Origin of the sequence: Sphingomonas natans (genome assembly GCF_030546695.1) — a bacterium.
Lineage (GTDB): Bacteria > Pseudomonadota > Alphaproteobacteria > Sphingomonadales > Sphingomonadaceae > Sphingomonas_I > Sphingomonas_I natans.
Genome location: NZ_JAUOTP010000001.1, coordinates 564,457 through 677,496, shown reverse-complemented (window position 1 = coordinate 677,496; position 113,040 = coordinate 564,457). Strand labels below are relative to the sequence as shown.

Here is a 113,040-nt window from a genome sequence, read left to right as displayed (position 1 = left end):
GAGATCAGCGTCCATGCGCTGGAACTGCGCATGCCGGTCGCCGAGGTCACGACGAAATATGGTGCCCGGCCGGAGGGGTCCGCCTCGAAGCTGTCGACATATCGCGACGGCTTCCGCATTCTCAACACGATCCTCGTGCTCAGCCGGATTGAGCGGCCGGTGCTGTTCTTCGGGGCGATCGGCGCGCTGCTCGCGTTGCTCGGGGTGATCCTCGCCGTTCCGCTGATCCTCACCTACGCGCAGACCGGGCTCGTGCCGCGTCTACCGACCGCCGTGCTCGTCACCGGCCTGATGATCCTCGCAAGCCTGTGCCTGTTCACCGGCCTGATCCTCGATACGGTGGTCCGCGGCCGCCGCGAGGTGCGCCGCCTCGCTTACCTTGCCTTCCCGGCGCCGGGACAAGATGCTTGACCGCAGATGGGGCCGCGCTAGACCTTCCCTGGGCGGACTAGCCGGGTAGGGGGCGATGGAGTCTGCCAATCGGAATGCCGGCGCTGCCGGCCGAGCACGCGCGGCGTTGACGGCGGTCGCTTCGATACTGGTCTTGATGTGGCCGGCGCTGATCAATGGTCAGCCATTCTATTTTTCCGACACCTCGTCCTATGTTCGTGCGGGCGACGTCATCGCGCATATCATCGGCGGGCCGTCGGCGCGGACGCTCTGGACCCGGCCGGATCCTGACGCGCAGACACCTACCGCAGCCTCGGCAGCCTCTGAAAAGACGAGCGGCCTGCGACCAGCCGCGCGCGGTAACGATCCGGACTCGGGCTATATCATGGCCGGGCGGTCGCCTTATTTCGGGATCGTCCTCTGGCTGGGCTGGCTGTCGAGCCGGTTCTGGCTGTTCGTGCTACTTCAGGCCGCGATTGCTTACTTCCTGATCGGTGCGGCACTGCGCTGTTTCGGGCTCGATCGGCCGGGTCTCAAGCTGACCGCGGTCGCTTTGCTTTCGCTATTGTCGCCGCTCGCGCTGTATAACGGCGTGCTGCTGGCCGATGCACTTTCGGGCTTCGGGTGCGTCGCCTTCCTGATCCTGCTCGCCCCGCGCGTCTTGTTCGCACGATGGGAGATCCTGCTCCTTGCGCTTGTTTTGATCGCGTCGGTTGTGTCGCACCTGACCCATCTCGTGATCCTCGCGGGGATGGTCGCGGTCCTCGGCGCGCTGATCGGAACGGGTTGGGTGGCAAGGCGAGAGGCATCAAGGGCGATGCTGATCGGCATGGCGGCGGTCGTGACGGGTGTCGCGTCGATCGCGGCGACGTCCGTCGCGGTTAAAGCGCATTTCGGCCAGGCGCCGGTGCTCGTACCGCTGATCACCGCGCGATTCATAGCCGACGGGCCGGGGCGCGATTATATCGAGGCCGGATGCGGCGGGCGGGCTTTCGCGGTGTGCCGCATTCCGTATCGCGCCTGGACGAGTTCGACCGTGTTTCTCTGGTCGACCGAGCCCGCGACCGGTGCTTTTCTGCTTGCCGATTCGGACATGCGGCGGGCGATGTCGATCGAGGACAAGGCCTTCGCCGTAGCGGTCGCCCGGGCCTATCCGGTTCGGACGCTGCGCGTTGCCGTGTGGAACAGCCTGCTGCAGCTGACCGATCTGAGAGTCGATATCGTACAGGAAGTCTGCTTCGCGACGCCGGCCTGCATCGGCAAGCAGTTCCCCGACGAGATCGTGCGGGAGATCGCGGCCACGCCTGCCGGGCGAGGCGCATGGCCGCTCGCGGCGATGAACATCGTCATCTATGCGAGCGTGGCGTTGTCGCTGGTCGCATTGATGATGCTCCTGCCGGGTCTTCGCGCGTCCGCTCCGGCGGCGGCTCGGCTGATCTGCCTGTGGCTCCTGCTTCTTGCGCTGGCGATGGCGATTAATGGATTTCTCGGGGGTGCTATCTCGGAGCCGCAAAGCCGCTATCAGACGCGAATGATCTGGCCGCTGCCCCTCCTAGCGATCATCGCACTGTTCGTGGCCCGGCTTCGGCCGTCCGATGCCCCGGAAGGGGCCGCCTCGTGACCGCGCTGCCACTTTACGGCGGGCGCGTCCTCGTCGACGGGAAGGCGCCGCCGCCGACATTGTCGCTGATCGTGCCCGTCAAGGACGAGGAGGTCGCGATCCGGCCGTTCCTGACGCGCGTCGTGCCCATCCTCGAGGGCCTTGCCGCGCAGGAGGGCGAGAGCTGGTCGTGGGAGATATTGTTCATCGACGACGGCAGCTCCGATCATACGCTGGCCGAGCTCGTCCTCGCCAACCAGCGCGAGCCGCGGGTATGCGCGATTTCGCTGTCGCGGAATTTCGGCAAGGAGGCGGCCCTGTCCGCCGGCATCGATCATGTGCTGGGCGATGCCGTCGTGCCGCTCGATGTCGATCTGCAGGATCCGCCGGAAGTGCTGGGCGAGATGCTCGCCAAATGGCGCTCGGGCTATGAGGTCGTCTATGGTGTGCGTCGCAATCGGCTGACGGATTCGCTGCCCAAGCGGCTGACCGCCGATCTCTATTATCGCGCGCACAATTGGCTGTCCGACGACAAGATCCCCGAACATGCCGGCGATTTCCGCCTGCTCGATCGCAAGGTCGTCGAGGTCATCAAGCAGATGCCCGAGCGCAACCGCTTCATGAAGGGCCTGTTCGCCTGGTCGGGCTTCCGCCAGACCGCGGTCGAATATGATCGCGCCGAACGTGCGGTCGGCGAGACCAAATTCAACTATCTGAAGCTGTGGAAGCTCGCGATCGACGGCATCACCTCGGCCTCAACGGTGCCGCTGCGCGTGTGGAGCTATGTCGGCGCGCTGGTCGCCGTGATCGCGCTTGGCTATGCGATCTACCTGATCGGGCGGACGATCCTGTATGGCGTCGATGTCGCCGGCTACGCGTCGATCATGGTTGCGACGCTTTTTCTGGGAGGCATCCAGTTGCTTTCGCTGGGCGTGCTCGGCGAATATGTCGGTCGCATCCTCGTCGAGGCCAAGCACCGCCCGATCTATGTCGTGCGGGACCGGATCGGCGGGCCACCAACACCGCCCAGCGAAGCGGCGCCATCAATTCCGATCGTTTGATTTCGTTCTCGTCGCGGTAGCGTAACGACACGAGCGCATGCCCTTGCCGGCATGTGCAGAATCTTTCGAGGAGATCCGAACATGTCGAAGCCGATCCTGATGGCCGCGCTGTGCGTCGTCGCGCCGCTCGTCGCAACCCTCGCACCGGCGCAGGCGCCTCGCGTCAGCCCCGGCACCGCCTGCCCGGCGGGCACCCGCTTCACGACGATCCGCCACAATATGATCAAGCCCGGACAGTGGGCGGCGTTCGAGCAGGCGGTGGCCGCGCATAATCGCTGGTACGCCACGCACAAGGACAAGACGGCTACCAAGCTGGCACGCGTCATCGCGCTCGGCGGCGGAGGCCCTGCGCTGTCCACGAACGAGGCGGTGACGGTGACGGTCTATAGCGGCGCGCCGCAACCGGCCCATGACGCGGACTGGGACGCCTTCACGGCGAAATATCGCGCCAGTTCCGAGGTGAAGGACGAAGCCCGGATCTGCATGCCCTGACCGTGCGGCGGAGGGGCGGCGCCAACGCGTTCGCTCTTCCCGCCGCGGCTCTTGAACTGCCATCGCCGAAAGCCGATGTTGGCATTCGCAAGGGCAGAAGGACAAACGACCCCATGGCTTCTATCGACCACGCCGATATCCTCGGCGGCCTCGTCCCGATCGTCATCGAACAATCGAACCGCGGCGAGCGCAGCTTTGACATCTACTCGCGTCTGCTCCGCGAGCGCATCGTCTTCATCACCGGTGGCGTCGAGGACCATATGGCCTCGCTCATCTGCGCGCAGCTGCTCTTCCTCGAATCCGAGAATCCGAAGAAGGACATCTATCTCTACATCAACAGCCCCGGCGGCGTCGTGACGGCGGGCCTCGCGATCCACGACACGATGCAATATATCCGGCCACGCGTCGGCACTTTGTGCATCGGTCAGGCGGCGTCGATGGGCAGCTTCCTGCTGGCCGCGGGCGAGCCGGGCATGCGCGTCGCGACGACCAACAGCCGCATCATGGTCCACCAGCCTTCGGGCGGGGCACAGGGCATGGCCGCGGACATCGAGATCCAGGCGCGCGAGATCCTGCGCATGCGGCACTCGCTCAACACGCTTTACGCCAAATATACCGGTCAGCCGATCGAGGCGATCGAGAAGGCGATGGACCGCGACAAGTTTCTCGAGGCCGACGAAGCGAAGGCGTTCGGCATCATCGACGAGGTGTTCGAGAAGCGTCCCGCGCCGAGCGAAGACGCGGCTGCGGCCTGATCGGAAAAGAGGGCGGGGGGATCGGACCCCCGCTCTCGTTCGATTCACCCCGCGCTGGGGATCATCTGGCGGTTGGGCTTGTGCCCCCGCCGGGGCGGTTCCATATTGCCGGGAGCATAAACCCGACGGCAAGGTGGGCGGGCTAAGCCTTGCCGCCCGGCAAGCCCGAGGACTAGGATGAACGCCGACTCGGCGTTCCGAGGGTAAAGGACGTTATGACCAAGCTTAGTGGCGGCGATTCCAAGAGTACGCTCTATTGCTCGTTCTGCGGGAAGTCGCAGCATGAGGTCCGCAAGCTCATCGCCGGCCCGACCGTGTTCATTTGCGACGAATGCGTCGAGCTGTGCAACGACATCATCCGCGAGGAGACCAAGGCAACCCTGGTCAGCCGCAAGGATGGCGGCGTGCCGACTCCGCAGGAAATCTGCACGGTCCTCGACGATTATGTGATCGGCCAGTCGCGCGCCAAGCGCGTGCTGTCGGTTGCGGTCCACAATCACTACAAGCGGCTCGCGCATGGCGCGAAGGGCGCCGAGGTGGAGCTCGCCAAGTCGAACATCCTGCTCGTCGGCCCGACCGGCTGCGGCAAGACCCTGCTCGCGCAGACGCTCGCCAAGACGTTCGACGTGCCGTTCACGATGGCGGATGCGACGACGCTCACCGAGGCCGGCTATGTCGGCGAGGATGTCGAGAACATCATCCTCAAGCTGCTCCAGGCTTCCGACTATAACGTCGAGCGGGCGCAGCGCGGGATCGTCTATATCGACGAGATCGACAAGATCAGCCGCAAGGCGGACAATCCCTCGATCACGCGCGACGTCTCGGGCGAGGGCGTGCAGCAGGCCTTGCTGAAGCTGATGGAAGGCACGACCGCCAGCGTGCCCCCGCAGGGCGGCCGCAAGCATCCGCAGCAGGAATTCCTGCAGGTCGATACGACGAACATCCTGTTCATCTGCGGCGGCGCTTTCTCGGGCCTCGAGAAGATCATCGGCGATCGCCTGCAGGGCAAGTCGATCGGCTTTGGTGCGCATGTCGCCGCTCCCGACGAGCGGCGCACCGGCGCGATCCTGCGCCAGTGCGAGCCCGAGGATCTGCTCAAGTTCGGCCTGATCCCCGAATTTGTCGGCCGTCTGCCGGTCATCGCGACGCTCGAGGATCTCGACGAGCCGGCTCTGGTCAAGATCCTGGCCGAGCCGAAGAACGCGCTCGTGAAGCAGTATCAGAAGCTGTTCGAGATGGAGGGCGTGAAGCTCGCCTTCACCGACGAGGCTTTGTCCTCGGTCGCCAAGAAGGCGATCGCGCGCCGTACCGGTGCGCGCGGCCTGCGCTCGATCCTCGAGGGCATGCTGCTCGATACGATGTTCGATCTGCCCTCGATGGACGGCGTCGACGAGATCGTGATCGACAAGGACGTGGTCGAGGGCCGCAAGGAACCGATCCGCGTCTTCGCGAAGAAGAAGGAAAAGGCGGGCGACGCCGCCTGAGGCGTCGCACCCGTCTCTCGCGCTTTCGCGGGAGAGACGGGTGTGAGAGGAGCGAGGCATGCACCTGCTCCACGATCCCGCCACGCCGCCGGCCGACCCGATCGGCTTCGACGATTTCCTGAAGGTCGATATCCGCGTCGGCACGATCGTCGCGGCCGAGCCCTTTCCGGAGGCGCGCAAGCCCGCGATCAAGCTCGTCATCGATTTCGGGCCGACGATCGGCTGCCGGAAATCGAGCGCGCAGATCACTGCGCATTATACGCCGGAGGCGCTGGTCGGGCGGCAGGTCGCGGCGGTCGTCAATTTTCCGCCGCGGCAGATCGGCAAATTCTTGTCCGAAGTGCTGACCTTGGGTTTCCCGGACGAGGCGGGCGAGGTGGTGCTGTTTGCGCCCGACAAGACCGTGCCGGACGGTGGGCGGCTGTTTTGAACGAGGGCAGAGCATGAAGATCGAAGGTGGCTGCCATTGCGAACTGGTGCGCTGGGAGGCGAAGCTTCCCGAAGGCCCGGTCGAGGTGCTCGATTGCGACTGCTCGATCTGCCGGATGACCGGCTATCTCCATGTGATCGTTGCCGAAAGCGATTTCACCCTGGTGGAGGGCAAGAAGGAGATCACCACCTATCGCTTCGGCAGCGGCAAGGCGCGGCACATCTTCTGCAGCCAGTGCGGGATCAAGAGCTACTATAAGCCGCGCTCGCATCCGGACGGAATCAGCCTCAATCTGCGCTGCATCGATGACGCGGAAACGCTCGAGACGCGGGTCGTCGCGTTCGATGGAAAGAATCATCCCGGCGCAATCGCGTAACTTAGGGCTTTCGCGACGGCGCGCGGCCCGATAGCGGCGCCTGAGATGCTCAGCCTGAAGTCCTTATGGTGGAAGTGGGAGGCGCAGCCCCTTCGCCGGCGGGCGACGGCGCTGACGCTGACGATTATCGCGCATCTGCTGCTCTTGTGGCTGCTGCTGCGGCTCGCCCCCCCTCAGTTCGCGCCGATGGGCAAGGTCGGTTCGCTGATGACCTTCTCGGTGATGCCAGGTCCCACGCCCGAAAAAGCGACGCAGAAGGCCGCCGCCAAGCCCGCCGCCGCGCAGCCCAAGGCGACGACGCCCCCGCCCATGCCGGCTGCTACTCCGCCGCCGATCGTCAAGATGCCGACGCCGCTGAAGATGCCCGACAATTTCATCGAGCTCAGCCGCAGCGACGTGAGCAAGGTCGATACCGCGATGAACACGCCCCACGACGGTCCCCCGACCGGCCAGGCGAGCGCATCGGCCGCGGGCGGCGGCGAGGGTGATACGCCCTCGTCGATGGGGCCGAACGGGCAATTGCTCTACGCGGCCGAATGGTATCGCCGGCCCAACCCGGCCGAGCTGACGACCTATATGCCGCATCGCCAGTTGCCCGAGGGCGCGTGGGGCGAAATCGCATGCCGGACGGTCGCGCGTTATCATGTCGAGGATTGCCAGGAGCTTGGCGATTCCTTCCCGGGCATCGGCATTGCGCGCGGGATGCGCCAGGCGGCGTTCCAGTTCCTCGTCCGCCCGCCGCGCGTCGGCGGCAAGACGTTGGTCGGCACCTGGGTCCGGATCCGGATCACGCTGACCGACCATCCCGACAACAAGGACGGCGAGGGCTGACGCGTTTCGTCGCCGGCCGCGATGGAGAAAGATTTTTATCGCGCGGAGACGCAGAGAACGAAAGGGAGCGGCGCAGCCCTTCATTCAAACTCTTCTCCGCGCCTCCGCGTCTCTGCGTGATGAATCCTTATTTTCTCAGGCCAGCAGCAAACGATCCTCGCCAAGCCCGGCCATGAGCGCGACGAGGCCGGCCGCCTCGAACCGGGGATCGAGGCGGATATCCTGTTCGGCCAGCCCCGTCTGACAGACGAAGACCTGCACGCCGAGATCGAGCGCAGCATCGCGCAGCGGCTGGAGCGCTGCCGGCAGAGCCGCCAGCAGGGAGACCGACCCGGCATCGAAGAACAGCCGCACTTTTCCGCCCAGCGCCGCTTCTGCCGCCGCGATGCCGAGCGCGCTCCGCAGCCTATCGGGGTCCGGCCCCGAGACGATGATCGTCAGCCCCCGGCGCATCGGCAGGCGGGGTCCTTGGGCAGGCCGATCGTGCGGAAGCGGAAGGCGAGCGCGTCGAGCAGCAGCAACTTGCCCGCGCTGTCTTCGCCGAACGGCACGATCTGGCGGATGGCCTCGATCGCGGCGAGGCTGCCCATCACGCCCGTCAGCGCGCCGAGCACGCCCTGATCGGCGCAGGAGGCGTCGGGCATGGCGGGCGCATTGCCGACGAGGCAGCGATAGCAGGGCTTGTCCGCCTGATATCCGCGATAGACGGCGAGTTGCCCCTCGAACTGGCCGACCGCGGCCGAGACGAGCGGGATGCGCTTGGCCAGTGCCGCATCGGCGACGATCAGCCGCGTCGCGAAACTGTCGGACCCGTCGAGCACCACGTCCACGCCGAACAGCAAGGCTGCGGCATTGTCGGCATCGATCCGCATCTGGCGTGGGCTGACGCGGACGTCGGGGTTCATCCGCTGCACCGCATTGGCGACCATCACCACCTTGTTCGAGCCGACATCGCGCGTCGTGTAGAGCGTCTGGCGCTGGAGATTGGAGAGCGAAACCTGATCGTCATCGATGACGGTCAGCCGGCCGACGCCGGCGGCAGCGAGATACTGGATCGCAGGCGAGCCGATCCCGCCCGCGCCGATCAGCGCGACATGCGCGCCGAGCAGGCGTTGCTGACCCGCCCCGCCAATCTCCTTCAGGACGATGTGACGGGCATAGCGATCGAGTTGGTCGTCGGAGAAGGTCAATCGACTTCGAACGGCTCGTCGAGGATCGTCGGCCAGGATGGCGGCTCGAGCGGAATGGAGCGCAGTGGGACATCCATTTCTTGCGCCGCCTCGATGCGGGATCGTTTGAATGCTTTTGCACGCATGTCATCGGCAAGCGGCGCCAGGCTGGGATTGTCCTCCAGCTGCCGATCGTAAGCGATCCGCTGAGCCAGGATCGAAAGCGACCACGATCGGGTCCGGCGATCGGACTGCATCTGCCACTTGAGGACGTGCATCATGAGAATGCGAAGGGCTGATTCGGCCGCGCGCCGCTCGCTTTTCGCCACGTCCTCGATTTCCTCGGCCAGGTTGATCAGATCGAGCCGGTCGATGTGCCCTGCCCGAAGGTGAGCCGCCTGCTCGATCGCCCAACCATATGCGTCATCCTCATAGGCGACGTTACCGCCGTCAGATGCGATCAAAGGATGAATCGGCTTGTTCATACGCTGGATATTAGCACATCTCGTGCTGGCTGCGATCACCGCCCCGTCGATCCGAAGCCGCCCATCCCGCGCGCCGTATCGTCCAGCTCTTCCACCTGCTCGAAGCGCGCCCGCTGCACCGGCGCCGGCACCAGCTGGGCGATGCGCTCGCCGCGCTTCACCGCGAAGGGCTCGGCGCCGAGATTGGCGAGGATCACCTTCACTTCGCCGCGATAATCGGCGTCGATCGTACCGGGCGTATTGAGGCAAGTGATCCCGTTCTTGAGCGCGAGGCCCGAGCGAGGGCGGACCTGCACTTCGTAGCCCGCAGGGATGGCGATCGCGAAGCCGGTCGCGATCGCGGCGCGCCCGCCCGGGGCCAGCGTCAGATCCTCGGCGGCGACGACATCCATGCCCGCCGCCTGCGCGGTCGCATAAGCGGGCAAGGGCAGGCCCTCGCCGTGGGGCAGGCGCTTCAGGCGGATCGCGATCTCGGTCAAACACTGGCTCCCAGGGCATCGGCGATGCGGGCAACGAGGCGGCGGGCGACGTCGTCCTTGCTGGCGCTGGGCCAGCTTTCGATGCCCCCGGCGGTGACGATGTGAACGCTGTTGCGATCCCCGCCCATCACGTCCCCCGAAACGTCGTTGGCAACGATCCAGTCGGCGCCCTTGTGCGCGCGTTTGACGACCGCATGGGTCATCACGTCCTGCGTCTCCGCGGCAAAGCCGATCAGCAAGGCCGGGCGCCGCGCATTGGCGGCAAGGCTGGCGAGGATGTCGGGATTCTCGATCAGGCTCAGCGTCGGCGGCGCATCGCCGCTCTTCTTGATCTTCTGCTCCGCGCCATCGGTGCGCCAGTCGGCGACGGCCGCGACCATCACCGCGACGTCGGCCGGCAGCGCCGCCTCGACCGCGGCGGCCATCTCGGCGGCGGTCTCGACATCGATACGCGAGACGCCCGCTGGGGTCGCCAACGCAACCGGCCCGGCGACCAACGTCACGTCAGCCCCGGCTTCGGCCAGGGCGGCGGCGATGGCGAAGCCCTGCTTACCGGAGGAACGGTTGGCGATGTAGCGGACGGGATCGATCGGCTCGTGCGTCGGCCCGGCGGTGACGAGCGCGCGCTTGCCCGCCAAAGCTTTTCCGCTTGTCCTGGGGGACGCCGCAGCGATTGCGTTCGACGGACTCGGAACCGACGGACCCGGAGATGCCAGCATCGTTCCGATCGCGGTCACGATCGCGTCGATCTCGGGCAGGCGGCCGGGGCCATATTCGCCGCACGCCATCGGTCCTTCGTCGGGCTCGACGACAGTGACGCCGTCGGCGCGCAGCGTCGCGACGTTGCGACGTGTCGCCGCATGGCTCCACATCCGCACGTTCATCGCGGGGACGGCGAGTACCGGCTTGTCGGTCGCGAGCAGAAGCGTCGTCGCCAGATCGTCGGCGATGCCGGCGGCCATCTTGGCCATCAGATCGGCGGTGGCGGGGCAGACGACGACGAGATCCGCCTCGCGGCTGAGCTGGATATGCCCCATCTCGGCCTCGTCCTTCAGGTCCCACAAAGAGGTGTGGACGGGCTGTTCGCTCAGCGCCGCGAGCGTCATCGGCGTGACGAAATGCGCGCCGCCGGCGGTGAGCACGCAACGCACCGTATCGCCCTGCCTGCGCAGCGCGCGAACGAGCTCGCAGGCCTTGTAGGCGGCGATACCGCCACCGACGATCAGGAGGATGCGTTTGCCGGTCACCGCCGCCAGATGGCCTGTTGCGCGGTGCAAGTCGAGAGGGCAGGGTCTGCCGGATGCCGTCCGCCGTGCGGCCGAAGGCTGACGCGCGATCTTCACTCCTTGTCAGTCACCGGATTTCTTTGCGATTTAATCTATATAAATAACATAGATACATGCGCGTCTTCGGTGGATAAGATACGGACTTCGTCGGCCTGTCTCCTGGCTGTCGATGGCTGAGAGATGCGAAGCGCTCCCGTCAAAGAACGGAGCGTTTATGACCATTTCTTCCGCGCTCAAACCGATGTTGGAAAAACTCCAGCTTTGGCTTCCTCTCTCGACTGACGATCAAGACGCGATACTGGCCCTGCCGCATACTGTTCGCGCCATGCGCGCGCAGGATTTCGTCGTTCGCGAAGACGACAAGCCCACGCATTCCTGTCTTTTGCTGTCGGGCTACGCCATTCGCCATAAGGTCGCGGGCAATGGTGGGCGCCAGATCTTTTCGGTGCACATGAAGGGCGACGTCGTCGATCTGCACAATTCCATTCTGCGGCGCGCCGATCACAATGTTCAGGCGCTGACCGCGATCGAAGTCGCCCTGATCCCCGTCCAGGCCATTCGAGACCTTGCCGCCAACCACCCGCAGGTCGGGCAGGCGATGTGGTACGAGACGTTGGTCGATGCCGCGATCTTCCGCGAATGGACGCTCAACGTCGGGCGGCGGGACGCGCGGGCGCGCACCGCGCATCTGCTTTGCGAATTCGCGATCCGCATCTCGGTCGCCGGGCTCGGCACCCGGCTGAATTACGATCTGCCGATGACGCAGGAGCAACTCGCGGATGCGCTCGCGCTGACGAGCATCCACGTGAACCGGACGCTGCGCGGGCTCGAGACGGATGGCTTCATCGAGCGCAAGAAGCGTTCGATCCGGATCATGGACTTCGAGCAGCTCACGCGCATCGCCGATTTCGACGTCCGCTATCTGCATCTCGATCGTCTCGGGACACCGTCGGCGCTTTAGCGGGGCTCCGGGCCGCCGCGCCTGGTCGCCAGCCAGATCAGGTGGCGGGGGCCCTTGCCGTTGCTGCGCGCGCGGGCGACGATTTCCTCGACCAGGAAACCGCGGTCCTTCATCCGGCGGACGAAAGCATTGTCCGGCGCCGCCGACCAGACGGCGAGGATGCCGCCCGGCTTCAGCGCCGCCTTGGCCATTTTGAGCCCCTCCGCCGAATAGAGGCCGTCATTGCCCGCGCGGCTGAGCCCGTCGGGGCCATTATCGACGTCGAGCAGGATCGCGTCATAGGTTTCGCGCCCTTCGCCGATGAGCCGCGCGACATCGCCTTCGACCAGGCGAACGCGCGGATCGTCGAGACAGCCCGCGGTCAGCGCCGCCATCGGCCCGCGCGCCCAATCGATGATTTCGGGGACGAGTTCGGCGACGGTCAGCGTCGCGTCGCGACCGAGCGCCGCGAGCGCGGCGCGCAGGGTGAAGCCCATGCCGTAGCCGCCGATCAGGAGATGAATGGCCGGGCGCTGGCCGATCCGGTCGCAGACGAGCGTCGCGAGCGCCTCCTCGGAGCCGCCGACGCGGCTGCTCATCAATTCGTTGCGATCGAGCAGGATCATGTGATCGCCGCCGTGGCGCACGAGGCGCAGCTCCTGCCCGCCGGGCACCTGCGCGGTCGCGATCAGTTCGCGCGGCGTCATGGGTGGATCATCCCGGCGGTCACAGCAGCAGGTGCGTGATCGCCGCGCCGGCGATGCCGGCGAGCAGCGCGACGACGACATAGCGCCAGCCGCCGCCCAATCGCACGACCTCGACCTGCCGGAGCGGCGGGGGCGGGGGGGCGGCGCCGGGCGCAGGATAGCGCGCCTCGATCCGGCGAACGAGCTCCGGCAGGCGGAAGAGCGTGCGCATGTCCTCGGTCAGGCGATCGGCGAGGAACGCCTCGGGGCCGAGCTCGTCGCGCAGCCATTCCTTCACGAACGGCCCGCTGACTTCCCACATGTTGATGTCGGGATCGAGCATCGAGGCGACGCCCTCGACCATCACCATCGTCTTCTGGAGCAGCAGCAGATGCGGCTGCGTCTCCATGTCGAAATCGCGCGTGATCGCGAACAAACCGTCGAGCATCTGCCCGATCGACACGTCCTTGACCGGCAGGCCGCGGATCGGTTCACCGACCGCGCGCAAGGCGGTGGTGAACTCGGCGAGATTGTGGTGCGAGGGCACATAGCCCGCCTCGAAATGGATCTCGGCAACGCGCTTGTAATTGCCCGTCAGCAGCCCGTGGAGGATCTCGGCGAGCCACAGCCGCGCCTGGCGGTTGATCCGCCCCATGATCCCGAAATCGATCGCGGCGATCCGCCCGTCGGCGAGCGCGAACAGATTGCCCTGATGAAGATCGGCGTGGAAGAAGCCGTCCATGATCGCCTGGCGCAGGAACGAGCGCACGACGATCGCGGCCAGATTATGCGGATCATGCCCAGCGGCGATCAGCGCCGAACGATCGGAAAGCTTGATGCCGGGCACCCATTGCAGCGTCATCACGCGGCGCGTGGTGCGGCTCCAGTCGATCGTCGGCACGGTGAAGCCGGGCTCGGCCGCCATATTCTCGGCGAGCTCGGAGGCGGAGGCTGCCTCGCGGCGCAGATCCAGCTCGCGCGAGGTCCACTGCCGGAAATGGGCGATAACGAGGCGCGGCTTCAGGCGCGAAAACTCGCCGCCGAGCGCCTCGGCCTGCGCCGCCGCCCACTCATAGGTCTCGATCGCGCGGGCGAGGTCCTCCTCGATGCCCGGCCGCAACACCTTGACCGCGACATCCAGCCCTTCGTGCGTCGTCGCGCGGTGGACCTGCGCGATCGAGGCCGCGCCGACCGGCTCGGGATCGAAGGCGGCATAAGCCTGCTCGATCGACATCTCCAGGCTGCGCTCGATCTCGGCGCGGACGAGCGCGAAGGGGGCGGGCGGGACGGCGTCCTGCAGCCGCGTCAGATCGAGCGCGGCCACTTCGCCGACGAGATCGGGCCGCGTCGCCAGCGCCTGGCCGAGCTTGATCGCGGCCGGGCCGATCGCCTGGAAGGCATCGGCATAACGCGGCTGCGCCGGCACGCGCGCGCCGAAGCGGGCGAGGCGGACGAGGCGGCGCACGGCGGCGGGCGTGTTGGGATCGCGTTCGATCCCCGTGAGCGCTCCATGCTTGGCGAGGATGCGGCCCCAGCGCAGCAGCCGGAAGCTGTGGACGAAAGGCGAGGTCAAAGAACAAGTCCTCCCCTGGAAGGGAAGGGGGACCGCACGAAGTGCGGTGGAGGGGTGTCACCGCTCGCGATGGAAGATTGCCCCTCGACCGGGAATACCCCTCCACCATCCTGCGGATGGTCCCCCTCCCCCTGTGGGGGAGGAACGTTACTCATATCTTCCAGCCCGAATGGATCGCGACGAGCCCGCCCAGGATCGGCTCGGCTTTGGCCTGGACGAAGCCGGCCTCGCCGATCATCGCCTTGAAACGGTCCATGCCGGGAAAGCGGCGGATCGACTCGATCAGATAGCGGTAGCTCTCCTCGTCGTCGGCGATCAGCTTGCCGAGCTTGGGCACCACCTTGTGCGAATAGACGTCGTAAATGTCGGCGAAGCCCGGCCAGAGCGTCGTCGAGAACTCCAGGCAGAAGAAGCGGCCGCCGCGCTTCAGCACGCGGTGCGCTTCGCTGAGCGCCGCGGGAATGTCGGTCACGTTCCGGATACCGAAGGCGATCGTGTAGGCGTCGAAGCTCCGGTCGGCGAAGCTCAGGATCTCCGCATTCTGCTCGCTCCATGCGAGCCCCTCGATGCCTTTCTTGGCGGCGCGGTCCTGGCCGACGCCGAGCATGGACGGGTTGATGTCCGAGACGGTGACGGCCGCGCCGCGCTTGGCCATGCGGAAGGCGATGTCGCCGGTGCCGCCCGCCATGTCGAGGATCGCCTCGCCCTCGCGCGGCTTCACGCGCGCGACGAAGCGGTCCTTCCACAAACGGTGCATGCCCGCCGACATCGCATCGTTCATGATATCGTAGCGACGCGCGACGCGGGCGAAGACCTCGCCCACCTTCTGCGTCTTCTCTTCGGGACTGACCTCGGCATAGCCGAACGACACGGTTTCGCTCATGGATCGGCGCCATAGCGGGGCGGGCGGGAATGGGCTAGCGGCCGGTCATGCCCGAGCTTCCCGAGGTCGAGACCACCGTGCGCGGGCTGCGGCCCGTCCTCGAAGGCGAGCGGCTGACCGCCGTCGAGCCGCGCCGCGCCGATCTGCGCCGCCCCATCCCCGTGGACCTGCGCCAGCGCATGACCGGCGCACGCGTCATCGGCCTGCACCGCCGCGCCAAATATGGGCTGATCGATACTGATCGCGGCGACACGATGATCTTCCATCTCGGCATGTCCGGGCGCTGGCGCGTCGATCCGGAGGAATTGGGCAAACACGATCATCTCGTGCTGGCGACCGAGCAGGGCAGGCGGTTGTCCCTGTGCGATCCGCGCCGCTTCGGCTCGCTGGATCTGGTGCGCACCGATGAACTGGCCGACTTTCCCGCCTTCAAGGCGCTCGGCCCCGAGCCGCTCGGCGACGAGCTGACCGCGGCCTTTCTCGCCAAAAAGTTCGAGAATCGCAACGCGCCGATCAAGATTCTTTTGCTCGATCAGCGCATCGTCGCGGGACTCGGTAACATCTATGTGTGCGAGGCGCTCAACGTCGCGCGTATCAATCCGCGCGCGCCGGCGGGATCGGTGTCGCTCGGCAAGCTGAAGAAGCTCGTGACGGCGATCCACGAAGTGCTGGAGGCTGCGATCGAGGCGGGCGGCTCGTCCCTACGCGATTATGCGCGGCCCGATGGCCAGCTTGGCTATTTCTCGAAGCAGTTCCGCGTCTATGGGCGCGAGGGCGAGCCTTGCGAATGCGGCGGTACCGTCGCGCGGCAGGTGGACGGCGGGCGATCGACCTTCTGGTGTCCAAAGTGTCAGAAGTAAGAAGGCTGTTCACGCAGAGACGCGGAGACGCGGAGGAACAGAAATTCGATGGGCCTCCGGCCGGAGGCCTTTTCTACCGAGAGGATCGGCGCGCATTAGGTGCCCGATACCTCTCCGCGCCTCTGCGCCTCTGCGTGAACAAGCTGTTCCCTTTCCCCCGCCCGCCCGCAAGGTTGACGAAACAGCCCCCTTTCTGTAGTGGGCCCGCTTCCCGGCGCTGGGCTTGCCTCGCGCCGCTCTTCCAATTTTAGCCCGAGGGTTTCGACAGAATGGCGAACACGCCGCAAGCCAAGAAGCGCATCCGCCGCAATGATCGCCGTGCCGAAATCAACGGCGCGCGCGTCAGCCGCATCCGCACCTTCGTCAAGAAGGTCGAATCGGCGATCGGCGCCGGCGACAAGGCAGCAGCTGCGGCAGCGCTCGCCGCAGCGCAGCCGGAAATGGCGCGTGGCGTGTCGAAGGGTGTGCTCCACAAGAACACCGTCTCGCGCAAGTTCGCGCGGCTGACGAAGGCGGTCTCCGCACTCGCCTAACTCATATCAGGCTCCAAATCGGAGCTGATTTGCAAGCCCGCTGATCGCGCAGATCGGCGGGCTTTTTGCTGCGTCTGCAATGTCGGACGCATCCCTCGGAAAACAAATGATTCTCCGAGATGTCATAAAAATCTCCCTTTATTTTCAACTACTTGAAAAAAATCTCAGCGATTTTTGATGTCTGCCCCTGTCAAGCGGGTTTATTTCAGATCGGTGACGATTTGACCGCTTGATTGCCCGGTCAGGACGTCCTTAGTCTGGCTTTGCCGGACGGGTGATTCTCCGATCCAGCGTCCATATTATTGCGAGAGCCGAAGCGTACGGGGGGCCGTTGCGTGGGGGCATTCTTCATTAATGCCAAACCACGCGCCACGGACATCGCCGGCGCGAACGGGAGAGACGTGCGCGTGCGTGAAGCAATGAGGGCCAGGCAGATGGATGCGGCGGCCGCGGCTCCCCTCACGGTCGACGCCGCGTGGCAGGCCGTGCGGGACACGCTGCGCAAGAGCTGCGGCCAGCGCTCGTTCGATGGCTGGCTGAAGGCGCTCGAATTGGCTGGCCTAGATTCCGAATCGGGCGCCGTGCGCCTGATCGCGCCGTCCGCCTTTCTCGCCGAGTGGGTCCAGAGCCATTTCGCCGAGCAGCTCGCCGCCGCGTGGCACGCGGCCCTGCCGGGTTGTGGCGAAATCCTTGTCGAGGCGCGCGGCGATGCTCCGGTCCGCGCCATCTTCGCCATCGATGCGCCCGCGCCGGACGCGGTGACGCCCGAGCCCGTCGTCGTCGAGATCGATCGCGGCAGCCAGCTCGAGGATCGCTTCACCTTCGACAGCTTCGTCGTCGGCAAGGCGAACGAGCTCGCCTACAATGCGGCCAAGACGCTGGCCGAAGGCGGCAAGCTCGGCTTCAACCCGCTCTTCCTTCATGGCGGCGTGGGGCTGGGCAAGACGCACCTGATGCACGCCATCGGCCACGATTATCGCGCGCGCCATCCGGGCTCCAAGGTCATCTACATGACCTCCGAGAAGTTCATGTACGAGTTCGTGGCAGCGATGCGCGCCAAGGACACGCACAGCTTCAAGGCGCGGCTGCGCGCAGCCGATCTGCTACTGATCGACGACGTCCAGTTCATCGCCGGCAAGGATTCCACGCAGGAGGAATTCTTCCACACGATGAACGAGCTGATCTCGGCCGGGCGTCGGCTCGTCATCAGCGCCGATCGCAGCCCCCAGGATCTGGAGGGGATCGAAAGCCGGATCCTTTCGCGCCTGTCCTGGGGTCTCGTCGCCGACGTAAACACCGCCGATTTCGAGCTGCGCTACAACATCATCCTCAAGAAGCTGGAGACGCAGCCGGCCGTCGTCGTGCCGAACGACGTGGTGATGTTCCTCGCCAAGCGGCTTACGGCGTCGATCCGCGAGCTGGAAGGCGCGCTGACGCGCGTTCTGGCCTTCGCGCATCTCTCGAAGCGTCCGATCGATCTGGAATTCACGCAGGCGGCGCTCGCGGATCAGCTGCGCGCCAGCCAGCGCCGCGTCACGATCGACGAGATCCAGCGGCGCGTCTGCGATCATTACCGGATCCGCCAGTCGGAAATGGGCTCGGCGCGCCGCGCGCGCGAAGTCGCGCGTCCTCGCCAGATCGCGATGTATCTTGCCAAGCAGCTCACTCAGCGCTCGCTGCCCGAGATCGGCCGCCGGTTCGGCGGGCGCGATCACACGACCGTGATCCACGCGGTCAAGCGGATCGAGGAACTGCGCGCGGCCGATGCCGAGCTCGATGCCGATGTGCGCCTGCTGATCCGGCAACTCGAGGCCTGAGCCGCGGCTTCTTCGCCGCGCTTTGCAATGTCGGATTTTTCGTGAGACTTGGGTCGTCCGCCTGGCAGCGAGTCGGACCCATGCCTTTCGTCACGCCTAGATCGATCGCCGCGATGCTCTTCTCCGAGCCGTCACGTGCCCGACGTGCGCGAAACATCATTTCGTGCCCGCGATGTTTTCGGGACGCGTTGCCTGAGACAATTGCGGCTTTAGCGATCGCTCGCTGTTGCTGGCGGCATGCGGCCGGAGGGATGCGATGACGTGCATGACCGGCGGCTGCCAGTGCGGCCGCGTCCGCTACACGGCCGAGATCGACAGCGACGACGCCTATCTGTGTCACTGCCGGATGTGCCGTTGTGCGACCGGCGGCGCATCGATCGCCTTCGTTAACGTGCCCGTCGGGCAGGTGCGCTGGGAGCATGCGCCCGACTGGTACCAGTCCTCACCGATCGCGCGCCGGCCTTTCTGTTCGTCCTGCGGCACGCCGCTCGGCTTCGTCTTCCTCGAAGGGGCGACGAACATCGATCTGACGCTCGGGTCGTTCGATGATCCGACGCGCTTCGTGCCGACGCACCATTTCGCCGTCGAGAGCATGCTGCCGGCTTGGGCCGATACGTCCCATCTCCCCGGCACCCGCTCCGAAGACAATCCCAACACCACCGACAGATGGATCCAGGCCGTTGGCAAGCTCCCCGACTGAACCCGAGCCGATCTTCTTTCCCGCCGCCGATGGCACGCGTCTCGCTTATGTCGAGATGGGCGATGTCGGCGCGCGTCCGCTGGTCCTGATCCACGGCCTCTTTTCGAACGCCTGGACCAACTGGATTCGTTATGGGCATGCCGCGCGGGTCGTCGAGGCGGGGTTCCGCCTGATCCTGCCCGATCTGCGCGGGCACGGCCGCAGCGGCGCGCCGCACGATCCCGCGGCCTATCCGCCCGACATCCTCGCCGATGACGGCGAGGCATTGCTCGCGCATCTCGGCCTCGTCGATTATGATCTCGGCGGCTACTCGCTGGGCGGTCGGACCGTTCTGCGCATGCTCGCCCGCGGCGCCCGCCCGCGCCGCGCAATCCTGTCGGGCATGGGATTGGGGGGCATCCTCCACACCGCCGGTAGGGGCGATTTCTTCCGGAAGGTGCTCGAGAATTTCGGCAGCAATCCCCGTGGCTCCGCCGAATGGTTTTCGGAGGCCTTCCTCAAGACGACAGGCGGCGATCCCAAGGCGATGATCCCGTTGCTCGACAGCTTCGTCGATACGTCGCGCGAGGCGCTTGCCGGGATCGCGACTCCAGTGCTCGTGCTCAACGGCGCCGAGGATCAGGACAATGGTTCGGGCGAGGGCCTCGCCGAGGCGCTTCCGGACGGCCGCTTCGTCGCGATCCCGGGCAATCACATGACCGCGGTGCTGCGGCACGAACTCGGCGCAGAAATCTCGTCCTTTCTGCTGGCGGAGTCGCTCAACGAATCGTAAACCCCGGAACTGGTGCGCAAACCCGCAGGGCGCGCACCGGGGGGTGTGGATGTTGTGCGGCTTAAGCGAATATTTGCCTGTCGCGGGTAAGGCACGTCTGGACGTCGCGCATCGGGCGCGTCGCTAGGCCAGGACGTTCATCCCGGTGATGTCAGTCGGTGCCGCGATCTTCGTGCCGGTCCTCGTATGTGCACTGTTCGCAGTCGCCACGTACGAGCAGTGGCGACGCATGGGCCGCGCGGATCATGCGGCGAGCTGGCTCTGGGCCTTCGTCGTCGTCGGCGCGGGCTGGGCCACGACAGCGATCGAGGCGGTGCTGGCGATCCGGTTCGTCTTCCCCGGCGCCGCGCTGGCGCTCTGCTGGTTCGCCGCCGCCTTGCTCGGCGCCCGCGGCGTGCGCCAGCGCGCCGAGAAGCCAGATCGCGGCGTGGTGATGCTGGCGATCTGGGTCGGCACGGCGATCGGCGTCAGCCTTCTCCAGGATCTCGCGCTCTCCGATCCGATGCTGCGATCGTCGATGGCGATGGTCGTCATCGCAGGCGGCGGCGCGCTCGCCGCCGTCGCCGTCGGTCCGCGGCATCGCCACGCCTCGCCCTCGGCCTGGATCGGCGCGCTGATCTGCGGCCTGTTCGCCAGCCTGTGCCTGACGCTGGCGATCGTTGCGCTGCGCTTCCCGTCGGTCGCGATGCTGGAGTTCACCTCGTCCCTGTTCGTCCCGTTGCTCGTGCTGTGCGGCGTCGTCATCATGAGTTGCCTGAACGAGGATCGCGCGCAGGCGCTGGAGCGTCTGGCGCGCACCGATGCGCTGACGGGGGTCTGGAACCGCCGCGGGTTCGAAGAAGGCGCGCGGCACCTGCTCGATCGGTTCCGCGCGTCGGGCGGGACCGCGGCGGCGGTCGCCATCGCCGACATAGACGGTTTCAAGGGTATCAACGACGGCCATGGCCATGCCGTCGGCGACGCCACGCTCGCGCGCTTCGCCGAGACGCTGCGCAGCGCCACGGGATCCGGCGATCTGCTCGCACGGCTGGGTGGCGAGGAATTCGCGATCCTGGCGATCGGCGTCGACGGCCCGGTCCTGCGCCAGCGCATGGATCGCGTGCGTAGCCTGCTCACCGTCGCCAGCATCGATCCGCAGGGGATGCCCGCGATCACCGCCAGCTTCGGGGTGGCCTCGCTCGACGCCGATCACCGCTCGCTGCGAGACGCGCTGGAGCGCGCCGATCGCGCGCTCTATCGCGCGAAGAGCGAAGGCCGCAACCGGGTGACGCTGGCCGAGTAGGGCCATCGGCACATGCGCGTGCCGTCAGAGATAGAAGAGGGTTCCCAGTCGATTGGCGCGCGACAGGCCCGTCCGGGCGCCTGCCATCACGCGCCGCCGGCGCGAGAAGGAACCCCGCAGAAGCCCGTCGAGCAAGGCTCGATCCTCCGCGCTCAGCTCGGGCCCGACGCGAGCTTCGAGGGCTGTCAGGGTTGCACGCGTGACATGTGCGGACTGACGATAGAAATCGCGCCGGCTGGAGATATATCCAAGCGGGCTGGCCAGCTTGCGGCGGAGGCGCGCCCATAGCGTCGGCGGTTGAGCGAAGATCCCGATATTGTTTCCGCCGTGCTGGCGATAGCGGATCAATGGCGCGTCAACCGCGCCGATGGTTCCGGTGGTGGTCGCGACGAGCACCATCCACCAATCGTGAATATGGAAGCCGGGCGGCAGCGGAAAGGCGCGATCGATCAGCGCCCGGTTCGCCAGCATCGCACATCCGGGGACGTGATTGACGAGCGCGAAATCGGCGAGCGTGCGGGCCTGGCGATCGACATCGCCTTGCGCGAAATAGGATGGCGCGATCGTCTGCAACGCGCCGTCGACCAGTTCGAGGTCCGAAAAGACCAGTGCGGGCCGTGCCGTGCCGTGCTCCGCCTCGATCGCCTGCATCGCCGCCATCAGCCGCGTGACCTTGTCTGCGCGCCAGACATCGTCCTGATCGCACAGCGCGACATAGGGCGCGGTCGTCGCCGCGACGGCGTGCGCGAAATTCTCGATGATGCCGTGCGGCCCCGGATTCTCGATCATGCGGATCGGGATGTCATGAAGGCTGCGCAGCACCTCGAGCGTGGCATCCTTCGAGCCGTCGTCCGATGCGACGATCGCAAGCGTCGGCCAGTCCTGCGCCGCGATCGATGCGAGCATTTCCGGCAGGTAGCGGGCGCCGTTGAACGTCGCCATCGCGACCTCGACGCGAGGCGGCTCGCCAATCACCGAAAAGGCGGCTCGTTGAAGGCGCGCAGCTTGCGGCTGTGGAGCTGTTCGCCGCCGAGGCGCAGCTCGTCGATCGCCGCGATGCCGATCTGGAGATGCTCGGCGATCGCGCGCTCGTAGAAGCGATTGGCCTGGCCGGGCAGCTTGATCTCGCCGTGGATCGGCTTGTCCGAAACGCACAGCAGCGTGCCGTAGGGGACGCGGAAGCGGAAGCCCTGGGCGGCGAGCGTTGCGCTCTCCATGTCGATCGCGACGGCGCGGCTCTGGCTGAAGCGCAATGCGGAGGAGGTGTAGCGCAGCTCCCAGTTGCGATCGTCGGTGGTGACGACCGTTCCGGTTCGCATCCGCGCCTTCAGCTCCTCGCGGCTCTGGCCGGAAATCTTCTCGGCGCCCTTGCTCAGCGCCTGCTGGATCTCGGCGATCGCCGGGATCGGGATTTCGGGTGGGAGCACGTCGTCCAGGACATGATCGTCGCGCAGATAGGCATGGGCGAGGACATAGTCGCCGATCCGCTGGCTCGGGCGCAGGCCGCCACAATGGCCGATCATCAGCCACGCCTCGGGGCGCATGACCGCGAGATGATCGGTGATCGTCTTCGCGTTGGAGGGGCCGACGCCGATATTGACGAGCGTGATGCCCGATCCGTCCTCGGCGACGAGATGATAGGCCGGCATCTGGTGCTTCTTCCAGGCTGCATCGGTGATCGCCGTCTCTGGGTCGGGATCGCCTGCGCGCAGCTCCAGCCCGCCGGCGCCGCTCAGCATCACGTACCGGCCGCCTTGCTTCAGCTGCTCCTTGGCCCAGCCGACGAACTCGTCGACGTAGCGGTTATAGTTGGTGAACAGGATGTACTTCTGAACGTGCGCGGGCGGAGTGCCCGTATAGTGGCGCAGCCGCGCGAGGCTGAAATCGACGCGCGCGGCATCGAACAAAGCCAGCGGGCGCGGCTGATCGTCGCCGTGCGTCCAGGTGCCGTCTGCGAGTTCGTCGCCGATCCGCTCCAGCTCGGTCGAGGGGAAGATGCGGGCGAGCTCGATCGCGCGGACGTCGGCGAGATCGAGGCTCGAATCGAGCACATAGGGATAGGGGATCTCGTCGCTGCTCGTGCCGACATCGACCCAGACGCCGAAATCGTCGATCAGCATGTCGAGCTGCGTCGCCAGATAGTCGCGGAACATCGCCGGCTGGGTGACGCTGATCGCATAGTCGCCGGGCGTATTGAGCCGCCCGTAAGCGCGGCCCAACGGGCCGGGGACATGCTCGCCATCATAATGCAGCTTGATCTGCGGATAAGCGAAGGCGCCCGCGGCGCGCCCCGCCGGATCGGGCCGCTCGCCTTTTTCGATATAGCGGGCGAGAGCCTCGCGCAGCCGGGTCACCGACGCGCGATACAGCGCATCCAGCTCGTCGACGATCTTCAGGCTGCGCGAGGTCGGCATGTCAGAGCTGGCCGAGCAGATAATCGGCCGAGCTGACCTGGAAATCGCCGGGCGCCTCGATGTTCAGCGTCGTGACCTTGCCGTCGTCGACGATCATCGAAAAACGCTGGCCGCGCGTGCCGAGGCCGAACTTGCTGCCGTCCATCGTCAGGCCGATCGCCTCGACGAACGCGGCATTGCCATCGGCCAGCAGCGTGACCTTGCCCTCGGCGCCCTGGTCCTTGGCCCAGGCGCCCATCACGAACACGTCGTTGACCGCGGTGCAGGCGATCTCGTCCACGCCCTTTGCCTTCAACTCGTCGGCTTTCTCGACGAATCCGGGGAGATGCTTGGCCGAGCAGGTCGGCGTGAAGGCGCCCGGCAGCGAGAAGAGCGCGATCTTGCGGCCCGCAAAATAGGCCTCGCTCTCGACGGGCGAAGGGCCATCGGACGTCATCGTCATGAAGGTCACGGGGGGAAGCGTATCGCCGACGGATATGGTCATGCTGGTCCTCGTAGGGGCAGGGATGGCCTGTCCTAACAGGCACCCCGCTGCGGCGGAAGGCCGCGGCTGGACCCGCTCCCTGTCCCGTTTATACTGGCCGCCATGGCACGCTCCGACCTCGAATATCGCTCGCTGGCGGGCCAGTTGCTGCTGGCGATGCCGGGGATCGGCGATCCCCGTTTCGCGCACGCCGTGATCGCGCTGTGCGTTCACAGCCCCGAAGGCGCGCTCGGGATCGGCGTGGGACAGATCGTGCCGCGTCTGCGTCTCCACCAATTGATGGAGCAATTGGAGATCGAGCCCGGGGTGGCGCCCGACGCGCCGATCCATCTCGGCGGGCCGGTCGATCCGCAACGCGGCTTCGTGCTTCATTCCGGCGACTGGACGGGCGAGGATACGGTCGTTGTGAACAAGGCTTTCTCGCTGACGAGCACGCTGGACGTGCTGCGCGCGCTGGCCGAGGGGAGCGGGCCCGCGCGCTGGCTGATTGCGCTCGGCTATGCCGGCTGGGGCGACGGCCAGCTGGATGGCGAGATGACGCAGCACGGCTGGTTTCACACACCGGGGGATCCCGATCTGCTGTTCGCCGTACCGCCCGAGGAGCGCTGGCCGCGCGCCTTCGCGACCGCCGGGATCGATGTCCGCTTGCTCGCCTCGACGGCGGGCCACGCCTGACCGCTCGTTTCGGGAAGGTGCCCGATTTTGCGGTAGGCCGTTCTGTTCGTTGAGAATTTGATTACCCATCCTGTGCTTTAACCCACCTGTCGCGGGGGCGCCGATTGACGGCGCAGGGCGACACGGGGGTTTGTATGATCAAGCGTATGGGCGCCGCACTTGCGGCGGTGGCACTGGCGACCGCGCCGGTTCAGGCGGCATGCTGGAACGATCAGGAGATTTCCGCGGGAACGATCCGCGATTTTCAGTCGCTGCTTATGGTCGCGACGTTGCGCTGCCAGGTCATGCATGTTGACATCACGGCCGACTACAATGCGTTTCTGAACGCGAACAAGCCGACCATCCAGAAGATGAACGAGCGACTCAAGATTCACTTCTTCAAGGCGCACGGCCCCGTCGAAGGGCAGCGCCGATATGACGGCTTTGCGACCAGTCTTGCCAATGCTTATGGCGCGCGACAGGGCAATAAAGAGGTTTGCACGGGCGTCGCCTCTCTCGCACGGGAAGCTGCGATGATGGCGGGATCAGAGGAGGGGCTTGTCCTCCTCGCCCAGCGCCAGGGGATAGCCACCGCCTTGCCCGAGGGAGCATGCGAAAGCCCGGCCGGCTCGATCACGGTCGCTGCCATATCGCCCGTGTCGACGCGACCAGCCGGCCCCGCCGACTGAGCCTTGTCGGTACATATAAAGACATCTTTATATTTGATTTGATCGCTTGGGGCGGCTAGGGCCGCACCCAGGCGGTCCGACCCTCGGGCTGCGCATCAGGCTCGCGCCGAGGAGACCTATCGTGGCCACTGCCACCCAAATCCCCTTCACCGATTATCTTGTCCACGACATCAGCCTTGCCGAGTTCGGCCGTCGCGAAATCGAGATTGCCGAGACCGAAATGCCGGGTCTGATGGCGCTGCGCGAGGAATTCGGCGCGTCGCAGCCACTCAAGGGCGCGCGCATCACCGGCTCGCTCCACATGACGATCCAGACCGCCGTGCTGATCGAGACGCTCGTCGCGCTCGGCGCCGATGTCCGCTGGGCGACGTGCAATATCTATTCGACGCAGGACCATGCCGCCGCCGCGATCGCCGCGCGTGGCATTCCGGTGTTCGCCGTCAAGGGCGAGACGCTCGCCGAATATTGGGATTATGTCGGCAACATCTTCGATTGGGGTGACGGCGTCACCGCCAACATGATCCTGGATGACGGCGGCGACGCGACGATGTTCGCGCTCTGGGGCGCGAAGCTCGAAGCCGGCCAGTCGTTCGGCGAGCCCGAGAATGAGGAAGAAGTCGAGTTCCAGCGCGCGCTGAAGGCGTTCATCGCCGCCAAGCCGGGCTATGTGACCGAGACGGTGCGCAACCTGAAGGGCGTTTCGGAAGAGACGACCACGGGCGTCCACCGCCTGTACGAGATCGCGAAGAAGGGCGAGCTGCCTTTCCCCGCGATCAACGTCAATGACAGCGTGACCAAGTCGAAGTTCGACAATCTGTATGGCTGCAAGGAAAGCCTCGTCGACGCGATCCGTCGCGCCACCGACGTGATGCTCGCCGGCAAGGTCGCCTGCGTCGCCGGCTTCGGCGATGTCGGCAAGGGTTCGGCCCAGTCGCTCCGCAACGGCGGCGCGCGCGTGATGGTCACCGAAATCGATCCGATCTGCGCGCTGCAGGCGGCGATGGAGGGCTTCGAGGTCGTGACGATGGAGGATGCGGTCAAGCGCGCCGACATCTTCTGCACCGCGACCGGCAATGCCGACGTCATCACCGCCGATCACATGAAGGCGATGAAGCCCAACTCGATCGTCTGCAACATCGGCCACTTCGACAGCGAGATCCAGATCGCGGCTCTGTCGAACTATGAGTGGACCGAGATCAAGCCGGGCACCGACATCGTCAAGTTCCCGGACGGCAACCAGATCATCGTCCTCGCCAAGGGCCGCCTCGTGAATCTCGGCTGCGCCACCGGCCACCCGTCGTTCGTCATGTCGTCCAGCTTCACCAATCAGGTGCTGGCGCAGATCGAGCTGTGGACCAAGCCCGGCCAGTATAAGAACGAAGTGTTCGTCCTGCCGAAGCATCTCGACGAGAAGGTCGCCGCGCTTCACCTCGACAAGCTCGGCGTCAAGATGACGAAGCTCACGGAAAAGCAGGCCGCTTATATCGGCGTGTCGACCGAAGGGCCGTTCAAGCCCGATCATTATCGCTATTGATCGATAAGAGCAGGTGGCGCTTGTGAGTTGCGCCGCTTGCCTGAATAAGAGCGTCCGATGGACGGCTCGATAACAGTGCGGCGGGGAAGGTGGAGGTCGTGATGACGCCGCCTTCCACGGCCGCGCTGCTTTCGTTGGCAGGCGCCGCATGGCTCTGCCTCGCGGCGGTCGCGACCTGGCTCGGCCTGTCGCGCACGATCCGCGCGCGGAGGGTGGAGGCCGATGCGCGCGCCGTCGCCGGGCTGCTGGAAGCGGCGCCTACCGTGCCGATGCTGATCTATCCCGATGGCCGGATCGAAGCCTCGCCCCGCGCGGCCGCATGGCTCGGCCTGCCGGAGGCGCCGCGCGCGTTGAGCGACCTGCTGGACGGCGGGTTCGATCGCGAGACGGTCGATCATCTCGAAGGCGTCCTGATCGCATCGCTGGATACGGGCAAGCGCTTCACCGAATATGTCGCGCTGCCCGGATCGATGCGCGTCGTCTGTTTCGCGGGCGGCCCGTATTCGGCGCCCGGCGTGTCGGACCGCGCGGTGCTTATCTGGCTCACCGACGTCAGCGGAAGCAGCGAGCAGATCGATCGCCTCTCCGCCGAGACGCGCCGGCTGAGTGCGGCGCTGGACGGGCTTTCCACGCTGATCGAGGCGGCGCCTTTTCCGATGTGGTATCGCGGACCCGATCTGCATCTCGCGCTCGTCAACAGCGCCTTCGTCCGCGCGGTGGAGGCTGAGAATGCCGCTGAGGTCGTCCGGCGCGGCATGGAATTGATCGAGACGGACAGCGAGGGCACCGCCCAGTCCGTCGCGCGATCGACGCTGGCGCACGGCCATATCTCGACGCGCACCGCGCCCGCGATCATCACCGGCGAGCGGCGGATGATGCGCGTGGTCGATGTGCCGGTCGGCTCGATCGGCGTCGCCGGCTTCGCGATGGACGTACAGGAACTCGAGGACGCGCGCGCCGATCTGGTTCGGTTCGTTCGTGCGCAGCGTGACATGCTGGATCGTCTGTCGGCAGGCGTCGCGCAGTTCGGCCCCGATCAGGGGCTGGTCTTCTACAATCGCTACTTCATGCGTCTGTTCGATCTCGATCCGGACTGGCTTTCGGATCGCCCCGAATTCGATCGCATTCTCGAACGGATGCGCGAGGCGCAGCGCGCGCCCGAGATCCGCGATTTCCCCAGCTGGCGCAGCGAGCGACGCGGCTGGTTCCACGCTCCGGAGCCGGTCGAAGAGACGTGGCAGCTTCCGGGCGGGACGCATCTGCGCGTGGTCGGCCAGCCGCTGCCGGACGGCGGCCTGCTGCTGATCTTCGAGGACCGGACCGAGCATCTCCAGCTTGCCAGCGCGCGCGATACCTTGCTGCGGGTGCGCGCCGCCACCTTCGAAAATCTGTTCGAGGCGATCGGCGTCTTCGCGGCGGATGGTCGGCTGCATCTGTGGAACAACCGCTTCCGCGAGATCTGGGGGCTGGAGGAGGCCGCACTCGTCCAGCATCCGCGCGTCGACATGCTCGTCCAGGCGCTCGCGCCCAAGCTGCAGGATCCGTCGCGCGCGGGGATGATTCGCGAACTCGTCCGCACTGCGACGATCGATCGGCAGCAGCGCTCGGGGCGGATCGCGCTGAACGACGGGCGCCATTTCGAATTTGCCGCGGTCCCGCTGCCCGATGGCAATGCGCTCTTCACCTTGCTCGACATCACCGCGAGCCGGGGAATCGAGGAGGCGCTGCGCGAGCGCAACGACGCGCTGGAGCAGGCGAACAGCCTCAAGAACGCCTTCGTCTCCAGCATGAGCTACGAATTGCGCGTGCCGCTGACCTCCATCGCCGGCTTCGCCGAGATGCTGGCGGCGGGCTATGCCGGCGATCTCCCCGCGCCGGCGCGCGAATATGTCGATGCGATCCTGTCGGCGGTCACGCGATTGAGCGCGCTGATGGGCGATGCACTGGATCTCTCGCAGAGCGAGGCGGGCGCGCTGCCGCTGGAGATGGAGACGGTCAATGTCGGCGATCTGGTGCGCGAGGCCTCGCGCTCCATCGCCGATCCCGCCAATGCGGCGGGATTGACCGTGGCGATCGACGTCACCTCGGGCGACGAGACCGTGCTCGGCGACAAGAGGCGGCTGCGCCAGGTGATGGATCATCTGCTGCGCAATTCGGTCGCCTACACGACGGCGGGCGGGCGTATCCTCGTGCGCAGCCGCGTGGCGGGGCGCTTCGCCGAGATCGTCGTGTCGGACAACGGCCGCGGCATACCCGACCACAAGACGACGCGGATCTTCGATCGGCTGAGCCGCGAGAGCACGGGCGAAGGTGAGCCGGCCGGTCGCCGCGGCGGGGGCGTCGGCCTGCCTCTGTCGCGCCAGCTCGTCGAGGCGCATGGCGGGACGATCCGAATGGAGAGCGAGATTGGGCGGGGCACGAGCGTTTTCGTGCTGCTGCCGCTCGGCCGCGAAGCCGAGGCCGCATGACGCGCGGGTCGCTTGCGCTCGCAGGCCCCGACGAGACCGCGGCGCTGGGCCGGTCGCTGGCGGCGCGCTTGCGGGTCGGCGACGTGGTGACGCTGGCGGGGCCCTTGGGTGCGGGGAAGACGACGCTGGCGCGCGGGCTGCTCGCAGGCCTCGGGCTCGACGAGGACGCGCCAAGCCCGAGCTTCCCGATCGTGATCGCCTATGAGGAGCTGCGCGTGCCCGTCTGGCATGTCGATCTCTATCGGATCGACGATCCGGAGGAGGCGGAGGAACTGGGGCTCGACGATGCGCTCGTCGACACCGCGCTCGTGATCGAATGGGCCGAACGGCTCGGCCCCGGCCGGTGGCCCGATGCGCTCGCTCTGTCGATCGAGACGGGGCCGGAGGGCGGCCGTCGCTTGACTTGGGAAGCGGGTCCGTCTTGGGAGCGGCGATGGCCGCCAGCCCCCTGATCATGACCCCGCCGGACGCCGCGCCGGCCTTTCTGCAAACGCACGGCTGGGGCGGGGCGATGATCCTGCCGCTTGCGGGCGATGCCTCGTTCCGCCGCTATTTCCGCGTCGTCGATGACGGCCGGACGGCGGTGCTGATGGATGCGCCGCCGCAGCATGAGGATAGCCGCCCATTCCTGGCTGTCGCCGATCATCTGCACGCTCTGGGGTTTGCCGCGCCGAAGGTGATGGCGCGCGATCTGGCGGTAGGGCTGATCCTTCTCGAGGATTTCGGCGACGATCGGATGGCCGAGATGATCGCCGCCGATCCGGCGCGCGAGACGCTGATCTACACCGCCGCGATCGATCTGCTGCGCGACCTGCATCGCCATCCCGCCGGGCCGCTGCCGGCCTACGACATGGGGGTCTATCAGCGCGAGGCGGCTCTGTTCCCCGACTGGTACATGCCTGCCGTCGGGCTCGATGTGCCGCCGGGCTATGCGGAGGCATGGGACGAGGCGCTGGCGCCGATCGCGGCCGACCGGAGCGTGACCGCGCTGCGCGATTATCATGCCGAGAATATCATGCTGCTGGGCGACGGCAGCCTCGGCCTGCTCGACTTTCAGGACGCGCTGGCGGGGCATCCGGCCTATGATCTGGTCTCGCTGCTGCAGGATGCGCGGCGCGACGTCTCGCCCGAGCTGGAGGCGGCGATGCTCGCTCATTATGGGCCGGTCGACGAGGCCGCCTACGCGCTGCTCGGCGCGCAGCGGAATACGAAGATCCTCGGCATCTTCACCCGGCTGTGGAAGCGTGATGGCAAGCCGCGTTACCTAGGCTACCAGCCGCGCGTATGGGCCTATCTGGAGCGCGATCTCGCGCATCCGGCGCTGGCGCCGGTCAAGGCGTGGTTCGACGCCGCCGTGCCGGTCGAGAAGCGCGCCGGCCATTGGGAAGGCCATCGGTCGTGAGCCGCAAGGCACCGCTCGCGCTCCGGCCGCAACCGAGCACCGCGCCGATCCGGACCGCGATGCTGCTCGCCGCGGGGCTGGGCAAGAGGATGCGCCCGCTCACCGCGATGCGGCCCAAGCCGATGGTGGAGGTGGCGGGCAAGCCGCTCATCGATCATGCGCTGGACCGGCTGCGCGCGGCGGGCGTCGAGCGCGCGGTCGTCAATCTTCACTATCTGGCCGATGCGCTGGAGGGACACCTCAAGCGCGCCAAGGGGATCGAGCTGTTGTTCTCCGACGAGCGCGGCGAACTGCTCGAGACGGGCGGCGGGATCGCCAAGGCGCTGCCGCTGCTGGAGGACGACCGCTTCGTCGTCGTCAACAGCGACAATCTGTGGATCGACGGGCCGATCGACGCGATCCGCCTGCTCGGCGACCGTTGGGACGACGCCGAGATGGATTGCCTGCTGCTGGTCGTGCCGCTGGCGCGGGCGAACTGCCACAACGGGCAGGGCGATTTCCACATGGATGCGGCCGGCCGGCTCTCGCGGCGCAAGGCCGGGCGCGTGGCGCCGTTCGTGTTCACGGGCGTGCAGATCGTCTCGAAGCGGCTGTTCGCGGACGTGCCGGCGGGGTCCTTTTCAATGAACCTGCTGTTCGATCGGGCGATCGCCTCCGGTAGACTCTACGGTGTCGTCCACCAGGGGTTGTGGTTCGATGTCGGCACGCCGCCGGCGGTCGGCAAGACCGAGGCGATGCTGCGCGAAGGCTGATCCTAAGCCGTTCTCATCCGATCCCCGCTCGTGCTGAGCGGAGTCGAAGCATGTGATCCGGGCAGACGCCCCGCTTGCAGCCCGTCCTTCGACTTCGCTCAGGACGAACGGGATTGGGGGATGTTTGCCGTATCGAAGGTCAGCTCGATCCGGATCCCGTTGAGGTCGGTGAAGAACACCTGCTCGAGCGTCGGCACGCGCGAGACGGCGTGGACGTGGGGGACGCCGAGCGCGTCGAGGCGCGCGCGCATCGCCGCCACATCGCGGCATTCGAACGCGACATGATCGAGCCGCGCCGGGCCGCTCGGGGCGGGCGTTTCGCCGGTGTTGACGTGGATGACGGGCTGCCCCTCGGCGGTGGCAAGCCAGGCATTGCGCTCCTGATCGGCCATCGTCAGCGCGGGCACGCGGCGCAGATCGAACAACGCCTCGTAGAAGGCGCAGGTCTCCGCGAAGAGCGGGGTCTTGATGTTGATGTGGCCGATGCGTTCGATCATGCGCGCATCCTAGCGCCAATATTCTCGGTGCGCAGCGGGCCATCGACTAAGACGCTCGCGTGGAAGCGCTTGCGCGAGCCGGTGCGCGGCGCGCGATCGGCGAGGGCGAGCCAGATCAAGGCATGCGAGGCCCAGCCGGCGGGCTCCTTCGCGGTGCGCGCGAGATCGGGATCGAAGGGCGCGAAATAGGCTGGCTCGCCCTGCCACGCGACGAGCTTCGCGCGCGCGGCCTCGATCGACCAGCCCGACCGGTGGATGCCGAGATCGACGAGCGCGCGGCCGACGCGGAACAGCAGCCAATGGATATGGCCGAGCTCGACCCGCGGATCGGCCGCGAACGCGCCTTCGCTGGCGGCGAGCTGCTCGGCATAGATCGCCCAGCCTTCCGGATAATTGACGGTGTAGCGCTGGCGGAGCGGGTGCGGCGCGGCGAGCGGCAGCTGGACCATATGCCCGGGCAGCAATTCGTGCGCGACGACGCTCGGCAGCGTCCAGCTCGGGCGGCGCCGTATGTCCTTCAGATCGACGATGTAGAGGCCGGGCGCATCGGCGGTGGGCGGCGCGCGGTAGCCGTTCTTGCCCGCGGCGATCTCGGCAGGATTGAGCGCGCGCGTCGAGACGTTCGCGCACCACGGGGGCAGGCCCGCGAACGCGAGGGGGAGGCGATCGCGCATCCCGGCTAGCGTCGCGTTCATGTCGGCGACGGCGCGGGCGCGGCCGGCTTCGTCGTCTGCATAGAGATAGCGCTCGTCGCGCCACAGGCGGCTGTAGCGCGCGCCGATGTCGCCCGACGTGTCTCCCAGGCGGGCGAAAAGCGGCGCGGCGCGGGCGTGGAGCCGCTGCAGTTCCGCCTCCAGCCGCGCCCGCGCGCGCGCGGGATCGAGATCGCTGCCGATCGCGCGCTGGAGTTGCAGCGTATAGCGCGTGGCGGCGGTGGCATCGGCCAGAGCGACATCGATCGCGAGCCCGGCGCGCGCGGCCTCAAGATCGAGCGCGCGGGCGCGGCTGAGGCCCTTCCTCGAAATGCTGCGCAGCAAGGCAAGCGCCTTGGCGGGATCCTTCTCGGCGGCGGCGGCGTCGAGCGCGGCCGTCGCCTCCGCGTCGGCAGAGCCGGCGGCGGGCAGGCGCGCGGCGAACGCGGTGGCTGCCGCGCCAGCGATCAGGGTGCGGCGGCCGAGGATCACCGGAGCGGGATCTCGTTGTTGAGATAGGTCACTTCCGGCGCGTTGTTCGGAAGCCGAAGGCGGACGCGGACCGAGGTGGGCGCGATGCCGGCGGGGAGCGTCAGCCGGATGGCCGCCGTCTTTGGCGTCAGATCGAGCGGGGCGGCGAGCGTGGGGACGGTAGCCGTCGCCAGTACGCTGCCATCCGCGCCAACCAGTTCGGCCGTGCCGCCGACCGCGTCGTGCGCGCCGAGGCTGTGGACCGTCACCGCGACAGCGCGGCCGCGCCGGACCACGTCGTCCGTACCGATGCCGAGATCGGCGCGGTCCGCGGCGGGTGTCGTCGGCGTGGCCAGCGCGAAATCGAGGACGGTGGTGGTGTTCGGTGCGAAGCTCACCTCGACGCCCGCGCCGCGCTCCAGCGTGACCTGAGTGTCAGGGGCGGACGAGGCCAGCGTCTTGCCCTCGTCGATGCTCGTCGCGGCCTTCATCGTCCAGCGGCCGGCGGTGACGCTCCATCCGGTCATCGTCGCGCGCTGCGGCACCGCGCTGGTGTTGTACGCGATGACGCGGAAGCGATCGGGCGTCGCGCCGGGGACGAGGATCGCAACCTGCTCGGCGGCTGCGGAATCGGCGAAGCGCCAGCTGACGGTGTTACCCGGCCAGAACAGGCCGCGCCGGAGCGCGACGCCGCCGAGCCGCTCGCGCTGGAGAATGTCGCTCGGTGAATCGACGCGATCGGACCACCAATGGCCGGTCGTCAGCATCGCCTCATGCTGCATCTTGTCGCGCAAGGAATCCGTGTGGAGCGCGGCGAGCGGGGCGAGATCGCCGGTCTGCGCCCAGGCGGCATAGCGCGAGAAGGAATCGGTGCCGGCCTTGCCTGCAAGCGCCTTGCGCCAAGCTGGCCCCTCCGGGAGCACATCGAAGCTATTCTCGTTGAACTCGGCGAGCGCCGACGGGCCGGCCTTGGCCACGCGGCCGAGAATCGGGCGCAGATATTTGGCGTCGCCCGTGAAGCGATAGGCGGCCCAGGCGGGCTGCAGCACCGTCGTGGCACCGCCGCCGTCGCCGACACGCTCCTTGTCCGAATAAAAGTTGATCTCGTTCGGGAAGGACCAGATGCCATCGGCGGCCTGCTTGCCGTGCGCGATCCAGCCATCCATCAGCCCGGTGACGAGCCCACGCGCATCCGGATTGCCGTTGTAGAGGCCGAGCAGGGTCGGCGCGTGGAGGATCAGGAAGCCATAGGGCTTCTGCCACGACCAGGGATCGTCGCGGTGGATCTGGCGCCCGCCATACCAGCTGCTGGCGAGATGAAGATGCCCGGCCGGGTTGACGAGCGCGACGCGGTGCAGCGCCCTGGCCGTCGCCATCAGCCGCTCGAGGGCCACGGGCTCGCCCCAGTTCAGATAAAGCCGCTCAGCGTCCGCGTTGAGCCCTTCCTCATAGGTGTGCAGCTCGTCGGTCTCGATCGTGCCGAGCCCGTTGGTGTGCATGCCGTTGCGATACGAGGCCTCGGTCAGCGCGCGCAGCGAGGCGTTGATCTTGTCGGGCTGGACTCCCATCAGAGCGAGCCCCGGCCACTGGCCGGTCAGATCATCATCGTCGGATATGCCCCCGCCGAAATCGCCATAAGGCACCTGCCGCTCGTCGATCCACCAATCGACGAAGCGGCGCGTCGCGGCGAGATCCTGGAGCTGGCGCGCGGCCCAGGCAGGCACGCCGGCCGGGATGGCGGGGAGGGTAACCGGCGGCAGGTTGGCGGGCGTGTAATTGATGTCCGCCCAGTAAGCGCGGCCCTCCAGATTGTCGGGATCGACGCGCAGCAGATCGGTCGTGTCGGCATAGAGACGCTGGTAGAGGCCCGCGCGCTTCGAGGTCGTATGTTCCTCGACGAGGAAGGCCCAATTGTCCTTCACCTGATTGAGCCGGTCGGCGACATGCTCCTCGAGCGCGGCGGCGCGATCCTTGAACACGAGCCGGATCGCCGCCCCGTCGAGCGCCTGCGCGTCGAAGTCGGGCGCGGCGGAGGCCATCGTCAGATAGAGGCTGTCATTGGACAGGATGCGATCGCGCAGATCGAGCCAGAGCGTGCGCTTTTCGTTCGGGCGAACCGAGACCGAGAGATCGATCATGTCGCGGCCCGGCCAGATCGGATCCTTGACCTTGATGTTGAGCGGGATCAGCCCGTCGGGACGCGGCTTGAGCTTCAGCGCGGGAATGTCGATGGCGATGCCGTCAAGCCCGTCATGGATGTTCTGCCAGCCATAGGCCCAGGCGCGTGCGAACGGGCGCCCGGGCGGCGCCTCGCCGAAGCCGGCCGGAATCAGGATATGGACGATCGGGGCGAGGCCCTTGGGGCGGACGGCGGCGCCCGCCGCGGCGGCATCGCCCGCGCCGACCGCGGCGCGCGCACCGCCGATCGGCATGGCAAGCAATGTGCTGCGCTCGTCGGGGGCGTAGCGGCTCGCGATGAAGGCGTTGAGATCGGTCAGTACCGCAAGATCGGGCGCAGCCGAGGCATCGATCTTGTAGCTGAGCTTGAACGTGCCTTCGGGCTCCTTGCCCGCGCCTATGTCATAGGCCCAGATCTCCTGGATCGGCTGCTCCTGCATCACGTTCGTGAAGCGCAGCTTGCCGCCGGTGCGCTCGGTGAGATCCATGACCGAGCGGACCACGCCCTGCGGGCGTTTGGCGAGGCTCGCATAGCGCGTGCCGTCCGCCGACCAGGCGAGATCGCCATAGGCCGCGCCGCGTATCTCGACGCGGTTGAACGCCTCGCCGGTGGGCAAGGTCAGGTCGTAGGTCTTGCCGCCCTCGACATAGGTGTTCCAGTCGGGCAGCTCGAAATAATCGTCGCGGCCGGGCAGGCGCGAGCGATTATAGACGCCGGGCCAGGTCGTCTCCGGGATGCCGTCGACGCCCTTCCACATCCATGCCTTCAGATCCTTCGCGTCGGCGAACTCGACCTTGCGGACGCGCGTGACCGGATCGGCGAGGACGGGGGGCGAGGCCTTGTCCCAGCCGTAGCGGTGCAGCCACGCTAGCTGGCGCGCGGCGCTGTCGGACAGGGCAGAGGCGGGAGCGGGATCGCCCTTCGCGGCGAGCGCGGCGACGTCGCCTGTCGCCAGCATGTGATCGTAGACGCGGATCTCGTCGAAATCGCTGCCGCGCATGAAGCTGTAGCGGCTCTGCACCTGGTGCGGCGACATGATCCGCGCGGCGAGCCCGAACTGATCGAGACCGCTGTCGAGATCGGCCTTCTGCAGCTTCGAGGCGACGAGCTTGCCGTCCCAGAACAGGCGGACGCCGACCGTCTCGTCCCAGGCGAAGGCGAGATGGTGCCACGCCTCGGGCGTCGGCGGGGTGGGGATTGTCCACGAGACGCGGACGCGCGACAGATTGGCGTCGGTGACGAAGGCGTCGAAGCCGTGGCCATTCCAGTCGATCCGCAGGAACGCCATGTCCCAGCTCGTATGATCGGCGAAGCCGGTGCGGAACAATACGAACGGCGTCTCGCCGACCGGCTGGCGTGCGCGCCAGAAGAAGGAGAGCGTGCCACGCTGCGCCGCCATGTTGCCGGGCGCCTTCCACGCGACATAGCCGTCGTCGGGCCAGCGCACCGCGCTGCCGATCGCGCCATCGGGTGTGATCGTGACGCCGCTCAGGAAATTGGGCTGGGCGTCGCCCGTCGCGACATCGGCGACGAGATCCTTGTCGGCGGAGAGGCGGAAGAGGAGGCCCGTCGCGTCCGGCGCTGCCGCCGCCGGGACGAGGCCAGCGAGGCTCAGCGATAGGATGCCGAGTTTCAGCAACGAGGCGGCGCGGGTCTGCACGTGTGGGCTCTCCGGAGAATGGCGCGGGCTCTTGCCCGTCGCCGGGACGATCAGATCCGGTCGACCCTCGCGAGGCGCGGCGAGAGGAGGTGGATGACGAGGATCGCGATCAGATAGACGCTGCCCGCGACCGCGAAGATCGGCGTGTAGCTGCCCGTCGTATCCAGTACGTAACCGACGAACTTGGCCATGCACATGCCGCCGATCCCGCCCAACGTGCCGCCGATGCCGATGACCGAGCCGACCGCGTTGCGCGGGAACATGTCCGATGGGATCGTGTAGATATTGGCGGAGAAGGCCTGGTGCGCGGCAGTGACGAGGCCGAGGATCGCGACCGCCTGCCACAGCCCGCTCACATATTGGATGAAGAAGATCGGCATGATCAGGAAGGCGCAGGCGAGCATCGTCAGCTTGCGCGCGACGTTGGCGGAGAGGCCACGCTGCATCATCTTCGACGAGGCGAAGCCGCCCGCGACGCTGCCCATGTCCGAAATCAGATAGATGACGACCAGCGGCGGGCCGAAGCTCAGCAGATCGAGATGATAGGTCTTGGCGAGGAAATCGGGCGTCCAGAACAGGAACAGCCACCAGATCGGATCGGTCAGGAACTTGCCGAGCGCGAACGCCCAGGTCTCGCGATAGCGCAGCAGCCGCAGCCAGCCGATCTTCTCGGAGGAATCGGCGGGATCGCTCTCGATATAGGCCAGTTCGCCGGCGGTGAGCGCCTTCGTCTCGCGCGGGCGGCGATAGATGGCGATCCAGGCGATCAGCCAGACGAGGCTACCCGCGCCGGTGACGACGAACGCCATGCGCCAGCCGTAGAGGGCTGTCAGCAAGGGCACGAGCAAGGGCGCGACGATCGCGCCGACATTGGCGCCGGCGTTGAAGATGCCCGTGGCGAGCGCGCGCTCGCGCGCAGGGAACCACTCGGTCGTCGCCTTGATGCCCGAGGGGAAATTGCCCGATTCGCCGAGACCCAGCACGGCGCGGGCGAGCGAGAATTGAAAGGCGTTGCCGACGAAGCCGCAGAGCGTGTGGCCGAGCGTCCAGATCAGGAAGGCGACCGAATAGCCGATCCGCGCGCCGACCATGTCGACGATCTTGCCGAAGCTCAGATAGCCGATCGAGTAGGCCGCCTGGAACCAGAAGACGATGTCGGCATAGGTCGTCTCGTTCCAGCCGAGCTCGGCCGAAATGGTCGGCTTCAGGAGCCCGATCATCTGGCGATCGACATAGTTGATCGCGGTCGCCGCGAAGAGCAGCCCGCAGATCACCCAGCGATATTTGCCGACCCGCTCGGCGGCGGCGATGACCTCCGGCGCTGCTTCTGTGGCCATCGGTCCCTCTCCCTTGTTCTTTTAGAGCGCGGTGATCGTGCAGCTGGTCACGAGCCGGCGGTCGAACCGCACCTCGACCGCATCGCCCACCGCGACCGGATGGACGCCGGTGACCGCGCCGCTCGAGATCCACTGCCCCGGCGTCAGCGCGATGCCACGCTTCGCCATCACCTCGAAGAGGAATCGCGCGGCGCCGATCGGGCCGTCGAGCATTTCGGCGGCGGTCTTGCTGCCGATCGGCTCGCCATTGATGTCGAGTTCGACGATCCAGGCGTTGAGATCGCGATCGCGCCAGTTCGGGATTTCGGCGCCGATGACGAGGCCGTTGTTGTTGCCGAAATCGGAGATGGTGACGAGCGGGCCGTCGGCGTTGATCCCCGGATAAGGCGAGCTGGCGATCTCGATGCCGATATGCACCGCATCGAGCAGCGTTGCCGCCTCTTCGATCGTGTAGCTCGTCTTGGCGGGATCTGGCGCGGTGCCGATGCGCAGCAGGAACTCGGCTTCGGCGGCGGCGAAGCCCTCGCCGAAGACGGGCATCGCGATCGGCGCGGGCGTCTCGTCGAAGATGACGTCGGTGAAGATCGGGCCGGCGAGGCGGTTCACGCCATCGACGGGGGGATTGATGCGGCCGACCTTCCAGCCGCCGACCTCGTCGCCATAAAGCGCGATCGCCTGGTCCTGAACCTCATAAGCCTCGGCGATGCTCGCCGGAATGGTGCCCGGATAGGTGAGAAGCGCGGTGCGGGACTTGCGCGCGGTCACGAAGGCGTGCGCGATCTGGCTTAGATTCTGGCTGCCGGTGTCGGACGTCAACGCCTCTTCCCCTCCGTTTTCGAACTCGCGGCCGATTAATGGAAACCGGTGTCAGTGACAAGCATGCCCGCTCGCCCCGACGCGATCCCGCTCATCGGGCCAAGCCTATCCTGTCCCAATTTCCGGCGAAAGCCGCGTCCGCCGCGCCGGCGATCGCGGCGACGAGCGCCTCGTCGCGGGCAAGCTCGGGAGGCAGGAGGATGCCTGCGTCGAGCAGGCGGGCGAGGACGGTCCCGGCATCGCCGTCGGCCGCGGCGGCGGCGATCGTCGTGCCGAGCGGGTCGACGATCGTCGTGCCGGTGCGCGCGCGCTGCATCGCGAAGGTGATCCAGCAGCCGAGCGCCGCGACGATCCGCGCTGGCATCAGCCCGCGCCTACGCGCCTCGGCGAGCGTATCAACGAGCCGGTAAGGAAGCTTCTGCGAGCCATCCATCGCGATCTGCTCCAGCTTGTGGATGATCGCGGGATTGCGGAAGCGGCCGAGCACTGCGGCGATATAGGCGCCGAGATCGAGGCCGGGCACCTGCCGCAGCATCGGCGCGATCTCGTCCTTCATCATCGCCTCGACGAAGGTGGCGAGCGCGGCATCGCCCATCGCCTCTGCGACGCTCGCATGGCCGCGCAGCAGCCCGACATAGGCCAGCGTCGAATGCGGCCCGTTGAGCAGGCGCAGCTTGGCATTCTCATAGCCGGCGACGTCGTTCGTGATCGTCGCGCCCGCGCCACCGAGATCGGGGCCGAGCGGGCGGCCGATATCCTCGATCACCCACTGGACGAAGGTCTCGCGCTGGACGGCGGCGTCGTCGCGCCGGCCGAGCGCGGCCTCAGCCATGTCGAGGAAGGCGGTGTCGGAAGCGGGAGTGATCGAATCGACCATCGTCCCCGGTACGCGCACCTCGCCCTCGATCCAGCGCGCGAGCTCGGGGTCGCGCAGGCGGGCGAAGGCCGCGAGTGCGGCATGAAGCTTGGCGCCGTTATTGGCGAGATTGTCGCACGGCATCGGCACGAACGGTGCGATCCGCGCAGCGCGCCTCGCGGCGAGGCCGGAAACCATCCAGCCGATCACGCTGCGCGGCGTGGGCGCGCCGGAGATGTCGTGGACGATATCCGGGTGGTTGGCGTCGAGCGTGCCGTCCGGGGCGAGGCAATAGCCCTTCTCGGTCACGGTCGTGGTGACGAGGCCGACATCGGGCGAGGCGAGCAAGGCCGCGGTCTCGGCGGCGTCGTCCGAGGCGAGGAAGCGGTTGTGCGCGGCGATCACGCGCCAGCCGGGCGCGGCATCGCGGATGCCGATCGTATAGGCGCCGGCCTGCTCTTCCAGCGCGGCGATCGTGCCGCGCGTGCGCAGCGATACCGCGGCAATGCCCCAGCGCGGATCGTGATCGAGGACCGTATCGATATAGGCCGCCTGATGCGCGCGGTGGAACGCGCCGGGGCCGAAATGGACGATGCCGGTCTTGCTCGGCATCGCATGGCCCGGGGCGGTGATCGTGGAAGGCAGGTCAGCCAATTGGCGGGCGTTGAGGCGGTTCAAAGCGACAGGCTCACAGTTTGATTTGATGACAGGCACAGCCCCAACCCCGTTCGCCCTGAGCTTGTCGAAGAGCCGTTCTTCCTTTCGACCGAGGCAGAGAACAAGGACGGTGCTTCGACAGGCTCAGCACGAAGGGTTCGGGATGTTGCGGTCGTACGTGCGCTCGGCGTCACAGCGTAACGCCTCGCTTCCAGATGGCGATTTCACGCTCGCCGTTGATCTCGGCCTTGGTCTCGGCGCCCGAGGCGATGTCGCGGATATGATCGAGCATCGCTTCCTCGGTCGCGGGGAAGCCCTGCTCCAGCACCGCGCCCGCATCGAAATCGATCCAGCCGGGCTTGCGCGCGGCCAGCGCGCTGTTCGACGCGATCTTCACGGTCGGCACGGGAAAGCCGAGCGGCGTGCCCCGCCCGGTGGTGAACAGGATCACGGTCGCGCCTGCCGCGGCGAGCGCGGTCGAGGACACGGCATCGTTGCCGGGCGCCTCCAGCAAAGTCAGGCCGTGGCGGCTGATGCGCGCGCCATAATCGATCACGTCGACGACGGTCGCGTGGCCGCCCTTCTGGACCGCGCCGAGCGATTTCTCCTCCAGCGTCGTGATCCCGCCGGCGACATTGCCGGGGGAGGGGTTCTCGGAGACCGGCTCGCCGATATCGATGAAGCCCTGCTTGAAGCGGTTGACGAGCTCGCCGATGCGATCGAACGCCTCGGCGCCCAAAGCGCGCTGCATCAGCAGATGCTCGGCGCCGAAGATTTCGGGGATTTCGGTCAGGATCACGCTACCGCCGGCCTCGGCGACGCGATCGCTCATCCGCCCGACGAGCGGGTTGGCGGTCAGCCCCGAGAGCCCGTCCGATCCACCGCACTTCACGCCGAGCACGAGCGCTTCCAGCCCGACCATCTCGCGCTTCGCCTGCGCGGCGATCTCGATCAGCTCGGCGACCTTGGCGATGCCGTCGGCCGTCTCGTCCTCGGCGAATTGCGAGGTGACGGTGCGGATGAACGGGCGGCGCCATTCGGGCACGTCCGCCAGCAACTGATCGATCTGATTCTCTTCGCAGCCGAGGCCGACGATCAGCACGCCGCCCGCATTGGGATGACATGCGAGGCTGGCGAGCACGTGGCGCGTGCCGGCGAGATCGTCGCCCAATTGCGAGCAGCCGAACTGGTGACTGAAGGCGTGGACGCCATCGACCTTGCCCTCGGCGAGTGCGGCCGATTTCTCGGCGATGCGCTGAGAGGTGCGCGCGACGCAGCCGACCGTCGGCAGGATCCAGATCTCGTTGCGCGTGCCGACGCGGCCGTCTGGACGGCGATAGCCGAGAAAGCCGCGCTGCCCGTTGGGCTCCGGCGGCGGCGGCGCGCCCGCTTCGAAGCGATAATCGAGCGTGCCGGTCAGGCCCGTGTGCAGGTTATGCGAATGGACATGCTGGCCTGGCGCGATCGCCGCCGTTGCATGCCCGATCGGCGCGCCGAACTTGCGGATCGCCTCGCCCTCGGTGATCGGCCGGAGCGCGATCTTGTGGCCGCGCGCGACCGCGTCGAGCGCCGTCAGTTCCAGGCCGGGCAGCGTCACGGTCTCGCCTGCGGCAACGTCCGCCAGCATCGTCGCGACATCGTCAGCGGGATGGATACGGATCGCTTCGGGCACGCCTTGAGCCTTTCGGTAACAGGTCTTAGGGGAACCGGTGTCAAGTACGGGGCCGAGCGCATTTCTGCAAGGCTGCGGCGGGGGCCGGCGACGATGGGGGCACTGTCTATGCAGAAAACGGGGCAGCCGACGATCAACGACGTGGCGCGGATCGCGGGCGTCTCGAAGAAGACGGTCAGCCGCGTCATCAACAAGTCCCCCCTGCTCAACGGGGACACGCGGCTGCGCGTGGAGACGGTCATCGCCGATATCGGCTATATTCCCAATCCGCAGGCGCGCGCGCTCGCGCTGAGGCGCAATTATCTGGTCGGCCTCGTCCACGACAATCCGAACGCGCAGACTGTGATGAACGTCCAGCGCGGGATGCTGGAGGGCCTGCAGGGCACCGAGTTCGAGCTTGTCGTCCGCCCGCTCAATCGCGGCGCGCAGAGCATGCTCAGCGATCTGCGCTATTTCCTCGAGCGGCAGCGCCTGTTCGGCGTGCTGCTGATGCCGCCGATCAGCGAGAATGAGTCGATCGTCCAGCTCTGCCGCGAGATCGGCTGCCGCTATGTGCGGATGTGCTCGGTCTCGCTGGACGACGACGCGCATATGGTCGCGTCGAACGATCGCGAGGCGGTGCGCGGCGCGGTCGCCTATCTGATCGAGCAGGGGCATCGCCGGATCGGGCTGATCGCCGGGCCGCAGGGCTTCCGCTCCGCGACCGAGCGGCGCGCGGGATTCGAGGATGCTTTGCGCGAGGCGGGCCTGCCGCTCCAGCGCAGCCTGATCGCGGGTGGCGACTATACGTTCGAATCCGGGCTCGTCGCCGCAGAGCGCCTGCTGGATCTGACCCCGAGGCCGACCGCGATCTTCTCGTCCAGCGACACGATGGCGGCGGGCGTCATGCATGCGGCGCGCGCGCGCGGGCTCGATATCCCGCGCGATCTTTCGATCATCGGCTTCGACGATACGCCCGTCGCTGCGCATGTCTGGCCCCCGCTGACGACGGTGCGCTGGCCGACCGTGTCGATGGGCCGCTCGGCGGCGCTGAAGCTGATTTCGGGGGTCGGGGAGGAAGAGGAACTGGTCGAGGAGCCCTCTCTGTTCATCTCGACGCTCATCCGGCGTGGATCGGTCGCGCCGCCGATCGACTGACGCCCATCCACGGTTGCATAGGGCCGTGACACCGCTTACCAGCGCCTCGCCTGCTCCCCCGGAGTACCCAAGGAGGACCAAGATGGCACGGCAACTCGAGCTCAATCCGGACCGGCTGTTCCCGAGCGATCCGACGATGCGCGGCATCGCGCGCAGCCTGTATGCGGAAATATCCGGCCTGCCGATCGTGAGCCCGCACGGGCACACCGATCCGACCTGGTTCGCCGACAACCAGAACTGGACCGACGCGACCACCCTGCTGCTCGCGCCCGATCATTATGTGTACCGGATGCTCTACAGCCAGGGCATCGCGCTCGACGATCTGGCGATCCCGCATCGTGGCGGCGTGCCCGCGACCGACCCGCGCAAGGCGTGGCGCCTGTTCGCGGACAATTATCGCCTGTTCCGCGGCACGCCTTCGCGCATGTGGCTCGACCATGTGTTCGCCGACGTGTTCGGCATCGACGTGGCGCTGGAAGGCGCGACCGCCGATCTCTATTTCGACACGATCAACGAGAAGCTGGCGAGCGAGGCGTTCCGCCCGCGCGCTCTGTTCGATCGCTTCCGCATCGATTTCCTCGCGACCACCGAAGGACCGCAGGACGATCTCTCGGCGCATCATCGGATCCATCGCTCGGGCTGGGGCGGGCGCGTCGTCACGACCTATCGCCCCGATGCGGTCATCGACGTCGAGCATGAGAATTTCGCCGCGTCGATGGCGACCTTCGCCGAAGTGACCGGCGAGGACGTCTATAGCTGGACCGGCTATCTCGCTGCGCACCGCAAGCGCCGCGCCGATTTCCGCGCCGCCGGCGCGACCGCGACCGACCACGGCCACCCGACCGCGCAGACCGCCAATCTTTCGACCGTCGAGGCCGAGGCGTTGTTCGCGAAGGTGACGAAGGGCGCGTGGACGCTCGACGATGCCGAGCTGTTCCGCGCGCAGATGCTGACCGAGATGGCGGCGATGTCGGTGGAGGACGGGATGGTCATGCAGATCCATCCGGGCGCCTTCCGCAACCACAATGCCGGCCTGTTCGCGAGCCACGGCCGCGACAAGGGCGCCGACATTCCGAGCCGCACCGATTATGTCCGCGCGCTCAAGCCGCTGCTCGATCGCTTCGGCACGAGCACCGAGCTGTCGATCATCCTCTTCACGCTCGACGAGAGCGTCTATGCGCGCGAACTGGCGCCGCTCGCGGGCCATTATCCGTGCCTGAAGCTGGGCCCGTCCTGGTGGTTCCACGACAGCCCCGAGGGCATGCGCCGCTTCCGCGAGACGACGACCGAGACGGCCGGCTTCTACAATACGGTCGGCTTCAACGACGATACGCGCGCCTTCCTCTCGATCCCGGCGCGGCACGATGTCGCCCGCCGCGTCGATTGCAGCTTCCTTGCCCGGCTTGTCGCCGAGCACCGGATCGAGGATTGGGAGGCGGTCGAGCTGGCCCACGAGCTGACCAACGGCCTCGTCCGCAAGGCCTATCGCATCGACACGCCCCTTTCCGCCGCGCGCGCGGCCTGACCCTCTTTTCCCCGGAGATCCCGATGTTCGACAAGACCTATTACGGCACGCACCCCGACATGATGGAGTGCGTCAACAATGAAGAGCTGCGCGATCGCTACCTGATCCAGGGCCTGTTCCGCGACGGCGAGGTCGTGCTCAATTACACGCACGCCGAGCGCTTCGTGATCGGCGGCGTAGCTGTGGTCTCGGGCAGCGTGAAGCTTCCCGACCAGACCGAGCCGGCCTCGGCGGCGGGCCATCCCTTCCTCGAGCGGCGCGAACTCGCGGTCGTCAATGTCGGCAAGGTGCTCGGCACCGTCACCGTCGACGGCGAGACGTTCGAGCTCGCCAACAAGGACACGCTCTACGTGACGATGGGCGCGAAGGACGTCCAGTTCTCGGGCGACGGCGCGCGTTTCTATCTGGCCTCGTGCCCCGCGCACAAGGCGTTCACGACGCGCAAGATCTCGACCGAGCAGGCGACCAAGCTGGAGCGCGGCAGCCTCGCGGAATCGAACGAGCGGACGATCTACCAGCTCGTCATCCCCGGCATCTGCGAGAGCGCGCAGCTGGTGATGGGCCTGACCGTCCTGAAGGAAGGCTCGGTCTGGAACACGATGCCGCCGCACATCCACGAGCGCCGCAGCGAGATCTATTTCTACTTCGAGCTGGACGATCTCGACAAGGATCGCGTGATGCACTTCATGGGCGAGGGCGAGGCGACCCGCCATATCGTCATGCAGAACGAGGAAGCCGTGATCTCGCCGCCCTGGTCGATCCACATGGGTTCGGGCACCAAGTCCTACGCCTTCATCTGGGCGATGGCCGGCGAGAATCTCGATTATACGGACATGAACGTCCTCGACATCTGCCAGCTCCAGTAAGCGGAGCGGGCAGCATGGCGAACATCTTCGATCTGTCGGGCAAGGTGGCGATCGTCACCGGCGCCAATACGGGCATCGGCCAGGCGATCGCGCTGGCGCTGGCGGAAGCCGGCGCCGACATCGCCGCGGTCGGCCGCACGCCCGCGACCGAGACGGTGGAGAAAGCGCGCGCGCTGGGGCGGAAGGCCGAGATCGTCTCGGCCGACCTCTCCTCGATCGAGCCGGTCCAGCGCGTGGTGGACGAGGCGGTCGAGAAGCTCGGCGGGCTCCACATTCTGATCAACAATGCGGGCATCATCCGCCGCGCGGATTCGGTGGATTTCACCGAGGCCGATTGGGATGTGGTGATGGGCACCAATCTGAAGTCGGTGTTCTTCCTGTGCCAGGCGGCGGGGCGGCACATGATCGCGCAGGGCTATGGCAAGATCGTCAACATTGCCTCGTTGCTGAGCTTCCAGGGCGGCATCCGCGTGCCGAGCTACACCTCGTCCAAATCGGGCGTGGCGGGGCTGACCAAGCTGCTCGCCAATGAGTGGGCGGCCAAGGGCGTGACCGTCAACGGCATCGCGCCGGGCTATATCGAGACGAACAACACCGAGGCGCTGCGCGCGGACGAGACGCGCAACCGCCAGATCCTCGAGCGGATTCCGGCCGGGCGCTGGGGTGCGGCGTCGGATCTGGGCGGGGCGGCGGTGTTCCTGTCGGCGCCGGCGTCGGACTACGTGCAGGGCCATATCCTGACCGTCGACGGCGGGTGGATGGGGCGCTGAACTCGATTGCGCGAGGCTAGCCCCCAACCGTTTGCTTCGAGCGAAGATCGAGCTTGTCGAGATCGCAGTCGAGAAGCCTGCACCAAGTTCTCGACGGGCGCTTCTCGACAAGCTCGAAGCTGCTCGAACCAAACGGGGCAGGGACGGAGAATATGAATGGCTAAATTCCTCGCCTTCGGCGAGATCATGCTGCGCCTCTCGCCCCCGGGGCGCGAGATGCTGCTCCAGACGCCCAAGCTGGACGTGTGGGTCGCAGGCGCGGAGGCCAATGTCGCGACCGCGCTCGCGCGGCTCGGGCATGATGTCGGCTTCGTCAGCCGCGTGCCCGACAATGATCTCGGGCGTTCGGCGGTCGGCACGCTGCGCGGGCATGGGATCGACACGAAGGCGATCCAACTCGCGGGCGAGCGGATGGGGCTCTATCTCGTCACGTCGGGCGCGGGGATGCGCGCGACCGAGGTGATCTACGATCGCGCCGGGTCGGCCTTCGCCGAGGCGCCCGCCGATGCGTGGGACTGGGATACGTTGCTCGACGGCGTCGATCGCCTGCATTTGTCCGGCATCACGCCCGCGCTCGGCCCGGTCTCGGCCAAGGCCGCGATCATCGCCGCCGAGGCGGCGTCGGCGCGCAATGTCCCGATCTCGTTCGACGGCAATTATCGCGCGAAACTGTGGGAACGCTGGGACGCCAAGCCGCGCGAGATTTTGATGGAGCTCGTGTCGCGCGCCGAGATATTGTTCGGCAATCATCGCGACATCGCGCTGCTGCTGGGCCGCGATTTCGGCGGCGATGGCGAGGATCGCCGGCAGAAGGCGGCGGATGCCGCGTTCGAGGCTTTTCCGAAGCTCCAGCTCATCGCCTCGACCGCGCGCCACGTCGATACGGTCGACCAGCATCGCCTGTCGGCGCGGCTGGATTCGCGCGAGGGCCATGCCCAGACCGAGGAGATCGTGCTCGCGGGCATCGTCGATCGGATCGGCGGTGGCGACGCCTTCGCTTCGGGCGTGCTTCACGCGCTGCGCCAGGGGGGCGATATCGCGAAGGCCGCGCAGGTCGGGCTCGCGCTGACAGCGCTCAAGCATTCGCTGCCCGGCGATGCCGCCTTGTTCCGTCAGGCCGATATCGATGCCTTCCTCGCCGGCGGGCTGGACGTGCGCCGCTGAGCCGATGATCGACCGTCGCACGCTGATCCTGTCCGCTGCGATCACGGGCCTGGCGTCCAGCGCGGAGGCGCAGACGCCGCCGCCGTCCGTCGCGGGCGGTCATATTGCCGCCGGGCTGCCCGAGCCCGACGAGACGATCGATCTGTGGCCGAAGGGCGCGCCGGGCATGCCGGCGAAGCCGCCGGTGGAGACGGTCGACGAGCGCAGCAAGGATGCCTCGCTCACCGATCGCGCGGTGCGGGGCGTCACCCGGCCGCGGCTCGTCGTGTTCCGGCCGCGCATTCCGAACGGATCGGCGGTGCTGGTCACGCCCGGCGGTGGCTATGCGCGCATCGTGATCGACAAGGAGGGCTATGAGATTGCGCGCTGGCTGTCGGCGCGCGGCTTCATCGTGTTCGTGCTCTTCTATCGCCTGCCGGGCGACGGCTGGGCGGCGGGACCGGACGTGGCTTTGGCCGATGCGCAGCGGGCGATGCGGATCATCCGGCATCGCGCGCGGGATTATGCGCTGCAGCCCGAGCGGATCGCGGCGATGGGCTTTTCCGCAGGCGGACATGTCTGCGGCGACCTTTCGACGCGTTTCGGCTCGAAAGTCTATGCGCCTGTTGATGCGGCGGACCGGCTGAGCGCGCGGCCCGATGTGTCCGCACCGATCTATGCGGTCCAATCGATGACGCTGCCGATCGCGCATTCGGGCTCGCGCGAATTGCTGGTCGGCAAGGACGCTTCGCCCGCGCTGGAGGCGGCGCACACGCCCGCGAACAATGTCACGCGCGAGACGCCGCCCACCTTCCTCGTCCATGCCGAGGACGATCCGGCGGTGCCCGTCGAGAACAGCTTGCTTTATCGGGCGGCGTTGAAGAAGGCCGGCGTGCCGGTCGAGACGCATCTGTTCACGGCCGGCGGACATGGCTTCGGGCTGCGGCTTGCGATGGGCAAGCCGGCCGAGGCTTGGCCCGACCTGTTCCTCGCCTGGGCGCGGACGCAGGGGCTGGGCTGAATTGCAACTCGCGGAGGCACGCTTGAACGACATCGCCAGCATCATGACCCTCGCGCCGGTAATCCCGGTGCTCGTGATCGACGACGCCGCGCAGGCGCGGCCGATCGCCGAGGCGCTCGTCGCGGGCGGCATCCGCGCGCTGGAGGTGACGCTGCGCACCCCGGCGGCGCTCGACGTGATCCGCGAGATGGCGAAGGTTGAGGGCGCGGTCGTCGGCGCGGGCACCGTGACGAACGAGACGCAACTCCAGAGCGCAATCGATGCGGGTGCGACGTTCATCGTCAGCCCGGGGCTGACCGAGAAACTCGGCCGTGCCGCGATTGAGAGCGGCGTGCCGTTCCTGCCGGGCACCGCCAACGCCGCCGACATCATGCTCGGGCTGGATCTGGGCCTCAGCCATTTCAAGTTCTTCCCGGCCGAAGCCGCCGGCGGCATCCCCGCGCTGAAGGCGCTGGCGGCGCCTTTCTATCAGGCGCGCTTCTGCCCGACGGGCGGCGTGAGCCTGGCGACCGCGCCGACGTGGCTGGCGATCCCCGAAGTGCTGTGCGTCGGCGGCAGCTGGATCGTGCCGCGCAAGATCGAGGATTATGCGGCGGTTACGGCGGCGGCCAAGGCGGCGAGCCAGCTCGCCGTCTGACGGCCGGGCGGTCGGTAACGGCTCGTTGAGAGGGGCGGCGCTACACGCGCCGCCATGAAATCGAACAATATCGTCCGCACGTCCGCCGTCGCCTTGCTGGTCGTCTCGCTCGGCGTCGCGGCGTTGGTCCTGCCCGACTGGACGAAGCCCCAGGCATGCCGCCGCGTCGGGGATCGCGTGATCTGCTGATCGCGCACCCCCGTTGACCGACACGCTTTTCCCCGCCTAAGGGCCGTTTCGCGACAGGTTTTCCCGCGAGGGAGATTAATAGGGAACGGGGTTCGAGACCCCGGCTGCCCCTGCAACTGTGAGCGGTGAGTCACCTTGCCACATGCCATTGGGGTTTCGACCCTGAGAAGGCGGCAAGGAGGGCGGCGACCCGCAAGCCAGGAGACCTGCCCGTCGCGGTCGTCCTTCGATCGGCCAGGGTGCGCCGAACGGACGGGGAAACCCGAGAGACGACTTCAACCACTCCGGTTCGCACAAGCGGGCCGGGGTCGCTTGTTGTTACGGGGGACTATAATGAAGAATGCTGTTCTGATCGCCGGCCTTGCTCTGTTCGCGCCGGCCACCGCCCTTGCGCAGTTCGCGCCCGAGGCGCCGCAGCCGGATGCCGCTGCCGTTCCGGCCACGGCCGGCAGCGATTCCGCCGATCCGTCGACGATTGTCGTCACCGCGACGCGCTCGCCAGTCTCGATCGATCGGATCGCCTCCTCGATCACGGTGCTCGACAAGGTCGATATCGATCGCGCCGGCGACCTTTCGGTGGCGGACTTGCTGCTGCGCACGCCGGGCGTGAGCCTGTCGCGCAACGGCGGCTACGGCACCGCGACATCGCTACGCATCCGCGGCGCGGAGAGCGACCAGACCGTCGTCGTCATCGACGGGGTGAAGCTCAACGATCCGTCGAGCACGGGCGGCGGCTATAATTTCGCGAACCTGCTGACGGGCGACGCCGCACGCATCGAGGTGCTGCGCGGGCCGCAATCGACGCTTTGGGGCAGCCAGGCGATCGGCGGCGTCGTCAATATCGTCACGCCGCTGCCGACCAAGAGCCTCGAGGGCAGCTTCGATGCGGAAGCGGGCAGCCGCCGCACCGCGAGCGGGCGCGCCGGCATCGGCGGGCTGACCGGGCCGCTGGCGTGGCGGATCGGCGCGCAGGCCTTCACGACCGACGGCATCTCGGCGATCGCGCCGTCGGCCGGCGGCCGCGAGCGTGACGGCTATACCAACCAGAGCGTCACCGGGCGCGCGGTGCTGGAGATCGCCGACGGCGTCAGCGCCGACGTGCGCGGTTATTATTCGAACGGGCGCGTCGATATCGACGGCTTCTCGGGCGACAGCTTCGAATATAGCCTCAACAAGGAGTTCGTCGGCTATGCCGGCCTGAACGTCGATCTGTTCGACGGGCGGCTGCGCAACCGCGTCGCCTACGGCTATACCGACACAAATCGCGACAATTACAACCCGACCTTGCCCCGCGCACAGACGTTCGACGCGGCGGGCAAGAACAAGCGCATCGAATATCAGGGCTCGCTCGCGGTGACGTCGGGCGTGGATGCGGTGTTCGGGATCGAGAATGAGCGCAGCTCGTTCCGCAGCGTCTCGCCTCCCTCCGCGCTGGCGACGCCGATCCCTGCGCCCGCGCGCGGCAAGGCCGAGCTGACCGGCATCTACGGACAGGTCAATGCCGAGCTGATCAAGGGCCTGACGCTTACCGGGGGCGTCCGCCACGACGATCATAATCGCTATGGCAGCAAGACGCTGTTTTCGGGCGGTGCGGCCTGGGCGCTTTCGACCGGCACTGTATTGCGCGCCAGCTATTCCGAGGGCTTCAAGGCGCCGACGCTGTATCAGCTCTTCTCGGAATACGGGAATACGGCGCTCAATCCCGAGCGGGCGAAGGGCTGGGATGCGGGGGCCGAGCAGCATCTGTGGGACGGCAAGGTCAGCTTCGGCGCGACCTATTTCGAGCGCCGCTCGCGCGACCTGATCATCTATACGGGCTGCACCACGGCATCGACGTCGCCGCTCTGCTTCGTGCCGGGCAGCACGACCCTGCGCCGCTTCGGCTATTATCAGAACGTCTCGCGCGCCTTCGCGCGGGGCATCGAGGCGAGCGCGGCGGTGAAGCCGATCGCCCGCCTGTCGCTCGACGGCAATTTTACCTGGACGGCGTCCGAGGATCGCTCGCCGGGTGTCGCGACCTATGGCTATCAGCTCGCGCGCCGGCCGCGTCACACCGCGAACGGATCGGTCACCTATGCAATTCCCGAAGGCGCGTCGCTCGGCGTCGCGGTCCGCTGGGCGGGCGAGAGCTTCGACAATGCGACGCATACGACGCGGCTCGCGCCCTATACGCTCGTCGATCTGCGCGGCGAAGTGCCGCTAACGAAGCAGGTCGCGCTGTTCGCGCGCGTCGAGAACCTGTTCGACGAGACGTATGCGACGGTGGCGCGCTATGGCACATTGGGCCGCAGCTATTATGCCGGCTTCCGGGGCCGCTTCTGATGCACAGCTACCATGGGAGATCGACGATGATCGGAACGCGTGACGGCTCGCTGCTGTGGATCCTGTTGCTTTCGGCGGCGAGCGTGGCCGGCAGCTGGGCGCTCGCTTGTGCGACGCCGTTCGCGGCGTTGGCCGCGCTGGCGGCGACGCGGATGGGCCGGCGCGACGGCCTGCTGCTGATGGCAGTGGCGTGGTTCGCTTCGCAAGCCGTGGGCTTCGGCATCCACCATTATTCGCACAGCTCGAAGACGCTGATGTGGGGCGGGGCGATCGGCACGGCGGCGATCGTCTCGCTGCTCGCGGCGCGCTGGGCCGAGCGCCGGGCGCGGGGCGGATCGGCGTTGCAGCTGGGCGCCGCCTATCTCGGCGCGGTCGCGGGCTACAAGGGGATGCTGGTGCTCTGGTCGCTGGTGCTGGGCGGTATCGGCATCGCGCTCTCGCCGACCTACTTTGCGCAAGGGTTCGTGCGCGACGGCGCGATCCTGCTGGCTTTGCTGCTGCTCTATCGGGGGCTCGTGGCGATCGGTGTGCCGGCCGCCGCGCGCGGACGGCTGGCCGCCGCCTGAGCGTGACGCTCGGGGCTCGGTCATGTTGAAACCGGCAGCGGACGGTCCGTCCCTCGTCGCCTGCAATACGTGCAAGCGCGACGGGGCCCCGGCCGGCGCGGTGCTGGTCTCCGCGCTCCGGCGGGCGCAGGCCACGACGCTTGCTTATGCCGGCATCGCGATCGAGGAGATGCCCTGCCTGTTCGCCTGCGCCGACAGCTGCACGGTCCATCTGCGCGCGCCGGGCAAGATCGGCTATGTGCTCGGCCGGTTCGCGCCCGACGATGCGGCGGCGCAGGCGATCCTCGATTATGCGGCGGCTTATGCGGAGAGTGACGCGGGCAGGGTGCCGTATCGTGAATGGCCCGAAGGCGTGAAGGGGCATTTCCTCGTTCGGGTGCCGCCCGCGGGCTTCGTCGCCGAATGACGATGTTCCGCTCCGTCGCCGATTTCGAGGCCGCGCTGGGCGATCTGTCCGCGTCGGACGAGGCAGCGCGCAATGCGGCGCGCGAGCGGCAGGGCCAGCTGACCAAGCCGCCCGGTTCGCTCGGTCGGCTGGAAGAGATCGCGATCTTCCTTGCGGGTTGGCAGGGAACGATGCGTCCGGCGATCGAGCGCGGCCGGGCGATCGTCTTCGCGGGCAATCACGGCGTGGTCGCGCGCGGCGTGAGCGCGTTCCCGGCAGCGGTGACCGCGCAGATGGTTGCGAACTTCTCGGCTGGCGGTGCGGCGATCAACGCGCTGGCGGGTGCGGCTGGCCTTTCGCTCGCGGTCGTTCCGCTCGAACTCGACCGGCCGACCGCCGATTTCACGCTCCGCCCGGCGATGGACGAAGGCGAGTGTCTCGCGGCGCTGAATGCGGGCGCGGCTGCGATCGGCGATGCCGATCTGCTGGTGCTCGGCGAGATGGGAATCGGCAATTCCACCGCCGCCGCCGCGCTCGCCGCCGCCAGTTTCGGAGGCGAGGCGGTTGACTGGGTGGGACCGGGAACCGGTGTCGATCCGGCGGGCATCGCACGCAAGGTGGCGACCGTCGAAGCGGGGCTCGCGACGCATGCCGGCGCGCTGACCTCGCCGTTTGAAATTTTGCGCCGGCTGGGCGGGCGCGAGATCGTGGCGATTGCGGGGGCGGTGCTGGCCGCGCGGCACGCGCGCGTGCCGATCGTGCTCGACGGGTTCATCTGCACCTCCGCCGTCGCGCCGCTCGCCGCTTTCTACCCCACTATCGTCGATCATCTGATCGCGGGCCATTGCTCGGTCGAGCCGGGCCATCGCCGGTTGCTCGATAAGCTCGGACTCGAGCCCTTGCTGTCCCTCGGCATGCGGCTGGGCGAGGGGAGCGGGGCGGCAGTGGCGGTAGGCGTGATCCGCGCCGCGCTGGCCGCACATGACGGCATGGCGACCTTCGCCGAGGCGGGGGTCTCGGCCGGATGAGCGCGCCGCTCTATCTGATGCGCCATGGCGAGCCGATCCTCGCGGGGCTGATGCTGGGGCGGACGGATTGCGACGCGACCGCGGCGGGGATCGCCGCCTGCCGCGATCAGGGGCGCGAGCTGGGGCCGGTGCGATTGATCTCGTCCGACCTGCGCCGCGCGCGGCAATGCGCCGAGGCGATTGGCGTGCCGCGGATCGATCCGCGCTGGCGCGAACTCGATTTCGGCGCGTGGGATGGGCTCGCCGCCGCCGAGATCGATGCCGAGACGCTGGGGCGGTTCTGGGACGATCCCGATGGCTTTCCGCCTCCCGGGGGGGAGCGCTGGTCGACGCTGGTGGGGAGGGTAAGCGAGGCGATCGATGCGCTGCCCGAGGAGCCGGCTCTGGTCGTGACGCATGGCGGGTCGATGCGCGCGGCGCTGCATATCCTGTGCGGGTTCGACATGAAGGCGATCTGGCAGTTCGATCTGCCTTACGGCGTGATGCTGGGCTTCCACCGCTGGGAGGGCGGCGCGCAGATTGCGGGGCTCTGGCCTTGCGGCGACTGATCGTCGCGATCGGTTTTCTGACGCGGCTGCCCGTGCCGCGCATCGCGACACAAGACGGGGATTTTGCGGCGGCGATCCGGCTCTACCCGCTCGTCGGGCTGCTGATCGGCGTGATGGTTGCGGCGGTTGCGTGGACGGGGTCGCTTGTCGATCCGTGGGTCGGCGCGCTGGGCGGTCTTGTTGCGTGGGTGGCGGTCACCGGGGCGCTGCATCTGGATGGGCTGGGCGATGTGGCGGACGGGCTGGGTGCGGCGCACGGACGGCGCGAGCGGCTGCTGGCGGTGATGAGCGATCCGCACGCCGGGAGCTTCGCGGTCGTCGCGATCGGCTTGCAATTGCTCGCGAAGTTCGTGCTGCTGCACCTGATCGCGGGCGACTGGCGCGCGCTGGTGGCGATCCCGGCGGCGGCGCGGATCGGGCCCTTGCTGTGGGCGGGGTGGCTGGTGCCGTTGAAGCCGGAAGGGCTGGGTGCGGCGATCGCCAGCGCGGCGCGGACGCGCGACGGGATGGGGTGGCTGCTGATCCTGGCGGGCGGCTGCGTGTTGCTGCCGTGGCTGGTGATGGCGCCTTTGCTGATCGCGGGCTTCGCCTGGTGGGCGAAGGCGAAGGTGGGCGGCGTCACCGGCGACGTGCATGGGGCGGGTATCGAGCTGGTCGAGACGGGGCTGTGCCTCGCCTGTGCGGTTTACTGGGCGGTCTGAGCGAGCGCGATCAAGGCGTCGACATCGACATGCTGCTCAAATGCGGCGGCCAGTTCATCGAGCGCGGCATCGATATCGGCGTGATGATCGGGGCCGGTGCTGTCGATACCGATGCGGGCAAGCCAGGCGCGGCGCTGCGCGGCGAGACCGAGCAGGCCGTGGACATAGCTGCCCGCGACGAGGCCGTCTGCGCTGGTGGCGCCCTCGGGGCGGCCGTCCAGCGTGCAGAGCGGGCGCTGGCGATCGGGGCCTTCGGTTTCGCCGAGGTGGATCTCATAGCCAGTGAAGGGCGCGCTCAGCGCCTCGCCCGAGACTTGGCGGACGGTCTTGTCGCCGGTCAGGATCGTCGTGACGTCGAGCAGGCCGAGACCGGGCACCTCGCGTGGGGGACCTTCGACCCCGTCCGGATCGGCGACCGAGCGGCCGAGCATCTGATAGCCGCCGCACAGGCCGAGAACCGGCCGGCCCTTGCGGTGATGCGCGATGATATCGACGTCCCATTGCTGATCGCGCAGGAACAGCAGGTCGGCAGTCGTTGCCTTCGATCCGGCGAGGATGATCAGGGCGGCGTCGGGGATGGGCTGGCCGGGTGGGACCATGACGACGTCGATTCCGGGTTCGAGCCGCAGCGGATCGAGATCGTCGAAATTGGCGATGCGCGGCGTGATCGGGCACGCGATCACGAGGCGACGCTCGCCGGCGGGGCGGGCGCGTTCGAGGATGACGGCGTCCTCGCTCGGCAAGCGAAAGGCGGGGGCTAGCCACGGGATCAGGCCGAAGCCCGGCCAGCCGGTGCGCTCCTCGATCGCGATCATGCCGCCCGCGAACAGGGCCGGGTCTCCGCGGAATTTGTTGACGAGGAAGCCGCGGATCATCGCCACATCCTCGGGATCGATCACGGTATTCGTGCCGACCAAGGAGGCGATGACGCCGCCGCGATCGATATCGCCGACGAGGATGACGGGCACGCCAGCGGCGCGCGCGAAGCCCATATTGGCGATGTCGCCCGCGCGCAGGTTGATCTCGGCGGGCGAGCCCGCGCCCTCGACAACGACGATGTCGCACTGGGCGCGGAGCGTGCGATAGCTTTCGAGCACCTCGTCGAGCAGACCGATCCGGCCCTCGCGCCAGCGCCCCGCCTCCAGCTTGCCGCGCACCCTGCCGCGGACGATGATCTGCGAGGTGCGGTCGCCCTCGGGCTTGAGCAGGACCGGGTTCATGTCGACCGAGGGCGGCACGCGGCAGGCCATGGCCTGCGTCGCTTGCGCGCGCCCGATCTCGCCGCCATCCGCAGTGACGGCGGCATTGTTGCTCATATTCTGCGGCTTGAACGGGCGCACCGACAGGCCGCGATTGGCGAGGGCGCGGCAGAGGGCTGCGACGAGCACCGATTTGCCGACGTCCGAGCCGGTGCCCTGGAGCATCAGAGCGCCCATGCGAAGCCTCCCACGATTACCCAAGCGAGCGCGCAGGCGCGGACGTAGATCCGCAATGCGTTGGCGAGATCGGGCGAGCTGGCGGTGCGCCCCTCTGCGTTGATCCAGGGCTTGGGGTGCATGACGCCGTCATAAGTGGCGCCGCCGCCGAGCGCGATGCCGAGCGCGCCGGCCATCGCCGACTCCGGCCAGCCGCCATTGGGCGAGGCGTGGGCGGCATGATCGCGCGCCATCGTCCGCCAGCCGCCGGGGGCGGCGAGGCACAGGAGCAGGCCAGAGAGGCGCGCGGGGATCCAGTTGGCGAGATCGTCGGTGCGCGCGGCCGCCCAGCCGAAGGCGCGCCAGCGCATTTCCTTGTGGCCGATCAGGCTGTCCGCGGTGCTGATCGCCTTGAACGCCCACAGGCCGGGCAGGCCGAGCAGGAGTAGCCAGAAAAGCGGGGCGATGACGCCGTCGCAGACGCTTTCGGCGAGGCTTTCGATTGCGGCGCGGGCGATGCCGGCTTCGTCGAGCGTTTCGGTGTCGCGGCCGACGATGCGGGCGAGCTTGCGCCGGGCTTCGACGAGATCGCCGCTCGCGAGCGGGCGGGCGACGGCGCGGACATGATCGAACAGGCTGCGCTGCGCGAGGCCGGGCCAAGCGGCGATGGCGATGACGATCCACGCCCAACGGCCGACGAACGCGTGTGCGACGCGCTCGATCGCCCAGCCGCCGGCGGCGGCAAGCGCGACGAGAATGAGCAACAGGAGGATTCCGGAGGCGCGGCGCGTGGCGGCGGGCGTCGTCGCGCGATTCCAGCGCCATTCGGCCTTGTCGATCAGGCGCGCGAAGGCGCCGACCGGGTGGCCGATGCGCACATAGAGCGCGTTCGGCCAGCCGATCGTCGCATCGAGCGCGAGCGCGGTCAGCGCGATCGGATCAGCCATCCGCCAGCGCCCGATCGAGCCGGGCGAAGGCCGCATCGTCGGCGGGGAGGCCGAAGCGGAGCCAGGTGGGCCGATCGGCGAAGGGGCGGACGAGGATGCCGGCGTGCGCGAGGCGATCGAAGAGGAGCGCGGCGTCGGGCGTGTCGATCAGGCGGAACAGCGGGCAGGCGCCGGTCGCGGTCAAGCGGTGGCGGGCGAGCAGAACGTCCAGCGCGGCGGAGCGGATAGCGAGATCGGCGCGCGTGGGGGCGATCCACGCGCTGTCGGCATAAGCAGCGCGGCCGTAGGCGATGGCATGTGCCGAGACGGGCCAGTCGCCCAGCAGCGCGCGCAGGCGGACGAGGATCGGCGGGGGCGCGATGACGAAGCCCAGGCGGATGCCGGCGAGCCCGAAATACTTGCCGAAGGAGCGCAGGACGATAACGGGGGCCTCGGGATCGATCGCGGGCAGGAGGCTGTGTCCCGCGTCGGCGAAGGCTTCGTCGATGACGAGATGGCTCAAGATGCCGGGCACGAACGACATGAGAAGATCCGGCGGCAGCAGGCGACCGTCGGGATTGTTCGGATTGGCCGCCAGCAGCGTGCCGCGACCCGAGAATGTTCCGATATCGTTCAACAGGATATCGGCGATGTCTGCGTAAGTGCCGTAACCGGGCAGAACGCTCGCGATCGGCCCCGGCACACCCATCGTCGCGACGAGACGGAGCGCAATCTCGCTGCCCGGCACGGCCATCAGGCGCGCCGGGGCGACGCCGAAATGGCGGGCGGCGGCCGCCTCCAGCGCGCGCAGATCGGCCCGGCTGGGCAAGGGGCAAGGATCGACCTCGATCGGGGCGGCCGGGCGCCATGGCCGCGGATTGATGCCGGTCGAGAGATCGAGCCAGGGCCGGGGCGCATCGGGATAGAGCGCGGCCGCGTCGTCGATACGGCCGCCGTGACCGGTGAGCAGTGGCGAAATGGCTTGCATGCGTGGGCCTGCCATCGCCATTCGCCGGGCTTACGGCAAGTGGATTGGTGGATGAGCGACGCGCGGACGATCCTGGTGCTGGGCGGGGCGCGCTCGGGCAAGAGCGCGCATGCGCAGGCATTGGCGGAGCTTGGGGCCGAGGCCGCGGGCGGCGAAATGGTCTTCATCGCGACCGCGCAGGCTTATGACGACGAGATGCGCGACCGGATCGCGCGGCATCGGGCCGATCGCGATGCGCGCTGGCGGACGGTGGAGGCGCCGCTCGATCTGGTCGGGGCGATCCGGGGCGAGGATGAAGCGGGGCGGGTGATCCTCGTCGACTGCCTGACCTTGTGGCTGTCGAACCTGCTGCTGGCGGAGGCCGATCTGGAGGCGGCGGGGGCGGCGCTGGTCGATGCCTTCGCGGGTGTACGCGGGCGGTTGCTGTTCGTCAGCAACGAGGTCGGGTTCGGGATCGTGCCCGACAATGCGCTGGCGCGGAAATTTCGGGATGCAGCGGGGCGGCTCAACCAGCGCGTCGCGGCGGCGTGCGAGCGCGTGGATCTGGTGGTGGCGGGGATCCCGATGCGGGTGAAGTGAGGGCTAAATCCTCCCCGGCACGGGGAGGGGACCAGCCAAAGGCTGGTGGAGGGGGCGTTCGGCGAGGCGGGCCGCCGGTGGAGAGCCCCCTCCACCGCGCTTCGCGCGGTCCCCCTCCCCGTACCGGGGAGGATGAGGCTCAGCCCAGCCCTTCGACCATCTCCGCGAGCGCCAGCCAGCGCAGCTCGGCTTCTTCCTTGCGGCGGCGCGCGGTCTCCAGCCCGACCATCAGGCCGTCGAAGCGCTCGGGGCTGCTGATATAGAGTTCGGGATCGGAGAGCGCGGCTTCGTCGCGGGCGATCGCCGCTTCCAGCTTCTCGATCTCGGCGGGGAGGTTCTCGAAATCGCGCTGATCCTTGTACGTTAGCTTGCCGCGCGGCTTGGGCGGGGCGGCGGGATCGGGCTTGGAGCTCGATTTGGCGCGCGCCTGCTGCTTCTGGTGGCGCTGCGCCTCCCACTCGGCATAGCCGCCGGCGACGACATCGACCGTGCCCGAGCCGTCGAGGCCGAGCGTGACCGTGACGGTGCGATCGAGGAAGTCGCGATCGTGGCTGACGATCAGGACGGTGCCGTCATAGTCGGAGATCACCTCCTGCAGCAGATCGAGCGTCTCGAGATCGAGATCGTTGGTCGGCTCGTCGAGGATCAGCAGGTTCGAATGGCGCGCGAATTCGCGGGCGAGCAGCAGCCGCGAGCGCTCGCCGCCCGAAAGCGTGCCAACCTTGGCATCGATCATATTGGGATCGAACAGGAATTCCTTCAGATAGCCGGCGATATGCTTGCGGATGCCGAGCACGTCGATCCAGTCGCCGCCATCGGCGAGCACGTCGCGGATGCGCTTCTCGGGCGACATCAGCTTGCGCTGCTGATCAATGACGATCGCGTCCAGGGTCTGCGCGCGCTTGATCTTGCCCGCGTCGGGCTCGACCTCGCCGGTCAGCAATTTGAGCAGGGTCGTCTTGCCCGCGCCGTTCGGGCCGACGAAGCCGATCCGGTCGCCGCGCGTCACGCGCAAGCTGAAATCGTCGATGATCGTGCGGTCGCCATAGTTTTTCGAGACATGCTCGGCATCGATGACGATCTTGGTGCGCGTGTCGTTGGCGGCGTGGACGATCTTGGCGGTGCCCTGCGGGCCGATCATCGAGGCGCGGGTCGCGCGCATCTCCATCAGCTTGGCCTTGCGGCCCTCGTTGCGCGCGCGCCGAGCGGTGACGCCGCGCAGCAGCCAATGCTCTTCCAGCTTCAATTTGGCGTCGAGCCGCTCGGCGTTGCGCGCTTCCTCGGCATAGACCTGCTCGGTCCACGCCTCGAAGCCGCCGAAGCCGACTTCCTTGCGGCGGATCTGGCCGCGATCGATCCAGAGCGTCTGCTTGGTGAGGCGGGTCAGGAAGGTGCGATCGTGGCTGATGACGACGAAGGCGCCACGAAAGCGGCCGAGCCATTCCTCGAGCCAGGTGATCGCGGCGACATCGAGATGGTTGGTCGGCTCGTCGAGGAGCAGCACGTCAGGATTCTGCGCGAGCGCGCGGGCGATCGCGGCGCGGCGGCGCTCGCCTCCGGAGGCGGTGGCAGCCTCGCGATCGAGATCGATGCCGATCTGGTCGGCGATCGATTCCACCTCGTGCGCGAGCGGGGCGTCGGGCTCGGACAGAGCGAAATCGCGGAGCGTCGCCATGCCCTTCATCGCCGGCTCCTGCTCGAGGATGATGACCTTCGTGCCCGGGACGATTGTGCGCCGGCCCTCGTCGCAATCGATCTGATTGGCGAGGAGGCGGAGCAAAGTCGTCTTGCCCGCGCCGTTGCGGCCGATGAGCGCGAGCTTGTCGCGCGGTCCGATATGGATGTCGAAGTGGCGGAACAGCCACCCGTTGCCCTGAACGAGGCCGAGATTTTCATATGCGAGGATTGGGGCTGCCATGCGGGCTCGCTAGCCGGGATGCGGGCGCGCGTCATCCTCTCGTGAGCGATGCAGAAGTGCCACAGCTGCGCTTTTCGCACCATTCATGGGCTATTCAACGCTCGGTCTCTATGCGAGCGTTCATGCCGATGCTCAGGCCCCTTGCTGCCGCGCTTGCGGCCCTCACGCTCGCGCCCGCGGTGCTCGCCGACGGCCAGCATCGTCGCGAGCAGGACGAGGTCTATGCCGCGCGCGTCTCGGGGCAGGTGATGTCGCTGCGCCAGATCGAGCAGAAGGTCGTCCCGCGGATGAGCGGTTTCGACTATCTCGGCCCCGAATTCGATCCGGGAACCGCAATCTACCGGCTGAAGTTCATGCGGGCTGGATCGGTCGTGTGGATCGACGTCGATGGCCGCAATGGCGCGATCATCGGGCGGACGGGCAATTGAGCGGCATCCGCCGCGGGCCGGAAAATTGAAGCGGCTCGCCTAAGCGAGCATAAGCGGCAGCGTAACGATTACGCCCCTTGGGAGATACAGATGCGCGTCCTGATCGTGGAAGACGAACCCAATCTCGGTCGCCAGTTGCGCGCGACGCTGGAGGGCGCGGGCTATGCGATCGACCTCGCGACCGACGGCGAGGACGGCCATTATCTCGGATCGACCGAGGATTATGACGCGATCGTGCTCGATCTGGGGCTCCCCGAGGTCGACGGGCTGACCGTGCTCGATCGCTGGCGCAAGGAGGGCAAGGACACGCCCGTGCTGGTGCTGACCGCGCGCGACAGCTGGTCGGACAAGGTCGCCGGGCTCGATGCCGGCGCGGACGATTATCTCGCCAAGCCGTTCCAGACCGAGGAACTGATCGCGCGGCTGCGCGCGCTGATTCGGCGCGCATCGGGCAATGCATCCTCCGAGCTGATCGCGGGCGACATCCGTCTCGATACGCGCAGCGGCAAGGTGACCAAGGCCGGCGAGCCGGTGAAGCTGACCGCGCAGGAATATAAGCTCCTGTCGTACCTCATGCATCACAAGGGCAAGGTGGTGAGCCGGACCGAGCTGATCGAGCATATCTACGATCAGGATTTCGATCGCGATTCCAATACGATCGAGGTCTTCGTTACGCGTATTCGCAAGAAGCTGGGCGCCGATGTGATCACGACGATCCGGGGCCTGGGCTATTCGCTCGACGAGAATGGCGGCTGAGGTGAAGCCCGGCGCCGAGCCGCCCGGGCCCGTGCCCGCCGGCTGGCGCTGGGTGGAGACGCCGATCAATTTCGTCCGGATGCTGCTCGGGCGCCCGCTGCTGCTCGCCAATGGCCAGGACGAGACGCTGCGGGTGATCACGCGGACGACGGGTTCGCTGACGCGGCGCATGATCGGCATCGCGGCGCTGTGGATCCTCGTGCTGCTCGCGGGCGGCGGAATCGCGCTGGATCGCGTGCTCAACGCCGCGATCAGCCGCAATTTCGACGATCAGCTGGGCTATGTGCTCAATGCGATGATCGCCTCGGCGGAGCTGGATACGGACGAGGAGGTGCGCTTCACGCGCCCGTTGGGAGACCAGCGTTTTCTGGAGCCTGCATCCGGGCTTTACTATCAGGTCTCAGGTCCCGGGCACGAGCCGTTCCGCTCCCGCTCCCTGTGGGACCGCACGCTGACCAGCCCCGATCGCCACTCCGATCTCGATACGCACACCTATGACAGCAAGCAGTTCGACTATGAACCGCTGCGCGTGATGGAGCGCGATCTGCGCCTGCCGGGCTCGCAGACGATCTGGCGGTTCGAGGTAGCACAGGCGCGCAACGGGCTGGACGAGCAGGTCGCGATCCTGCGGCGGACCTTGGTGCGATCGTTCGCCATCCTCGCGCTCGGCCTCATCGTGATGTCGGCGCTGCAGGCGACGTTCGGGCTGTGGCCGCTGCGCAAGGTACGGCGGCAGATAGCGGCGGTGCGTGGGGGCGAAAGCTCGCGCGTCGACGCGCGGCTGCCGATCGAGATCGCGCCGATGGTGGAGGAATTGAACGACCTGCTCGCGCATAACGAGCGGCAGGCCGAGGAGGCGCGGCGCCATGCCGGCAATCTCGCGCACGCGCTGAAGACACCGCTGACGGTGATCATGAACGAGGCGACCGCGAACAGCGACGATCTGTGCCGGACGGTGATCCGCGAGGCGACGACGATGCGGCGGCAGGTCGATCACCATCTGGCGCGCGCGCGCGCGGTGGGGCGGCGCGGCGTCGCGCAGAGCGTCGCGGCGGTCTGGCCGTCGCTCGATGCGGTGGAGCGCGCCGTCAGCCGCCTCTATCCGGACGTGACGATCGATCTGGACGGCAATCGCGATGCGCGCGTCCGGATCGAGCGGCAGGATCTGGACGAGATGCTCGGCAACCTCATCGAGAATGCGGCCAAATATGGCGGGAGCCGCGTGTTCGCGACGGTGTGCCCGGAGAAGGCGGGCGCGAAGGGCGCGGTCGGCAGCGTCGATATATTGATCGAGGATGACGGCGTCGGGATCCCCGAGGGGCAGCGGCAGGCGATCTTCGAGCGCGGCGCGCGGCTCGATACGGGCAAGCCGGGGACCGGGCTGGGGCTCGCGATCGTGCGCGATGTCGTGGAGATTTACGGCGGGACGGTCGCGCTCGAGGAGAGCGAGGATCTGGGCGGGCTGCTGGTGCGGCTGACCTTGCCGACGGCGGGGTGAGCTCCCAGGTTTGGTGATGTTTGAGGAGCGGACCGAAGCCCGCTCCCTGTTCGATCAGAAGGCCGCGGTCAGCGTCGCGATGACGGTCGCGCCGGCGATCTGGCCGGTGCCGTCCTGGCCGCGCGTGAAGCTGGGCGCGAGATAGGCTGCGTCCCTCTTCGAGATGTTGGTATCGATATAGGCAACGCCGACGGTCAGCGGCGTGCCGCCGATCGTGTAATCCACGCCCGCCAGCCAATCGACATATTCGCCGGTCGGCGCGACCGAAGTCGCGAACGGGCCGAGGCCCTTGTTTCCGTTCGAATAGCCGAAATGGCCCTTCACGGTGATGCCCGTGTCGGGGATCGCGGCGGCGGCATCGCCCCAGACGTAGAAATTGTCGTTCTTGTCGCCGGGGACGTCATAGACGCCGTTCGCGGCCGATGTGCCGTTCAGATACCAGTTGCCGAGCGCTTCCTGTTTGGGCGCATAAGCGACGCCGCCGAGCAGGGTGACGGGGCCGAGCGTCGTCGAGAGCTTGATATAGGGCTCGAAGAAATCGGTATTGTCGAAGCCTGCGGGGTACATGAACCAGGTGACGCCGGCATCGACCGAGACGCTGTCGAACGTCGTCTTGAAGCCCGCGACGAGATCGAGCTCCATATTGGCGCCGCCGAACGTGCCCCAGCCGGCGAGATTCGATCCCCAGGTGCTGACGTAGAGCCCGCTTTCGTGCGCGATCGTGAGGCCGCCCTGCACGGCGAGGTTGCGATCGCTCTGCGATACGCCCCGGAAGCGATAATCGGACACGAGCCCGACGCTGCCGGAAATGGTGATGGGCTTGGGCGCTTCCTGCGCGAGAGCCGGCCCGGCGAGGACCAGCGCAGCGATCGCGGCGATGCGGATTTTCATGAAACATTCCCCTTTTTTGTCGGTCGAATGTTCCGCCTGCACCCGGAGGGCGCCCGCATCTCGACGGTGCGCGCGTCCCTCCAGGTGGCGCCGTGCTACGTGCCTATTGCGAACGCTCCGCTTCCCAATCGTGACAAAGTGTGTCTCGACGCGGGAAGGCGGGGAGGTGAGCGTTTCAGGCCACGAGCCGACGGAGCTTGAGCGGCATGCCGGTCAGCTCGACCGGGAAGCCGGCACCCCGGCGACGCTGCAGCCAATCGGCGAGCAGCTCGCTGCAGGTGTGATCGATCGCCGACATCTGGCGTAGGTTGAGCCGCAGCGGGCGATCGGTGGGGGTCTCGTCGAGGACCTTCGACAGCTTGGGCAGGCTGAGGAACGTGGCCGCACCCGCGAGCGCGATTTCGCGCGCGTCGCTCTCCTCGGTCACATCCACCTTCAGGCGCAGCTTGGTGATCTGCGGCAGGATCTCGACCGCCGAGAGGCCGATGCCGACGAGCACGCCGGTCAGCAGATCGGTGGCGACCACGGTCGCGAAGGTCGCAACCCAGATCGCCGCCGGCAGTGCGCCGTAATTGTGGAACAGGTGGCGGACGTGGCTGAGGCTGACGAGCCGCCAGCCGGTGACGACGAGAATGCCACCGAGCGCGGCCATCGGGATCTCCCGCAACAGCCATGGAAGCAACGCTACGAAACCCAGGATCCACGCACCGTGCAGGATCGCGGAGAGGCGCGTCTGCGCGCCGGCCTGCACATTGGCTGAGGAGCGGACGATGACGCCGGTCATCGGCAGCGCGCCCGCGAGACCGCACAGCAGATTGCCGACGCCCTGCGCGCGCAGCTCCTTGTTGTAATCCGTGCGCGGGCCATCGTGCATCCGATCGACCGCGGCGGCCGAAAGCAAGGTCTCGGCGCTGGCGATGAAGGCGATCGCGAAGCCGGTCGCGAGCAGCGACGGCTGGAAGATCTGCGCGAGGAAGCCTTCGCCCGGGGGCTGCACCGCCGCGAAGATCGACGCCGGCACGCTCACGCGCGCGACATCGAGCCCGCCGAAATAGGCCGCGAGCGTCGCGACGAGCACGCCGACGAGCGCGCCGGGGACGAGCTTCATCGAGGCGGGGCGGAATTTCTCCCACAGCAGCATCGCGCCGATCGTCAGGAGGCCGATGGCGAAGGCGAGTTCGGTCACGGTCGCGTCGGTGAAGGACAGGCCGAACAGGCGGCCGGGCATCGCAGCGAGATTGTCGAGGCCGTGGCTGAGTGGCTTGGCATCGAACAAGACGTGGAACTGGCCGATCACGATCAGCGCGCCGATGCCGGCGAGCATGCCGTGGACGACGGCGGGCGAGATCGCGCGAAACCAGCCGCCGAGCTTCAGCGAGCCGGCGATGAACTGGAGGATGCCGGCGAGCACGAGGATGGGCGCGAGCGCGGCGATGCCATGTTCGCGGACGAGCTCGAACACGATGACGGCGAGGCCGGCGGCGGGGCCGCTGACCTGCAGCGGCGAGCCTGCCAGGAAACCGACGACGAGGCCGCCGATGATGCCGGTGATCAGGCCCTTTTCAGGCGGCGCGCCCGAGGCGACCGCGATGCCCATGCACAGGGGCATCGCGACGAGGAAGACGACGATCGATGCGGTGAAATCCCGCACGAACGTCTTGCCCGAGAACATGGCGGGAAGGTTCATTCGGCGGCCTGCGCATAATCGAAATAGGCGGCGCGGCGGGGCTCGGCCTTGAGCGCGACGGGGAGGGTATCGCCCTCGCGCAGCGTGACAAAGCGGTTGGTCTCGCCATCGAGCGCGAGGATCTGGCCCTCGCCGATATCGAAGAACCAGCCGTGCAGCGAAATCTCGCCGCGCGCGATGCCCGAGGCGACCGACGGGTGCGTGCGGATATGCGCTAGCTGGGCGACGACATTTTCGAGGCTGATAGCGCGGACGCGATCATGGCCGGAGAGCTCGGGATAGCCATCGTTGACGACCTTGGCGGCGACCTGCGCATGGCGCAGCCAGGCGGCGACGTTGGGCATCTCTTCAAGGCCTGTCGGATCGGCGACGGCCTTCATCGCGCCGCAATCGGAATGGCCGCAGATGATGATGTCGCGCACGCCGAGCGCCATCACCGCATATTCGACGGTGGAGGTGACGCCGCCATTCTGGGTGGCGTGCGGCGGGACGATGTTGCCGGCGTTGCGGCAGACGAACAGATCGCCGGGCGCGGCCTGCATGATCTGTTCGGGAACGACGCGGCTGTCCGCGCAGGAGATGATCAGCGCCTTCGGGCTCTGCCCTTCGCTCGCGAGCTTTCCGTAGAGGACGCTCTGCGTGGGGAAGACCTGCTTCTCGAAGGAAAAGACCCGGCCGATAAACTCGTTCATTACTGGCTCCTCGTCGCCCCTCGCGCGAAGGAGGGGCAAAGCCTAAATAGCCCGCGGCTTTTGCTGCGATGCAGCGTCTGTGTAAGGAAGTGTTGCGCGGCTAAGCCGGCGTCGGGCGTGTCAGGTGCGCGCGAGGACGATCTCGGCGCGCAGTCCGCCTTGCGCGCGGTTCGAAAGGGCGATCTGGCCGCCTTCCTGCTCGACGGCGCGGTGGACGATAGCGAGCCCGAGCCCCAGCCCCTTGGTGTTGCGCGCGCGCGCCGTATCGAGGCGGGAGAAGGGCTTCATGACCGCTTCCAGCTGATCTTCGGGGATGCCGGGGCCGTCATCCTCGATCAGGATGCGGATCGCATCCGCAGTCTCCTCCAGCGTCAGCGTCACCGACTGGCCGTAATGGAGCGCGTTCTCGACGAGGTTCACGAGCGCGCGGCGGAAGCCCACGCGGCGGAGAATCGTCTCGAGATGATCGGGGCCGACATAATGCGCCTGCTCGCCGCGATCCTGCGCCTCCTCGATCGTCGTGACCGCCATCACCGCGAGATCGGTGCGCGTCGGCGGCTCGGGATCGCCTTCACCACCCAGGAAGGCGAGCAATGAGGCGACCATGGCCTCCATCTCGCCGATGTCGCGGCCGATCGCCTCGCGCAGCCCGTCGTCGTCGATCGCCTCGGCGCGCAGCTGGACGCGGGCGATCGGCGTGCGCAGATCGTGGCCGACCGCGGCGAGCGCCTGCGTGCGATCCTCGATCAGGCGATGGATCCGCTCCTGCATGACGTTGAAGCCACGAATGAGCTGGCGGACTTCGCCGGTGCCTTCCTCCTCCAGATGGATGCCGTCGGCCGAGCCGACCTTCTCGGTCGCACGGGCGAGGATGCGGATCGGCACGAGCGCGCGGCGGATCAGCAGGCCGCCGAGGAGCGTGAGTGCGAGAGCGGGCACCAAAGCGAGCAGAATCCGGCCGAGCGCGAGATCGAGCGACTGGACGAGCTCATGCGTGCTGAACAGCAGCCAGCTGCCATCGGCGAGCTGCAATTCGCCCAGCACGGCGGCGTTGCGGCCGGGCGAAGAGAGGCGGATGCGGATCACGCTGTCGGCGAGCGCGGGCTCCCAAGCGACGATCTGGTTGCGCGTCTGATCGAGCGCGGGCGCGAAATGGGGCGGGGGCGGCGCGTTGGGGCTCCAGCGCACGAGATAGCGATCGGTTGTGAGCTGTTCGGCGACCGAGGGCCGCTCGCGGCGCGGCGCCTCGTTCAGGATCTTGCGCGCGATGACGAGATGTTCGGCGAGGCGCCGCGCCTCGTCCTCGCGCACCGAGAAGTGGCTCGATCGCTCGTAGAGATAGGTGCTCGCGCCGAATTCGATGACGACGGTCAGCAGCAGGATCGCGAAGATGCGACCAAGCAGCCCGAGCGGTCCCCCGACACGGCGTATCACGGCGCGCGCCGGTTCACGCGCGGGCGACTTCCGAATTGAGCATGTAGCCGACGCCGCGCACGGTCGTGATCGGCGCGGGCTTGCCTTCGCCGGCGAGCTTGCGGCGGAGGCGGCTGACGAGCACGTCGATGCTGCGATCGGAGGCGTCGCCGAGCCGCGTCCGCGACAGTTCGATCAGGCGCTCGCGCGAGATCACCCGCTGCGGCTGGCCGACGAAGGTCGCGAGCAGATCGAATTCGGCGCCGGTGAGATCGATAACCGCGCCGGTCGCGCTGCGCAGTTCGCGGCGCGGGAAATTGAGGACGTGACCTTCGAAATGCGCCTCGCTCTCGCGCGTGCCGACCTGGCTGCGCTCGAGACCGCCGCGGCGCAGGACGGCGCGGACGCGGGCGATCAGTTCGCGCGTGGAGAAGGGCTTGGCGAGATAATCGTCTGCGCCAATCTCCAGCCCGATGACGCGATCGGGCTCGCTGCCCTTGGCGCTGATGAAGATGATCGGAACTTCGCTGGTCTTGCGAATCTGGCGGCACAGCTCGATGCCGCTGGTGCCGGGGAGCATGATATCGAGCAGGACGAGATCGACCGGCCCGCCCTCGAACGCGATCCACATTTCGGGCGCGGTGGAGGCGGTGCGCACGAAATAGCCGTTTTCCTGGAGCGCGCGGGCGGTGAGCGTCCGGAGAGCCGGATCATCCTCGACGATTACGATGGAGGGGGTCATAAATTGGCTCTCAATATGTCCGGTCAATGTCCGGGCCGGACCTAGGAAGGGCTCTGACATCGATCAACAGCTGTAACGCCGTTTGGGCGGAAACCGGTAGCCAGCAATGATTTGTCACGGCCTTGAAACGGCTGGGCAGCGTGCCGGACATGCTTCCTTACGCGCCAGCCGGGAGAGGGAAACGACGCGATTTTATTTCTGAATCATGGCGGTCGCGACGACCGTTCGATCAGGAGAATGCACCGTGCGTCGTATGTTTGTCACCCTCGCAGCGCTCACCCTCATGCCGGCGGCGCCTGTGCTCGCGCAGACCGTGGCGCAGACTCATGTCGAGCATGCCGGCACGTCGGGCAAGACCCCGATCAAGGCGTATCGCCCGATCGCGCAGGATGCGTGCCGCACCGCGAGCAACCATCACCAGACGGGCAAGATACCGCTGACCCCGCAGGTCGCCGCCGATCCGTCGTGCCAGACCGAACTGGCCTCGCGCGAGATGAGCGAGCGCAAGGACTGATCCCTCCCGCCGTTCGTGCAGGGCAAGCGAAACCTAGCGCTTCCGGTAGCGGAAGTACCAGACTTCGTGGCCCTGCCGACGCGCCTTCGCCTCGTAGCGCGTCTCGGGCCAATCGTCCGGGCGGACGAGGAAATCCTGCGGCCCTTCGACCAGCCAGTCGAATTCGGGCCGCGCCCGCATGATCATCATCGCCCAGCGGCAATAGATCGGATGATCGGTGCCGAAGCGGAATTCGGCGCCGGGCTTCAGCTTGGTCGCGAGCAGAGCGATCGGCCCCGCATTCATGAAGCGGCGCTTGGCATGGCGCGCCTTTGGCCAGGGATCGGGGTGGAGCAGATAGGCGCGGTCTAGACTTGCGTCGGGCAGGCGCTCAATCACCTCCAGCGCGTCGCCCATGTGCAGGCGGATGTTGGTGAGGCCGAGACGATCGATATGGCCGAGCGCGCCGACGACGCCGTTGAGGAAGGGCTCGCACCCGATCAGGCCATGATCCGGCCGCATCGCCGCCTGGCCGGCGAGATGCTCGCCCGCGCCGAAACCGATCTCCAGCTGGAGCGGACGATCGTCGCCGAAGAGCCGCGTGGCATCGAGCGGGCCGTCGGCCGGCACCGAGAGTGTCGGCAGCAGCTCCTCGACGAGGCCCGCCTGGCCCTCGCGCAACTTGTGGCCCTGGCGCCGCCCGTAAAGGCGGCGGATGGTCGTGGGATCGCCGGTCGTCATGGCGACGCGCCCTAGAGCCAGATCGTCCGGGGTGGAAGCGTTGCGGGCGGCCGCGACAGCCGCCCGCCGCACGGCTTACCGGATCGGCTTGGCGCCCGGCGCGCTGCACTTGACGAACTTGCCGCGCGCATCCTTGCACGGGACGGGCTTGGCCGGCGGGCATTTGACGAACTTGCCCTTGGCATCCTTGCACGGCGCGGCCTGCGCGCCGGAGACGCCGCCCAGCGCAAGCGTGGCGAGCGCGAGGGTCATCATCAGCTTCGTCATCAACATTCTCCTCTGGCCCGTCCGCTAGACCCCTTCGGACGCGGGTTGAAGCGACGGGATGCCGGTGTGACGATTTGTGATGATCAGCGGGTGAACGATCGTGCTGTCGCTCCGTGGGGAATGAAGCGCAGTCGATCGCAATTCCGTCCCGTGGTGATCGCCACCCCGATGCCGAAGTCGGCCGGCGGCAAATGCGGGCGTCGGTCTGGCGAACCGGCGTGGCGATCCCTATCAAAACGACACGGACGGTCATCCCGGCGTGGACGATCGCGGACGACAGAGAAGGAACGTCATGCTCGCCGAAGCCCAATTGCTGCGCGAAGCCAGCCTGATCGACGGCATCTGGATCGATGCCGCCGACGAGTGGATCAGCGTCGACGATCCCGCGACGGGCGAGATCGTCGGCCGCGTGCCGAAGCTTGGTGCGAGGGAGACCGAACAGGCGATCGCCGCCGCCGAGCGGGCCATGCCGGCCTGGGCCGCCGGGACCGCCAAGGAGCGCGCGGCGGTGCTGCGGCGCTGGTTCGACCTGATCATCGCGCATCAGGACGTGCTCGGCCGCATCCTGACCCGCGAACAGGGCAAGCCGCTGGCCGAGGCCAAGGGCGAGATCGCCTATGCCGCGAGCTTCATCGACTGGTTCGCCGAGGAGGCGAAGCGCGTCTATGGCGACGTCGTCCCCCCGCACATGGCCGACAAGCGCATCGTCGTGCTCAAGCAGCCGATCGGCGTGGTCGCGGCGATCACGCCGTGGAATTTCCCGGCGGCGATGATCACGCGCAAGCTGGCGCCGGCGCTTGCCGCCGGATGCGCGACGGTGCTGAAGCCCGCGAGCCAGACGCCGTTCACCGCGCTCGCGCTGGCGGTGCTGGCGGAGAAAGCGGGCCTGCCCAAGGGACTGATCAACGTCGTCACCGGCAGTGCCGCCGCGATCGGCGGGGTGCTGACCGCGAGCAAGACGGTGCGCAAGCTGACCTTCACCGGATCGACCGAGATCGGCGCGAAGCTCTACGAACAATGCGCGCCGACGATCAAGAAACTGAGCCTGGAGCTGGGCGGAAACGCCCCGTTCCTGGTGTTCGACGATGCGGACGTGGATGCGGCGGTCGCAGGCGCGATCGCGTCCAAATATCGCAATGCCGGGCAGACCTGCGTCTGCGCCAATCGCTTCTACGTGCAGGCCGGGATCTACGATCGCTTCGTCGCCAAGCTCGCCGAGGCGGCGAACAAGCTGACCGTCGGCCCGGGCATGCGCGAGGGCACGCTGATCGGTCCGCTGATCGACGAGGCAGCCGTCGCCAAGGCCCAGGAGCATGTCGACGACGCGGTGAGCAAGGGCGCCACGATCGTCGCCGGCGGCAAGCCCCACGCGCTCGGCGGCCGCTATTTCGAGCCGACCGTGCTGGAGGGGGTCAAGCCGGCGATGATCATCCTCGAGGAGGAGACGTTCGGCCCGGTCGCGCCGATCGTGCGCTTCGAGGACGAGGCGGATGCGATCGCGCAGGCGAACGCGACCGATTTCGGGCTTGCCGCCTATTTCTATGCGCGCGATCTCGGCCGCGTGTGGCGCGTGGCGGAGGCGATCGAGGCGGGCATCGTCGGCATCAACACCGGCCTCATCTCGACCGAGGTGGCGCCGTTCGGCGGCGTCAAGCTGTCGGGCCTCGGCCGCGAAGGATCGCGCCATGGGATCGAGGATTATCTCGAACTCAAATATCTGTGCATGGACATCAGCTGATCGTGGCCCTGACCATCCACCAGTTCCGCTGTCTCGCGGACAATTACGGTTTCCTCGTGCGCGACGAGGCGACGGGCAAGGTCGCCGCGATCGATACGCCCGACGCGGACGCCTATGCGGCGGAACTCGACCGGCGGGGCTGGCAGCTCGACCTGATCGTCAACACGCATTGGCACCCGGATCATGCCGGCGGCAATCTCGCGCTGAAGGCGCGCACCGGTGCCGAGATCGCCGCGCCCGCCGAGGTGACCCGGATCGCGCCGATCGATCGCGAGATCCGGCATGGCGACACGATCGCGCTGGGCGAGACGCGCTTCGCCGTGATCGACACCGGCGGGCACACGAACGGGCATGTCAGCCTGTACGATGCCGCAGACGGAGTCGTCTTCGTCGGCGATACCCTCTTCACGTTGGGCTGCGGACGCATGTTCGAGGGGACGCCGCCGCAATTCTGGGAGAGCCTGAGCCGGCTCGCCGCATTGCCCGATGCGACGCGTGTCTATTGCGCGCACGAATATACGGCGGCGAACCTGCGTTTCGCGCAGTCGGTCGATACAGGCGCGGCGCTCGCGGCGCGTGCGCTTGGTCTGGAACGGCGCATCGCGGCGGGCGAGCCGACGGTGCCGACGTCGATCGGCGAGGAAAAGGCGACCAACCCCTTCCTCCGCGCGCCCGATCTCGCGATAGCCGCGGATGCCGGCGATCCTGCCCAGGCGTTCGGCATCGTGCGTGCGGCCAAAGATGCGTTCAAGGGTTAGGGCAGGCGGTCGCGCGATAGGCGCCAAAGGGATGGAATGATGTCGGATACCAAGTTCGCCGAGACGGCGGCCGCGCTTTCGGCGGGGCTCAAATCGGCGATGCGGCGGATGCCGGGTGCGGTCGCGTTGATCACGACGCGCGATCCCGCGAACGACCAGCCGGCGGGGCTCGCGGCTTCGGCGGTGATCCCTGTCTCGATGGATCCGCCGTCGATGCTGATCGCGATCAACACATCGGCGAGCGCGCATGCGGCGATCGAGCGGGCGGGACGCTATTGCGTAAACCTGCTCGGCACGACGCATACCGATCTGGTCGGGCTCTTCTCGAACAGCGCGCTGCGCGATCACCGCTTCGCGTCCGGGGAATGGGCGTACCAGGACGGGATTCCCTATCTGCCCGGCGCCTGCTCCAGCATCTTCTGCGAGGTCCGCACGACGCTCGTCCACGGCACCCACGAGCTGTTTATCGGCGAAGTCTATGACGTGCGCGGCGGGAGCGGGGAGGCGGGCAATCCGCTCGGCTGGCTGGAAGGCGATTTCGCGCAACTGGGCCGGCTCTCCGGCTGAGCGGATCAGGATGCCGCTTTACGCACTGGACGGGCTGAGGCCCACGCTGCCCGCGGACGGATCGGCGTGGATCGCGCCGAGCGCGGACGTGATCGGCGACGCGCGGCTCGGGCCAGGCGCCAGCATCTGGTTCGGGGCGGTCGTGCGATCGGACAATACGCCGATCTGGATCGGTGCGCGCAGTAATGTGCAGGATGGCGCGATGCTGCATTCCGATCCGGGCTCGCCGCTGACGATCGGCGAGGACGTGACGATCGGGCATCATGCGGTCCTGCACGGCTGCACGATCGGGAACCGCGTGCTGATCGGGATGGGAGCGAGGATCCTCAACGATGCGGTGATCGGCGACGATTGCCTCGTCGGCGCGGGCTCGCTGGTGACCGAGGGCAAGGTCTTTCCGCCCGGTAGCCTGATCGTCGGATCGCCCGCGCAGGTGAAGCGGCAGCTGACGCCGCAGGCGATCGCGCGCCTGAAGGCCTCGGCGGCAGGCTATGTCGCCAATGCCGCGCGCTACCGGGACGGGCTCAAGCCGGTCGGCTGAGCCTATCCGCGGGCCGACGTCAGAGGCAGGCTTCCAGATACGGCTGGTCGAAGCCGAACTGCTTAGCCTTGTCGAGGGTGTAGGGGCGCAGGCCCGAGGCGCGATACTCGCCGACGATCTTGCCGTCGCTGCCCTCGTCCAGATATTCGAACTTGAAGAGCTCCTGCGTGACGATCACGGGGCCTTCCATGCCGATCACCTCGGTGATGTTGGTCACGCGGCGCGAACCGTCGCGCAGGCGCTTCACCTGGATGATCAGATCGACCGAGTCGGCGATCTGGCGGCTGATCGCTTCCTTCGGCACCTTGATGTCCGACATCATCACCATATTCTCCATACGCGCCAGCGCCTCGCGCGGGGAGTTGGAGTGGAGCGTGCACATCGAGCCGTCATGGCCCGTATTCATCGCCGAGAGCATGTCGAAACATTCGGCGCCGCGGATTTCGCCGAGGATGATCCGGTCCGGCCGCATACGCAGCGCATTCTTGACGAGATCGCGGATCGAGATCTCGCCCTGACCTTCGAGATTGGCGGGGCGCGTCTCCAGCGGCAGCCAGTGCGGCTGCTGAAGGCGAAGCTCGGCCGCATCCTCGATCGTCAGCACGCGTTCGCCGGGGTCGATCATCTTGGAGATGGCGTTGAGCATCGTCGTCTTGCCCGAGCCCGTGCCGCCCGAAATGACGATGTTGAAGCGGCTGGCGCCGGCGATCTTCAGCGCCGTCGCCATCGCCGGCGACATCGAGCCGCCATTGGCCATCATGTCGAGCGTGATCGGCTTGGCGGAGAATTTACGGATCGAGATCGCCGTGCCGCGCAGCGACAAGGGCGGCACGATCACGTTGACGCGGCTGCCGTCGGCGAGACGCGCATCGGCGAGCGGGCTGGTCTGATCGACGCGACGGCCGACCTTGTTGACGATGCGCTGCGCGATCTGGAACAGATGCTCCTCGTCGCGGAACTGGATCGGCGCGAGCTCCAGCTTGCCCTTGCGCTCGACATAGGTCTGGTCGGGGCCGTTGACCATGATGTCGGTGATCGTGGAATCGGAGAGCAATTCCTCGAGCGGCCCGAGCCCGAGCAGCTCGTCGACGAGCACCTTCTCCAGCGCATATTGCTCGCGGCGGTTGAGCGTGATGCGCAGTTCGGCGAGCACTTCGCCGATGATCGGACGGAATTCCTCGGCCAGCTCTTCCTTGGAGAGGGTGGCGGCCGCTTCGGCGTCGACGCGCTCCAGCAGGCGGGGAAGGACCTGCTCCTTGATCTTGTGGACGGAGGCCTCGAAGCCTTCGGCGCGCAGGCTGCCGGCTTCGCCCGATCCCGCGACGCGCGCGGCGAGCCGATCCATCGCGTTGAGCGGTGCGGCGGTGGCATCGGCGAGAATGTCCACCGGCGGGAATTGCGCGCCGCCTTCGACGGCGGCAGAGGTGGGGCGGCCGGAACCAAAGGATCCACCGCGGGCCGGATTTGCGCCGATCCCACCACGTCTGCCGAAAGCACTCATCAGCTCGTCCCGTCCTCGTCTCGCGGCGGTTTCTTCCGCGAAGACCGAGCCTTAGGGGAAAGCCCTTGACGAGCCGTTAAGCACGGATCGCGGAATTGGCGGGTGTGCCGATCGCGGAGAATTTGGCCGCGGACCGCCGAAAAACAGGCGGACGCAGCGAGCCGGATTGGCCCGCCGGATCAGGCGATCGTGGCCGACTCGGCCAAAACGGTGAGGCCCTGCTCGTTGACCTCGGCGAAGCCGCCGTCCAGCGCGATGCGCGCGGTGACCGTCGTGGCGTTGGAATAGACGGTCAGCTCGCCGGGCCGGATCACGGCCATGACGGGCGCATGGCCCTGAAGGACGCCGAAATCGCCCTCCGTACCCGGCACGACGACCATATAGACGTCCTCGGAGCGGACCAGCTTCTCGGGCGTGACCAGTTCGAAATGCAGCGCCATCACCGTTCCATCATCTTCAATTCGGACCCCGATTCACGATCCGGACCATGTCCGGCTCGATCGCGGTCCAGCGCTTCGTCGAACGCGCTGGTGGCTTTCGCGAACTTGTCGCGGCAGCCGATATTGCAAAAGCCGACCACCGCGCCGCGATAAAGGGTCAGCGCGTCCTCGCTGATCGGATCACCCGACCAGGGACAGAGCGCGTTGACCGCATCTTCGAGGCGCAGCGGCTCTGCCAATCAGGCCGCGTCCGCGAGCTTCTTGGCCTTCTCGACCGCCTCGTCGATCCCGCCGACCATGTAGAAGGCGCTCTCGGGCAGGTGATCATATTCGCCGTCGACGACCGCTTTGAACGACTTCACCGTATCCTCGACCTGCACGAACTTGCCGCTGATGCCGGTGAAGACCTCGGCGACGTGGAAGGGCTGGCTGAGGAAGCGCTGGATCTTGCGGGCGCGCTGCACGGTGAGCTTATCCTCTTCGGACAGCTCGTCCATGCCGAGGATGGCGATGATGTCCTGCAGCGACTTGTACTTCTGCAGCACTTCCTGGACGGCGCGGGCCGTGTCGTAATGCTCCTGGCCGACGACGGCGGGTGTCAGCACGCGCGAGGTGGAGTCGAGCGGATCGACCGCCGGATAGATGCCGAGCTCGGAGATGGCGCGGTTCAGCGTCGTCGTCGCGTCCAAGTGGGCGAAGGACGTGGCCGGCGCCGGATCGGTGAGATCGTCGGCAGGTACGTAGATCGCCTGCACCGAGGTGATCGAGCCCTTGTTGGTGGAGGTGATGCGCTCCTGCAGCTGACCCATGTCGGTCGACAGCGTCGGCTGATAGCCCACGGCCGACGGGATACGGCCGAGTAGAGCCGACACTTCCGAGCCCGCCTGCGTGAAGCGGAAGATATTGTCGACGAAGAACAGCACGTCCTGGCCCTCGACGTCGCGGAAATATTCGGCGTTGGCGAGGCCCGAAAGCGCGACGCGCGCGCGGGCGCCCGGCGGCTCGTTCATCTGGCCGAATACGAGCGCGACCTTCGAGCCTTCCGGCGTGGGATTGCCGTCGGCATCCTTGGCGATGACGCCCGCATCGAGGAATTCGTGATAGAGATCGTTGCCTTCGCGCGTGCGCTCGCCGACGCCGGCGAACACCGAGACGCCGCCATGGCCCTTGGCGATATTGTTGATCAGCTCCTGGATCAGCACGGTCTTGCCGACGCCGGCGCCGCCGAACAGGCCGATCTTGCCGCCCTTCGCATAAGGCGCGAGCAGATCGATGACCTTGATGCCGGTCACCAGGATCGAGGCTTCGGTCGACTGATCGACGAAGTCGGGCGCCTTGTTGTGGATCGGACCGCTATTCTCCCAGCTCACCGGGCCGCGCTCGTCGATCGGCTCGCCGATGACGTTGAGGATGCGGCCGAGCGTCTGCGGGCCGACCGGCACGCGGATCTGCGAACCCGTGTCCTGCACTTCCTGGCCGCGCATCAGGCCTTCGGTCGCGTCCATCGCGATCGTGCGCACAGTGCCCTCGCCGAGATGCTGCGCGACTTCGAGCACGAGGCGATTGTCGCCGTTGCGCGTCTCGAGCGCGGAAAGGATCGCCGGGAGCGTGCCTTCGAAGGCGACGTCGACGACGGCGCCGATCACCTGGCTGATGCGGCCGGTATTGTTCGTGCCGAGTGCGGGGGCGGTTGCCATCTGTTTCTTCCTGCCTGTCGTCTTGCTTTAGAGCGCTTCGGCGCCCGAGATGATTTCCACCAGCTCGGTCGTGATCGCGGCCTGGCGGGTGCGGTTATACTGGATCGAGAGACGCTTGATCATGTCGCCCGCATTGCGCGTGGCATTGTCCATCGCGTTCATCTGCGCGCCGTAGAAGCCGGCCTGATTTTCCAGCATCGCGCGATAGATCTGGATCGCGACGTTGCGGGGCAGCAACTCGGCGAGGATCGTCTCCTCGTCGGGCTCATATTCCACCGCGGCCGAAGCGGCCGGCGCGGCATCGTTGGCGGGCTGCGAAATCGCCGCCGGGATCAGCTGGACGACCTGGGGAATCTGGACGAGCGCCGACTGGAACTTCGAGAAGATCAGGTGGCAGACGTCGAACTCACCCGCCTCAAACCGCGCGATCAGATCGCGGCCGACATCCAGCGCGTTGGCGAACGCCGCATTCTTCACATGGCTCATGTCGTGATCGTGGACGATCATGCCGGGATAGGTGCGGCGGATGAAGGCGCGGCCCTTGCGGCCGACGAGGTAGAAGCGGACCTTCTTGCCCTGCGCGATCAGTTCGTCCGCCTTGACCTTGGCGGCGCGCACGATGTTCGTGTTGAAGCCGCCGGCGAGGCCGCGCTCGGACGTGGCGACGACGATCAGATGCACGTCATCCTTGCCGGTGCCGGCGAGCAGCTTCGGCGAGTTCGGGCCCACCGTGACCTTCGAGGCGAGGCTCGCCATCACCGCTTCCAGCCGCTCCGCATAAGGGCGGCCGGCGACGGCGGCGTCGGTCGCGCGGCGCAGCTTGGCGGCGGCGACCGTCTTCATGGCGCGCGTGATCTTCTGGGTCGACTTGACCGAGGTGATCCGGACCTTGAGGCTCTTGAGACTAGGCATCTGTTATCCAATTAGCCCGTCCGGACCGAGCCGAACGGGGTTACCCAGCGTCCGTTACGCGAACTGCTTGCCGAACGCTTCCAGCGCGCTCTTGAGCTTCGCCTTCGTATCGTCCGAGAAGTCCTTGGTGTCGCGGATCGTCGCGAGCACTTCGGGCGCATCCGAGCGCAGATAGGTCAGCATCGCCTGCTCGTAGCGGACGACGTCCGAGACGGAGACGCTGTCGATATAGCCGTTGGTGCCCGCGAAGATCGACGCAACCTGCTCCTCCATCGCGAGCGGCGCGAACTGCGACTGCTTGAGCAATTCGGTCAGGCGTGCGCCACGGGCCAGCAGGCGCTGGGTCGAGGCGTCGAGATCGGAGCCGAACTGCGCGAAGGCGGCCATTTCGCGATACTGGGCCAGCTCCAGCTTGATCGAGCCGGCAACCTTCTTCATCGCCTTGGTCTGCGCGGCCGAGCCGACGCGCGACACCGACAGGCCCACGTTGATGGCGGGACGGACGCCCGCGTTGAACAGATCGGTCTCGAGGAAGATCTGGCCGTCGGTGATCGAGATCACGTTGGTGGGAATGTAGGCCGAGACGTCGCCGGCCTGCGTCTCGATGATCGGCAGGGCGGTCAGCGATCCATTGCCATTGTCATCGTTCATCTTCGCGGCGCGCTCGAGCAGGCGGCTGTGAAGATAGAAGACGTCGCCGGGATAGGCTTCGCGGCCCGGCGGGCGGCGCAGCAGCAGCGACATCTGGCGATAGGCGACCGCCTGCTTGGACAGATCGTCATAGACGATGACCGCGTGCATGCCGTTATCGCGGAAATATTCGCCCATCGCGCAGCCGGTGTAAGGCGCGAGGAACTGGAGCGGGGCGGGCTCGGACGCGGTCGCGGCGACGATGATGGAATATTCCATCGCGCCATTTTCTTCCAGCGTGCGGACGAGCTGGGCGACGGTCGAACGCTTCTGGCCGATCGCGACATAGACGCAATAGAGCTTCTTGCTCTCGTCCGTGCCCTGGTGCGCGAGCTTCTGGTTGATGAAGGTATCGATCGCGATGGCCGACTTGCCGGTCTGGCGATCGCCGATGATCAGCTCGCGCTGGCCGCGGCCGACGGGGACGAGCGCGTCGAGCGCCTTCAGACCGGTCTGCACGGGCTCGTGCACCGACTTGCGCGGGATGATGCCGGGCGCCTTGACCTCGACGCGGCTGCGCTGCGCGGTGTTGATCGGGCCCTTGCCGTCGATCGGATTGCCGAGGCCATCGACCACGCGGCCGAGCAGCTCCTTGCCGACAGGGACGTCGACGATCGTGCCGGTGCGCTTGACGACGTCGCCTTCCTTGATCTCGGAATCCGATCCGAAGATCACGACGCCGACATTGTCGGCCTCGAGGTTGAGCGCCATGCCCTGCACGCCGTTCGAGAATTCGACCATCTCGCCGGCCTGGACATTGTCGAGGCCGTGGATGCGGGCGATGCCGTCGCCGACCGACAGCACCGAGCCGACTTCGGAGACCTGCGCCTCCGTGCCGAAGCTCGAGATCTGGTCGCGGATGACCTTCGAGATTTCTGCCGCGCGGATATCCATATTCAGCCTTTCATCGATCTCTTCTGGTGGGGCCTATCAGCCCCGCATCGCGTGAGCGAGCGTGTTCAATTTGGTGCGGATCGAGCCGTCGATCTGGCGCGAGCCGAGACGGACGACGAGCCCGCCGAGAAGCGCGGGATCGGTCTTGAGATCGACCGCGACCTCGCTGCCGACCATGCTCTTGAGGCGCGTCTTCAGCGCGGCGACCTGGCCATCGTCGAGCGGATGCGCGGAGACGACCTCCGCCGAAACCTCGCCCCGTTCGCGCGCGGCGAGCCGGTTGAAGTCGCGAATGATCGCGGGCAGCGCGCCCAGGCGGCGATTGGCCGCGAGCACGCCGAGGAAATTGGTCGTCAGGGAATCGAGGCCCATCGACGCGGCGACCGCACCGATCGCCTTGCCAGCGACGTCGCGGCTGACGAGCGGGCTCGACGTCAGCGCAGCGAAATCGGCCGATTCGGCCAGAGCCTGCTTGACGCCCGCGAGGCTCGCCTCGACCGCCGTCAGCTTGCTGTCGTCGCGGGCGAGCTGAAAGAGCGCGCTCGCATAACGGCCGCTAAGGCTTGCCTGTATGCCGCCGGACTGCTCCACGCGCTTGTCTTCCCCCGATTGTCTGGTGCCCCGGCCAAGGACGGCGGGACCAATGCCAAGCATGCCCGCCAAGGGGCCCGCTGCAGCCGCGCGCCGACTAGCAAAGGGGGGCAGGGGATGCAAGCGACGCGCGCGGCGTCCTCCGGTCAGGGTGCCGTTGCGCGATCGGTTTGACAGCAAGCCACGGGGTGCGGAGGCCGCGGCGCCTTGCTAGGAACATCGCATGGCCGATATCGACGAGAGCGGAGCATGGGCGGCGGTGCTGGCCCGGGATCGCGCCGCCGACGGGCGGTTCGTGACCGGTGTGCTCTCGACCGGCATCTATTGCCGTCCGTCCTGCGCGGCGCGGCATCCGCGGCGCGAGAATGTCCGCTTCTTCGCCGATCCCGCTGCCGCCTGCGCCGCCGGGCTGCGCGCGTGCCTGCGCTGCCGCCCCGACAATGCCGCGGCGGACGAACGCGCGATATCGCGCGCCGTCGCCCTGATCGCGAGCGCCGACGCGCCGCCGTCGCTGGCGGCGATGGCGGCGGCGGGCGGCTACAGCATGCACCATTTCCACCGCCTCTTCCGCCGCGCGACCGGCATTACCCCGGCCGCTTATGCCCGCGGCGTGCGGGCGAGGCGCGCCGAGGCGGCGCTGACGGCGGAGCCCGACGTCACGACCGCGGTCTATGCCGCAGGCTATGCGGCACCCACGCGTTTCTATGCGGATGCGGATCTGCGGCTAGGCATGACCCCCGGCGCCTGGCGGCGTGGCGGCGCGGGCGAGACGATCCGCTGGGCGAGCGTCGCGACCGAATTGGGGCCGCTGTTCGTCGCCGCCACCGAGAGGGGACCGTGCCGCGTCGCGTTCGGAGAAGACGAGGCGGGGCTCAGGACGCTTTTTCCGCAGGCGACGATAGTGCGAGGCGACGATCGGTTCGCGGCGACCGTGGCGCGCGCGGCGGCGGCAGTTGCTGCTGGTGGCGAGCGGCCCGGGATCCCGGTCGCGGTCCTACGCGTCGCGTTTGAGGAAAAGGTGCGCAGCGAACTCGTCCGGTTTCGCTGCGATTCCGCCGAGGCGCGCCGGACCGCCGCCTGACGCGCTCAGCCGGCGTCGCCGTCGTGCGGCGGCGCGAAGATGACGAGTCCCGGCCTGCCCGGCAACTCGCGCCATCCGGCATCGCGCCAGGTCTGCTGGTGGACCGGGTTCAAGTAGAGGATGCGGATCGGCCGCGGATCGGCCTGCCAGGAGGCGGTCGTCGCCGCCGCCACCTCGGTCAGCACGGGCGGATCGAACGGGTTGAACAGGAACAGCACGATCGGCCCGGACGGGAGCCGGAAGCGGGTCGCATCGTCCAGCAGCAGCACGATGCGCGCATCCGATCCGTGCCGCTCGGCGCGCCTCGCGAGATTGGCGAGCGCGATCTCGTGCAACTCGCGCGCGAATTCCACGCCGGTGATCGCTGCAAACGGATGGTCGGTCGCCATCAGCACGGCGCGGCCCTTGCCCGAGCCCAGATCGACGAAGCTGCTGCCCGGGATCGGTATGTCGAGAAGGGCGAGGGCGGCCGCGAAATCGGCGGCCGGCGTCGCGATGTGATTGATGCCGGCGGCGGCGTGCGGGCCGATCACGTCCAGCCCGTAGAGCCGCTGGATGCCGCCCGTATCATATCCTGCGGCATCGAAGCTGCGATCGTCCGCGCGTTTCGACTGGCGATAAGCGCGCCCGTCGGCGCCGAAGCGCGCGCGCAATCTTTCGCCGATGCGCGCAATCCCGCCCGCCGCGATCATGTTCGCCAGGCGCGCCAGGAAGCGGATCGCGCCGGATCGTGCTGAATTGCCCCGCTCGGCCGTCACGCTCACCCCCTGTGCCCAATCAGCGCCTCGGCTTGCACCCATAATGTCAACAAATGTGACGTCCAATTGACCGCGACGCGCCAAAAAGTGCTGGTCACCGAATGTTGACGAGCTTGAGGTTAGGACGCCCTGCATGACGCAGGAACTGCCCCCAGAATTCCATCGCGCGCTGCGCCGATCGGGCGAACCGGATCGACCGGGATCCAGCAGGAGCGCGGGCGTCGTCGGTCTTTCTGCCATGGCAGACGGGACACGGGGCGCGGATGTGCGCCGGTTTCTTCCCGTCAGGCACGTTCGGCAGGCTGTCGGGCACGTCGTCGCCGGTATGCAGCACTGGCGGCTGATGTTGAAGCTCTGGAAGGCGCCCGCGGGCAGCCTGCTGTTCGCAGTCGTGCGCGGCCGTCCGGAAATCTGGGGCATGCTGCAGGCACCGTTCGTCTCCGCCTGGTGGGAGGCGGAGCAGCGATTCGCGCGGATCATCGATCATTGCCGGCTCGCGGACACGCTCGGCCGCCCGTTCAACCTGCTGCCGAACGAATTCGTCGACCTGATCGACCTGCCCGAGCTGGCGGCGGACGTCCGGATCAAGCTGGACGCCCCGCACTGGATGTTGCGCGACGGTCTGCTCGTTCTGAGCCTCTGGGCGGGGGCGGATCGTATCTACTCGCTGGCCTTCATCTTCGCCGAGCAGGATGGCCGGCGTTTCGCGTATGTCGGCGGCGTGCAAGGGCGTCGGGGTCCCTCGTCGCTCGATCGCAACCGGGCGCTGACGAAGGCGGCCTATGGCGTGCGGCCGCCCGATCTCCTGTTCGAGATCTTCCGCTTGCTGTGCCGCGAACTCGGGCTCGCCGAGATCAAGGGCGTCTCCGACGGCAACCGACACCAGCGGAGCGACTATTTCCGCGAGCGCTCCGACTTCGTCGATCCCGTCTATTTCGACTATGACGCCTTCTGGCGCGAGCGGGGCGGCGCTCTGGGAGCGGACGGCTTCTTCGTGCTTCCCCCCGAGGCGCCGGTCCGCGCCGAGGACGACATTCCGAGCCGCAAGCGCTGTCTCTACCGGCATCGCCGCGAGATGATGGCGGCGATCGAGGGACGACTGCGCGAGGCGATGTCCGCTCCGACGGGTATCGCCGTCCAGGAGCATGAGCCGCGCTGGATCTAGCTGCGAAACCGGTCCGTCACAGGAAGCTGTAGGGATCGACATCGACCGCGACGCGCACCCCGCGCGGCCACTCCAGCGGGCCGAGCCAAGCGCGGATCACGTCCTGCACGTCGAGCGAGCGGCGGGCGTGGACCAGCAGGCGCTGGCGGTGGCGCCCGCGCAGCATCGCCAATGGGGCGGGTGCGGGGCCATAGACTTCCATGCCGTCCACGTGCGGCGCGGCCTTGCCGATCGATCGCGCGGTGGCGACGGCCTCGTCGAGATTTTCGGACGATACGATGATGCCGGCGAAGCGCCCGAAGGGCGGGGCGTTGGCCATGCGGCGCGCTTCCGTCTCGGCGGCATAGAAGCTCTCGCGATCGCCCGAGATGAGCGCGCGGATCACCGGGGCGGCGGGCTCATAGGTCTGGACGAGGACGCGGCCCGGTTTCTCGCCGCGACCGGCGCGGCCGGCGACCTGCGCGATCTGCTGGAAGCTGCGCTCGGCGGCGCGCAGGTCCCCGCCCGACAGGCCCAGGTCCGCATCGACGACGCCGACGAGCGTCAGGTTGGGGAAGTGATAACCCTTGGTGACGAGTTGCGTGCCGATGACGATGTCGATCTCGCCCGACTCCATCCGGCCGACGAACTCGGCGGTCTTGGCGGGCGACCAGAGCGTGTCCGAGGTGACGATCGCGGTGCGCGCCTCGGGCAGGATCGCGGCGACCTCGTCGGCGATGCGCTCGACGCCGGGGCCACAGGGAACGAGGCTGTCCTCTTCCTTGCATTCCGGGCAGGCGCGCGGCGGGGGCATGACGTGGCCGCAATGGTGGCAGGCGAGCCGCGCGGTCAGGCGATGCTCGACCATCCACGCGGTGCAGTTCGGGCATTGGAAGCGGTGGCCGCAATGGCGGCACAGCGTGAGCGGGGCATAGCCGCGGCGGTTGAGGAACAGCAAAGACTGCTCGCCGCGCTCGAGCGTCTCGGCGAGCGCCGCGACGAGCGGCGGGCTCAGCCAGCGGCCGCGGTCGGGGCGGTCGTGCGTGAGATCGACCGCGGCGATATCGGGCAGGGTCGCGCCGCCGAAGCGATCGGGGAGGGTCAGTTCCGAATAATGGCCGAGCGCGACCTGGTGGCGCGTTTCGATCGCGGGCGTCGCGGTAGCGAGGATGATCGGCACCTCCTCGAAGCGCGCGCGCATCACCGCGGTGTCGCGCGCGTGATAGGCGACGCCTTCCTCCTGCTTGAAGCTCGTCTCGTGCGCCTCGTCGATGACGATCAGGCCGAGTTGGCGGTAAGGCAGGAACAGGGCCGAGCGTGCGCCGACGACGACCTTGGCCTCGCCGCTGGCGATCGCGCGCCACGCGCGGCGGCGCTGCGACTGGCGGAGGTCCGAATGCCAGGCGACCGGCGCGACGCCGAAGCGCGCGGCGAAGCGCTTCAGGAAGGGCTCGGTCAGCGCGATTTCGGGGAGCAATACGAGAGTCTGGCGATCGGCACGCAGCGCGGCGGCGATCGCCTCGAAATAGACCTCGGTCTTGCCGGAGCCCGTGACGCCGTCGAGCAGCCAGGGCGCGAAGCTCTTCGCCTCGACCGCAGCCACGAGCGTACCGACGGCGTCGGCCTGCGCCTCGCTCAAAGCGGGGTGCGCATGATCGGGATCGGGCAAGGGAAAGGGATCGTCGACACGGACTTCGATGGGCCCGATCGCGCCCGCCTTGACCAGCCCGCGAATGACCGCGTCCGAGACGTCGGCGATCGTCGCCAGTTCGCGGACGAGGCCTTGGCGTTTGTCGATCCGCTCCAGCGCCTGTTCGCGCTGGGGCGTGAGACGTGGCGGCACGTGGCCGGTCGCGCGATATTCGACGATCGTCGGCGCGCCATCGAGCGCGGAGGCCGAGGCGAGCGCCATGCGCAGAACGGCCGCGGGCGGCGCGAGATAATAATCCGCGGTCCATTCGATCAGCCGGCGGAGCGGCGCGGCGAGCGGCGGGAGATCGTAGACTGCGGCGAGCGGGCGCAAGCGATTGTCGCCGACCTCGGCGTCCGATCCCATCCGCTCGGGCTCCCAGACGACGCCGGCGAGTTGGCGCGGGCCGAGGGGGGCGAGGACGATACTGCCGGGCTCGACATGCTGGCCGGGATCGACCCGATAATCGAGCGGCCCGAGCGCGGCATTGAGAAGGAGGACGCGGGCGCGCTTGTTCACAGGCGCTCAGGTAGGCGTTGAGGCGCGAATTGGGAACACGCCAAGCAGGAAGCCCACGTGTCCCGGTGGCCGTTTGGTGGTATCTTCGACGCCGGGTTCCGCGTCGGCAAGGATCGGGGAACCGGCTGCGGCACGTCCGGTGGAGCCTGCGCGCGGCCGATGCGTTTACGAATCGTAATGTCGGGAAAACGGCATGCGGGAAGAGGACGAACCTGATCGCAATCGCGGTGCCCAGGGCATCATGATCGCGCTCGTCCTGGCTTCCTTGCTGTGGCTGGTGATCGCGGTGGTTGCACGGCTGACCTGAGCTCGTTGGCGGGCGGATCCTCCCGATGAATACATGGGAAGGAGCCGGGCTCCTCAGCTCAGCCGTGTGCCCGTGATCGGGAAGCTGCCGAAGAAGCCTGCGCCGACCTTGCCTTCCAGCGTGTCGCCGGTGACCGTCGCCTCGCAATTGAGCGTGATCGGCATCGGCTTGGGGACGCGCATCGGCCAGGCGAGCGTGTTTCCGGTGACATCGCCCTCGACGTCCATCGCCCCGATCCCGCCTTCGGCGCGGCCGGTGAAGCTGGCGCCGCTGGAGGCGACGGTCAGGACGAAGCTCTGATCGCCCATCGGCGAGGCGACCGTGCATTCCCAGCGGCCATCGACGTCGCTCATTACTTTGCTGCTCCTGCGGAGGGGGTGGTGGGTGTGGCGGGCGGTGCGGCGACGTCCTCGATCGGCAGGCCCAAATTTTGCAATTGCGGGCGGACGACCTTCGCATCGCCGACGACGACCCAGACGAGCTTCGCCGGATCGATCGCGGCGCGCGCCGCGGCATCGACCGAGGCGGGCGTCATCGCCCGATATTTGGCGGGGAGCCCGACATAATAGTCGTCGGGCTTGCCGAGCAGGTCCAGCCGCATCAGCGCGCCGAGTAGCGCGCCGCTCGTCTCGAACTGGCCGGGCAGAGACAATGTCGCGCCGCTTACCGCGCGGGCGAGTTCGGGCTGGTTCGTGCCCTGCGCGCCGAGAAAGGCGACGACATCGCCGCGCGCGGCGGCGATCGATTCACCGGTCTTGTCGCTCTGGACGGGAGCGATCAGCAGCAGAGGCATCGCCTGCTTCAGCGCCGAGACCTGCGTGCCCGCATAATACGCCCAATTGCGCGTCTCGCGCAGATCGGTGGTGATCCGCGACGAGGTGCTGCCGCCGAGGATGTCGTTGGCGATATCGAGCGTGTCGTTGTCGTCGCTGCCCTTGAGCGGAGTGATCAGGCCGGCGAGGATCATCGACTGCGGGCTCTGCGGCTTGTCGACGAGGATGATGCGCGGGCGCGGCGCGGGGACGGCGGCGGCGAAATTCTTGACGCCCTTGGGGCCTGCGGGCGGCGCCCATTTGCCGAAACGCGCCTCCAGCATCGGCATCAGTTCGGCGAGCGTCGTGTCGCCGACCGCGAACAGTTTGGCATTGTCGGGGCGCAGCCAGCTATCCTTGAAGGCGACGAGATCGGCGCGCGTGGCGGCGGTGACGCCCGCCTCGTCGCCCGATCCGCTGAATGGCACGCCATAGGGGTGCGCCGCGCCGAACAGGATCGGCGGGAGCGTGCGCATGGCGATGCCCTGCGGCTGCGTCTTCTCTGTCGCGATGCGCGCGAGCAGCCGCGCGCGCTGGCGCTCGATCTCGCCCGGCGCGAGCGCGGGATTGAGCACGACATCGGCGAACAGATCGAGCGAGGCGGCGAGATTGGGGGTGAGCGCGGACAGCGACATGCGCGTCGCATCCATCGTCGAGCTGACGCCAATCCCGGCGCCGAGCCGCTCCTGCTCCTCGGCAATCGCGATCGAATCGCGCGTCGTCGTGCCCTCCTTGAGCAAGGAGAGCAGGAGCGCCTGCGTGCCCAGCTTGGCGCGGTCGTCCGCGGCATTGCCCGCATCGAACTGGAAGGCGACCTGGACGAGCGGGAGACCCGCGCGGCGGGCGAAGGTGACGGGGATGCCGTTCGACAGCGTCGCGCGCTCGATCTTCGGAAAAGCGAGCGAGGTGATCGGTGCGAGCGGGGGCTCGGCGATCTTCGGGGCTGGGGCGGCGGGGGCTGGCGTGGGCGAGGGCGTCCCGGGGGCCGGAGCGCCGCCTTGGGCCGGACTGCGGAAATAGGCCGGGTGGCGGATATTGCCCGCCAGCGCCTGATCGGCGGCGGAGCGTTCGCCGGGGAGGACCATCAGGCGGAAGGCAGGGCGGCCCATCCATTTGCGCGCTACCGCAGTGAGGCCGGCGGGGGTCGCCGACGCGATCTCGCGCAATTCCTTCTGATAATGATCGGGATCGTTCGAATAGACCGCGCCCTCGGCGAGCGTGACCGCCTTGCCGCCGAAGCCGCCGACCTGCTCGAGCCCGCGCACCTGCCCCGCGACGATGCTCGTCGCCGCGCGCTGGACCTCGTCGGCGCTGGGGCCGGTCTTGAGATACTCGGCGAGGATCTCGTCGATACGCCTCGCGACCAGCTTGGGATCGACGCCGGGGCGGACGCTGGCGTTGATCTCCAGCATGCCGACCTTCTCGAACTGCTGGACGCTGGCCGAGACGCTGACCGCGAGCTTCTCCTGGCGGACGAGGATGTTCTGGAGGCGTGAGCTGCCGAGCCCGCCGAGCAGATAAGCGGCGAGCTGGACCTGCGTGCTTTCGGGATCGTTGATGCCGGGCGTCACCCATTCGCGCGAGACCGAGGCGGTCGCGACATGATCGTACATGACCTTGTCGACCGGCGCGGCGAGCGTCGGCACGGGCGCGTCGGGATGGTTAACCGCCGGGCCGGCGGGGAGCGCGCCAAACCATTTCTCCACCTTGGCCTTGGCCTCGGGGAGATCGATGTCGCCGGCGAGGACGAGCACGGCATTGTTCGGCCCGTAATTGTTGCGGAACCAGCTCTTCACATCTTCCAGGCTGGCGCCGTTGAGATCGGCCATCGAACCGATCGTCGAATGGCGATAGGGGTGGCCTTCCGGAAACAGCGCATCGAGCTCGGCATATTGGACGAGGCCGCCGGGCTCGTTCTCGCCCATGCGTTTCTCGTTCTGGACGACGCCGCGTTGCGCATCGAGCCGGGTCTTGTCGATCACCCCGAGCAGATGGCCCATGCGATCGGATTCGAGAAACAGCACGCGATCCAGCGCGCCCTTGGGGACGGTCTCGAAATAATTGGTGCGATCGAACCAGGTCGTGCCGTTCCAGTCGGTCGCGCCCAGGGCCTCCAGCCGCTCGAGGCTGGAGCCGGTCGCATTTTCCGATCCGTAGAACATCAGATGTTCGAACAGATGCGCGAAGCCGGTCTTGCCGACGGGCTCGTCGCGCGAACCGATATGATACCAGACGCTGACCGCGACGAGCGGCACCTTGCGATCGGTGTGAACGATGACGCGCAAGCCGTTCTTGAGCGTGAATTCCTTGTAGGGGATCTTCACCTGCTCGATGAGCGCGGAGATGGGCGCGGCGGGCGCCTGAGCCGAGGGGGACGGGGGCGCGGCGGACAGCGGCGCGAGCATCGTGGCGGCGAGCGCGGAGGCGAGGACGGTGCGCATGGAATGGCCTTCTGGCGGGCGGGAACACGCGGTCCTAGCCGAGCCTATCCGCGCCGCCAAGCGCTTGCCGATCGGGGCGGCGCGCGCCTAGCAGGGGCGCAACACGAAAGGATCATCATGACGGGCAAGGCGATGAAGCGGAGTGCGGCGATCGCCGGGCTATGGGCGATGGCGAGCACGGCGATCGCGGCGCCGCCCGTGTTCACGGCCGAGGCGTTCCGCGCGCATGTCGCCTTCCTGTCGGACGATCTGCTGGAGGGGCGCGACATCGGCAGCCGGGGTCATGAGATCGCCGCGCGCTATGTCGCGAGCCGGTTCGAGGCGCTCGGGCTGCAACCCGCGGGCGATGCGGGCGGCTGGTATCAGCGGATCGGCTTCGCGCAGGCGAAGCGCGGCGCGACCAAGGCGACCCTGTCGGTGACCGGGCCGGCGGGCACGCAGAGCTGGGCGCATCTCGACAATGTCGTCGTCGGGCTCAACCCGGCGATGCCGAAGACGGAGGTGTCCGCGCCGCTCGTGTTCGTCGGCTACGGGCTCGACGTGCCCGGTTTGGGGCTCGACGATTATCGCGGGCTCGACGTGCGCGGCAAGATCGTCGTCATGCTCGCGGGCTTTCCCAAGGGGATCCCGAGCGAGATCGCGGCTTATGCCTCCGACGAGAAGGGCGCGGTCGCCAAGAAGCATGGCGCGATCGGAATCATCTCGGTGGATACGCTGGCGAGCGCCAAGCGGCGGCCTTTCGCGCAGCGGCTCCATTTCGCGGACGGGATGACGGTGACGTGGATCGGCAAGGACGGGGTGCCGTTCAACGACGCGCCGGGGATCAGGCTCTCCGCCTTCGCCAACGGGCCGGCGGCCGAGGCCTTGTTCGCGGGCGGCGCGAAGCCCTGGCCGCGGTGCTGCAGGAAGCCGCGGTGGACGGTGCCAAGCCGAAGGGCTTCGCGCTTCGGACCAGCGCCAAGCTGACGCAGGATGCGGTGGTGACGAGGATCACCAGCCCGAACGTCGTCGCGATCCTGCCGGGCAGCGATCCCAAGCTGAAGGCGGATTATGTCGTCCTCTCGGCGCATCTCGACCATATCGGCATCACCCCCGAGAAGCCGGGAGACAAGCCGGGCACCGACCGGATCAACAATGGCGCGCTCGACAATGCCGCGGGCATCGCGACGATGCTGGAAGTGGCGCGCGCCATGGCCGAGGCGCCCGAGAAACCGCGCCGCTCGGTGATCTTCCTCGCCTCGACCGGCGAGGAGAAAGGCCTGCTCGGCGCGGATTATTATGCGCGCCATCCGACCGTGCCGGCCGCGCATATCGTCGGCAATGTCGATCTCGACATGCCCTTATTGCTGTACAAATTCACTGACGTGATGGCGTTCGGCGCGGACCATTCGACGCTCGGGCCGCTCGTCGCCAAGGCGGTCGCGCCGATGGGCCTGACGCTCTCGCCCGACATGATGCCCGAGGAGACGATCTTCGTGCGATCGGACCATTATATGTTCGTGCGACAGGGCGTGCCCGCGGTGTTCTTCGCGACGGGCTTCGCCAATGGCGGCGACAAGGCGTGGCCCAAATTCCTCGGCGGCAATTATCACCATCCGGGCGACGACATGAGCCAGCCGATCGACTGGGCCTCGGGCGCGCGCTTCGCGGAGGCCAATTGGCGGATCACGGAAGCGATGGCGGACGGGGATGCGGCGCCGATGTGGAACAAGGGCGATTTCTTCGGCGATCTGTTCGCGCCGAAGGCGGTGAAGGCGGGACGATAGCAAGCGGACGGCGGCTCGGGCCGGCGTCCGCTACGGTCGATCGTACCAGCTGTCCGGCTTCGGGATGCCGGATCGATCGATCGGTCCGCGCCGCTTGCGGACGATCGCGAAGGCGGCTCCGCTCAGCAGGATCGCGATCGCCAGATGCAGCGGCCCGAAACTGACCGGGAAGGCGAGCCCGAACCCGTCGAGAAAGGGCATGCCCAGCAGCACGAAGACGATCGTCAGGCAGACCCCAACGACCACCGCGACCGGCAGCGCGACCCACCACCGCCAGGTCGCCGGTATGGCGACCGCAACGCCGAGAATGAGCAGTGCCACCGCGAACGCCGTCAGCAGATTGCTGCCGAGATCGAACAGGAATTCGTCGAGGATCAGTTTGGGATCGGGCACAGGCAACGTTCCTTGGCGCCATGGTTCGGCTCAGGCGCCGACTGGAGCCGAAGGGCATCCGATGCAAGACCGTGGGCGGTCGAGCTTGCCGCTTGCCGTTCCCTCGAGGCGGATCGCTTCCTCCCCCTCCGGCCGGCCGCGCCGGCCACCTCCCCCTGGCGGGGGAGGATGATATGGTCGGCCGCCTTCCGCGCCAATAATCTCCGGCAAAGGCTTGTGTGACATAATCGCCACACTATCTCGCGGGGGATCAAGGAGTTTCCATGAACCTCGAAAAGCTGACCGAACGATCCAAGGGTTTCCTGCAGGCCGCGCAGACCGTCGCGATCCGGATGAACCACCAGCAGATCACCCCCGAACATCTGCTGAAAGCGCTGCTGGAAGACGAGCAGGGCATGGCGTCCGGCTTGATCAAGGCGGCGGGCGGTGATGCGCCGGCCGCGTTGCGGGGCGTCGATGCGGCGCTCGCCAAGATCCCGGCCGTGTCCGGCGGCGGGGCGCAACAGACGCCGGGCATGACCAACGATCTCGTCCGCGTGATCGACCAGGCCGAGCAGGTCGCGACCAAGGCGGGCGACAGCTATGTCACGGTCGAGCGGATGCTGCTCGCGCTGGCTTTGTCGCTCAACACGGCGGCGGGCAAGGCGCTGCAGGCGGCGGGGGTGAAGGCGGAAGCGATCAACGCCGCGATCAACGCGCTGCGTGGCGGGCGGACGGCGGACACGGCCTCGGCCGAGGATCGCTACGACGCGCTCAAGAAGTTCGCGCGCGACCTGACCGCAGCGGCGCGCGACGGCAAGCTGGATCCGGTGATCGGCCGCGATGAGGAGATCCGCCGCACGATCCAGATCCTCGCCCGGCGCACCAAGAACAATCCCGTGCTGATCGGCGAGCCCGGCACCGGCAAGACCGCGATCGCCGAAGGCCTCGCGCTGCGCATCGCCAATGGCGACGTGCCGGACGGCCTCAAGGATCGCAAATTGATGGCGCTCGACATGGGCAGCCTGATCGCGGGCGCCAAATATCGCGGCGAATTCGAGGAGCGGCTGAAGGGCGTGCTCGACGAGGTCAAGCAGGCCGACGGGCATATCGTGCTGTTCATCGACGAGATGCACACGCTCGTCGGCGCGGGCAAATCCGAAGGCGCGATGGATGCGGGCAATCTGCTCAAGCCCGCGCTCGCGCGCGGCGAGCTGCACTGCATCGGCGCGACGACGCTCGACGAGTATCGGAAGTATGTCGAGAAGGACCCCGCGCTCCAGCGGCGCTTCCAGCCCGTGTTCGTCGGCGAGCCGACCGTCGAGGATACGATCTCGATCCTGCGCGGCCTGAAGGACAAATATGAGCTGCACCACGGCGTGCGGATCACCGATGGCGCGCTGGTCGCGGCGGCGACTTTGTCGAACCGCTACATCACCGATCGCTTCCTGCCGGACAAGGCGATCGACCTGATGGACGAGGCCGCCTCGCGCCTGCGGATGGAGGTGGAGAGCAAGCCCGAGGAGATCGAGGGGCTCGACCGGCGGATCATCCGCCTGAAGATCGAGCGCGAGGCCTTGTCGAAGGAGACCGACCAGGCCTCGAAGGATCGGCTCGCCGCGCTCGAATATGATCTGGCACAGCTCGAGCAGGAGAGCGCCGGGCTGACCGCGCGCTGGCAGGCCGAGAAGGACAAGATCAACGCCGAGGCGAAGATTAAGGAGCAGCTCGACGCCGCGCGGATCGCGCTTGATCAGGCGCAGCGCTCGGGCGATCTCGCGCGCGCCGGCGAGCTTTCCTACGGGACGATCCCGGCGCTGGAGAAGCGGCTGGCCGAGGCCGAAGTGTCGTCCGAAGGCGCGATGCTGCGCGAGGAGGTGACGGGCGAGGATATCGCCGGCGTCGTCGCGCGCTGGACCGGGATCCCCGTCGAGCGGATGCTGCAGGGCGAGCGCGAGAAGCTCATCCGGATGGAGGAGGTGATCGGCAAGCGCGTGATCGGGCAGGCCGATGCGGTCGCCGCGGTGTCACGCGCGGTGCGGCGCGCGCGCGCCGGGCTGCAGGATCCGAACCGGCCTTTGGGCTCGTTCCTGTTTCTCGGGCCGACGGGCGTCGGCAAGACCGAGCTGACCAAGGCGCTGGCCGGCTTCCTGTTCGACGACGACAGCGCGATGGTCCGCATCGACATGAGCGAGTTCATGGAGAAGCACGCCGTCGCTCGCCTGATCGGCGCGCCGCCGGGCTATGTCGGCTACGAGGAAGGCGGCGTTCTTACCGAAGCGGTTCGCAGGCGCCCCTATCAGGTCGTTCTCTTCGACGAGGTCGAGAAGGCGCATCCGGACGTGTTCAATATCCTGCTGCAGGTGCTGGACGACGGGCGGCTGACCGACGGGCAGGGGCGGACGGTGGACTTCACCAACACGCTCATCATCCTGACCTCCAATCTGGGGAGCCAGTATCTGGCGAACCTGCCCGAGGACGGCACGACCGAAAGCGTCGAGCCGCAGGTGATGGAGGTGGTGCGTTCGCACTTCCGGCCGGAATTCCTGAACCGGCTCGACGAGATCATCCTGTTCCACCGGCTGGGCCAGAGCCACATGGGGCCGATCGTCGACATCCAGATCGGGCGCGTCCAGAAATTGCTGAAGGATCGCAAGATCGCGCTGAGCCTGACGGACGGCGCGCGCGAGTGGCTGGGGCGGGTCGGCTACGATCCGGTCTATGGCGCGCGGCCGCTGAAGCGCGCGGTGCAGAAATATCTGCAGGATCCGCTCGCCGATGCGCTGCTGAAGGGCGAGGTGCCGGACGGATCCGTCGTTAATGTCGACGGCGCGGACGGGCGGCTGGATCTGCAGGTGGTCTGATCGCGACGAGCGGAGCGGTGTCCCGCTCCGCTCGTGCCTCAGCGCACCCTTATGCCGCGATAGGAGCGGCCGCCGACCGACAGGAAATAATTGCCGAGCGCGCCCTGGCGGATGCGGATCTTGTCGCCGGCGCGGGGCGGGAACGCCATCGGGTCGGTCGTCCGCCACAAGGCATCGGGATTGTCGGCGAGGCGGATCTCGATATGTCCGCCTTCGCCTGTTCGCGCCGAGGCGACGGTCGTGTTGATCTCGGCGAATTCCTCGGCGGGATCCTCCCTGCCGCCACCGCCGCCGAACAGATCGAGCTTGGGCAGGGTGAAGCCGAATAGCGATCGCTTGGCCTCGCGTACGTCGGCCTTGTCGACGATCGTGACCTCCCTGGATTTGACCGCCTGCTCGAAGCTGTCGAACGTCTTCTCGAAACAGGCAAGCCGGGCGGCCGCGTCCCCCGTCGTCCGGCAATTCGCGAAATCGCGCAGCACGCGGTCCGACGAGTTCGGCCCCGCCGCCACCGCGGCACCGGCGCAACACAGGATCGCGCCGAGCGCGATCGGCAGAGCCATTTTCATCCCTGAATCCTTCCCCGGCAAAGAGGAGCGACGGCTAGGACGGGACGCGCGCATCGGCAAGGTTGCCGAGTGTGGCAGCCATGTAACATGTGACCGGAATATTGCAGCCGCGAACGTCGGATGATTGGCGGAGCGGGTCTTTTGAGATTAGCCATACTGTCATGTGACGGCCCGCCGGGTCGAACACTGACACGTCGAATTGGAGCGGCCAAGCCCAAGGGCGGTCGCTAAAGGGGACCAATATGACCACCAACCGTTACCGTAAGAGCCTGCTCGCGACGACCCTGATGGTCGGCGCAGCGACCATCGCCAGCCCTGCCTTCGCGCAGGTCGGCACCTCCGCAGACGCGCCGCCCGCCGAAGCACCTCAGGAAATCGTCGTGACCGGCTCGCTGGTCCGCAATCCGAACCTTGTTTCTTCGTCGCCTGTGACCGTCATCGGCGCGGCCGAAATCGGCCTGCGCCAGTCGAACACCGCCGAGCAGCTCGTGCGCGATCTGCCGGGCGTGACGCCGAGCATCGGCTCCGCCGTGAACAACGGCAACGGCGGCGCATCGTTCGTCGATCTTCGCGGCCTCGGCAACTTCCGCAACCTCGTCCTGCTGGACGGCAACCGCATCGTGCCGTCGAGCGCGACGGGCCGGACCGATCTCAACAACATTCCGCTGGCGCTCGTCGAGCGTACGGACGTGCTGACCGGTGGCGCCGCCACGACCTACGGCGCAGACGCCGTGTCGGGCGTGCTGAACTTCATCACCCGCCAGGATTTCTCGGGCTTCGAGGCGAACGCCTCCGAGCAGCTGACCCAGCGCGGCGACGGCAATGTCGCGCGCGTCGATCTGACGGTCGGCGCGAACTTCGACGACGGCAAGGGCAACGCCGTGCTGTCGATCGGCTACCAGAAGGCCAAGCCGGTCTATCAGGGCGCGCGCAGCTTCTCGCAGAACCAGTACACATCGACCTCGGGCTTCTCGGGCGGTTCGGGCACGACGACGCCGTCGCGCTTCACCACGGGCGGCGCCGGCTTCTCCGTGATCGATCAGGGAACGGGCGCTGTCCGCGCCTATCGCTCGCGCGGCACGGCGACGACGCCTTCGGATGCGTTCAACTTCGCGCCCTACAACATCTTCCAGACGCCGTTTAAGCGCTTCAACATCTATGGCGCCGGTCATTACGACGTCGCCGACGGCATCCAGCTCTACACGCGCGGCATGTTCTCGAAGAACACCGTGAACACGATCATCGCTCCGTCTGGTATCTTCGGCGCGACCGTCCAGATCCCGCTGAGCAATCCCTATCTCACGCCCGCGCTGCGGACATCGTTCTGCAACGGCTTCGATTTCGATCCGACCACGGCAGGCGTCCAAGGCCTGACGGCCGCGCAGTGCGCCGCGGCTGCCACCGCGACGAGCCCGACCAATCCGGACGGCACGGCAAACCCGAACTTCCGGACCGTCAGCCCCGTCATCGGGCGTCGTACGGTTGAGGTCGGCCCGCGCGTTTCCGAATATGTCACGCAGGTGTTCGATTATCGCGCCGGCGCAAAGTTCGACATCACGGACAGCCTGAACCTCGACATCAACGGTTCGTACGGCGAATCCGAGAATCGTCAGACCCAGTCGGGTTACGTGCTCCTGTCGCGCGTCCGCTCGGCGGCCTACGCCACGAACACCACGAGCTGCCTGAGCGGCGCCACCGGCGGTGCTCCGCTGACGGCGAGCACGGGCTGCGTTCCGGTCAATCTGTTCGGGCCGACCGGCTCGATCGCCGCGAACCAGATCCCGTATCTCACGGGCAATTCTTTCTCGTTCCAGAAGGCGTCGCTCGCTCAGGCCCGTGCGCTGCTGACCGGCGATTTCGGCGTGACCAGCCCGATGGCCGCGGAGCCGATCAGCTTCGCGCTCGGTTCGGAGTATCGCAAGTATACGGCGTCGCAGTCGGCGGACTCGCTTTCGCAGACCGCGGGCGAGCTGGGCGGTGCCGGTGGCGCAATCACTAACTTCAACGGCTCCTATGACGTCGTCGAAGGTTATGGCGAAGTCATCGCTCCGCTGATCGCCGACCGGCCCTTCTTCAAGAGCCTGACGGTCGAAGGCGGCATCCGTTATTCGAGCTACAAGGTGGAAGCGCCGACGAGCCCGAGCTTCAAGACGACGACCTACAAGGCGGGCGGTAGCTGGGAGCCGTTCGAGGGCCTCAAGCTGCGCGGCAATTATCAGCGCGCGGTTCGTGCCCCGAACATCACCGAGCTGTTCGCACCGGCCGTCGTCGGCCTGACCAATCTTGGCTATGATCCCTGCGCCGGGGCGGCCCCGACTACCAATGCCAATCTGCGCGCGGTCTGCCTTGCGCAGGGTGCGCCGGCCAGCTCGATCGGCCAGATCCTGACGCCGACCGCGGCGCAGGCTGCCGCGACGACCGCGGGCAGTCTGCTGCTCCGCCCTGAGAAGTCGGACTCCTACACCGTGGGTCTCGTCATTCAGCCCCGGAGCCTGATCCCCGGTTTGTCGATCACGGTCGATTACTACCACATCAAGATCAAGCAGGCGATTTCGCAGCCTACGCCTGATGATGCGATCAACCTGTGCTTCGGTAATCGTACCGGTGCCGGCATCGCAGCTTCCGCCGCCACGAACCCGCTCTGCACCGCGATCCGGCGTAATCCGGTCACCGGTGGTCTCGACGGCGATCCGGCAACCACGGGCGGCCTGAACTTCATCTCGTCGAACGCCGGGACGATCCTGACCGACGGTATCGATTTCGGCTTCAACTATCGCCGCGATCTGGGCTTCACCAAGCTCGATATCGGCCTGCAGGGCAATTATACCCGCCGTGCAGAGTTCCAGGCGACGCCGGTCTCGATCGTTCGCGACTGCGTCGGTCTCTACAGCACGAGCTGCGGTTCGCCCGGTTCGGCGGGTCCGAGCTCGGCTGCCGGTTCGCTCCAGCCGAAGTTCACGTTCAACCAGCGCACGACGCTCAGCTTCGGTCCGCTCGATGTCTCGCTTCTGTGGCGCCACATCAGCCCGATGAACGTCGAGCCCGGCAACACGACCTTCTCCGGCACGATCTCGGGCAACGCGACGTCCAACGGCGCTCTCGCCGGCGGCACGTATGACTTCGGCCACATCAAGGGTTACAATTACTTCGACCTGTCCTTCCGGGCCGACGTGACCGAAAACCTCGATCTGACGCTGACGGTCGCCAACCTGCTCGACAAGGATCCGCCGATCGTCGGTGCCACGATCGGTTCGACCTCGTTCAACAGCGGCAACACCTATCCGTCGACCTACGACGCGCTGGGCCGCCGCATCCTGGTCGGTGCACGCCTCAAGTTCTAAGGCGCGCTCCTTCGGGAGACTATCGGAAGGGGGTGGGCTTCGGCCCGCCCCCTTTTTCTTTGTCAGTCGAAGATCGGCGCTGAAGGCTGCGGGGCTTCCTTCGCGCGATGAGGCGCTTCTCGACTGCGCGAAGCGGGGCAAATTCTCGACAGGCTCGAACCGAACGGTTGATGAGGCGTCGCGAGCAGACGCTCGCCGTAGATTATTCCTCGAAACCGAGCCGTTCGGCCCATGGCTTTAGGATCGCAAGCGCAGGCGCGAGCTGCGCTTCGTAGCGGCGCCACTGGCCGCGACCGTCATACAGGCCGCGCCGAACCTGCAGAGCGCTCGCCGTGCCGACCCCGCGCGAGCGCGCGGTCTTGTCGAAATCGAGGAACGCGTCGGTCCACGGGAGGCCGACGAAGGCGGCGAGCGCGCGAACGGTCGGCTCGAAATCGGTGACGAGCCGGTCGTAGCGCAGATCATGGAAAGCCATGCCGAGCCGCTCGCGGGACAGTTCGACGAGCCCGGTCAGCGCGCCATAGTGGCGGGCGGCTTCCTCGAGATCGCTGAACGCATAGGAGGCGGTCGAGGGCGTGAAATTGATCCGATAGCAGCTCAGCACGACATCGCGCGGATCGCGGCGCATGACGACGATGCGCGCGTCGGGAAACAGCCGCGCGGCGATCGGCAGGCGGATGCCGTTGAATGGGTTCATGTCGACGAACGTCTTGCCCGCGACGGAGCCCGCCATGCGTTCCACGCGCGCCCAATAATCGGCGCGCAGGCGATCGATCAGGTCGGGATCGAGCGCGTCGAGATCGGGCATCGATCCGTCGTTGAACAGCAGCACTTCGTCCGTCCCGCCGAACGTATCGCGCTCCTCCAGCGCAATGACACCCTCCGCACTGGCGAGCACATTCTCCACGAGCGTCGTGCCCGAGCGGGGATAGCCGAGCAGCAGGACATGCGTCGCGGCCGCGTGCGGCAGAGCCGTGGCGGGATAGAGGCGGGGCGGGGCTTCGGCCGCGGCGACCTGGGCGGCGATGCGATCGACGAAGGCGCGGTGCGAGAGGCGATCGGGCGACGGGCCGAGAAGGGAGCGATAGCGGTCGGCGAAATTGGCCTGTGCCTGCTGCCAGGTCGCGAAGGCGTCGCTGGTGCGATCCTGCTTGTCGAGCGCGTCGCCCAGCAGCGTCAGCGCGCGCGTACGATCGTCGGCGTCGAGCGGCGCGGCGAGCAGGTGGCGCAGGCGGACTTCGGCGGCGGCGCCGTCGCGTGCTTCGATGGCGAGCGTGGCGAGCGCGAAGGTCGCGCCGGGCTCGTGCGGGTTGGTCGCGAGCGCGCGTGCGGCATGGCTTTCGGCCGAGCCGCGATCACCGCGTTTGGCGGCGCCGTCGGCCAGCTTGCCATGCGCCGGCGCGAGCGAAGGATCGAGCGCGAGCGCGCGCGCATAGCTTGTCGCGGCATCGGCTTCACGGCGCAGCCCATCCAGAACATAGCCGCGTTCCAGCCATGCGGCGCTATGGCGCGGCTCGGCAGTGACGACCTTGTCCAGCACGGCCAGCGCCTCGTCGAACCGCCGCTCCTTGCGCAACACCGCGCCGATCGCGGCGACGATCATCGCGTCGCCAGGTGCGAGCGCGAGCGCGCGTTCCAGCAGAGCATGCGCGCCGCCGAAATCGCCCGCCTCCTCGCGCGCCCAGGCGGCAAGGTTGAGCAGCATCGGATCATTGCGGCCGGCGGCAAGTGCCGTCTCCGCCAGCGTGGCGGCGCGGACGATGTCATTGGCCGCGAGCGCCTGCTCGATTTCGGCGAGCGGGCGCGGTCTGGCGGGCGCTGGCGGTCTCTTCACTCGGTTCGACATCACGGGCCTTCTAGCGGACCTCGGTTTGCGCTAATATCCGGAGAAATCGAATAGGAAAGTCACGATGACGACGTCGCTTCTTCTGTTTCTTGCCCTAGCTGCTGCCGATCCGACGACGGGGACCGCCGGGGCTCCGCCCGCACCGGCGCGCGTTGCGACCGCCGAGAAATCGGCGGATGCGACCGATAAGGTCATCTGCAAGAAGTTCCTGGAGACGGGATCGCTCGTCAAAGGCTATCGCGTCTGCAAGACGAAAGCGGAGTGGCAGCAGGGCCGCGACGACGTCCGCAAGACGATGACGATGACCGGCCAGATGTCGTGCGCGAGCGGCAATGGCGGCGCCTGCTTCCAGTAAGGCGCGCGTCAGGCGCCGTTGCCGTCGCCGGAATAGACGTCGATCGCGCCGAACAGGGTCGTAAGCCCGGCGCGTTCGGCTTCGGTCAGTTCGGGGCGCCAGATCTCGAAGATCAGCACGGTGCGCGTCTCGGCGCTGTCGTTCCAGGCCTCATGTCGGATCGAATCGTCGAAGATCATCATCTTGCCCGCCTCGACCGCGCGAATCGTGTTGCCGACGCGCAATCGGCAGCCGTCCGGCACGATCAGCGGCAGATGACAGATCAGCCGCGTGTTGAGCATTCCGTTATGCGGCGGAATATGGGTGCGCGGCTTCAGCACCGAGAACATCGCCATCGGCGAACGCCCGTCGATGCGCGGTAGAGCCAGCGCGTTCAGCGCGGCGAAGGTCTGCGGGCAGCGCGCGGCATTTTCCGCCACCGGCATGCCGTGGCGGAAGAAGTGGAACGCGCTCCAGCGCGGATCGCCGAGCAAGGGATGCGGCTTGGCGGGGCGATCGGGATCGGCGGCGACATAAGGCTGCAGGCCCTGATCGGCGGCAAGGACGGCCTCCAGTTCGGCACGGATGAGCGGAGCCCGCGCTTCGAAATCGGCGACCCAGGCGAATTCCTCACGCTCGAAAAAAGCGCGCTGTGGAAGCTGCGGATAATAGAAATTGGTCGGCTGCTGAAGCTGGACCTCGGCTTTGCCGGTCAGCAGATCCAACGCTTCGGCGAAGCGAGGATGGATACCGGCGGAGACGCCCGCCTCGGCAAACTTCCTCTCCATATGATCGGCGAAATCGCGCCCGACGGATTCGATCTTGCGCTCGGCATCGCGCAGCGCGTCCAGCAGATCGGGCGGAAGCTGCCCCGCGCGCGGCGCCTGCATGAGCGCAGCCTGATACCAGGAGACGGCGGCGCGCGGATCGCCCGCCTTGGTGACGAGATCGCCGCGCATCAGCAGCGCATACAGATTGGTCGGCTCGTCGCGCAGCACCTGATCCAGCGCGCGATGCGCAGCGGGCGCGTCGCCCATCATGGTGCAGGCCTGCGCGAGCAGCAGGCGCAGCTGGTGGCTGCCGCGGCCCTCCTCCTCGATTTGCTCGAACAGCCGACGCGCCTGCGCCGCGTCGCCCGCGCCGAGCGCGGCGACGCCCATCTCCCCCATGCGCTGGAGATCTTCCTTCATGCGTCGCGATCCTCGATCAAAGGGAAGGGGCCGTCGAGGCGGATGCCCGCGGCATCGGCCACCGCCTGCGCCCAGACGATGACCTTGTCGATCTCGCCGGCATGCAGCGCAACGCCCGCATCCTCCTCCGCCGCGCGCTCGGTCGCGCCGAAGCTGGTGCCGGACTTGGAATGGCTCGTGAAGGCGGGGCCAGCGACGATCCCGCCCAGTTCGGCCTCCGAAAGCGGCATCCCGAAGAGCTGCCCGAGCGCCGCCATCGCCGCGCGCGGATCGGCCATCAGCGTCGCGCTGTCGATCGTGCGGATGCGCGTGCGGCCGAACCGTTCGGCGACGCGTGCGAACAGGGCCTGCTGCGCGAGCCAGCCGACGGCAGCGACCTGGAGATCGGTCTGGCCCAGATGATCGCGCGGCGAAAAGCCGAGATCGACGAGCTTGTCGTCGAGCAGGCCCAATAAAAGTGTCCGCACCCACAGTCGCCCATCCAGCCCCTTGCGCGCGATCGAGCCGAGATAGGTACGCAAGGGCGCGTGGAGCAGCAGCGCATGCGCGTCGGGCCGCAGCGTCAGGATCGGCGCGAGCAGCGCGTTGACCGCGTTGGACGGCTTGACGACGACGCGCTCGCCAGCGCCGAACGGGCGGGCGAGCAGCCGCAGCGCGTTGTCCAGAACCTCGGCCATGTCGGGCCCCTGGCCGCCGCGCCGTCGCCAGCCGATGATGTCGTTGAGGATCACCGGCTCCTTCAGCCCCATCGACCGGCCGGGCAGATCGAAGGCGCGCGCGACCAGCGTCGAGCAGCAGAAGGCGGAATGGAAGACGAAGTGGATCGGCGCGGCGCTCGGCGCGGCGGCGATCGCATCCTTGCGGCGGACGACGATCGGATCGAGCCCCGAGGGCAGATATTCATCGGTGAGGAAAGTAACCTGGCGCTGGACCGCGCGCGAGACGGGCAGCAGGTGCACGGCATCGTGGCCGGGATCGTAGCGATGGGCGATCCACTCGGGATTGCGCGCGGCCTCCTCGATCGAGCGGGGCGGGGCGGGGGACGGCGCCTGCGGCATCGCCTCCATGTCGCGGGCGCGGAAGGATTTGTCCACCGCGTAACTTTCTGTAAGCTCCCGCCCAGCTCGGGGGGGCATCATGAAAACGAACGATACCGGCCATCTGGTCGGTCAGGCGACACAGGCGCAGCGAGCAGGACGGGTCGATGAGGCGGCGCGCCTCTTCCATCGGGTGATCGCCGAATGCGGGGAACATCCTGTCGCGCTCAACGCGCTGGGCATGCGGGCGCTCGTGAGGGGACGGCGGGAAGAGGCCGTCAATCTGTTCCACCGCGCGATCGCGGCCGATCCGCGCGCCCCCGATCTGTGGATGAACCTCGCCAAGGCGAAGCGCGAGCAGGGCGATGCCGCGGGCGAGCGTGCGGCGCTGGAGGGCGCGCTCGCGATCGACCGACGCCATTTCATGGCGCTCGTGCGGATGGCCGAATTGCTCGAGCGGATCGGCGACGAGGCTGAGGCCGCCGGGCACTGGTCGGGCGTGCTGGCGATGGCCGAGGGTGTCGAAGAGCGGACGCCCGCGCTCGAGAGCATGCTGGCGCATGCGCGCGATCGTGTCACGGCATCGCAACGGGACTTTGCGGCGGCGATAGACGGCGGTCTCTCGGAGGCGCTCGGCCGACTGGCGCCGAGCGAGACGCGCCGCGTGACGGCGGCGATCGATCATGCGCTCGGCCGGCGGCAGATCTACGCCAATGAGTGCGCGGGGCTGCACGTCCCGTTCCTGCCAGCCGACGAGTTTTTCGATCGCGCGCATTTCCCGTGGCTCGCCGGGATCGAGGCGCAGACCGGGGCGATCCGGGCCGAGCTGGAAGCACTGCTCGCGGACGATAAGGCAGGATTCCTGCCCTATATCGCGATGGAGCCAGGCACGCCCGCCAACAAATGGACGCCGCTCGATCACAAGATGGACTGGGGCGCGCTCCATCTTTGGAAGGATGGCCGGCGCAACGATGCCGTCTGCGCGCGTGCGCCGAAGACCGCAGCGGCGATCGAGGCGCTGCCGCTTTCCGACCTGCCGGGGCGGACGCCGACCATATTCTTCTCCCTGCTCGAGCCCGGCGCGCATCTGCCCGCGCATACGGGGGTGAGCAATGTTCGGACGATCATCCATCTGCCGCTGATCGTGCCGCCGGGCTGCAGCTTTCGTGTCGGCGGCGAGACGCGCGACTGGGTCGAGGGCGAGGCCTGGGCGTTCGACGACACGATCGAGCATGAAGCCTGGAACCGATCGGACCGGCTTCGCGCGATCCTGATCTTCGACGTGTGGAACCCGCACATCCGCGAGGAGGAGCGCGCCCTGCTCCGCCGCTTCTACGAAATCGCCGGTGGCGCCGGCCAGGGCGGCAATGCGGCGATCGGGCTTTCCGAGTGACGGGGCTCAGCGGGTGAGCGCAGCCCGCTGCAGGGTGGCGAGTATCGCGGGCGCGTCGGCGCCGTTCGCCGCCAGCCAGCGAGTCGCCTGATCGATCTCGCCGCCGAGCGATCGAGCGAGTTCGGCCTTGCGAGCCAGCCGGTCTTCATTGGCGAAGGCGACGGCCGGGTTCTTCGAGTAGGTCGAGAAGAGCGGCCCGCGGACGATCGCGTCGGCCTCGCCCGCCGTCATCGGCGCGCCGAGGCAGAGCGAAGCGGCGAGCAGTGTCGGTGCCGGATCGGCGAAGAAGATCTCGGCGTCGAGCGCGCGCGCGTTTGGCATCGTCGCCAGCGCGGCGGCGAAGGCGCGCAGCTGGGCGAGCCAAAGCAAGGCCGCGCGCTCGGGATCCGCGAGGCTGGTGGTGTCGCCGAGATAGGGCGCGAGCTGGGCCGTGACGCGCCGCAGCCAGTCGCGGTGGTTGTCGCTCCGCAGGATCGCCGCGAGATAGTCGTGGAGCGTCAGATAGAGGAAGATCGTGCCGGCTTCGCGATCGCGCGCGGCGAGATCGGGCAGCAGGAAGTTGACCGGGACATTGGCCTTCACGATCGTCGGCAGATCGGCGCGGTATCGCTTCGAAGACATCGCCGTCGCGAGCGCGAAGCGCTGCGGATCCGGAAAGACCGCCGCCTGGCGCAGCGCGAGCGGCTCGCGCAGCACCAGATTGGCGTCCGGCCGGTCCAGCGCGCGCGCCAGCAAGGTCGAGCCGCAATGCGCGACGTGGAAGATCCAGCTCGTCCGTTGCGGAGCCGGAACCGGCAAGAGCGCGGCGAGCGGCAGCCGCATCTCGCCTTCGCCGGCCGGGGAAATCCGCCCGTCGAGGAAGATCGAGCGATGATAAGCGGCGCGGTCCATCGGCAGCAGCACCGCCGCATCGCCATCGAAACTGTGCAGATAATGGTCGGGCGAAGCGAGTATGTCGTCGATCGTCAGCGCCATGATCGAGGCTATAGCTAGCGGGCGCGTCTGCCGCTATCCCCCGGCCGTCATGGCGACCATCCATCTGCCCCGGCTCGGGCAGCCCCACGTCCTTGTCGAAGCGGCCGGCGAGCGCAGCATCCTCGATCTCGATCGGGAGGCGATCATCGCCCTCTACAAGGACCGCGGCGCGCTCCTCTTCCGCGGATTCGGTGCGGATGCCGCGCAGTTTCGCGACTTCGCCTGGGGTTTCTGCGCGACCTCGGTGTTCAACGAAAGTCCGGGCCGCCAGCCGATCGAGCCCGCGCGCAATATTCACACCGTCGACGGCGGCGTGGGCGCCTTCTCGCTCCATCCCGAACTGTCGCGCGAGCCGTGGAAGCCCGACATCGCCTTCTTCGCCTGCCTCTCGGCGCCGAGCCGGGGCGGGGAGACAGTGATCTGCGACGGGGTGGAGATGGTCCGCGCCATGCCGGCAGCCGTGCGCGAAGGGCTGGCGGGGCGGAGGCTCCTCTATATCAAGCCGACCTGGCCCGAGTTGCTCGATTATTGGCTTGGCACGCCCGAGCCGAGCGATGCCGAGCTGACCAAGACCTCGGCCGATTGCCCGTACAGCTTCCACCGCGTGCATGGCGATATCGTGCGCGTCTTCTCGCGGCCCGCTCTGCACCGGCCGATGTTCACCGACGCGCCCGCATTCGGCAATTTCCTGCTCTTCGCGCGCTTCAACAACGGGCGGCCCGATTTCCCGGTGCTGGACGACGGGCATCCGGTGCCCGAGGCCTGGCTGCAGGCGATCCGGGGGACGGGCGAGGGGATCAAGGTCGCGGTCCAGTGGCGGCCGGGCGACGTGCTGATGCTCGACAATACGCGCTTCATGCATGGGCGGAACGCGATCCTCGATCCCGGAGAGCGGCTCATCGCGACCTTCTTCGGCTATGTGGACTTCGCACGGCCCGATCCCGAGGAGCCCGCACATGCGCGCTGGCGCCGCCCCGGTTTTCGGCCGCCCCTGCCGCCGCAGCTCGCGCGCTAGGGAAGCTGCGGGTTCCCAGCCGGCTCCGCTGTCCCTATCACCCGCGGGAATGAGCGAAGAAACGGACGACGCACCTTATTCCGGCCGTATCGTCGGCAACGAGCATCGCTTCGCGGTGCGCATCTATTATGAGGATACGGATGCGGGCGGGGTCGTCTATCATGCGCGCTATCTCGGCTTCTTCGAGCGCGCGCGCTTCGACATGCTCACGCGCGTCGGGATCGACTTCCTCGCCACGCTTGCCGCCGACGGCAGTGCCTATGTCGTCGCCGAGGCGGAGCTCAAATATCGCGCACCGGCCCGGCTCGGCGATGCGCTGACCGTGGTCAGCAGCGTCGGAAGGATCCGCAGTGCGGGGGTCGTCGTTCATCAACGGGTCATGCGAAATGACCAAGTCGTCGTCGAAGGGCGCGTGGCGGTAGTCTTCGTCGGGCCCGACGGGCGGCCGCGCCGCCAACCCGAGGCATGGATCACGGCCTTCGAGGCCATCAGCGGAGGAGCGGAAGCGCGCCGATGAACGAACTGACCGTTTCGATGAACCAGGCGTCGATCTCGCCGCTGGCCCTGTTCCTGCACGCCGATCTGGTCGTGAAAATCGTGATGGCGGGGCTGCTCGCCGCGAGCCTGTGGACATGGACGATCATCTTCGGCCGCGGCCTGAGCCTGGCGGGCGTGGCCAGGAAGGACGCGGCGTTCGACGCCGATTTCCAGAAGGCCGCCGACATGGACAAGTTCCTGCGCGAGAAAGGCGGGCTCGATCTGCCGAGCGCCAAGGTCTTTCAGGCGGGTATCGAGGAATGGCGCCTGTCCACCGCGGGCAAGAAGATGGACCCGGAAGCGACGCGCGCGCGGCTCGCCAGCGCGATGGGCACCGCCGCGGCGACGCAGATCGATCAGCTCTCTGCAGGGCTGAACGTGCTCGCCACGATCGGCAGCGTCTGCCCGTTCGTCGGCCTGTTCGGCACGGTCTGGGGAATCATGCGCTCGTTCAGTGATATCGCCGCGAGCCAGAATACGAGCTTCGGCGCGGTCGCGCCGGGCATCGCCGAGGCTTTGTTCGCGACCGCGCTCGGCCTGTTCGCCGCCATTCCGGCGGTCATCGCCTATAACCGGATGACGCACCGGCTCGACCGGATCGAGGCGGGGCTCAACCGCTTCGCCGATCGCTTCCACCTGACGCTGAGCCGCGAGCTGGACGCGGAGGCCTAAAGCGTGGCGATGGGCCCCGTCAGCCGCAAAGGCCATGGCCGGCGCCGCGCGCCGATGGCCGAGATCAACGTGACGCCGCTCGTCGACGTGATGCTCGTGCTGCTGATCATCTTCATGGTCACCGCGCCGCTGATGGTCGCCGGCGTGCCCGTCAAGCTGCCGGAAAGCCGCGCAGGTGCGCTGGATCAGGACCAGAAGCCGATCCAGGTCTCGCTCGACAAGGACGGCAAGATCTTCGTCGACGAGGATCAGGTCGCGCTCTCCGCTCTGCCGCAGCGGCTGCAGGAGAAGGCCGCCGGCAAGAAAGGCGCGGATGCGCCGCAAGTCTATCTGCGCGCCGAGACGACGCTCGATTACGGGCAGGTCATGCGCGTGATGGGCGAGCTCAACCATTCGGGCTTCAACAAGGTCGCGCTCGTCACGACGGGCGGCGAGCAGGCGAAATGACGGTGACGCCATCTCATCTCCCCTCCCTGGAAGGGCGGGCCTGGGGGTGGGTTGGCCCGTTCGATGCGCCTGCGTTCGTTACCTACGGCGGGCAACCCACCCCCGACCCCTCCCTTCCAGGGAGGGGAGAAGGGAAGGGCGCTCGTGGATAGGGCCGACGGCAAGGGCATCGGCTTGGCGATCGTCGCCCACGGCCTGCTGCTCGTCGCGCTGACGATCGGCATTTCGCGCCGCGTGCCGCCGGTTCGCCCCGCGCCGCAGACGATGGACGTGCAACTCGTGGACGCGGTCGGGCTGCAATCGGCCGCGCCCGTCCCCGCGACCGAAGCACCGCAGGAGCAGACCGCGCCCGATGCCGGGCCCCCGGAGGAGGCGCCCGCGCCGTCGCCGACGCCCGAGCCGGTGCCGTCGCCGCCCAAGCCGGTCGCCGAGCCGACGCCCGCGCCGCCGCAGCCCAAACCGAAGCCCGCACCGGCGCCGTCGCCGAAGCCGGCCAAGGAACCACAGAAGCCGCAGCCTGCGGCCAAGGCGCCCGCCAAGACCGAGGCCAAGCCGCCGCAGCGGCTCAGCTCGGATTTTCTGAAGGATCTCAGCTCGGCAGCGCGCAGCGAGGCCAAGGGCGCCTCGGCAGGCAAGGGCCAGAAGACCACCGGCAGCAAGCTCGGTCCCGATTTCCTGAAGGGCATCGCCTCGCCCTCGGCGGGCAAGGGCACGAATGCGCGCGCCTCGATCACCGGCGCGGCGATGAACGGGCTCGCGGCTGCCATAAAAAGGCAGGTCCAGCCCTGTTATGAACTGGGCGCATTGGGTGGTACGCCGGCGATGCAGATCGTGACGGTGCTACAGCTTCGCTTCAACAAGGATGGTTCGGTCGCATCGGCGCAGGTGGTGGAGCAGACCGGCGTCGATGGATCGAACGCACGCTACAAGCAGCAGATGGCGGAGGTGAGCCGCGCGGCCGTGCTCCGCTGTTCGCCGCTGCGACTGCCCGCCGAGCTCTATGAGGGCGGATGGCAGAATATCGAGATGGGCTTCATACCAAGGCAGATGCAGTGATGATCCTACGCAACATCCTCCTCGCAGCCGCGCTCGCGCTGCCAGCCACCGCGCAGACGCCCGCGCCCGATGCGCCGCCGCCCGCGGCCACCGGCGCCGCGCCGATCCGCGTCGACATCACCGGCGGCATCTCGCAGCCGATGCCGATCGCGATCCCCGTGATGCCGACGCCGGCCGCGACGAGCACCGCGGCGGGCAATACGGACGCGCTCGGCGCGCAGGTGTCGCAGGTCATTTCCGGCGATCTCAAGGGCAGCGGGCTATTCACGCCGCTCGGCGCCGGGCAGCTCCGCCCGGTCGCTTTCCCGCAGGTGACCGCGCCCGATTATAGCGGCTGGCTGACGACGGGCGCGCAGGCCCTGATCCAGGGCTTCGTCCAGGCCAATGGCGACGGCACGCTCACGGTCGGCTGCTACCTCTACGACGTGTTCGCCAAGCAGGAGCTGACGCGGCAGGGCTTCGTCGTGAAGCCTTCCGAATGGCGCCGCGCGGCGCACAAATGCGCGGACATGGTCTATACCCGCCTGACCGGCGAGGGCCCCTATTTCGACAGTCAGGTGATCTACGTCTCGGAGACGGGTCCGAAGGTCCGCCGCGTCAAGCGGCTGGCGATCATGGACCAGGACGGTGCCAACCACCGCTTCATCACCAACGGCCAGTCGCTGGTGCTGACCCCCCGCTTCGCGCCGAACCGGCAGTCGGTCGTGTTCATGTCGTTCGAGAACGACCGCCCGCGTGTCTACACCTACGATGTCGGCTCGGGGCGCAAGCGGCTCGTCGTCGACGGCGCAGGCACGACCTTCGCGCCGCGCTTCTCGCCCGACGGGCGCTGGATCCTCGTGTCGATGATCGTCAACGGCAATTGCGACGTCTACAAGGTGCCTGCCGGGGGCGGCACGCCGATCCGGCTGACGACCTCGCCCGGCATCGACACCGGCGGCAGCTTCTCGCCCGACGGATCGCAGATCACGTTCGAGAGCGATCGCTCGGGCGGGCAGCAAATCTATGTGATGAACGCTGACGGATCGGGCCAGCACCGGATCAGCTTCGGCGGCGGCCGCTATGCGACGCCGGTGTGGAGCCCGCGCGGCGACCTGATCGCCTTCACCAAGATCAGCGGCCGCTTCAACATCGGCACGATGAGCCCCAGCGGGCAGGGCGAGAAGATCCTGTCCAACGGCTGGCAGGACGAGGGCCCGACCTGGGCCCCCAATGGCCGCGTCATTCTCTATTTCCGGACCGGACAAGGCTCCGGCAAGGCCGACCTGTGGTCGGTGGATCTCACGGGCGTCAACGAACATCCCGTTCCGACGCCGCTCGATGGATCCGATCCCGCCTGGGGACCGTTACTCCCCTGAAACGTTCCATGAAGAAGGAGACGAATCATGCGTAAGACCAGCAAGGGCCTGATCGTGGCCACGGCGCTGATCGCGCTCGCCGCCTGTTCGAAGAAGCCGAAGCCGGCCGATCTTCCTCCGCCGCCGCAGTCCGAAGTGTCGCAGCCCATGCCGCCGTCGTCCAATGTCGGCAATACCGTGGTGCCCGGCTCGCGCGCTGATTTCCTCGCGCAGGCGGGCAGCGATACGGTGCTGTTCGCGACCGACAGCTATGATGTCGATAGCGAGGCGCAGTCGATCCTGACCGCGCAGATCGCCTGGCTGCGCAAGTTCCCGAACGTGCGCGCCACGATCGAGGGCCACTGCGACGAGCGCGGCACGCGCGAATATAATCTCGCGCTGGGCGACAAGCGCGCCAATGCGGCCAAGACCTTCCTGGTCAATGCCGGGATCGACGCGAGCCGCCTGACGGTGGTGAGCTACGGCAAGGAACGCCCGGTCGCGACCGGATCGGACGAAGCCAGCTGGGCGCAGAACCGCCGCGCCGTGACGGTCGTGCCGCAATAGGGGCATTACCGCTCATCCTGAAGTGGGACTGAGCTTGTCGAAGGCCCGTCTCGAAGGACGCTTACTATCGGCGCGGGTCCTTCGAGACGCCGTTTCGATTTTGCTCAATGGCTCCTCAGGATGAGCGGGCTCTCTTAGTCAGACTTCGACGCCCTGCAGCAGCTTGGGCAGCGCGCCGCTTTCGCCGCGCGCCTCGGCCATGAACATCCGCTTGAGCGGCGCGACGCGCTCCACCACATCCATGCCGAAGCGGCGCACCTCGCGCGCGGTCGGTCCGGGGATGCCGTAAAGGCGGGTGAGGCTATCGGTCGCGGCGGCGACGAGAAACGTGTCGAGCGCGCGCCAGCTCTGGTAGCGCGCGAGCAATTGCGCATCGCCCGTATCGAGCCCGAGGCGCAGGCCATCGACCAGCACCTCTGTCAGCGCGGCGACGTCGCGCAAGCCGAGATTGAGTCCCTGTCCTGCGATCGGGTGGATGCCGTGCGCGGCATCGCCGACCAAGGCGAGCCGCGTGTCGGTGATCCGCGCCGCATGGTGGAAGCCGAGCGCATAACTCGAACGCGGGCTCGCCGCGCGCAGTGCGCCCAGCATCCCGCCCATGCGCTTCTCCGCTTCGGCAAGGAAGGCGCGGTCGGGCAGGCCCATCATCGCCTCGGCATCTTTGCCCGCGACCGTCCAGACGATCGCCGAGCGATGCCCGTCGGCATCGTCGAGCATCGGCAGCAAAGCGAAGGGGCCGGACGGGTAGAAGAGTTCGTGCGCGATATTGCCATGCGGCATTTCGTGGCCGAGCGTGGCGATGATCGCGGCATGATCGTAGCGCCAGCGTGCGACCTCGATGCCCGCGGCCTCGCGCGTCGGCGAATGGCGGCCCTCGGCGGCGACGAGCAAGGGCGTGGTGATGATCGTGCCGTCGTCCAGCGTGACCGTGACCTTCGTCTCATCGCGGATCGTCGTCACCGGCCGTGCCGGGGCGAGGAGGGTGATGTGCTTCGCGTCCGCGACCGCCGCGTGCAGCGTCCGGCGCAGCAGCCGATTCTCGAACATGATGCCGAGCGGGCCTTCCTCGTCGCTCGTGTCGAACACCAGCGCGCGCGGGGTCAGGCCATCGGCGGCGCGGATCGCGCGTATCGGGCAGCCTTGGCCGGCGAGCCGCTCGCCCAGGCCGATCGCCTCGAGCATCTTCCACGAGGCGCTCGCGATCGCCGAGGCGCGCCCGTCGAAGCCCGCCACCTGGACGGTCGCGGGATCGACGGGATCGACGACGATGCTGGAGATTTCGTGCCGGTCGAGGGCAAGGGCCAGCGTCAGGCCGACCAGCCCTCCGCCGAGGATGATGACGTCCGCGCGGTTCATGGCATCTGCTTAGGCGCTCCCCTCAAGCCCGTCATCCTGAACTTGTTTCAGGATCCAAGGCCCGCCCTCACTGCCGCGACAAACGGTGAGGTCGGTTCATGGATGCTGAAACAAGTTCAGCATGACGGTCGGGGAAGACGTCACACATCCGGTGCTTCCGCCTGATCCTCCAGCCCTTCCTCCACGAATTGCTGGAGCAGCCAAGACGCCGCCGGCCCCGGCGGCGCGTCGCGGCGCCAGATGCCCGAGAAGCGATAGGTGCCGCCCGTATCGTCGGGGAGAGCGAGCCGGACGAGGGTGCCGGCCACGAGATCGGCCTCCACCATCGGCAGCGGCATGTTGCCCCAGCCTATCCCTTCGCGCAGCAGCTGATGCTTGGCGCCGAGATCGGCGAGCCGCCACGTGCGCGTGCTCGTGACGGCGAAGTCGCGGCCCTCGGTGAGCGGCGATCGATCGGTGAGGACGAGCTGGACATGGTCGCGCGTCGCACCGGACGGGATGGGGTGCATCTGGGACAGTGCATGATCGGGCGCGGCGACCGGGATCATCGCGACCGTCCCCGCCGCGATGCGCTCGATCTGGTCGCCCGAGGAGATCGGCCCGCTGATCCCGATCACGGCGCGGCCTTCGACCACATGTGCCGTCACCGCGCCCAGCGCGTCGACATGGAGGCGCAGCGCGACGGTTGGGAAGGCCACCTGGAAGCCGCGCAGCACGCGCCCCAGCCGATCGGACGGGAGCATGACATCCACGGCGAGATTGACCTCGGCCTCCAGACCTTCAAGCAGCCCCTTCACTTTGGCGCGCAGGCCATCGATGCCCTGCGCGACGGTCCGCGCCTCGGCCAGTACCGCGCGGCCCGCCACCGTAAGCTTCGGCCGGCGCGTCCCCTCGC

110 protein-coding genes and 1 riboswitch (2 of these 111 cut by a window edge) are annotated in these 113,040 nt (G+C 67.5%); of the genes, 61 read left to right on the top strand and 49 right to left on the bottom strand.

Features of this window, described 5'->3' with window-relative positions; all coding sequences use genetic code 11:
- The 9 genes from Q4F19_RS03255 to Q4F19_RS03215 form a co-directional block, all read left to right on the top strand.
- Positions 1-411: the end of a glycosyltransferase gene (locus tag Q4F19_RS03255; protein ID WP_303539752.1), read on the top strand. It extends 522 nt beyond the left edge of the window; the window shows 411 of its 933 coding nt (coding positions 523-933); its start codon lies off the left edge, out of view; the stop codon is at positions 409-411.
- 136 nt (positions 412-547) lie between these two features.
- On the top strand, positions 548-2,011 hold the full coding sequence (locus tag Q4F19_RS03250; RefSeq protein ID WP_303539751.1) for a hypothetical protein: 1,464 nt from the start codon (positions 548-550) through the stop codon (positions 2,009-2,011).
- Positions 2,008-3,051 carry a glycosyltransferase family 2 protein gene (locus Q4F19_RS03245; RefSeq protein WP_303539749.1) on the top strand — a complete coding sequence of 348 codons (1,044 nt, stop codon included), beginning with the start codon at positions 2,008-2,010 and terminating at the stop codon, positions 3,049-3,051. The genes Q4F19_RS03250 and Q4F19_RS03245 overlap by 4 nt, the downstream gene beginning before the upstream one ends.
- A gap of 81 nt (positions 3,052-3,132) precedes the next feature.
- A complete protein-coding gene (locus tag Q4F19_RS03240; protein WP_303539747.1) occupies positions 3,133-3,543 on the top strand; it encodes a hypothetical protein in 411 nt (136 codons plus the stop codon).
- Positions 3,544-3,656: 113 nt separating this feature from the next.
- A complete protein-coding gene (locus Q4F19_RS03235; RefSeq protein WP_303539745.1) occupies positions 3,657-4,298 on the top strand; it encodes an ATP-dependent Clp protease proteolytic subunit in 642 nt (213 codons plus the stop codon).
- Between the two features lie 215 nt (positions 4,299-4,513).
- Positions 4,514-5,782, top strand: coding sequence for an ATP-dependent Clp protease ATP-binding subunit ClpX (gene clpX, locus Q4F19_RS03230; protein ID WP_303539743.1), 1,269 nt, complete (start codon positions 4,514-4,516; stop codon positions 5,780-5,782).
- Positions 5,783-5,840: 58 nt separating this feature from the next.
- Positions 5,841-6,212, top strand: coding sequence for a tRNA-binding protein (locus Q4F19_RS03225; RefSeq protein ID WP_303539741.1), 372 nt, complete (start codon positions 5,841-5,843; stop codon positions 6,210-6,212).
- Between the two features lie 13 nt (positions 6,213-6,225).
- Entirely contained in the window at positions 6,226-6,588 is a 363-nt protein-coding gene (locus tag Q4F19_RS03220) for a GFA family protein (RefSeq protein WP_303539740.1), read from the top strand.
- A gap of 45 nt (positions 6,589-6,633) precedes the next feature.
- On the top strand, positions 6,634-7,419 hold the full coding sequence (locus tag Q4F19_RS03215; protein ID WP_303539739.1) for a hypothetical protein: 786 nt from the start codon (positions 6,634-6,636) through the stop codon (positions 7,417-7,419).
- 135 nt (positions 7,420-7,554) lie between these two features.
- Here the strand turns inward: Q4F19_RS03215 and Q4F19_RS03210 are convergent, their stop codons facing one another.
- From Q4F19_RS03210 to coaBC, 5 genes are read right to left on the bottom strand one after another with little or no spacing between them, the layout of a single operon-like run.
- On the bottom strand, positions 7,555-7,872 hold the full coding sequence (locus Q4F19_RS03210; RefSeq protein WP_303539737.1) for a DsrE family protein: 318 nt from the start codon (positions 7,870-7,872) through the stop codon (positions 7,555-7,557).
- A complete protein-coding gene (locus tag Q4F19_RS03205) occupies positions 7,857-8,609 on the bottom strand; it encodes a HesA/MoeB/ThiF family protein (RefSeq protein ID WP_303539736.1) in 753 nt (250 codons plus the stop codon). Before Q4F19_RS03205 ends, Q4F19_RS03210 begins: the two co-directional genes overlap by 16 nt.
- Positions 8,606-9,073: a DUF29 domain-containing protein gene (locus Q4F19_RS03200; protein ID WP_303539735.1), complete on the bottom strand. Its 468-nt coding sequence runs from the start codon at positions 9,071-9,073 to the stop codon at positions 8,606-8,608. Before Q4F19_RS03200 ends, Q4F19_RS03205 begins: the two co-directional genes overlap by 4 nt.
- 35 nt (positions 9,074-9,108) lie before the next feature.
- The gene (gene dut, locus Q4F19_RS03195) at positions 9,109-9,552 is read right to left on the bottom strand and encodes a dUTP diphosphatase (RefSeq protein ID WP_303539733.1); all 444 of its coding nucleotides are present in this window, start codon (positions 9,550-9,552) and stop codon (positions 9,109-9,111) included.
- Positions 9,549-10,799 (bottom strand): bifunctional phosphopantothenoylcysteine decarboxylase/phosphopantothenate--cysteine ligase CoaBC, encoded by a 1,251-nt coding sequence (coaBC, locus tag Q4F19_RS03190; protein WP_303539732.1) that lies wholly within the window; start codon positions 10,797-10,799, stop codon positions 9,549-9,551. Before coaBC ends, dut begins: the two co-directional genes overlap by 4 nt.
- 364 nt (positions 10,800-11,163) lie before the next feature.
- Between coaBC and Q4F19_RS03185 the strand changes: the two genes are divergently transcribed.
- Complete coding sequence (locus Q4F19_RS03185; RefSeq protein WP_303539731.1) at positions 11,164-11,799, top strand: Crp/Fnr family transcriptional regulator; 636 nt, start codon at positions 11,164-11,166, stop codon at positions 11,797-11,799.
- Here the strand turns inward: Q4F19_RS03185 and Q4F19_RS03180 are convergent.
- The 3 genes from Q4F19_RS03180 to Q4F19_RS03170 all read right to left on the bottom strand — a co-directional run bounded on the left by Q4F19_RS03180 (position 11,796) and on the right by Q4F19_RS03170 (position 14,920).
- Positions 11,796-12,485 (bottom strand): spermidine synthase, encoded by a 690-nt coding sequence (locus Q4F19_RS03180; RefSeq protein ID WP_303539730.1) that lies wholly within the window; start codon positions 12,483-12,485, stop codon positions 11,796-11,798. The two genes, Q4F19_RS03185 and Q4F19_RS03180, sit on opposite strands and share 4 nt — an antisense overlap.
- A gap of 19 nt (positions 12,486-12,504) precedes the next feature.
- The gene (gene ubiB / locus Q4F19_RS03175) at positions 12,505-14,037 is read right to left on the bottom strand and encodes a 2-polyprenylphenol 6-hydroxylase (protein WP_303539728.1); all 1,533 of its coding nucleotides are present in this window, start codon (positions 14,035-14,037) and stop codon (positions 12,505-12,507) included.
- A 151-nt stretch (positions 14,038-14,188) separates the two neighbouring features.
- Complete coding sequence (locus Q4F19_RS03170; RefSeq protein ID WP_303539727.1) at positions 14,189-14,920, bottom strand: class I SAM-dependent methyltransferase; 732 nt, start codon at positions 14,918-14,920, stop codon at positions 14,189-14,191.
- A 47-nt stretch (positions 14,921-14,967) separates the two neighbouring features.
- Here Q4F19_RS03170 and mutM point away from each other — a divergent pair, with 47 nt between their 5' ends.
- The 6 genes from mutM (at position 14,968) to Q4F19_RS03140 (ending at position 20,884) form a co-directional block, all read left to right on the top strand.
- Complete coding sequence (gene mutM / locus Q4F19_RS03165; protein ID WP_303539726.1) at positions 14,968-15,780, top strand: bifunctional DNA-formamidopyrimidine glycosylase/DNA-(apurinic or apyrimidinic site) lyase; 813 nt, start codon at positions 14,968-14,970, stop codon at positions 15,778-15,780.
- 269 nt (positions 15,781-16,049) lie between these two features.
- A complete protein-coding gene (gene rpsT / locus Q4F19_RS03160; RefSeq protein ID WP_303539724.1) occupies positions 16,050-16,313 on the top strand; it encodes a 30S ribosomal protein S20 in 264 nt (87 codons plus the stop codon).
- Positions 16,314-16,732: 419 nt separating this feature from the next.
- Entirely contained in the window at positions 16,733-18,130 is a 1,398-nt protein-coding gene (gene dnaA / locus Q4F19_RS03155) for a chromosomal replication initiator protein DnaA (protein ID WP_431312360.1), read from the top strand.
- Between the two features lie 265 nt (positions 18,131-18,395).
- Positions 18,396-18,830, top strand: coding sequence for a GFA family protein (locus tag Q4F19_RS03150; protein WP_431312359.1), 435 nt, complete (start codon positions 18,396-18,398; stop codon positions 18,828-18,830).
- Positions 18,811-19,602: an alpha/beta fold hydrolase gene (locus Q4F19_RS03145; protein ID WP_303539719.1), complete on the top strand. Its 792-nt coding sequence runs from the start codon at positions 18,811-18,813 to the stop codon at positions 19,600-19,602. Before Q4F19_RS03150 ends, Q4F19_RS03145 begins: the two co-directional genes overlap by 20 nt.
- Positions 19,603-19,750: 148 nt before the next feature.
- Positions 19,751-20,884, top strand: a complete 1,134-nt coding sequence (locus tag Q4F19_RS03140; RefSeq protein ID WP_303539716.1) for a GGDEF domain-containing protein — start codon at positions 19,751-19,753, stop codon at positions 20,882-20,884.
- Between the two features lie 24 nt (positions 20,885-20,908).
- On the opposite strand, the gene Q4F19_RS03135 is transcribed toward Q4F19_RS03140, so the two are convergent.
- From Q4F19_RS03135 to Q4F19_RS03125, 3 genes are read right to left on the bottom strand one after another with little or no spacing between them, the layout of a single operon-like run.
- Entirely contained in the window at positions 20,909-21,859 is a 951-nt protein-coding gene (locus tag Q4F19_RS03135; protein WP_303539715.1) for a glycosyltransferase family 2 protein, read from the bottom strand.
- On the bottom strand, positions 21,856-23,298 hold the full coding sequence (locus tag Q4F19_RS03130) for an AMP nucleosidase (RefSeq protein WP_303539713.1): 1,443 nt from the start codon (positions 23,296-23,298) through the stop codon (positions 21,856-21,858). Before Q4F19_RS03130 ends, Q4F19_RS03135 begins: the two co-directional genes overlap by 4 nt.
- Position 23,299: 1 nt before the next feature.
- A complete protein-coding gene (locus Q4F19_RS03125; protein ID WP_303539711.1) occupies positions 23,300-23,782 on the bottom strand; it encodes a peroxiredoxin in 483 nt (160 codons plus the stop codon).
- Positions 23,783-23,884: 102 nt separating this feature from the next.
- On the opposite strand from Q4F19_RS03125, the gene Q4F19_RS03120 reads away from it, so the two are divergent.
- From Q4F19_RS03120 to Q4F19_RS03090, 7 genes are all read left to right on the top strand, one after another.
- Positions 23,885-24,457 (top strand): YqgE/AlgH family protein, encoded by a 573-nt coding sequence (locus Q4F19_RS03120; RefSeq protein WP_303539709.1) that lies wholly within the window; start codon positions 23,885-23,887, stop codon positions 24,455-24,457.
- Between the two features lie 104 nt (positions 24,458-24,561).
- Entirely contained in the window at positions 24,562-25,125 is a 564-nt protein-coding gene (locus Q4F19_RS03115) for a hypothetical protein (protein WP_303539707.1), read from the top strand.
- Between the two features lie 121 nt (positions 25,126-25,246).
- Entirely contained in the window at positions 25,247-26,659 is a 1,413-nt protein-coding gene (ahcY, locus tag Q4F19_RS03110) for an adenosylhomocysteinase (protein ID WP_303539705.1), read from the top strand.
- Between the two features lie 101 nt (positions 26,660-26,760).
- On the top strand, positions 26,761-29,127 hold the full coding sequence (locus Q4F19_RS03105) for a sensor histidine kinase (protein WP_303539703.1): 2,367 nt from the start codon (positions 26,761-26,763) through the stop codon (positions 29,125-29,127).
- Positions 29,124-29,579: a tRNA (adenosine(37)-N6)-threonylcarbamoyltransferase complex ATPase subunit type 1 TsaE gene (gene tsaE / locus Q4F19_RS03100; RefSeq protein ID WP_303539701.1), complete on the top strand. Its 456-nt coding sequence runs from the start codon at positions 29,124-29,126 to the stop codon at positions 29,577-29,579. The genes Q4F19_RS03105 and tsaE overlap by 4 nt, the downstream gene beginning before the upstream one ends.
- A 2-nt stretch (positions 29,580-29,581) precedes the next feature.
- The gene (locus Q4F19_RS03095) at positions 29,582-30,529 is read left to right on the top strand and encodes an aminoglycoside phosphotransferase family protein (RefSeq protein WP_303539960.1); all 948 of its coding nucleotides are present in this window, start codon (positions 29,582-29,584) and stop codon (positions 30,527-30,529) included.
- Positions 30,526-31,281: a nucleotidyltransferase family protein gene (locus Q4F19_RS03090; protein ID WP_303539700.1), complete on the top strand. Its 756-nt coding sequence runs from the start codon at positions 30,526-30,528 to the stop codon at positions 31,279-31,281. The genes Q4F19_RS03095 and Q4F19_RS03090 overlap by 4 nt, the downstream gene beginning before the upstream one ends.
- A gap of 98 nt (positions 31,282-31,379) precedes the next feature.
- Here the strand turns inward: Q4F19_RS03090 and Q4F19_RS03085 are convergent, their stop codons facing one another.
- The 7 genes from Q4F19_RS03085 to Q4F19_RS03055 form a co-directional block, all read right to left on the bottom strand.
- Positions 31,380-31,778: a VOC family protein gene (locus tag Q4F19_RS03085; protein WP_303539699.1), complete on the bottom strand. Its 399-nt coding sequence runs from the start codon at positions 31,776-31,778 to the stop codon at positions 31,380-31,382.
- A complete protein-coding gene (locus tag Q4F19_RS03080) occupies positions 31,775-32,962 on the bottom strand; it encodes a DUF885 family protein (protein WP_303539698.1) in 1,188 nt (395 codons plus the stop codon). The genes Q4F19_RS03085 and Q4F19_RS03080 overlap by 4 nt, the downstream gene beginning before the upstream one ends.
- Positions 32,959-36,780 carry a LamG-like jellyroll fold domain-containing protein gene (locus Q4F19_RS03075; RefSeq protein WP_303539697.1) on the bottom strand — a complete coding sequence of 1,274 codons (3,822 nt, stop codon included), beginning with the start codon at positions 36,778-36,780 and terminating at the stop codon, positions 32,959-32,961. The genes Q4F19_RS03080 and Q4F19_RS03075 overlap by 4 nt, the downstream gene beginning before the upstream one ends.
- Positions 36,781-36,830: 50 nt before the next feature.
- Positions 36,831-38,117, bottom strand: a complete 1,287-nt coding sequence (locus Q4F19_RS03070) for an MFS transporter (protein WP_303539695.1) — start codon at positions 38,115-38,117, stop codon at positions 36,831-36,833.
- Between the two features lie 21 nt (positions 38,118-38,138).
- Complete coding sequence (locus Q4F19_RS03065) at positions 38,139-38,933, bottom strand: 2-keto-4-pentenoate hydratase (RefSeq protein ID WP_303539693.1); 795 nt, start codon at positions 38,931-38,933, stop codon at positions 38,139-38,141.
- A 91-nt stretch (positions 38,934-39,024) separates the two neighbouring features.
- Positions 39,025-40,443, bottom strand: coding sequence for a mannitol dehydrogenase family protein (locus Q4F19_RS03060; protein WP_303539691.1), 1,419 nt, complete (start codon positions 40,441-40,443; stop codon positions 39,025-39,027).
- 193 nt (positions 40,444-40,636) lie between these two features.
- Positions 40,637-42,118, bottom strand: a complete 1,482-nt coding sequence (locus Q4F19_RS03055) for a UxaA family hydrolase (RefSeq protein ID WP_303539690.1) — start codon at positions 42,116-42,118, stop codon at positions 40,637-40,639.
- 108 nt (positions 42,119-42,226) lie between these two features.
- On the opposite strand from Q4F19_RS03055, the gene Q4F19_RS03050 reads away from it, so the two are divergent.
- The 14 genes from Q4F19_RS03050 (at position 42,227) to Q4F19_RS02985 (ending at position 54,956) form a co-directional block, all read left to right on the top strand.
- Positions 42,227-43,255, top strand: coding sequence for a LacI family DNA-binding transcriptional regulator (locus Q4F19_RS03050; protein ID WP_303539688.1), 1,029 nt, complete (start codon positions 42,227-42,229; stop codon positions 43,253-43,255).
- A gap of 82 nt (positions 43,256-43,337) precedes the next feature.
- The gene (gene uxaC / locus Q4F19_RS03045; RefSeq protein ID WP_303539685.1) at positions 43,338-44,780 is read left to right on the top strand and encodes a glucuronate isomerase; all 1,443 of its coding nucleotides are present in this window, start codon (positions 43,338-43,340) and stop codon (positions 44,778-44,780) included.
- 23 nt (positions 44,781-44,803) lie between these two features.
- The gene (gene kduI / locus Q4F19_RS03040; RefSeq protein WP_303539683.1) at positions 44,804-45,646 is read left to right on the top strand and encodes a 5-dehydro-4-deoxy-D-glucuronate isomerase; all 843 of its coding nucleotides are present in this window, start codon (positions 44,804-44,806) and stop codon (positions 45,644-45,646) included.
- Between the two features lie 14 nt (positions 45,647-45,660).
- A complete protein-coding gene (gene kduD, locus Q4F19_RS03035) occupies positions 45,661-46,416 on the top strand; it encodes a 2-dehydro-3-deoxy-D-gluconate 5-dehydrogenase KduD (RefSeq protein ID WP_303539680.1) in 756 nt (251 codons plus the stop codon).
- 156 nt (positions 46,417-46,572) lie between these two features.
- The gene (locus Q4F19_RS03030; protein ID WP_303539678.1) at positions 46,573-47,580 is read left to right on the top strand and encodes a sugar kinase; all 1,008 of its coding nucleotides are present in this window, start codon (positions 46,573-46,575) and stop codon (positions 47,578-47,580) included.
- Positions 47,581-47,584: 4 nt separating this feature from the next.
- Positions 47,585-48,580: an alpha/beta hydrolase gene (locus Q4F19_RS03025; RefSeq protein ID WP_303539676.1), complete on the top strand. Its 996-nt coding sequence runs from the start codon at positions 47,585-47,587 to the stop codon at positions 48,578-48,580.
- 22 nt (positions 48,581-48,602) lie between these two features.
- On the top strand, positions 48,603-49,217 hold the full coding sequence (gene eda / locus Q4F19_RS03020) for a bifunctional 4-hydroxy-2-oxoglutarate aldolase/2-dehydro-3-deoxy-phosphogluconate aldolase (RefSeq protein ID WP_303539674.1): 615 nt from the start codon (positions 48,603-48,605) through the stop codon (positions 49,215-49,217).
- Between the two features lie 54 nt (positions 49,218-49,271).
- Positions 49,272-49,406: a hypothetical protein gene (locus Q4F19_RS03015; protein ID WP_303539672.1), complete on the top strand. Its 135-nt coding sequence runs from the start codon at positions 49,272-49,274 to the stop codon at positions 49,404-49,406.
- 38 nt (positions 49,407-49,444) lie between these two features.
- Positions 49,445-49,634: riboswitch (cobalamin riboswitch) on the top strand.
- Between the two features lie 105 nt (positions 49,635-49,739).
- Entirely contained in the window at positions 49,740-51,728 is a 1,989-nt protein-coding gene (locus Q4F19_RS03010) for a TonB-dependent receptor plug domain-containing protein (protein WP_303539669.1), read from the top strand.
- 26 nt (positions 51,729-51,754) lie between these two features.
- Positions 51,755-52,294, top strand: a complete 540-nt coding sequence (locus tag Q4F19_RS03005; RefSeq protein WP_303539666.1) for a hypothetical protein — start codon at positions 51,755-51,757, stop codon at positions 52,292-52,294.
- Positions 52,295-52,316: 22 nt separating this feature from the next.
- The gene (locus tag Q4F19_RS03000) at positions 52,317-52,700 is read left to right on the top strand and encodes a DUF1636 domain-containing protein (RefSeq protein ID WP_303539664.1); all 384 of its coding nucleotides are present in this window, start codon (positions 52,317-52,319) and stop codon (positions 52,698-52,700) included.
- Positions 52,697-53,707 (top strand): nicotinate-nucleotide--dimethylbenzimidazole phosphoribosyltransferase, encoded by a 1,011-nt coding sequence (gene cobT, locus Q4F19_RS02995; RefSeq protein WP_303539662.1) that lies wholly within the window; start codon positions 52,697-52,699, stop codon positions 53,705-53,707. The genes Q4F19_RS03000 and cobT overlap by 4 nt, the downstream gene beginning before the upstream one ends.
- Positions 53,704-54,255, top strand: coding sequence for a histidine phosphatase family protein (locus tag Q4F19_RS02990; protein ID WP_303539660.1), 552 nt, complete (start codon positions 53,704-53,706; stop codon positions 54,253-54,255). Before cobT ends, Q4F19_RS02990 begins: the two co-directional genes overlap by 4 nt.
- Positions 54,243-54,956 (top strand): adenosylcobinamide-GDP ribazoletransferase, encoded by a 714-nt coding sequence (locus Q4F19_RS02985; protein ID WP_303539658.1) that lies wholly within the window; start codon positions 54,243-54,245, stop codon positions 54,954-54,956. The genes Q4F19_RS02990 and Q4F19_RS02985 overlap by 13 nt, the downstream gene beginning before the upstream one ends.
- Here the strand turns inward: Q4F19_RS02985 and Q4F19_RS02980 are convergent.
- Genes Q4F19_RS02980 through Q4F19_RS02970 form a run of 3 tightly spaced genes read right to left on the bottom strand, consistent with a single transcriptional unit; the run spans position 54,941 to position 58,285 of the window.
- Positions 54,941-56,392 carry a cobyric acid synthase gene (locus tag Q4F19_RS02980; protein WP_303539656.1) on the bottom strand — a complete coding sequence of 484 codons (1,452 nt, stop codon included), beginning with the start codon at positions 56,390-56,392 and terminating at the stop codon, positions 54,941-54,943. The two genes, Q4F19_RS02985 and Q4F19_RS02980, sit on opposite strands and share 16 nt — an antisense overlap.
- Positions 56,380-57,318 (bottom strand): adenosylcobinamide-phosphate synthase CbiB, encoded by a 939-nt coding sequence (cbiB, locus tag Q4F19_RS02975; RefSeq protein ID WP_303539654.1) that lies wholly within the window; start codon positions 57,316-57,318, stop codon positions 56,380-56,382. Before cbiB ends, Q4F19_RS02980 begins: the two co-directional genes overlap by 13 nt.
- On the bottom strand, positions 57,311-58,285 hold the full coding sequence (locus Q4F19_RS02970; protein WP_303539652.1) for an aminotransferase class I/II-fold pyridoxal phosphate-dependent enzyme: 975 nt from the start codon (positions 58,283-58,285) through the stop codon (positions 57,311-57,313). Before Q4F19_RS02970 ends, cbiB begins: the two co-directional genes overlap by 8 nt.
- Positions 58,286-58,336: 51 nt before the next feature.
- Between Q4F19_RS02970 and cobU the strand changes: the two genes are divergently transcribed.
- Positions 58,337-58,864: a bifunctional adenosylcobinamide kinase/adenosylcobinamide-phosphate guanylyltransferase gene (gene cobU / locus Q4F19_RS02965; protein ID WP_303539650.1), complete on the top strand. Its 528-nt coding sequence runs from the start codon at positions 58,337-58,339 to the stop codon at positions 58,862-58,864.
- A 139-nt stretch (positions 58,865-59,003) separates the two neighbouring features.
- Here the strand turns inward: cobU and Q4F19_RS02960 are convergent, their stop codons facing one another.
- Complete coding sequence (locus Q4F19_RS02960; protein WP_303539647.1) at positions 59,004-60,782, bottom strand: ABC-F family ATP-binding cassette domain-containing protein; 1,779 nt, start codon at positions 60,780-60,782, stop codon at positions 59,004-59,006.
- Positions 60,783-60,904: 122 nt separating this feature from the next.
- Here Q4F19_RS02960 and Q4F19_RS02955 point away from each other — a divergent pair, with 122 nt between their 5' ends.
- The 3 genes from Q4F19_RS02955 (at position 60,905) to Q4F19_RS02945 (ending at position 63,464) form a co-directional block, all read left to right on the top strand.
- Entirely contained in the window at positions 60,905-61,210 is a 306-nt protein-coding gene (locus Q4F19_RS02955; RefSeq protein WP_303539645.1) for a hypothetical protein, read from the top strand.
- 90 nt (positions 61,211-61,300) lie between these two features.
- The gene (locus Q4F19_RS02950) at positions 61,301-61,966 is read left to right on the top strand and encodes a response regulator transcription factor (RefSeq protein WP_303539644.1); all 666 of its coding nucleotides are present in this window, start codon (positions 61,301-61,303) and stop codon (positions 61,964-61,966) included.
- Positions 61,967-62,135: 169 nt separating this feature from the next.
- Positions 62,136-63,464: a sensor histidine kinase gene (locus Q4F19_RS02945; RefSeq protein WP_303539958.1), complete on the top strand. Its 1,329-nt coding sequence runs from the start codon at positions 62,136-62,138 to the stop codon at positions 63,462-63,464.
- A gap of 54 nt (positions 63,465-63,518) precedes the next feature.
- Here Q4F19_RS02945 and Q4F19_RS02940 read toward each other — a convergent pair whose 3' ends face one another.
- The 5 genes from Q4F19_RS02940 to Q4F19_RS02920 form a co-directional block, all read right to left on the bottom strand.
- A complete protein-coding gene (locus Q4F19_RS02940) occupies positions 63,519-64,355 on the bottom strand; it encodes a TorF family putative porin (RefSeq protein ID WP_303539642.1) in 837 nt (278 codons plus the stop codon).
- A gap of 175 nt (positions 64,356-64,530) precedes the next feature.
- Positions 64,531-66,042, bottom strand: a complete 1,512-nt coding sequence (locus tag Q4F19_RS02935) for a SulP family inorganic anion transporter (protein ID WP_303539641.1) — start codon at positions 66,040-66,042, stop codon at positions 64,531-64,533.
- Entirely contained in the window at positions 66,039-66,734 is a 696-nt protein-coding gene (locus Q4F19_RS02930) for a carbonic anhydrase (RefSeq protein WP_303539639.1), read from the bottom strand. The genes Q4F19_RS02935 and Q4F19_RS02930 overlap by 4 nt, the downstream gene beginning before the upstream one ends.
- 120 nt (positions 66,735-66,854) lie before the next feature.
- On the bottom strand, positions 66,855-68,168 hold the full coding sequence (locus tag Q4F19_RS02925) for an ATP-binding protein (protein WP_303539638.1): 1,314 nt from the start codon (positions 68,166-68,168) through the stop codon (positions 66,855-66,857).
- A gap of 13 nt (positions 68,169-68,181) precedes the next feature.
- Positions 68,182-68,889, bottom strand: coding sequence for a response regulator transcription factor (locus tag Q4F19_RS02920; protein WP_303539637.1), 708 nt, complete (start codon positions 68,887-68,889; stop codon positions 68,182-68,184).
- A 244-nt stretch (positions 68,890-69,133) separates the two neighbouring features.
- Here Q4F19_RS02920 and Q4F19_RS02915 point away from each other — a divergent pair, with 244 nt between their 5' ends.
- A complete protein-coding gene (locus Q4F19_RS02915) occupies positions 69,134-69,403 on the top strand; it encodes a hypothetical protein (RefSeq protein ID WP_303539636.1) in 270 nt (89 codons plus the stop codon).
- 33 nt (positions 69,404-69,436) lie between these two features.
- Here Q4F19_RS02915 and trmB read toward each other — a convergent pair whose 3' ends face one another.
- A complete protein-coding gene (gene trmB / locus Q4F19_RS02910) occupies positions 69,437-70,123 on the bottom strand; it encodes a tRNA (guanine(46)-N(7))-methyltransferase TrmB (protein ID WP_303539956.1) in 687 nt (228 codons plus the stop codon).
- Positions 70,124-70,198: 75 nt separating this feature from the next.
- Positions 70,199-70,390: a hypothetical protein gene (locus Q4F19_RS02905; protein WP_303539635.1), complete on the bottom strand. Its 192-nt coding sequence runs from the start codon at positions 70,388-70,390 to the stop codon at positions 70,199-70,201.
- A gap of 292 nt (positions 70,391-70,682) precedes the next feature.
- Here Q4F19_RS02905 and Q4F19_RS02900 point away from each other — a divergent pair, with 292 nt between their 5' ends.
- The 4 genes from Q4F19_RS02900 to Q4F19_RS02885 are packed head-to-tail and all read left to right on the top strand — an operon-like array spanning position 70,683 to position 73,994.
- A complete protein-coding gene (locus Q4F19_RS02900) occupies positions 70,683-72,128 on the top strand; it encodes an NAD-dependent succinate-semialdehyde dehydrogenase (RefSeq protein ID WP_303539633.1) in 1,446 nt (481 codons plus the stop codon).
- A gap of 2 nt (positions 72,129-72,130) precedes the next feature.
- A complete protein-coding gene (gene gloB, locus Q4F19_RS02895) occupies positions 72,131-72,886 on the top strand; it encodes a hydroxyacylglutathione hydrolase (RefSeq protein ID WP_303539632.1) in 756 nt (251 codons plus the stop codon).
- Between the two features lie 39 nt (positions 72,887-72,925).
- Complete coding sequence (locus Q4F19_RS02890; RefSeq protein ID WP_303539631.1) at positions 72,926-73,453, top strand: flavin reductase family protein; 528 nt, start codon at positions 72,926-72,928, stop codon at positions 73,451-73,453.
- A 10-nt stretch (positions 73,454-73,463) separates the two neighbouring features.
- Positions 73,464-73,994, top strand: coding sequence for a gamma carbonic anhydrase family protein (locus Q4F19_RS02885; protein ID WP_303539630.1), 531 nt, complete (start codon positions 73,464-73,466; stop codon positions 73,992-73,994).
- 19 nt (positions 73,995-74,013) lie between these two features.
- On the opposite strand, the gene Q4F19_RS02880 is transcribed toward Q4F19_RS02885, so the two are convergent.
- The 7 genes from Q4F19_RS02880 to Q4F19_RS02850 form a co-directional block, all read right to left on the bottom strand.
- The gene (locus Q4F19_RS02880; protein ID WP_303539629.1) at positions 74,014-75,495 is read right to left on the bottom strand and encodes a CpaF family protein; all 1,482 of its coding nucleotides are present in this window, start codon (positions 75,493-75,495) and stop codon (positions 74,014-74,016) included.
- A 179-nt stretch (positions 75,496-75,674) separates the two neighbouring features.
- Positions 75,675-75,935 carry an ATP synthase F1 subunit epsilon gene (locus Q4F19_RS02875; RefSeq protein ID WP_303539628.1) on the bottom strand — a complete coding sequence of 87 codons (261 nt, stop codon included), beginning with the start codon at positions 75,933-75,935 and terminating at the stop codon, positions 75,675-75,677.
- The gene (locus Q4F19_RS02870; RefSeq protein WP_303539627.1) at positions 75,935-76,174 is read right to left on the bottom strand and encodes a glutathione S-transferase; all 240 of its coding nucleotides are present in this window, start codon (positions 76,172-76,174) and stop codon (positions 75,935-75,937) included. The genes Q4F19_RS02875 and Q4F19_RS02870 overlap by 1 nt, the downstream gene beginning before the upstream one ends.
- Complete coding sequence (gene atpD / locus Q4F19_RS02865) at positions 76,175-77,632, bottom strand: F0F1 ATP synthase subunit beta (protein WP_303539626.1); 1,458 nt, start codon at positions 77,630-77,632, stop codon at positions 76,175-76,177. It abuts the gene before it with no gap.
- Between the two features lie 27 nt (positions 77,633-77,659).
- Positions 77,660-78,544, bottom strand: coding sequence for a F0F1 ATP synthase subunit gamma (locus tag Q4F19_RS02860; RefSeq protein WP_303539625.1), 885 nt, complete (start codon positions 78,542-78,544; stop codon positions 77,660-77,662).
- A gap of 54 nt (positions 78,545-78,598) precedes the next feature.
- Positions 78,599-80,128: a F0F1 ATP synthase subunit alpha gene (gene atpA / locus Q4F19_RS02855; protein WP_303539624.1), complete on the bottom strand. Its 1,530-nt coding sequence runs from the start codon at positions 80,126-80,128 to the stop codon at positions 78,599-78,601.
- A 36-nt stretch (positions 80,129-80,164) separates the two neighbouring features.
- Positions 80,165-80,719, bottom strand: coding sequence for a F0F1 ATP synthase subunit delta (locus tag Q4F19_RS02850; protein ID WP_303539623.1), 555 nt, complete (start codon positions 80,717-80,719; stop codon positions 80,165-80,167).
- 223 nt (positions 80,720-80,942) lie between these two features.
- Here Q4F19_RS02850 and Q4F19_RS02845 point away from each other — a divergent pair, with 223 nt between their 5' ends.
- Complete coding sequence (locus tag Q4F19_RS02845; RefSeq protein WP_303539622.1) at positions 80,943-81,800, top strand: bifunctional transcriptional activator/DNA repair enzyme AdaA; 858 nt, start codon at positions 80,943-80,945, stop codon at positions 81,798-81,800.
- A gap of 5 nt (positions 81,801-81,805) precedes the next feature.
- Here the strand turns inward: Q4F19_RS02845 and Q4F19_RS02840 are convergent, their stop codons facing one another.
- Complete coding sequence (locus Q4F19_RS02840) at positions 81,806-82,564, bottom strand: class I SAM-dependent methyltransferase (protein ID WP_303539621.1); 759 nt, start codon at positions 82,562-82,564, stop codon at positions 81,806-81,808.
- An 88-nt stretch (positions 82,565-82,652) separates the two neighbouring features.
- Positions 82,653-82,892 (bottom strand): hypothetical protein, encoded by a 240-nt coding sequence (locus Q4F19_RS02835; RefSeq protein ID WP_303539620.1) that lies wholly within the window; start codon positions 82,890-82,892, stop codon positions 82,653-82,655.
- Between the two features lie 9 nt (positions 82,893-82,901).
- On the opposite strand from Q4F19_RS02835, the gene Q4F19_RS02830 reads away from it, so the two are divergent.
- On the top strand, positions 82,902-83,723 hold the full coding sequence (locus Q4F19_RS02830; protein ID WP_303539618.1) for a DUF535 family protein: 822 nt from the start codon (positions 82,902-82,904) through the stop codon (positions 83,721-83,723).
- Between the two features lie 16 nt (positions 83,724-83,739).
- On the opposite strand, the gene Q4F19_RS02825 is transcribed toward Q4F19_RS02830, so the two are convergent.
- From Q4F19_RS02825 to Q4F19_RS02815, 3 genes are all read right to left on the bottom strand, one after another.
- On the bottom strand, positions 83,740-85,911 hold the full coding sequence (locus tag Q4F19_RS02825; RefSeq protein ID WP_303539617.1) for a primosomal protein N': 2,172 nt from the start codon (positions 85,909-85,911) through the stop codon (positions 83,740-83,742).
- A 360-nt stretch (positions 85,912-86,271) separates the two neighbouring features.
- On the bottom strand, positions 86,272-86,571 hold the full coding sequence (locus Q4F19_RS02820) for a hypothetical protein (protein WP_303539615.1): 300 nt from the start codon (positions 86,569-86,571) through the stop codon (positions 86,272-86,274).
- On the bottom strand, positions 86,571-89,471 hold the full coding sequence (locus Q4F19_RS02815) for a M16 family metallopeptidase (protein WP_303539614.1): 2,901 nt from the start codon (positions 89,469-89,471) through the stop codon (positions 86,571-86,573). Before Q4F19_RS02815 ends, Q4F19_RS02820 begins: the two co-directional genes overlap by 1 nt.
- A 117-nt stretch (positions 89,472-89,588) precedes the next feature.
- Between Q4F19_RS02815 and Q4F19_RS21380 the strand changes: the two genes are divergently transcribed.
- Positions 89,589-90,437: a PA domain-containing protein gene (locus Q4F19_RS21380; RefSeq protein WP_341850149.1), complete on the top strand. Its 849-nt coding sequence runs from the start codon at positions 89,589-89,591 to the stop codon at positions 90,435-90,437.
- Positions 90,386-91,237, top strand: coding sequence for a M20/M25/M40 family metallo-hydrolase (locus Q4F19_RS21375; protein WP_341850148.1), 852 nt, complete (start codon positions 90,386-90,388; stop codon positions 91,235-91,237). The genes Q4F19_RS21380 and Q4F19_RS21375 overlap by 52 nt, the downstream gene beginning before the upstream one ends.
- 30 nt (positions 91,238-91,267) lie before the next feature.
- On the opposite strand, the gene Q4F19_RS02805 is transcribed toward Q4F19_RS21375, so the two are convergent.
- On the bottom strand, positions 91,268-91,630 hold the full coding sequence (locus Q4F19_RS02805; RefSeq protein WP_303539613.1) for a hypothetical protein: 363 nt from the start codon (positions 91,628-91,630) through the stop codon (positions 91,268-91,270).
- A gap of 263 nt (positions 91,631-91,893) precedes the next feature.
- Here Q4F19_RS02805 and clpB point away from each other — a divergent pair, with 263 nt between their 5' ends.
- Positions 91,894-94,473: an ATP-dependent chaperone ClpB gene (clpB, locus tag Q4F19_RS02800; protein ID WP_303539612.1), complete on the top strand. Its 2,580-nt coding sequence runs from the start codon at positions 91,894-91,896 to the stop codon at positions 94,471-94,473.
- Between the two features lie 38 nt (positions 94,474-94,511).
- Here the strand turns inward: clpB and Q4F19_RS02795 are convergent, their stop codons facing one another.
- Positions 94,512-95,042 carry a hypothetical protein gene (locus Q4F19_RS02795; protein ID WP_303539611.1) on the bottom strand — a complete coding sequence of 177 codons (531 nt, stop codon included), beginning with the start codon at positions 95,040-95,042 and terminating at the stop codon, positions 94,512-94,514.
- A 242-nt stretch (positions 95,043-95,284) separates the two neighbouring features.
- On the opposite strand from Q4F19_RS02795, the gene Q4F19_RS02790 reads away from it, so the two are divergent.
- Positions 95,285-98,383 carry a TonB-dependent receptor domain-containing protein gene (locus tag Q4F19_RS02790; RefSeq protein WP_303539610.1) on the top strand — a complete coding sequence of 1,033 codons (3,099 nt, stop codon included), beginning with the start codon at positions 95,285-95,287 and terminating at the stop codon, positions 98,381-98,383.
- A 202-nt stretch (positions 98,384-98,585) separates the two neighbouring features.
- On the opposite strand, the gene Q4F19_RS02785 is transcribed toward Q4F19_RS02790, so the two are convergent.
- A complete protein-coding gene (locus Q4F19_RS02785) occupies positions 98,586-100,217 on the bottom strand; it encodes a tetratricopeptide repeat-containing sulfotransferase family protein (RefSeq protein WP_303539609.1) in 1,632 nt (543 codons plus the stop codon).
- A 76-nt stretch (positions 100,218-100,293) separates the two neighbouring features.
- Between Q4F19_RS02785 and Q4F19_RS02780 the strand changes: the two genes are divergently transcribed.
- Entirely contained in the window at positions 100,294-100,584 is a 291-nt protein-coding gene (locus tag Q4F19_RS02780; protein ID WP_303539608.1) for a hypothetical protein, read from the top strand.
- Between the two features lie 8 nt (positions 100,585-100,592).
- Here the strand turns inward: Q4F19_RS02780 and Q4F19_RS02775 are convergent, their stop codons facing one another.
- Positions 100,593-101,753, bottom strand: a complete 1,161-nt coding sequence (locus Q4F19_RS02775) for an aspartyl/asparaginyl beta-hydroxylase domain-containing protein (protein ID WP_303539607.1) — start codon at positions 101,751-101,753, stop codon at positions 100,593-100,595.
- Positions 101,750-102,847: a hypothetical protein gene (locus Q4F19_RS02770; protein ID WP_303539606.1), complete on the bottom strand. Its 1,098-nt coding sequence runs from the start codon at positions 102,845-102,847 to the stop codon at positions 101,750-101,752. The genes Q4F19_RS02775 and Q4F19_RS02770 overlap by 4 nt, the downstream gene beginning before the upstream one ends.
- 43 nt (positions 102,848-102,890) lie before the next feature.
- On the opposite strand from Q4F19_RS02770, the gene Q4F19_RS02765 reads away from it, so the two are divergent.
- The gene (locus Q4F19_RS02765) at positions 102,891-104,183 is read left to right on the top strand and encodes an aspartyl/asparaginyl beta-hydroxylase domain-containing protein (RefSeq protein ID WP_303539605.1); all 1,293 of its coding nucleotides are present in this window, start codon (positions 102,891-102,893) and stop codon (positions 104,181-104,183) included.
- A gap of 6 nt (positions 104,184-104,189) precedes the next feature.
- Here the strand turns inward: Q4F19_RS02765 and Q4F19_RS02760 are convergent, their stop codons facing one another.
- Positions 104,190-105,158: a hypothetical protein gene (locus Q4F19_RS02760; RefSeq protein WP_303539604.1), complete on the bottom strand. Its 969-nt coding sequence runs from the start codon at positions 105,156-105,158 to the stop codon at positions 104,190-104,192.
- Between the two features lie 49 nt (positions 105,159-105,207).
- Between Q4F19_RS02760 and Q4F19_RS02755 the strand changes: the two genes are divergently transcribed.
- The 7 genes from Q4F19_RS02755 (at position 105,208) to pal (ending at position 110,789) form a co-directional block, all read left to right on the top strand.
- Positions 105,208-106,173, top strand: coding sequence for a TauD/TfdA family dioxygenase (locus Q4F19_RS02755; protein ID WP_303539603.1), 966 nt, complete (start codon positions 105,208-105,210; stop codon positions 106,171-106,173).
- 49 nt (positions 106,174-106,222) lie between these two features.
- A complete protein-coding gene (locus Q4F19_RS02750) occupies positions 106,223-106,690 on the top strand; it encodes a YbgC/FadM family acyl-CoA thioesterase (protein ID WP_303539602.1) in 468 nt (155 codons plus the stop codon).
- Positions 106,687-107,382, top strand: coding sequence for a protein TolQ (gene tolQ, locus Q4F19_RS02745; protein WP_303539601.1), 696 nt, complete (start codon positions 106,687-106,689; stop codon positions 107,380-107,382). Before Q4F19_RS02750 ends, tolQ begins: the two co-directional genes overlap by 4 nt.
- A 3-nt stretch (positions 107,383-107,385) precedes the next feature.
- The gene (gene tolR / locus Q4F19_RS02740; protein WP_303539600.1) at positions 107,386-107,829 is read left to right on the top strand and encodes a protein TolR; all 444 of its coding nucleotides are present in this window, start codon (positions 107,386-107,388) and stop codon (positions 107,827-107,829) included.
- A 144-nt stretch (positions 107,830-107,973) separates the two neighbouring features.
- On the top strand, positions 107,974-108,885 hold the full coding sequence (locus Q4F19_RS02735; RefSeq protein WP_303539599.1) for a hypothetical protein: 912 nt from the start codon (positions 107,974-107,976) through the stop codon (positions 108,883-108,885).
- On the top strand, positions 108,885-110,243 hold the full coding sequence (gene tolB / locus Q4F19_RS02730) for a Tol-Pal system beta propeller repeat protein TolB (RefSeq protein WP_303539954.1): 1,359 nt from the start codon (positions 108,885-108,887) through the stop codon (positions 110,241-110,243). Before Q4F19_RS02735 ends, tolB begins: the two co-directional genes overlap by 1 nt.
- A gap of 27 nt (positions 110,244-110,270) precedes the next feature.
- Entirely contained in the window at positions 110,271-110,789 is a 519-nt protein-coding gene (gene pal / locus Q4F19_RS02725; protein ID WP_303539598.1) for a peptidoglycan-associated lipoprotein Pal, read from the top strand.
- A 138-nt stretch (positions 110,790-110,927) separates the two neighbouring features.
- Here pal and Q4F19_RS02720 read toward each other — a convergent pair whose 3' ends face one another.
- Together Q4F19_RS02720 and Q4F19_RS02715 are read right to left on the bottom strand one after the other, a co-directional pair.
- Positions 110,928-112,145, bottom strand: a complete 1,218-nt coding sequence (locus Q4F19_RS02720) for a UbiH/UbiF/VisC/COQ6 family ubiquinone biosynthesis hydroxylase (protein WP_303539597.1) — start codon at positions 112,143-112,145, stop codon at positions 110,928-110,930.
- A 140-nt stretch (positions 112,146-112,285) separates the two neighbouring features.
- A protein-coding gene (locus tag Q4F19_RS02715; protein WP_303539596.1) for a LysR family transcriptional regulator crosses the window boundary here: on the bottom strand, positions 112,286-113,040 show its 3' portion. The gene runs 166 nt beyond the window's last position; the window shows 755 of its 921 coding nt (coding positions 167-921); its start codon lies beyond the right edge, outside the window; its stop codon occupies positions 112,286-112,288.

Coding starts and splice junctions, on each gene's coding strand:
- Q4F19_RS03250 (WP_303539751.1), top strand. CDS start 548: ATGTGGCCGGCGCTGATCAATGGTCAGCCATTCTATTTTTCCGACACC.
- Q4F19_RS03240 (WP_303539747.1), top strand. CDS start 3,133: ATGTCGAAGCCGATCCTGATGGCCGCGCTGTGCGTCGTCGCGCCGCTC.
- Q4F19_RS03235 (WP_303539745.1), top strand. CDS start 3,657: ATGGCTTCTATCGACCACGCCGATATCCTCGGCGGCCTCGTCCCGATC.
- clpX (WP_303539743.1), top strand. CDS start 4,514: ATGACCAAGCTTAGTGGCGGCGATTCCAAGAGTACGCTCTATTGCTCG.
- Q4F19_RS03225 (WP_303539741.1), top strand. CDS start 5,841: ATGCACCTGCTCCACGATCCCGCCACGCCGCCGGCCGACCCGATCGGC.
- Q4F19_RS03220 (WP_303539740.1), top strand. CDS start 6,226: ATGAAGATCGAAGGTGGCTGCCATTGCGAACTGGTGCGCTGGGAGGCG.
- Q4F19_RS03215 (WP_303539739.1), top strand. CDS start 6,634: ATGCTCAGCCTGAAGTCCTTATGGTGGAAGTGGGAGGCGCAGCCCCTT.
- Q4F19_RS03210 (WP_303539737.1), bottom strand. CDS start 7,872: ATGCGCCGGGGGCTGACGATCATCGTCTCGGGGCCGGACCCCGATAGG.
- Q4F19_RS03200 (WP_303539735.1), bottom strand. CDS start 9,073: ATGAACAAGCCGATTCATCCTTTGATCGCATCTGACGGCGGTAACGTC.
- Q4F19_RS03185 (WP_303539731.1), top strand. CDS start 11,164: ATGCGCGCGCAGGATTTCGTCGTTCGCGAAGACGACAAGCCCACGCAT.
- Q4F19_RS03180 (WP_303539730.1), bottom strand. CDS start 12,485: ATGACGCCGCGCGAACTGATCGCGACCGCGCAGGTGCCCGGCGGGCAG.
- Q4F19_RS03170 (WP_303539727.1), bottom strand. CDS start 14,920: ATGAGCGAAACCGTGTCGTTCGGCTATGCCGAGGTCAGTCCCGAAGAG.
- mutM (WP_303539726.1), top strand. CDS start 14,968: ATGCCCGAGCTTCCCGAGGTCGAGACCACCGTGCGCGGGCTGCGGCCC.
- rpsT (WP_303539724.1), top strand. CDS start 16,050: ATGGCGAACACGCCGCAAGCCAAGAAGCGCATCCGCCGCAATGATCGC.
- dnaA (WP_431312360.1), top strand. CDS start 16,733: ATGAGGGCCAGGCAGATGGATGCGGCGGCCGCGGCTCCCCTCACGGTC.
- Q4F19_RS03150 (WP_431312359.1), top strand. CDS start 18,396: ATGACCGGCGGCTGCCAGTGCGGCCGCGTCCGCTACACGGCCGAGATC.
- Q4F19_RS03140 (WP_303539716.1), top strand. CDS start 19,751: ATGTCAGTCGGTGCCGCGATCTTCGTGCCGGTCCTCGTATGTGCACTG.
- Q4F19_RS03130 (WP_303539713.1), bottom strand. CDS start 23,298: ATGCCGACCTCGCGCAGCCTGAAGATCGTCGACGAGCTGGATGCGCTG.
- Q4F19_RS03125 (WP_303539711.1), bottom strand. CDS start 23,782: ATGACCATATCCGTCGGCGATACGCTTCCCCCCGTGACCTTCATGACG.
- Q4F19_RS03120 (WP_303539709.1), top strand. CDS start 23,885: ATGGCACGCTCCGACCTCGAATATCGCTCGCTGGCGGGCCAGTTGCTG.
- Q4F19_RS03105 (WP_303539703.1), top strand. CDS start 26,761: ATGACGCCGCCTTCCACGGCCGCGCTGCTTTCGTTGGCAGGCGCCGCA.
- tsaE (WP_303539701.1), top strand. CDS start 29,124: ATGACGCGCGGGTCGCTTGCGCTCGCAGGCCCCGACGAGACCGCGGCG.
- Q4F19_RS03095 (WP_303539960.1), top strand. CDS start 29,582: ATGACCCCGCCGGACGCCGCGCCGGCCTTTCTGCAAACGCACGGCTGG.
- Q4F19_RS03085 (WP_303539699.1), bottom strand. CDS start 31,778: ATGATCGAACGCATCGGCCACATCAACATCAAGACCCCGCTCTTCGCG.
- Q4F19_RS03070 (WP_303539695.1), bottom strand. CDS start 38,117: ATGGCCACAGAAGCAGCGCCGGAGGTCATCGCCGCCGCCGAGCGGGTC.
- Q4F19_RS03050 (WP_303539688.1), top strand. CDS start 42,227: ATGCAGAAAACGGGGCAGCCGACGATCAACGACGTGGCGCGGATCGCG.
- uxaC (WP_303539685.1), top strand. CDS start 43,338: ATGGCACGGCAACTCGAGCTCAATCCGGACCGGCTGTTCCCGAGCGAT.
- kduI (WP_303539683.1), top strand. CDS start 44,804: ATGTTCGACAAGACCTATTACGGCACGCACCCCGACATGATGGAGTGC.
- kduD (WP_303539680.1), top strand. CDS start 45,661: ATGGCGAACATCTTCGATCTGTCGGGCAAGGTGGCGATCGTCACCGGC.
- Q4F19_RS03030 (WP_303539678.1), top strand. CDS start 46,573: ATGGCTAAATTCCTCGCCTTCGGCGAGATCATGCTGCGCCTCTCGCCC.
- Q4F19_RS03025 (WP_303539676.1), top strand. CDS start 47,585: ATGATCGACCGTCGCACGCTGATCCTGTCCGCTGCGATCACGGGCCTG.
- Q4F19_RS03015 (WP_303539672.1), top strand. CDS start 49,272: ATGAAATCGAACAATATCGTCCGCACGTCCGCCGTCGCCTTGCTGGTC.
- Q4F19_RS03010 (WP_303539669.1), top strand. CDS start 49,740: ATGAAGAATGCTGTTCTGATCGCCGGCCTTGCTCTGTTCGCGCCGGCC.
- Q4F19_RS03005 (WP_303539666.1), top strand. CDS start 51,755: ATGATCGGAACGCGTGACGGCTCGCTGCTGTGGATCCTGTTGCTTTCG.
- Q4F19_RS03000 (WP_303539664.1), top strand. CDS start 52,317: ATGTTGAAACCGGCAGCGGACGGTCCGTCCCTCGTCGCCTGCAATACG.
- cobT (WP_303539662.1), top strand. CDS start 52,697: ATGACGATGTTCCGCTCCGTCGCCGATTTCGAGGCCGCGCTGGGCGAT.
- Q4F19_RS02990 (WP_303539660.1), top strand. CDS start 53,704: ATGAGCGCGCCGCTCTATCTGATGCGCCATGGCGAGCCGATCCTCGCG.
- Q4F19_RS02980 (WP_303539656.1), bottom strand. CDS start 56,392: ATGGGCGCTCTGATGCTCCAGGGCACCGGCTCGGACGTCGGCAAATCG.
- cbiB (WP_303539654.1), bottom strand. CDS start 57,318: ATGGCTGATCCGATCGCGCTGACCGCGCTCGCGCTCGATGCGACGATC.
- Q4F19_RS02970 (WP_303539652.1), bottom strand. CDS start 58,285: ATGCAAGCCATTTCGCCACTGCTCACCGGTCACGGCGGCCGTATCGAC.
- cobU (WP_303539650.1), top strand. CDS start 58,337: ATGAGCGACGCGCGGACGATCCTGGTGCTGGGCGGGGCGCGCTCGGGC.
- Q4F19_RS02960 (WP_303539647.1), bottom strand. CDS start 60,782: ATGGCAGCCCCAATCCTCGCATATGAAAATCTCGGCCTCGTTCAGGGC.
- Q4F19_RS02955 (WP_303539645.1), top strand. CDS start 60,905: ATGCCGATGCTCAGGCCCCTTGCTGCCGCGCTTGCGGCCCTCACGCTC.
- Q4F19_RS02950 (WP_303539644.1), top strand. CDS start 61,301: ATGCGCGTCCTGATCGTGGAAGACGAACCCAATCTCGGTCGCCAGTTG.
- Q4F19_RS02945 (WP_303539958.1), top strand. CDS start 62,136: ATGATCGGCATCGCGGCGCTGTGGATCCTCGTGCTGCTCGCGGGCGGC.
- Q4F19_RS02940 (WP_303539642.1), bottom strand. CDS start 64,355: ATGAAAATCCGCATCGCCGCGATCGCTGCGCTGGTCCTCGCCGGGCCG.
- Q4F19_RS02935 (WP_303539641.1), bottom strand. CDS start 66,042: ATGAACCTTCCCGCCATGTTCTCGGGCAAGACGTTCGTGCGGGATTTC.
- Q4F19_RS02930 (WP_303539639.1), bottom strand. CDS start 66,734: ATGAACGAGTTTATCGGCCGGGTCTTTTCCTTCGAGAAGCAGGTCTTC.
- Q4F19_RS02920 (WP_303539637.1), bottom strand. CDS start 68,889: ATGACCCCCTCCATCGTAATCGTCGAGGATGATCCGGCTCTCCGGACG.
- trmB (WP_303539956.1), bottom strand. CDS start 70,123: ATGACGACCGGCGATCCCACGACCATCCGCCGCCTTTACGGGCGGCGC.
- Q4F19_RS02905 (WP_303539635.1), bottom strand. CDS start 70,390: ATGACGAAGCTGATGATGACCCTCGCGCTCGCCACGCTTGCGCTGGGC.
- Q4F19_RS02900 (WP_303539633.1), top strand. CDS start 70,683: ATGCTCGCCGAAGCCCAATTGCTGCGCGAAGCCAGCCTGATCGACGGC.
- Q4F19_RS02890 (WP_303539631.1), top strand. CDS start 72,926: ATGTCGGATACCAAGTTCGCCGAGACGGCGGCCGCGCTTTCGGCGGGG.
- Q4F19_RS02885 (WP_303539630.1), top strand. CDS start 73,464: ATGCCGCTTTACGCACTGGACGGGCTGAGGCCCACGCTGCCCGCGGAC.
- Q4F19_RS02880 (WP_303539629.1), bottom strand. CDS start 75,495: ATGAGTGCTTTCGGCAGACGTGGTGGGATCGGCGCAAATCCGGCCCGC.
- Q4F19_RS02875 (WP_303539628.1), bottom strand. CDS start 75,935: ATGGCGCTGCATTTCGAACTGGTCACGCCCGAGAAGCTGGTCCGCTCC.
- atpD (WP_303539626.1), bottom strand. CDS start 77,632: ATGGCAACCGCCCCCGCACTCGGCACGAACAATACCGGCCGCATCAGC.
- Q4F19_RS02860 (WP_303539625.1), bottom strand. CDS start 78,544: ATGCCTAGTCTCAAGAGCCTCAAGGTCCGGATCACCTCGGTCAAGTCG.
- atpA (WP_303539624.1), bottom strand. CDS start 80,128: ATGGATATCCGCGCGGCAGAAATCTCGAAGGTCATCCGCGACCAGATC.
- Q4F19_RS02845 (WP_303539622.1), top strand. CDS start 80,943: ATGGCCGATATCGACGAGAGCGGAGCATGGGCGGCGGTGCTGGCCCGG.
- Q4F19_RS02830 (WP_303539618.1), top strand. CDS start 82,902: ATGTTGAAGCTCTGGAAGGCGCCCGCGGGCAGCCTGCTGTTCGCAGTC.
- Q4F19_RS02820 (WP_303539615.1), bottom strand. CDS start 86,571: ATGAGCGACGTCGATGGCCGCTGGGAATGCACGGTCGCCTCGCCGATG.
- Q4F19_RS02815 (WP_303539614.1), bottom strand. CDS start 89,471: ATGCGCACCGTCCTCGCCTCCGCGCTCGCCGCCACGATGCTCGCGCCG.
- Q4F19_RS21380 (WP_341850149.1), top strand. CDS start 89,589: ATGACGGGCAAGGCGATGAAGCGGAGTGCGGCGATCGCCGGGCTATGG.
- clpB (WP_303539612.1), top strand. CDS start 91,894: ATGAACCTCGAAAAGCTGACCGAACGATCCAAGGGTTTCCTGCAGGCC.
- Q4F19_RS02795 (WP_303539611.1), bottom strand. CDS start 95,042: ATGAAAATGGCTCTGCCGATCGCGCTCGGCGCGATCCTGTGTTGCGCC.
- Q4F19_RS02790 (WP_303539610.1), top strand. CDS start 95,285: ATGACCACCAACCGTTACCGTAAGAGCCTGCTCGCGACGACCCTGATG.
- Q4F19_RS02780 (WP_303539608.1), top strand. CDS start 100,294: ATGACGACGTCGCTTCTTCTGTTTCTTGCCCTAGCTGCTGCCGATCCG.
- Q4F19_RS02775 (WP_303539607.1), bottom strand. CDS start 101,753: ATGAAGGAAGATCTCCAGCGCATGGGGGAGATGGGCGTCGCCGCGCTC.
- Q4F19_RS02765 (WP_303539605.1), top strand. CDS start 102,891: ATGAAAACGAACGATACCGGCCATCTGGTCGGTCAGGCGACACAGGCG.
- Q4F19_RS02760 (WP_303539604.1), bottom strand. CDS start 105,158: ATGGCGCTGACGATCGACGACATACTCGCTTCGCCCGACCATTATCTG.
- Q4F19_RS02755 (WP_303539603.1), top strand. CDS start 105,208: ATGGCGACCATCCATCTGCCCCGGCTCGGGCAGCCCCACGTCCTTGTC.
- Q4F19_RS02750 (WP_303539602.1), top strand. CDS start 106,223: ATGAGCGAAGAAACGGACGACGCACCTTATTCCGGCCGTATCGTCGGC.
- tolQ (WP_303539601.1), top strand. CDS start 106,687: ATGAACGAACTGACCGTTTCGATGAACCAGGCGTCGATCTCGCCGCTG.
- tolB (WP_303539954.1), top strand. CDS start 108,885: ATGATCCTACGCAACATCCTCCTCGCAGCCGCGCTCGCGCTGCCAGCC.
- pal (WP_303539598.1), top strand. CDS start 110,271: ATGCGTAAGACCAGCAAGGGCCTGATCGTGGCCACGGCGCTGATCGCG.
- Q4F19_RS02720 (WP_303539597.1), bottom strand. CDS start 112,145: ATGAACCGCGCGGACGTCATCATCCTCGGCGGAGGGCTGGTCGGCCTG.